Origin of the sequence: Brevibacillus sp. SYP-B805 (genome assembly GCF_011059135.1) — a bacterium.
Taxonomy (GTDB): domain Bacteria; phylum Bacillota; class Bacilli; order Brevibacillales; family Brevibacillaceae; genus Brevibacillus_F.
In genome coordinates this window covers 115,344-217,741 of the sequence record NZ_JAALGD010000006.1, presented here as the reverse complement: position 1 = coordinate 217,741, position 102,398 = coordinate 115,344, and the positions used below count along the sequence as shown (strand labels likewise).

130 protein-coding genes, 2 tRNA genes and 2 pseudogenes (1 of these 134 only partly in view) are annotated in these 102,398 nt (G+C 52.3%); 24 read left to right on the top strand and 110 right to left on the bottom strand.

Annotated elements, in window-relative coordinates:
- Nucleotides 1-5 precede the first annotated feature (5 nt).
- Complete coding sequence (locus G3578_RS21385; protein WP_165212287.1) at nucleotides 6-83, top strand: IS3 family transposase; 78 nt, start codon at nucleotides 6-8, stop codon at nucleotides 81-83.
- Nucleotides 84-206: 123 nt separating this feature from the next.
- Here G3578_RS21385 and G3578_RS10210 read toward each other — a convergent pair whose 3' ends face one another.
- The 39 genes from G3578_RS10210 to G3578_RS10020 all read right to left on the bottom strand — a co-directional run bounded on the left by G3578_RS10210 (nucleotide 207) and on the right by G3578_RS10020 (nucleotide 30,232).
- Nucleotides 207-1,160: a DUF4435 domain-containing protein gene (locus G3578_RS10210; RefSeq protein WP_165212229.1), complete on the bottom strand. Its 954-nt coding sequence runs from the start codon at nucleotides 1,158-1,160 to the stop codon at nucleotides 207-209.
- Nucleotides 1,147-2,451 carry an AAA family ATPase gene (locus G3578_RS10205; protein WP_165212227.1) on the bottom strand — a complete coding sequence of 435 codons (1,305 nt, stop codon included), beginning with the start codon at nucleotides 2,449-2,451 and terminating at the stop codon, nucleotides 1,147-1,149. Before G3578_RS10205 ends, G3578_RS10210 begins: the two co-directional genes overlap by 14 nt.
- A 422-nt stretch (nucleotides 2,452-2,873) precedes the next feature.
- On the bottom strand, nucleotides 2,874-3,452 hold the full coding sequence (locus G3578_RS10200) for a hypothetical protein (protein ID WP_206529607.1): 579 nt from the start codon (nucleotides 3,450-3,452) through the stop codon (nucleotides 2,874-2,876).
- Between the two features lie 97 nt (nucleotides 3,453-3,549).
- The gene (locus tag G3578_RS10195) at nucleotides 3,550-5,679 is read right to left on the bottom strand and encodes an ATP-binding protein (protein ID WP_241254555.1); all 2,130 of its coding nucleotides are present in this window, start codon (nucleotides 5,677-5,679) and stop codon (nucleotides 3,550-3,552) included.
- A 29-nt stretch (nucleotides 5,680-5,708) separates the two neighbouring features.
- Nucleotides 5,709-6,125 carry a pilin gene (locus tag G3578_RS10190; RefSeq protein ID WP_165212224.1) on the bottom strand — a complete coding sequence of 139 codons (417 nt, stop codon included), beginning with the start codon at nucleotides 6,123-6,125 and terminating at the stop codon, nucleotides 5,709-5,711.
- Between the two features lie 144 nt (nucleotides 6,126-6,269).
- Nucleotides 6,270-6,497: a hypothetical protein gene (locus tag G3578_RS10185; protein ID WP_165212222.1), complete on the bottom strand. Its 228-nt coding sequence runs from the start codon at nucleotides 6,495-6,497 to the stop codon at nucleotides 6,270-6,272.
- Nucleotides 6,498-6,718: 221 nt separating this feature from the next.
- Nucleotides 6,719-7,051: a YolD-like family protein gene (locus G3578_RS10180; protein WP_165212220.1), complete on the bottom strand. Its 333-nt coding sequence runs from the start codon at nucleotides 7,049-7,051 to the stop codon at nucleotides 6,719-6,721.
- Between the two features lie 352 nt (nucleotides 7,052-7,403).
- Nucleotides 7,404-7,604 carry a hypothetical protein gene (locus G3578_RS10175; protein WP_165212218.1) on the bottom strand — a complete coding sequence of 67 codons (201 nt, stop codon included), beginning with the start codon at nucleotides 7,602-7,604 and terminating at the stop codon, nucleotides 7,404-7,406.
- Nucleotides 7,601-8,347: an N-acetylmuramoyl-L-alanine amidase gene (locus G3578_RS10170; protein ID WP_241254554.1), complete on the bottom strand. Its 747-nt coding sequence runs from the start codon at nucleotides 8,345-8,347 to the stop codon at nucleotides 7,601-7,603. The genes G3578_RS10175 and G3578_RS10170 overlap by 4 nt, the downstream gene beginning before the upstream one ends.
- Nucleotides 8,348-8,387: 40 nt before the next feature.
- Nucleotides 8,388-8,690 (bottom strand): hypothetical protein, encoded by a 303-nt coding sequence (locus G3578_RS10165; protein WP_165211718.1) that lies wholly within the window; start codon nucleotides 8,688-8,690, stop codon nucleotides 8,388-8,390.
- Nucleotides 8,691-8,705: 15 nt separating this feature from the next.
- On the bottom strand, nucleotides 8,706-8,969 hold the full coding sequence (locus G3578_RS10160; protein ID WP_165212216.1) for a hemolysin XhlA family protein: 264 nt from the start codon (nucleotides 8,967-8,969) through the stop codon (nucleotides 8,706-8,708).
- Between the two features lie 13 nt (nucleotides 8,970-8,982).
- Complete coding sequence (locus G3578_RS10155) at nucleotides 8,983-9,219, bottom strand: hypothetical protein (protein ID WP_165212214.1); 237 nt, start codon at nucleotides 9,217-9,219, stop codon at nucleotides 8,983-8,985.
- Nucleotides 9,219-9,635, bottom strand: a complete 417-nt coding sequence (locus G3578_RS10150) for a hypothetical protein (RefSeq protein ID WP_165212212.1) — start codon at nucleotides 9,633-9,635, stop codon at nucleotides 9,219-9,221. The genes G3578_RS10155 and G3578_RS10150 overlap by 1 nt, the downstream gene beginning before the upstream one ends.
- 14 nt (nucleotides 9,636-9,649) lie before the next feature.
- Complete coding sequence (locus G3578_RS10145; protein ID WP_165212210.1) at nucleotides 9,650-10,237, bottom strand: hypothetical protein; 588 nt, start codon at nucleotides 10,235-10,237, stop codon at nucleotides 9,650-9,652.
- A 15-nt stretch (nucleotides 10,238-10,252) separates the two neighbouring features.
- Nucleotides 10,253-10,612 (bottom strand): hypothetical protein, encoded by a 360-nt coding sequence (locus tag G3578_RS10140; protein WP_165212208.1) that lies wholly within the window; start codon nucleotides 10,610-10,612, stop codon nucleotides 10,253-10,255.
- A gap of 13 nt (nucleotides 10,613-10,625) precedes the next feature.
- Complete coding sequence (locus G3578_RS10135; RefSeq protein ID WP_165212206.1) at nucleotides 10,626-11,936, bottom strand: putative phage tail protein; 1,311 nt, start codon at nucleotides 11,934-11,936, stop codon at nucleotides 10,626-10,628.
- Nucleotides 11,937-11,950: 14 nt separating this feature from the next.
- Nucleotides 11,951-12,337, bottom strand: a complete 387-nt coding sequence (locus G3578_RS10130) for a phage tail fiber protein (RefSeq protein ID WP_165212204.1) — start codon at nucleotides 12,335-12,337, stop codon at nucleotides 11,951-11,953.
- A gap of 12 nt (nucleotides 12,338-12,349) precedes the next feature.
- A complete protein-coding gene (locus G3578_RS10125; RefSeq protein WP_346773991.1) occupies nucleotides 12,350-13,423 on the bottom strand; it encodes a baseplate J/gp47 family protein in 1,074 nt (357 codons plus the stop codon).
- A gap of 2 nt (nucleotides 13,424-13,425) precedes the next feature.
- Nucleotides 13,426-13,842 carry a DUF2634 domain-containing protein gene (locus tag G3578_RS10120; protein ID WP_165212202.1) on the bottom strand — a complete coding sequence of 139 codons (417 nt, stop codon included), beginning with the start codon at nucleotides 13,840-13,842 and terminating at the stop codon, nucleotides 13,426-13,428.
- Entirely contained in the window at nucleotides 13,832-14,269 is a 438-nt protein-coding gene (locus tag G3578_RS10115) for a DUF2577 domain-containing protein (RefSeq protein WP_346773990.1), read from the bottom strand. Before G3578_RS10115 ends, G3578_RS10120 begins: the two co-directional genes overlap by 11 nt.
- A gap of 7 nt (nucleotides 14,270-14,276) precedes the next feature.
- The gene (locus G3578_RS10110; RefSeq protein ID WP_165212200.1) at nucleotides 14,277-15,341 is read right to left on the bottom strand and encodes an XkdQ/YqbQ family protein; all 1,065 of its coding nucleotides are present in this window, start codon (nucleotides 15,339-15,341) and stop codon (nucleotides 14,277-14,279) included.
- Nucleotides 15,338-15,865, bottom strand: a complete 528-nt coding sequence (locus tag G3578_RS10105; protein ID WP_346773989.1) for a LysM peptidoglycan-binding domain-containing protein — start codon at nucleotides 15,863-15,865, stop codon at nucleotides 15,338-15,340. The genes G3578_RS10110 and G3578_RS10105 overlap by 4 nt, the downstream gene beginning before the upstream one ends.
- Before the next feature lie 135 nt (nucleotides 15,866-16,000).
- The gene (locus tag G3578_RS10100) at nucleotides 16,001-16,414 is read right to left on the bottom strand and encodes a TM2 domain-containing protein (RefSeq protein WP_165212198.1); all 414 of its coding nucleotides are present in this window, start codon (nucleotides 16,412-16,414) and stop codon (nucleotides 16,001-16,003) included.
- A gap of 37 nt (nucleotides 16,415-16,451) precedes the next feature.
- Entirely contained in the window at nucleotides 16,452-17,903 is a 1,452-nt protein-coding gene (locus tag G3578_RS10095; RefSeq protein ID WP_165211715.1) for a hypothetical protein, read from the bottom strand.
- Nucleotides 17,904-18,400: 497 nt separating this feature from the next.
- Nucleotides 18,401-18,784: a phage tail assembly chaperone gene (locus G3578_RS10090; protein WP_165212196.1), complete on the bottom strand. Its 384-nt coding sequence runs from the start codon at nucleotides 18,782-18,784 to the stop codon at nucleotides 18,401-18,403.
- Between the two features lie 59 nt (nucleotides 18,785-18,843).
- A complete protein-coding gene (locus tag G3578_RS10085) occupies nucleotides 18,844-19,284 on the bottom strand; it encodes a phage tail tube protein (protein WP_165212194.1) in 441 nt (146 codons plus the stop codon).
- A 15-nt stretch (nucleotides 19,285-19,299) separates the two neighbouring features.
- Nucleotides 19,300-20,361 (bottom strand): phage tail sheath subtilisin-like domain-containing protein, encoded by a 1,062-nt coding sequence (locus G3578_RS10080; RefSeq protein WP_165212192.1) that lies wholly within the window; start codon nucleotides 20,359-20,361, stop codon nucleotides 19,300-19,302.
- Nucleotides 20,362-20,417: 56 nt separating this feature from the next.
- Complete coding sequence (locus G3578_RS10075; protein WP_165212190.1) at nucleotides 20,418-20,873, bottom strand: hypothetical protein; 456 nt, start codon at nucleotides 20,871-20,873, stop codon at nucleotides 20,418-20,420.
- A 13-nt stretch (nucleotides 20,874-20,886) separates the two neighbouring features.
- Nucleotides 20,887-21,291, bottom strand: coding sequence for an HK97 gp10 family phage protein (locus G3578_RS10070; RefSeq protein WP_165212188.1), 405 nt, complete (start codon nucleotides 21,289-21,291; stop codon nucleotides 20,887-20,889).
- Complete coding sequence (locus G3578_RS10065; protein WP_165212186.1) at nucleotides 21,291-21,635, bottom strand: hypothetical protein; 345 nt, start codon at nucleotides 21,633-21,635, stop codon at nucleotides 21,291-21,293. Before G3578_RS10065 ends, G3578_RS10070 begins: the two co-directional genes overlap by 1 nt.
- On the bottom strand, nucleotides 21,632-22,027 hold the full coding sequence (locus G3578_RS10060) for a hypothetical protein (protein ID WP_165212184.1): 396 nt from the start codon (nucleotides 22,025-22,027) through the stop codon (nucleotides 21,632-21,634). Before G3578_RS10060 ends, G3578_RS10065 begins: the two co-directional genes overlap by 4 nt.
- A gap of 19 nt (nucleotides 22,028-22,046) precedes the next feature.
- The gene (locus G3578_RS10055; protein WP_165212182.1) at nucleotides 22,047-22,280 is read right to left on the bottom strand and encodes a hypothetical protein; all 234 of its coding nucleotides are present in this window, start codon (nucleotides 22,278-22,280) and stop codon (nucleotides 22,047-22,049) included.
- A 59-nt stretch (nucleotides 22,281-22,339) separates the two neighbouring features.
- Entirely contained in the window at nucleotides 22,340-23,434 is a 1,095-nt protein-coding gene (locus G3578_RS10050) for an SU10 major capsid protein (RefSeq protein ID WP_165212180.1), read from the bottom strand.
- Between the two features lie 59 nt (nucleotides 23,435-23,493).
- Nucleotides 23,494-24,207, bottom strand: a complete 714-nt coding sequence (locus tag G3578_RS10045) for a phage scaffolding protein (RefSeq protein ID WP_165212178.1) — start codon at nucleotides 24,205-24,207, stop codon at nucleotides 23,494-23,496.
- 85 nt (nucleotides 24,208-24,292) lie between these two features.
- Nucleotides 24,293-25,225, bottom strand: a complete 933-nt coding sequence (locus G3578_RS10040) for a phage minor capsid protein (RefSeq protein WP_165212176.1) — start codon at nucleotides 25,223-25,225, stop codon at nucleotides 24,293-24,295.
- Nucleotides 25,225-26,757 carry a phage portal protein gene (locus G3578_RS10035; RefSeq protein ID WP_241254553.1) on the bottom strand — a complete coding sequence of 511 codons (1,533 nt, stop codon included), beginning with the start codon at nucleotides 26,755-26,757 and terminating at the stop codon, nucleotides 25,225-25,227. The genes G3578_RS10040 and G3578_RS10035 overlap by 1 nt, the downstream gene beginning before the upstream one ends.
- A complete protein-coding gene (locus G3578_RS10030; RefSeq protein WP_165212172.1) occupies nucleotides 26,741-27,613 on the bottom strand; it encodes an LAGLIDADG family homing endonuclease in 873 nt (290 codons plus the stop codon). Before G3578_RS10030 ends, G3578_RS10035 begins: the two co-directional genes overlap by 17 nt.
- A gap of 194 nt (nucleotides 27,614-27,807) precedes the next feature.
- The gene (gene terL, locus G3578_RS10025; protein WP_165212275.1) at nucleotides 27,808-29,247 is read right to left on the bottom strand and encodes a phage terminase large subunit; all 1,440 of its coding nucleotides are present in this window, start codon (nucleotides 29,245-29,247) and stop codon (nucleotides 27,808-27,810) included.
- Nucleotides 29,248-29,527: 280 nt separating this feature from the next.
- On the bottom strand, nucleotides 29,528-30,232 hold the full coding sequence (locus tag G3578_RS10020) for an HNH endonuclease (protein ID WP_241254552.1): 705 nt from the start codon (nucleotides 30,230-30,232) through the stop codon (nucleotides 29,528-29,530).
- Between the two features lie 453 nt (nucleotides 30,233-30,685).
- Between G3578_RS10020 and G3578_RS10015 the strand changes: the two genes are divergently transcribed.
- Nucleotides 30,686-31,240 carry a recombinase family protein gene (locus G3578_RS10015; RefSeq protein WP_165212168.1) on the top strand — a complete coding sequence of 185 codons (555 nt, stop codon included), beginning with the start codon at nucleotides 30,686-30,688 and terminating at the stop codon, nucleotides 31,238-31,240.
- Nucleotides 31,241-31,366: 126 nt separating this feature from the next.
- Here the strand turns inward: G3578_RS10015 and G3578_RS10010 are convergent, their stop codons facing one another.
- The 7 genes from G3578_RS10010 to G3578_RS09985 all read right to left on the bottom strand — a co-directional run bounded on the left by G3578_RS10010 (nucleotide 31,367) and on the right by G3578_RS09985 (nucleotide 35,121).
- On the bottom strand, nucleotides 31,367-31,744 hold the full coding sequence (locus G3578_RS10010) for a phBC6A51 family helix-turn-helix protein (RefSeq protein ID WP_165212273.1): 378 nt from the start codon (nucleotides 31,742-31,744) through the stop codon (nucleotides 31,367-31,369).
- A 25-nt stretch (nucleotides 31,745-31,769) separates the two neighbouring features.
- Entirely contained in the window at nucleotides 31,770-31,904 is a 135-nt protein-coding gene (locus G3578_RS21160; RefSeq protein WP_277603134.1) for a hypothetical protein, read from the bottom strand.
- A gap of 656 nt (nucleotides 31,905-32,560) precedes the next feature.
- Entirely contained in the window at nucleotides 32,561-33,412 is an 852-nt protein-coding gene (locus tag G3578_RS10005) for a hypothetical protein (RefSeq protein WP_165212166.1), read from the bottom strand.
- Complete coding sequence (locus G3578_RS10000) at nucleotides 33,405-33,644, bottom strand: hypothetical protein (RefSeq protein ID WP_165212164.1); 240 nt, start codon at nucleotides 33,642-33,644, stop codon at nucleotides 33,405-33,407. Before G3578_RS10000 ends, G3578_RS10005 begins: the two co-directional genes overlap by 8 nt.
- 516 nt (nucleotides 33,645-34,160) lie before the next feature.
- Nucleotides 34,161-34,337, bottom strand: coding sequence for a hypothetical protein (locus G3578_RS09995; RefSeq protein WP_165212162.1), 177 nt, complete (start codon nucleotides 34,335-34,337; stop codon nucleotides 34,161-34,163).
- Nucleotides 34,334-34,798 carry a hypothetical protein gene (locus G3578_RS09990; protein ID WP_165212160.1) on the bottom strand — a complete coding sequence of 155 codons (465 nt, stop codon included), beginning with the start codon at nucleotides 34,796-34,798 and terminating at the stop codon, nucleotides 34,334-34,336. The genes G3578_RS09995 and G3578_RS09990 overlap by 4 nt, the downstream gene beginning before the upstream one ends.
- A 101-nt stretch (nucleotides 34,799-34,899) precedes the next feature.
- A complete protein-coding gene (locus G3578_RS09985) occupies nucleotides 34,900-35,121 on the bottom strand; it encodes a hypothetical protein (protein ID WP_165212158.1) in 222 nt (73 codons plus the stop codon).
- Between the two features lie 132 nt (nucleotides 35,122-35,253).
- Here G3578_RS09985 and G3578_RS09980 point away from each other — a divergent pair, with 132 nt between their 5' ends.
- On the top strand, nucleotides 35,254-35,478 hold the full coding sequence (locus tag G3578_RS09980) for a helix-turn-helix domain-containing protein (protein WP_165212156.1): 225 nt from the start codon (nucleotides 35,254-35,256) through the stop codon (nucleotides 35,476-35,478).
- 6 nt (nucleotides 35,479-35,484) lie between these two features.
- Here G3578_RS09980 and G3578_RS09975 read toward each other — a convergent pair whose 3' ends face one another.
- The gene (locus G3578_RS09975) at nucleotides 35,485-35,697 is read right to left on the bottom strand and encodes a hypothetical protein (RefSeq protein WP_165212154.1); all 213 of its coding nucleotides are present in this window, start codon (nucleotides 35,695-35,697) and stop codon (nucleotides 35,485-35,487) included.
- Between the two features lie 328 nt (nucleotides 35,698-36,025).
- On the bottom strand, nucleotides 36,026-36,400 hold the full coding sequence (locus G3578_RS09970; protein WP_165212152.1) for a hypothetical protein: 375 nt from the start codon (nucleotides 36,398-36,400) through the stop codon (nucleotides 36,026-36,028).
- 121 nt (nucleotides 36,401-36,521) lie between these two features.
- On the opposite strand from G3578_RS09970, the gene G3578_RS09965 reads away from it, so the two are divergent.
- Nucleotides 36,522-36,734, top strand: a complete 213-nt coding sequence (locus tag G3578_RS09965; protein ID WP_165212150.1) for a helix-turn-helix domain-containing protein — start codon at nucleotides 36,522-36,524, stop codon at nucleotides 36,732-36,734.
- On the opposite strand, the gene G3578_RS09960 is transcribed toward G3578_RS09965, so the two are convergent.
- The 5 genes from G3578_RS09960 to G3578_RS09940 form a co-directional block, all read right to left on the bottom strand.
- Nucleotides 36,694-37,239, bottom strand: a complete 546-nt coding sequence (locus tag G3578_RS09960) for a hypothetical protein (RefSeq protein WP_165212148.1) — start codon at nucleotides 37,237-37,239, stop codon at nucleotides 36,694-36,696. The genes G3578_RS09965 and G3578_RS09960 overlap by 41 nt on opposite strands.
- Before the next feature lie 33 nt (nucleotides 37,240-37,272).
- On the bottom strand, nucleotides 37,273-37,494 hold the full coding sequence (locus G3578_RS09955; RefSeq protein ID WP_165212146.1) for a hypothetical protein: 222 nt from the start codon (nucleotides 37,492-37,494) through the stop codon (nucleotides 37,273-37,275).
- Nucleotides 37,494-37,691, bottom strand: a complete 198-nt coding sequence (locus G3578_RS20900) for a hypothetical protein (RefSeq protein ID WP_241254551.1) — start codon at nucleotides 37,689-37,691, stop codon at nucleotides 37,494-37,496. Before G3578_RS20900 ends, G3578_RS09955 begins: the two co-directional genes overlap by 1 nt.
- A gap of 203 nt (nucleotides 37,692-37,894) precedes the next feature.
- Nucleotides 37,895-39,088: an HsdM family class I SAM-dependent methyltransferase gene (locus tag G3578_RS09945; protein WP_165212144.1), complete on the bottom strand. Its 1,194-nt coding sequence runs from the start codon at nucleotides 39,086-39,088 to the stop codon at nucleotides 37,895-37,897.
- 125 nt (nucleotides 39,089-39,213) lie between these two features.
- Nucleotides 39,214-40,632 (bottom strand): DNA cytosine methyltransferase, encoded by a 1,419-nt coding sequence (locus G3578_RS09940; RefSeq protein WP_165212142.1) that lies wholly within the window; start codon nucleotides 40,630-40,632, stop codon nucleotides 39,214-39,216.
- Between the two features lie 110 nt (nucleotides 40,633-40,742).
- On the opposite strand from G3578_RS09940, the gene G3578_RS09935 reads away from it, so the two are divergent.
- Nucleotides 40,743-41,102 (top strand): hypothetical protein, encoded by a 360-nt coding sequence (locus G3578_RS09935; RefSeq protein ID WP_165212140.1) that lies wholly within the window; start codon nucleotides 40,743-40,745, stop codon nucleotides 41,100-41,102.
- 123 nt (nucleotides 41,103-41,225) lie between these two features.
- Here the strand turns inward: G3578_RS09935 and G3578_RS09930 are convergent, their stop codons facing one another.
- The 20 genes from G3578_RS09930 to G3578_RS09835 form a co-directional block, all read right to left on the bottom strand.
- Nucleotides 41,226-41,918 (bottom strand): AAA family ATPase, encoded by a 693-nt coding sequence (locus G3578_RS09930; protein WP_206529604.1) that lies wholly within the window; start codon nucleotides 41,916-41,918, stop codon nucleotides 41,226-41,228.
- Entirely contained in the window at nucleotides 41,915-43,078 is a 1,164-nt protein-coding gene (locus tag G3578_RS20715; protein WP_206529603.1) for a hypothetical protein, read from the bottom strand. Before G3578_RS20715 ends, G3578_RS09930 begins: the two co-directional genes overlap by 4 nt.
- 37 nt (nucleotides 43,079-43,115) lie before the next feature.
- Nucleotides 43,116-43,466, bottom strand: coding sequence for a 3D domain-containing protein (locus tag G3578_RS21380; protein ID WP_165212138.1), 351 nt, complete (start codon nucleotides 43,464-43,466; stop codon nucleotides 43,116-43,118).
- Between the two features lie 45 nt (nucleotides 43,467-43,511).
- The gene (locus G3578_RS09915; RefSeq protein WP_165212136.1) at nucleotides 43,512-44,303 is read right to left on the bottom strand and encodes a thymidylate synthase; all 792 of its coding nucleotides are present in this window, start codon (nucleotides 44,301-44,303) and stop codon (nucleotides 43,512-43,514) included.
- A gap of 273 nt (nucleotides 44,304-44,576) precedes the next feature.
- Entirely contained in the window at nucleotides 44,577-45,044 is a 468-nt protein-coding gene (locus tag G3578_RS09910) for a dUTPase (RefSeq protein WP_241254550.1), read from the bottom strand.
- 19 nt (nucleotides 45,045-45,063) lie between these two features.
- The gene (locus tag G3578_RS09905) at nucleotides 45,064-45,384 is read right to left on the bottom strand and encodes a hypothetical protein (RefSeq protein WP_165212134.1); all 321 of its coding nucleotides are present in this window, start codon (nucleotides 45,382-45,384) and stop codon (nucleotides 45,064-45,066) included.
- Between the two features lie 388 nt (nucleotides 45,385-45,772).
- Nucleotides 45,773-48,112: a ribonucleoside-triphosphate reductase, adenosylcobalamin-dependent gene (gene nrdJ, locus G3578_RS09900; RefSeq protein ID WP_165212132.1), complete on the bottom strand. Its 2,340-nt coding sequence runs from the start codon at nucleotides 48,110-48,112 to the stop codon at nucleotides 45,773-45,775.
- Nucleotides 48,113-48,280: 168 nt separating this feature from the next.
- Nucleotides 48,281-48,493 (bottom strand): hypothetical protein, encoded by a 213-nt coding sequence (locus G3578_RS09895; RefSeq protein ID WP_165212130.1) that lies wholly within the window; start codon nucleotides 48,491-48,493, stop codon nucleotides 48,281-48,283.
- A gap of 14 nt (nucleotides 48,494-48,507) precedes the next feature.
- On the bottom strand, nucleotides 48,508-48,801 hold the full coding sequence (locus G3578_RS09890; RefSeq protein ID WP_165212128.1) for a hypothetical protein: 294 nt from the start codon (nucleotides 48,799-48,801) through the stop codon (nucleotides 48,508-48,510).
- Between the two features lie 12 nt (nucleotides 48,802-48,813).
- A complete protein-coding gene (locus G3578_RS09885; RefSeq protein WP_346773994.1) occupies nucleotides 48,814-49,344 on the bottom strand; it encodes a crossover junction endodeoxyribonuclease RuvC in 531 nt (176 codons plus the stop codon).
- A gap of 251 nt (nucleotides 49,345-49,595) precedes the next feature.
- The gene (locus tag G3578_RS09880) at nucleotides 49,596-50,546 is read right to left on the bottom strand and encodes a PD-(D/E)XK nuclease family protein (RefSeq protein WP_241254549.1); all 951 of its coding nucleotides are present in this window, start codon (nucleotides 50,544-50,546) and stop codon (nucleotides 49,596-49,598) included.
- A gap of 17 nt (nucleotides 50,547-50,563) precedes the next feature.
- Nucleotides 50,564-53,416 carry a DNA polymerase gene (locus G3578_RS09875; RefSeq protein WP_165212126.1) on the bottom strand — a complete coding sequence of 951 codons (2,853 nt, stop codon included), beginning with the start codon at nucleotides 53,414-53,416 and terminating at the stop codon, nucleotides 50,564-50,566.
- Nucleotides 53,417-53,423: 7 nt separating this feature from the next.
- Nucleotides 53,424-53,978, bottom strand: a complete 555-nt coding sequence (locus G3578_RS09870; protein ID WP_165212124.1) for a hypothetical protein — start codon at nucleotides 53,976-53,978, stop codon at nucleotides 53,424-53,426.
- A complete protein-coding gene (locus G3578_RS09865) occupies nucleotides 53,978-54,391 on the bottom strand; it encodes a hypothetical protein (protein WP_165212122.1) in 414 nt (137 codons plus the stop codon). Before G3578_RS09865 ends, G3578_RS09870 begins: the two co-directional genes overlap by 1 nt.
- Nucleotides 54,351-54,635, bottom strand: a complete 285-nt coding sequence (locus G3578_RS09860) for a hypothetical protein (protein WP_165212120.1) — start codon at nucleotides 54,633-54,635, stop codon at nucleotides 54,351-54,353. The genes G3578_RS09865 and G3578_RS09860 overlap by 41 nt, the downstream gene beginning before the upstream one ends.
- A gap of 12 nt (nucleotides 54,636-54,647) precedes the next feature.
- Nucleotides 54,648-54,803: a hypothetical protein gene (locus tag G3578_RS09855; RefSeq protein WP_165212118.1), complete on the bottom strand. Its 156-nt coding sequence runs from the start codon at nucleotides 54,801-54,803 to the stop codon at nucleotides 54,648-54,650.
- Between the two features lie 18 nt (nucleotides 54,804-54,821).
- Nucleotides 54,822-55,550, bottom strand: coding sequence for a single-stranded DNA-binding protein (locus tag G3578_RS09850; protein WP_165212116.1), 729 nt, complete (start codon nucleotides 55,548-55,550; stop codon nucleotides 54,822-54,824).
- Between the two features lie 349 nt (nucleotides 55,551-55,899).
- The gene (locus tag G3578_RS09845; RefSeq protein WP_165212114.1) at nucleotides 55,900-56,457 is read right to left on the bottom strand and encodes a hypothetical protein; all 558 of its coding nucleotides are present in this window, start codon (nucleotides 56,455-56,457) and stop codon (nucleotides 55,900-55,902) included.
- The gene (locus G3578_RS09840) at nucleotides 56,454-56,618 is read right to left on the bottom strand and encodes a hypothetical protein (protein ID WP_165212112.1); all 165 of its coding nucleotides are present in this window, start codon (nucleotides 56,616-56,618) and stop codon (nucleotides 56,454-56,456) included. The genes G3578_RS09845 and G3578_RS09840 overlap by 4 nt, the downstream gene beginning before the upstream one ends.
- A gap of 229 nt (nucleotides 56,619-56,847) precedes the next feature.
- Nucleotides 56,848-57,456 carry a hypothetical protein gene (locus G3578_RS09835; protein ID WP_165212110.1) on the bottom strand — a complete coding sequence of 203 codons (609 nt, stop codon included), beginning with the start codon at nucleotides 57,454-57,456 and terminating at the stop codon, nucleotides 56,848-56,850.
- On the opposite strand from G3578_RS09835, the gene G3578_RS21285 reads away from it, so the two are divergent.
- Complete coding sequence (locus G3578_RS21285; protein ID WP_346773987.1) at nucleotides 57,338-57,862, top strand: helix-turn-helix domain-containing protein; 525 nt, start codon at nucleotides 57,338-57,340, stop codon at nucleotides 57,860-57,862. The two genes, G3578_RS09835 and G3578_RS21285, sit on opposite strands and share 119 nt — an antisense overlap.
- A 30-nt stretch (nucleotides 57,863-57,892) precedes the next feature.
- Nucleotides 57,893-58,138 (top strand): helix-turn-helix domain-containing protein, encoded by a 246-nt coding sequence (locus G3578_RS21375; RefSeq protein WP_165212108.1) that lies wholly within the window; start codon nucleotides 57,893-57,895, stop codon nucleotides 58,136-58,138.
- Nucleotides 58,139-58,196: 58 nt separating this feature from the next.
- On the opposite strand, the gene G3578_RS09820 is transcribed toward G3578_RS21375, so the two are convergent.
- The 20 genes and pseudogenes from G3578_RS09820 to G3578_RS20895 all read right to left on the bottom strand — a co-directional run bounded on the left by G3578_RS09820 (nucleotide 58,197) and on the right by G3578_RS20895 (nucleotide 70,801).
- Nucleotides 58,197-59,213 carry a toprim domain-containing protein gene (locus G3578_RS09820; protein WP_481752736.1) on the bottom strand — a complete coding sequence of 339 codons (1,017 nt, stop codon included), beginning with the start codon at nucleotides 59,211-59,213 and terminating at the stop codon, nucleotides 58,197-58,199.
- Entirely contained in the window at nucleotides 59,194-59,406 is a 213-nt protein-coding gene (locus tag G3578_RS21370; RefSeq protein ID WP_481752735.1) for a helix-turn-helix domain-containing protein, read from the bottom strand. The genes G3578_RS09820 and G3578_RS21370 overlap by 20 nt, the downstream gene beginning before the upstream one ends.
- Before the next feature lie 82 nt (nucleotides 59,407-59,488).
- Nucleotides 59,489-60,835 (bottom strand): AAA family ATPase, encoded by a 1,347-nt coding sequence (locus G3578_RS09815; RefSeq protein WP_165212104.1) that lies wholly within the window; start codon nucleotides 60,833-60,835, stop codon nucleotides 59,489-59,491.
- Nucleotides 60,836-60,838: 3 nt separating this feature from the next.
- Nucleotides 60,839-61,333: a hypothetical protein gene (locus G3578_RS09810; protein WP_165212102.1), complete on the bottom strand. Its 495-nt coding sequence runs from the start codon at nucleotides 61,331-61,333 to the stop codon at nucleotides 60,839-60,841.
- Between the two features lie 281 nt (nucleotides 61,334-61,614).
- Nucleotides 61,615-61,941, bottom strand: a complete 327-nt coding sequence (locus G3578_RS09805; RefSeq protein ID WP_165212100.1) for a BC1872 family protein — start codon at nucleotides 61,939-61,941, stop codon at nucleotides 61,615-61,617.
- Entirely contained in the window at nucleotides 61,938-62,732 is a 795-nt protein-coding gene (locus G3578_RS09800) for an ATP-binding protein (protein WP_206529602.1), read from the bottom strand. Before G3578_RS09800 ends, G3578_RS09805 begins: the two co-directional genes overlap by 4 nt.
- Nucleotides 62,733-62,775: 43 nt before the next feature.
- Complete coding sequence (locus G3578_RS09795; RefSeq protein ID WP_165212098.1) at nucleotides 62,776-63,219, bottom strand: YopX family protein; 444 nt, start codon at nucleotides 63,217-63,219, stop codon at nucleotides 62,776-62,778.
- Nucleotides 63,220-63,238: 19 nt separating this feature from the next.
- Nucleotides 63,239-63,634, bottom strand: coding sequence for a hypothetical protein (locus G3578_RS09790; RefSeq protein ID WP_165212095.1), 396 nt, complete (start codon nucleotides 63,632-63,634; stop codon nucleotides 63,239-63,241).
- Entirely contained in the window at nucleotides 63,621-63,926 is a 306-nt protein-coding gene (locus G3578_RS09785) for a hypothetical protein (RefSeq protein WP_165212092.1), read from the bottom strand. The genes G3578_RS09790 and G3578_RS09785 overlap by 14 nt, the downstream gene beginning before the upstream one ends.
- The gene (locus tag G3578_RS09780; protein ID WP_165212089.1) at nucleotides 63,916-64,416 is read right to left on the bottom strand and encodes a hypothetical protein; all 501 of its coding nucleotides are present in this window, start codon (nucleotides 64,414-64,416) and stop codon (nucleotides 63,916-63,918) included. Before G3578_RS09780 ends, G3578_RS09785 begins: the two co-directional genes overlap by 11 nt.
- Nucleotides 64,413-64,754 (bottom strand): hypothetical protein, encoded by a 342-nt coding sequence (locus G3578_RS09775; protein WP_165212086.1) that lies wholly within the window; start codon nucleotides 64,752-64,754, stop codon nucleotides 64,413-64,415. The genes G3578_RS09780 and G3578_RS09775 overlap by 4 nt, the downstream gene beginning before the upstream one ends.
- A gap of 6 nt (nucleotides 64,755-64,760) precedes the next feature.
- Nucleotides 64,761-65,198: an ead/Ea22-like family protein gene (locus tag G3578_RS09770; protein WP_165212083.1), complete on the bottom strand. Its 438-nt coding sequence runs from the start codon at nucleotides 65,196-65,198 to the stop codon at nucleotides 64,761-64,763.
- On the bottom strand, nucleotides 65,195-65,512 hold the full coding sequence (locus tag G3578_RS09765) for a hypothetical protein (protein ID WP_165212080.1): 318 nt from the start codon (nucleotides 65,510-65,512) through the stop codon (nucleotides 65,195-65,197). Before G3578_RS09765 ends, G3578_RS09770 begins: the two co-directional genes overlap by 4 nt.
- 615 nt (nucleotides 65,513-66,127) lie before the next feature.
- Nucleotides 66,128-66,997: a hypothetical protein gene (locus G3578_RS09760; protein ID WP_165212078.1), complete on the bottom strand. Its 870-nt coding sequence runs from the start codon at nucleotides 66,995-66,997 to the stop codon at nucleotides 66,128-66,130.
- Nucleotides 66,987-68,006, bottom strand: a complete 1,020-nt coding sequence (locus G3578_RS09755) for a ParB N-terminal domain-containing protein (protein WP_165212075.1) — start codon at nucleotides 68,004-68,006, stop codon at nucleotides 66,987-66,989. The genes G3578_RS09760 and G3578_RS09755 overlap by 11 nt, the downstream gene beginning before the upstream one ends.
- A 153-nt stretch (nucleotides 68,007-68,159) precedes the next feature.
- Nucleotides 68,160-68,618 carry a helix-turn-helix domain-containing protein gene (locus tag G3578_RS09750; protein ID WP_165212072.1) on the bottom strand — a complete coding sequence of 153 codons (459 nt, stop codon included), beginning with the start codon at nucleotides 68,616-68,618 and terminating at the stop codon, nucleotides 68,160-68,162.
- 308 nt (nucleotides 68,619-68,926) lie between these two features.
- Nucleotides 68,927-69,964, bottom strand: coding sequence for a tyrosine-type recombinase/integrase (locus G3578_RS09745; RefSeq protein ID WP_165212069.1), 1,038 nt, complete (start codon nucleotides 69,962-69,964; stop codon nucleotides 68,927-68,929).
- A gap of 180 nt (nucleotides 69,965-70,144) precedes the next feature.
- Nucleotides 70,145-70,220 (bottom strand) — tRNA-Val (locus G3578_RS09740).
- A 33-nt stretch (nucleotides 70,221-70,253) separates the two neighbouring features.
- Nucleotides 70,254-70,330: transfer RNA gene (locus G3578_RS09735), tRNA-Ile, on the bottom strand.
- A 111-nt stretch (nucleotides 70,331-70,441) separates the two neighbouring features.
- A pseudogene (locus G3578_RS20895) lies at nucleotides 70,442-70,801 on the bottom strand (DUF2085 domain-containing protein).
- 25 nt (nucleotides 70,802-70,826) lie between these two features.
- Between G3578_RS20895 and G3578_RS09720 the strand changes: the two are divergent.
- Nucleotides 70,827-71,045, top strand: a complete 219-nt coding sequence (locus G3578_RS09720; RefSeq protein ID WP_165212060.1) for a hypothetical protein — start codon at nucleotides 70,827-70,829, stop codon at nucleotides 71,043-71,045.
- A 486-nt stretch (nucleotides 71,046-71,531) separates the two neighbouring features.
- Here the strand turns inward: G3578_RS09720 and G3578_RS09715 are convergent, their stop codons facing one another.
- On the bottom strand, nucleotides 71,532-72,092 hold the full coding sequence (locus G3578_RS09715) for a phosphatidylglycerophosphatase A family protein (RefSeq protein WP_165212057.1): 561 nt from the start codon (nucleotides 72,090-72,092) through the stop codon (nucleotides 71,532-71,534).
- 208 nt (nucleotides 72,093-72,300) lie between these two features.
- Between G3578_RS09715 and G3578_RS09710 the strand changes: the two genes are divergently transcribed.
- Nucleotides 72,301-73,029, top strand: coding sequence for an alpha/beta hydrolase (locus G3578_RS09710; RefSeq protein ID WP_241254548.1), 729 nt, complete (start codon nucleotides 72,301-72,303; stop codon nucleotides 73,027-73,029).
- A gap of 8 nt (nucleotides 73,030-73,037) precedes the next feature.
- Here the strand turns inward: G3578_RS09710 and G3578_RS20710 are convergent, their stop codons facing one another.
- Complete coding sequence (locus tag G3578_RS20710; protein ID WP_206529601.1) at nucleotides 73,038-73,196, bottom strand: hypothetical protein; 159 nt, start codon at nucleotides 73,194-73,196, stop codon at nucleotides 73,038-73,040.
- Between the two features lie 177 nt (nucleotides 73,197-73,373).
- On the opposite strand from G3578_RS20710, the gene G3578_RS09705 reads away from it, so the two are divergent.
- Nucleotides 73,374-73,883, top strand: coding sequence for a 2'-5' RNA ligase family protein (locus tag G3578_RS09705; protein ID WP_165212054.1), 510 nt, complete (start codon nucleotides 73,374-73,376; stop codon nucleotides 73,881-73,883).
- 72 nt (nucleotides 73,884-73,955) lie between these two features.
- On the top strand, nucleotides 73,956-74,405 hold the full coding sequence (locus G3578_RS09700) for a GNAT family N-acetyltransferase (protein WP_481752734.1): 450 nt from the start codon (nucleotides 73,956-73,958) through the stop codon (nucleotides 74,403-74,405).
- A 101-nt stretch (nucleotides 74,406-74,506) separates the two neighbouring features.
- Here G3578_RS09700 and G3578_RS09695 read toward each other — a convergent pair whose 3' ends face one another.
- Nucleotides 74,507-75,355 carry a PHP domain-containing protein gene (locus G3578_RS09695; RefSeq protein WP_165212048.1) on the bottom strand — a complete coding sequence of 283 codons (849 nt, stop codon included), beginning with the start codon at nucleotides 75,353-75,355 and terminating at the stop codon, nucleotides 74,507-74,509.
- Between the two features lie 89 nt (nucleotides 75,356-75,444).
- Between G3578_RS09695 and G3578_RS09690 the strand changes: the two genes are divergently transcribed.
- Complete coding sequence (locus tag G3578_RS09690) at nucleotides 75,445-75,807, top strand: YugN family protein (RefSeq protein ID WP_165212045.1); 363 nt, start codon at nucleotides 75,445-75,447, stop codon at nucleotides 75,805-75,807.
- A gap of 27 nt (nucleotides 75,808-75,834) precedes the next feature.
- Here G3578_RS09690 and G3578_RS09685 read toward each other — a convergent pair whose 3' ends face one another.
- A complete protein-coding gene (locus G3578_RS09685) occupies nucleotides 75,835-76,722 on the bottom strand; it encodes an MBL fold metallo-hydrolase (protein ID WP_165212257.1) in 888 nt (295 codons plus the stop codon).
- Between the two features lie 76 nt (nucleotides 76,723-76,798).
- Nucleotides 76,799-77,410 carry a YitT family protein gene (locus G3578_RS09680; protein ID WP_165212042.1) on the bottom strand — a complete coding sequence of 204 codons (612 nt, stop codon included), beginning with the start codon at nucleotides 77,408-77,410 and terminating at the stop codon, nucleotides 76,799-76,801.
- 308 nt (nucleotides 77,411-77,718) lie between these two features.
- On the opposite strand from G3578_RS09680, the gene G3578_RS09675 reads away from it, so the two are divergent.
- Complete coding sequence (locus tag G3578_RS09675) at nucleotides 77,719-79,083, top strand: hemolysin family protein (protein WP_165212039.1); 1,365 nt, start codon at nucleotides 77,719-77,721, stop codon at nucleotides 79,081-79,083.
- Nucleotides 79,084-79,149: 66 nt separating this feature from the next.
- Here G3578_RS09675 and G3578_RS09670 read toward each other — a convergent pair whose 3' ends face one another.
- Nucleotides 79,150-80,106, bottom strand: a complete 957-nt coding sequence (locus G3578_RS09670; RefSeq protein WP_165212036.1) for a metal ABC transporter substrate-binding protein — start codon at nucleotides 80,104-80,106, stop codon at nucleotides 79,150-79,152.
- 170 nt (nucleotides 80,107-80,276) lie between these two features.
- On the opposite strand from G3578_RS09670, the gene G3578_RS09665 reads away from it, so the two are divergent.
- The 3 genes and pseudogenes from G3578_RS09665 to G3578_RS20890 all read left to right on the top strand — a co-directional run.
- Complete coding sequence (locus G3578_RS09665; protein WP_165212033.1) at nucleotides 80,277-81,278, top strand: permease; 1,002 nt, start codon at nucleotides 80,277-80,279, stop codon at nucleotides 81,276-81,278.
- A 15-nt stretch (nucleotides 81,279-81,293) separates the two neighbouring features.
- The gene (locus tag G3578_RS09660) at nucleotides 81,294-82,268 is read left to right on the top strand and encodes a TIGR03943 family putative permease subunit (protein ID WP_165212030.1); all 975 of its coding nucleotides are present in this window, start codon (nucleotides 81,294-81,296) and stop codon (nucleotides 82,266-82,268) included.
- An 11-nt stretch (nucleotides 82,269-82,279) separates the two neighbouring features.
- Nucleotides 82,280-82,638 (top strand): annotated as a pseudogene (locus tag G3578_RS20890) (transposase); the annotation flags it as partial.
- Nucleotides 82,639-83,003: 365 nt separating this feature from the next.
- Here the strand turns inward: G3578_RS20890 and G3578_RS09650 are convergent.
- Genes G3578_RS09650 through G3578_RS09635 form a run of 4 tightly spaced genes read right to left on the bottom strand, consistent with a single transcriptional unit; the run spans nucleotide 83,004 to nucleotide 88,011 of the window.
- Nucleotides 83,004-83,951 carry a hypothetical protein gene (locus tag G3578_RS09650; RefSeq protein ID WP_165212027.1) on the bottom strand — a complete coding sequence of 316 codons (948 nt, stop codon included), beginning with the start codon at nucleotides 83,949-83,951 and terminating at the stop codon, nucleotides 83,004-83,006.
- Nucleotides 83,951-84,628, bottom strand: a complete 678-nt coding sequence (locus tag G3578_RS09645) for a response regulator (protein WP_165212024.1) — start codon at nucleotides 84,626-84,628, stop codon at nucleotides 83,951-83,953. The genes G3578_RS09650 and G3578_RS09645 overlap by 1 nt, the downstream gene beginning before the upstream one ends.
- 21 nt (nucleotides 84,629-84,649) lie before the next feature.
- Nucleotides 84,650-86,686, bottom strand: coding sequence for a sensor histidine kinase (locus tag G3578_RS09640; RefSeq protein WP_165212021.1), 2,037 nt, complete (start codon nucleotides 86,684-86,686; stop codon nucleotides 84,650-84,652).
- A gap of 53 nt (nucleotides 86,687-86,739) precedes the next feature.
- The gene (locus G3578_RS09635; protein WP_241254547.1) at nucleotides 86,740-88,011 is read right to left on the bottom strand and encodes a DNA cytosine methyltransferase; all 1,272 of its coding nucleotides are present in this window, start codon (nucleotides 88,009-88,011) and stop codon (nucleotides 86,740-86,742) included.
- Between the two features lie 203 nt (nucleotides 88,012-88,214).
- On the opposite strand from G3578_RS09635, the gene G3578_RS09630 reads away from it, so the two are divergent.
- Nucleotides 88,215-89,501 (top strand): ISNCY family transposase, encoded by a 1,287-nt coding sequence (locus tag G3578_RS09630; protein ID WP_165212018.1) that lies wholly within the window; start codon nucleotides 88,215-88,217, stop codon nucleotides 89,499-89,501.
- Nucleotides 89,502-89,906: 405 nt separating this feature from the next.
- Here the strand turns inward: G3578_RS09630 and G3578_RS09625 are convergent, their stop codons facing one another.
- On the bottom strand, nucleotides 89,907-91,124 hold the full coding sequence (locus G3578_RS09625) for a GTP-binding protein (RefSeq protein ID WP_165212015.1): 1,218 nt from the start codon (nucleotides 91,122-91,124) through the stop codon (nucleotides 89,907-89,909).
- 255 nt (nucleotides 91,125-91,379) lie between these two features.
- Between G3578_RS09625 and G3578_RS09620 the strand changes: the two genes are divergently transcribed.
- The gene (locus tag G3578_RS09620) at nucleotides 91,380-93,680 is read left to right on the top strand and encodes a UvrD-helicase domain-containing protein (RefSeq protein WP_165212012.1); all 2,301 of its coding nucleotides are present in this window, start codon (nucleotides 91,380-91,382) and stop codon (nucleotides 93,678-93,680) included.
- 165 nt (nucleotides 93,681-93,845) lie between these two features.
- Here the strand turns inward: G3578_RS09620 and fabI are convergent, their stop codons facing one another.
- The 3 genes from fabI to G3578_RS09605 form a co-directional block, all read right to left on the bottom strand.
- Complete coding sequence (fabI, locus tag G3578_RS09615) at nucleotides 93,846-94,622, bottom strand: enoyl-ACP reductase FabI (RefSeq protein ID WP_165212009.1); 777 nt, start codon at nucleotides 94,620-94,622, stop codon at nucleotides 93,846-93,848.
- Between the two features lie 104 nt (nucleotides 94,623-94,726).
- Entirely contained in the window at nucleotides 94,727-94,891 is a 165-nt protein-coding gene (locus tag G3578_RS09610; RefSeq protein ID WP_165212006.1) for a hypothetical protein, read from the bottom strand.
- A gap of 64 nt (nucleotides 94,892-94,955) precedes the next feature.
- Nucleotides 94,956-95,693 (bottom strand): ZIP family metal transporter, encoded by a 738-nt coding sequence (locus tag G3578_RS09605; RefSeq protein WP_346773986.1) that lies wholly within the window; start codon nucleotides 95,691-95,693, stop codon nucleotides 94,956-94,958.
- A 313-nt stretch (nucleotides 95,694-96,006) separates the two neighbouring features.
- Between G3578_RS09605 and G3578_RS09600 the strand changes: the two genes are divergently transcribed.
- From G3578_RS09600 to G3578_RS09575, 6 genes are all read left to right on the top strand, one after another.
- Nucleotides 96,007-96,630 carry a MerR family transcriptional regulator gene (locus tag G3578_RS09600; protein ID WP_165212003.1) on the top strand — a complete coding sequence of 208 codons (624 nt, stop codon included), beginning with the start codon at nucleotides 96,007-96,009 and terminating at the stop codon, nucleotides 96,628-96,630.
- 209 nt (nucleotides 96,631-96,839) lie between these two features.
- A complete protein-coding gene (locus G3578_RS09595) occupies nucleotides 96,840-97,361 on the top strand; it encodes an ADP-heptose synthase (protein ID WP_165212000.1) in 522 nt (173 codons plus the stop codon).
- 133 nt (nucleotides 97,362-97,494) lie between these two features.
- On the top strand, nucleotides 97,495-98,916 hold the full coding sequence (gene pdxR, locus G3578_RS09590; protein WP_165211997.1) for a MocR-like pyridoxine biosynthesis transcription factor PdxR: 1,422 nt from the start codon (nucleotides 97,495-97,497) through the stop codon (nucleotides 98,914-98,916).
- Complete coding sequence (locus tag G3578_RS09585; protein ID WP_165211994.1) at nucleotides 98,913-99,647, top strand: AzlC family ABC transporter permease; 735 nt, start codon at nucleotides 98,913-98,915, stop codon at nucleotides 99,645-99,647. The genes pdxR and G3578_RS09585 overlap by 4 nt, the downstream gene beginning before the upstream one ends.
- Entirely contained in the window at nucleotides 99,644-99,958 is a 315-nt protein-coding gene (locus tag G3578_RS09580; protein WP_165211991.1) for an AzlD domain-containing protein, read from the top strand. Before G3578_RS09585 ends, G3578_RS09580 begins: the two co-directional genes overlap by 4 nt.
- 18 nt (nucleotides 99,959-99,976) lie before the next feature.
- On the top strand, nucleotides 99,977-100,729 hold the full coding sequence (locus G3578_RS09575) for an SAM-dependent methyltransferase (protein ID WP_165211988.1): 753 nt from the start codon (nucleotides 99,977-99,979) through the stop codon (nucleotides 100,727-100,729).
- 46 nt (nucleotides 100,730-100,775) lie between these two features.
- Here the strand turns inward: G3578_RS09575 and G3578_RS09570 are convergent, their stop codons facing one another.
- The 3 genes from G3578_RS09570 to G3578_RS09560 all read right to left on the bottom strand — a co-directional run.
- Nucleotides 100,776-101,444, bottom strand: a complete 669-nt coding sequence (locus G3578_RS09570; protein WP_165211985.1) for a hypothetical protein — start codon at nucleotides 101,442-101,444, stop codon at nucleotides 100,776-100,778.
- A 116-nt stretch (nucleotides 101,445-101,560) separates the two neighbouring features.
- A complete protein-coding gene (gene thpR / locus G3578_RS09565; protein ID WP_165211982.1) occupies nucleotides 101,561-102,142 on the bottom strand; it encodes an RNA 2',3'-cyclic phosphodiesterase in 582 nt (193 codons plus the stop codon).
- A gap of 84 nt (nucleotides 102,143-102,226) precedes the next feature.
- Nucleotides 102,227-102,398, bottom strand: the end of a protein-coding gene (locus G3578_RS09560; RefSeq protein WP_165211979.1) for a hypothetical protein. 881 nt of this gene lie beyond the right edge of the window; the window shows 172 of its 1,053 coding nt (coding positions 882-1,053); the start codon falls outside the window, past its right edge; it ends in the stop codon at nucleotides 102,227-102,229.

The window sequence follows — 102,398 nt, the reverse complement described above, 5'->3', positions numbered from 1 at the left end:
TCGAAATGTTTTATAATACGAAAAGAATGCATTCCGCATTGGGTTATATGAGCCCAGTGGAATATGAAAAACAACATTCATAACAGATTGGTCTTAACTTCGTGTCAAGTAAATTAGGGAAAGTCCAGCTTAAAACAAGGCTTTCTCAACAATCAGAGGAGACTCTTTGAGTCTCCTCTGATTGTTTAATAATACATCTTTGATGATTAGGCACTCGCAATGGGTAATCCTATTCTCTCCTGATCAATTAAATATCGACGTATATATATTTCAAGGCATTCAGGTGTCTCTGCATAAGGAGAAAGAATTGAAAGTAAGTTACCAGATAAGTTTAAAGTATTTTTTACTTTTTCTTTAAATAATTCGGGTGATTTTTTATTTGCGTCAGATGCAATCTGTTCAAGTATCTTTTTTAAAAATAATATTTCAAATTTACCTCTAAATGTTTTTTGGCGGTCAACAGACCCAAAATGTATCATTTTGGTGTTAAGTTCTTCTTCGCTAAATTCTCCCACCTCAGGGAATATTTTTTGAAGATCATCTAGACTATATTTTTGACTTACTTGGCCTAGCTTAATATCGACCAATCTATAAAATACTTCCTTCTTTAGATTTTCTTTTAAATTTAATTTAGTGACGTTAGGATTATTCTTTTGTCTTTCTTTATGACATGCAATCCACGCGTTCAATAACAGAACTGCATCATGGAATTCTTGTTGCCTTTTAACATATAAATCTACAACTTTATTAAAATCTTCGTCTACATTAGTTAATTGAAATTCACATTTTAAAATTCTTTCGAAGACTTCTCTAGAAGTATATAAATTTTCAATTGAGTAGCATGGAGTTTCGTATATTTTTGGATCATTAATTGATTCATCAAAGTCCCTGTCAACAAAATAGAATACTTTAGCTTCTAGATATTCTTGACTTTCAGATATCATCTTTACTAACCTTAAAACTCCATCTTTTCCAGAACATCTAAAGAAATGAAAATTTGTTTTATATGTTTGATAGATTCTTGGTCCGTAATATACACTGTCCTCTCCCTCTACAAAACAATAAAGATCATTTTTATTATCTTTGAATAGACTCACAAATTTTCGAAATACCACTACATGACTATCTCTTCTTTCTCTTAATTTATCAGCATAATCCATAAGGTTCCTCCGAAATATACGAACTTAGACCCTTTGCATATATATCAAGGTCATTTTCAAAAATAAATGGAGAATGGGTTACTACAAACATAAATGAACATCTCTTGGAGTTTAAAATATCAGGCAGTAATTGACTCTGCCAATCAATTGATAAGGAAAGTTCTGGTTCGTCAAACAAAATAATAAATTCTTTATTAGAGTCAAGAAATATTCTTGAAAATAACGATACAATTTGCTTTTCACCCGATGAAAGTTTACTTATGTCTATTTTTCTACCATTTTGCTTAATACTAATCTCTACTGAACTCTCATCATACTCAACTTTTTTCCCAACTAGATACTTATTACAAATTTCAGCAAATTGTTGGATTGCTTCATCTTTTTCCCGCTGCTGTTGATAAATTTTTATAAGATTTGAAAGAAAATACACTAATGGTTCATAAGTAGTATTACGTAGTAGATCATTTTTTATTAGGTCATCTATTCTTTCCTTGTACTCATCACTAATATTGTTACCAACTCTATCTAAGACAATTTTAAGAGCGTCTCTTTGGATACTGTTAATCATTTCTTCGGTTACATTAATGCCCGATATTAGTTGGCTCAACATTTCACCGTTTACCTTCGAAAACCATTGAATAGCTGAGTCTTTAATTTCTTGAGTTATTCTCTTAAATGCTCTTTCAACATCTGTCATTCCAAATTGAATTAATTTTCCATTATACTCCTCAATACCAAGTTTATGTAAGTCTTCTTCAATTCTTCGGTAAGTAGGGAAATAAAATATTTCACAGTTAAATTCCGATTCAATAATATTTTTAAAGTTGTTAATATAATCATTTGTTTCACGACTTGAGTCACTCGTTATAAATTTCTTTATCTCCTGATATACCTGTTTTTCATTTAAATCAGTTCTCCTAGCCAATCTTTCAACAAATATATGAGGAATTCTCCCCATTTCCTTATGCCTAAGTAAGTCATGCCACTCCCTATCACTTAAGTAATTCCGTAAATATTCAATATTCGTACTCGGAAAATACATTTCTAATTCCGACTTATTAATCTCAATATAATTGCCTGAATAAAACTCTAGTCTAATTGTCTCAAAATCAATATCCTCTAATTTTTCAAATTTACATGCAAGTGTATAATACAGAATATTCAAAATGGTCGTCTTCCCGATACCATTTTCTCCCACCAAGATTTTAATGTTCTCATTAAACGGAATTTCTATGTTTTTGTAACCAAACAGGCCCTTTATAGAAAAGTGCTTTAGTTTTAAAGTTTTCAAGTTAATCCCTCCTTAATTTCAGATCTACAATAAAATACTTACCAAAAAATTGCAATTATTTTTTCGAATACTGAAAATGCTGTTTGGAACCACGTAATTTCTGGGTGAAACCCTTGAGACCATACTGTGACCACAAGGCGTTTTCACCCCCATTTTTTGTCCCGACCACAAAATGAAAAATCAAAAACCCTTGATTTCTCAAGGGTTTCCACTACTTATGTATGGTGATCCGGACTGGGTTCGAACCAGCGACCCCCACCCTGTCAAGTAGCGATTGGGGTCCCGTTAACCCACCCCGTTTTGTCGCCCCGCTTGTCCATCTCCGGAAATCACGTTAGTCCAACGATAGTCCATTCGTTAGTCCCACACGCATGCTCATTCCCGTGACAATTATAGCGTATAGGACCGGATTACTGCAAATTTTAATGGCGACACCCATCGGTTTTCTCCTTCATCTTTCTTAGTCTTGATAACCTTCTTTCGAATGATGTCTCTTCGACGACACTTCGAGCGATTGCGTCTTCAACTACCAATATCGCAGACTCGATATTGCCAATCCTTTCATAAAGTAACGCCAATTCTTTAAATGCAGGATACCCAGGAAGTGTTCTCCATCCTTCCGCTTTAATTTTTTCATAAAAAATTTCGTGAATAGCCATGTCCTTTTTTAGACATTCCTCCAATTTTTGAAAATAGTTTGGATCTTGCTTCCACAACCGTTTATACATGTTCCACCACGCTAAGTATATATAGTGTAATTCCGCGTAGTCTCCCACTCTCACAGCTTCATTTTCCGCCATTTGAAATAGCGATTCCTTAAAATCCGTATCCATAGCTGCTGTTGCAAAAAGTCGTAAAAGGCTTTGCTTGCTCATTGTCGAATCCGAGATGTTGGTTTTATCCACAACATCAGGGCTGGAGTTTATTGCATACTCAAATGCTGATCTACATTGGCTTCTCTGATCATCCGTTAACGACAACCACCAACTTTCCATGCCCAAAAATTTGATATACCCCTTCGGCCTTTCCCTTTTAAAAGGGTTCCAAACCATAAGATCACCTCAGGGGTACTTTTCAACGGAAACATATTCAATTCCTTTATAAAATACCTTGACTAGCCATCTTCGCCATGAACACCGTATGCTGCGCGTCACCCACCCGTAACACATTGAGCGCGTGGAATCGCGGCATCTTCACGAAATCCTCCACGGTAAACGGCGCAAGCTCCTCCGCCAGCTCCCGGAACGTCTTCTTACTCGCGCGGAACACGTGATAATGCGGACCGGCGCTCCGAATAATCTCCGCCAGGTCGCCCGGTATCTGCTCCCACGAATGAAACAGCCACGCGTAGGCCACCCGCCATTTCCGCGATTCGACCGCCGCTGATCTCCACGTGCGCGCCGATCGAAGGAACTGGTGCGGCTCGTCAAACACGATGAAGAACGGGAATTGATCGGTTTCCTTCCGCAATATCATCGCAAGATCCATCTTGACCGCGAGAAGATTTACGATAAGGTCAACCGATTCGGCCCCGAGCGCTGCTTTTGGAACGTCGATGACCACCGCTTTCTTCTCGCTCATCAGCGCGACCATATCAATCGAGTTGTCGGACGCGAAACACTCCGCCAGATACTCGTCGCCCAGGATCGTATCGAGTCGGTTGTAAATTGGGGCCATCACTTGCGCCCGTTTGGCATCGGTCATCCGCGAAAAGTCTTCGAGCGTTGATCGATGGATCCCGGCGGGCATCTTCGATATCAACTCGTCACGGTACGCCGCGTCCTCAAGTATCCGCATGATTTCCGCTAGCTTCGACGTTTGCATCGCGAAGATCGTCGCGCGGAGATAACGGGCGGTCTGCGCTCCAGCCTCGTCGGTCGCCGTATTGAAGAACGAGATGATCGCGTTAGCCAACCGGTTCCTTGCGCGAGGTGATCGGGCGACTTCGCAGAAATCGAGAGCGAACGGGGTCATGCCGTCAATGCGTATCCGTGTTACGCGGTCACTCGGTAACGCGGCCGCCACCATATCGCCGATCTGTCCTTTCGCGGGATCAATCGCAAGGCCACCGAAACCATTCCGCACGGCCTCGACGAGCAGGTTCGCGCCGAACGTTGTCTTTCCGCTGCCCATTCCGCCAATCACTACGCGCGGCAAGCAGAGTTCATCGTAATTATCCGTTGGCATGTAGACCGTTTGCGCGACGCCCTTATGCGTTACCGTGCCCAACCGCAGGCCGCCCGCCGATATTTCCGCCGGTATTCCTGTTTCGAGTAGGCGGACGTTCTCGATGTGGTAGCGCTCTTGCAACGGTCGCGTCGGCAATAGGAATAGGCGCGAGACTTCCGGTATGCTCATGTAATTGCGCTGCAGACGGAGGCCCATCGTACGCTCCCGCATCTTCCGCCATGTACGGTCTGCATCAGTTTCATTCGCGACCAGGTGGTTGTCTCCGTCAAGTTCACGGAACGCCATCGTGACCATTCGCATGATTGCTTTGGCTCGCGATTTGTCCGCGCACACAACGCCTATGCGCACCGTTACGTCGTACGCGTCCCCTCGCGTCTTATTCAGTGTTTCCGACCGTAATTTGCCGTCGCGAAGGATGGCCGCGCGCTCTCCGCCGTCGATGTTGATGGGTTCCGGTTCCTCTCCCGTCATGAGTTCGGTTACGACCGAAATTGCGCCGAGGACCGTTTTCGTGGCGAGTTTTAACGCGGTCCGGCCAGCCGTCCGCTTGTTCAACGCGAGTTTCTGCGGCATCTCGCCCGCTTTAAACCGTTCGTATGCTTGCGCCGCGCCTTCGTACCAGTCCTTTTCGGCCGGGACCGCGAGCGTCTGCACGTACACCCCGTCAACTTCGTCAAGCGCGTTGATGGTTTCGAGGAGAGACGCCAGAAACGATATTTCGCGCCGGTCCACGCGAATCGCGAACATGTAATGGTAGTTCAATTCGAGCGTTGCCGTTATTTCAGGTCGCGAGGTAAACGGGTCGGCAATCTCCGTAATCGTTACGTTCGGCCACGTTGATTCGATGGCTTTCCGCGCCAGAGATTCGTATTCCCGTAGTACTGTAACGGTAAATGCCGAGTCCTTCCGCGACAATACGGTTTCGAATGACACAAAGGGCGCACGCTCAATTCGGCGCTTGGCCGGGTTCCATCGTTCGAGAGGCGATTGATACACGCAGAGAGTTTGCGCGAATTGCTCGACGGCTTCGTTACTCAAGCGTGCATCCGGTGTTATCCGCAGGTGGACTAGCGCGCCACCATCGCCTTGCCTACGCTCACCAGTATCTGCATGATCGCGGGCGCGAACTGAATCCCGATGTAGCCGATCGCCGCCCACTTCAACATTGCGAGTCCCTTCGACCGCTGGCCGATCATAATGAGCAGGAACCCTCCCGTGATCATGAGAAACGATATCGGGTACGCGAGCCCCTGGGTCAAGTCGATTATAGGATTGAACGCGTTGACGATCTTGTCTGCGATCCCAGACGCTTCCGCGTGCCCCAAGCGCAACACGTATGCCGCCGCTGTTCCCGCAAGGAGAGCGTTGATCGTTCGTTTTTGTCGCGGAGTCAACACACTCCCCATCTCGTCGAAAAAATCGCGCCACGGTATCACCTCGTATCGGTCGCGTTTAAATTTCGGTAAAGCAATCGTCAGAAACACGAATACCTCCCCTTTCCGTTGGGCATAATATCGTTCAAACACATTAGGAGGAATCTCGATGCCGCTTCTCGTTTACGCTGGCTATGCGCTCGTTGCCGGAGGAACCGGACTTCTCGCGCTGAAACTTATCGTTGATCTTACGCGTTAGTCGTAAATCACCGCATCCCCTTCGATTCGATACCGCACCCTAAATCGCTCATCGGCCCCGTACTGTCGCTGAACAAACTCGATGATGTTCGGATTGTTCACGCATAACCTCACGAGTTCTAGCGCCAGAGTCGTCGGATGCTTCTTACACGCGATAGATAAACGTATCAGTTTCGCTTTGGTGTCGTCATCCGGCGTTAGGCCAATCCGTTTGCCTTCGATCATTTCACCGCCTCCTTCCGTTTTTGTAACGAAGATACGCGAAGACGACGTGACTTATGCGTGTACCAAGTAAAAAACAGGCCCCTGCTACGGAATTTCTCCGCGGCAAGGGCCGTTATTTTCCGGAGGCCATACGTAGGGCCAACGCTCGCTTGCGCCTACGCGCTACGCTAGAGCGTATGCGGGAGGTCGCGAAATATGCACGTCTACTGCAAATGGTATCCTTATTTTACGCTGACCACCCGTTCAATATCGATCCAATGAAAGTCCCAGTCATTTACGATCTTTATCCGACGGTTTGCGGCATCTATACGTTGCACCGTGCCGAACACCGATTCAATTACGCCGAGGCCCCCGCGTACCGGCCGCCAATAACTCACGGTAATCGCGTAATCGTACTGGACCGAATCGTATATCCGGAAGTTCATTTCGCCGAACTCCTGCTCGTCGATGATCGGCTTCGGAACGAGCGTTTTGACGTATTCGTGTTCCTCTAATAGTGCGCGATGCTCCGGCAGCATAAATTTCATCGCGAATAAATCATCGAGTTTTCCCATCGATACCCCTCCGCTATAATACGAACATTTGTTCTTATATTATGCGCGAGGAATCCGAAAAGATCAAGCCGTCTCCGCCGAAAATTTGACGTACGCTACCGTAAATCCTCACCGGCAAATCCGGAAACACGAACGCGACCTCTCCGTTCGGTAACGACGTAACTATGTACTCCGCGCCCAAATTGGTTAGTTTGCGGCGGATGTCGGTGGCCTCCCGCCAAGTAACAACGTAATAAAATGACGGATTCACGACGTAACACGCTCCTTTCCGATAGGCCGAGCGTATCATGACGCGTTGGGACAAAAAAAATAAAGCCCCGGCGACGGAGTGTTTCCGCTACCGGGGCGTGAGTTATTCGTTTTTGGTGCGCTCTGCATCAACGTATCCTTCCGCGAGGATATACGCGACCACCGAACCGAGCGCGGTAATCATCGCGGTTACTTTCGTGATTGTGTCGGCGTCTGTACCGAACAGCACGAGGACGCTCGTTACAAAACCTGACAGAGCCAGCCACAGCTTTCTGGACGACAATTTCGCCTTCCAATCGATCATTTACCGGACAGCTCCTTCATGACGTATTCAATCGCGCGGTCGATCAATACAGCGGCTTCCGCGCGAGTCAGCGGATCGGCTGGTTTGAGGTTGCCCTGGCCGTCGCCTTTCAGCACACCCTTCTCGTACAAGGAATCAGCATGGGGCGCAGCCCATTCCATCTCCTTCGGGATATCTTTGAAGTATTTGCTCATGATCAACATTACCTCCGCTCTTGTCGGTTTCATGGCGGTGCCGACCTCCGCTTTGAACCGCGCCCACTCCGCCGGGTTATTGACAAACCAGCGGTGGCAGTCCTTCCAGCCGACAACTTCCTTGTGCAGCCACAGATCGTTCGCGGTCAGGCCGTATCGTTTCAACAGTTGGGCCGCCAGCTTGACGGTCGCGCGCCAAGTCTCTTTCGTCATCCGTCCGTCCCAATCGATGTGTGTACACTCGATTCCGATCGTGCAGTTGTTGGGATACGGTTTTTGGCCGCTGCGGTTCGTATTTAGCCGCGCCCATGCTTCCGGTGTGTAAATCTGCGTCGTCCCGGGCTTATACGGTAAAGACGAGCCAACGTGGTAGGCCATCTCCGCTTCAGGCAGGCATTGGACGACGGTTCCGTCCAAGCATACGATATAGTGCGCGGAACCATATCCGGACTTCCCGAGTTTTCGCCGCTCGAAGAAGTCTCGGTTGTTCTTCGCGGTGCTCTTCGGATTCGCGACCCAATGAATGACGATGCCCTTTACACAACTCAAACGAGTCCCAGGGCGAGAGTACGGATTCGGCGTCAGAAAATCAGATTGGACTCTCAGATCCACGATTGTCTTCCTCCTCTCGCGTGGACTCGGGATCTTTGCCGCGATTGAATATCGGGAGCTTCCCAATGCCTGCCACGACATTACGTCCGAAATACCCGCCAAGGATTACGAGCATCCCATACGAGTACGCCGCGAAGAAATCGACGTCTACGGACTTTAACGTGTCAGCCCGGAGCTTCCCGATGAAAATCCACGTTACATAGAAGTATCCTACGGCGAAGAGTATCGCGAGGACGTCCGTTATTGATAGACCATCATTGTCGTTCCAGAACGTTTTCATCGCGTTCCCTCCGTTCTACTTCGTCAGAAAATAGATCAGGATGGAAACGATAAACGTCGTCCCCATCCCGATAATCGCGCCCCACTTGCGACGGTCATCCGCTTTCATCTCGGCGATGTCGCGGGCGTTTTCCTGCGCGAGAGCCAGCGCTTCCCTTGCGCGTTCGTTCGCGCTGTCTGCCGTGGCCTTTACGTCCGCCATTTGGTCGAGTTTCGTCTCGATGCGGACCATGCGCTCGCGAACGTCCTGGACGAGCGCACGCAAATCTTCCGTCATCATACGTCACCTCTCGTTAGACACTCGTAGGGATGAGCGCAATGGTGTCGTCATACTCCGTTTGGTTGATCCATCCTTGACCGAGCGCGTAGTCGATTTCTGAGCGGAGAAACCGTGTTGCTGCGTACTCTTTTACCGGTGGATGATATTCCTCCGGGATGCCCTTGTATCCATCGCGCGCCGTGAAGCGTTCGTTGCCGTACAGGTAGATATTCCGCGCGTAAATTCCGACTTTAAACGTGAGTACAGCCATTACGCAACACCTCCGGACAACGCCTCGTCGATATATTCAACGAGTCCCTGTAAATCAGCGTTCGTAGACGCAAGCTGCTCGCGGAGCCTTGCGTTTTCCGATTGAAGCGCTGCGATCTGCTCCTCCATCGTTTCCTTGCGTTCCTCTTCTTCACGCTGGATCGGCGTGAGGTCCCATACGATTTTTTCCGTAACGGGATCGACGTGGTACGCGTATTGAGCGAACTTTTCACGGTCTTGCCCGAAAGGAATGCGGAGGCAGCCGACAGTTTCCGGTTTGCGACCGGAGAGTACCGTGTAAGTGGCGAAATCTTCTTCCGTTGTGGTTTCGCGGACGTCTCCTGCCAACTCACCGGTATCAATCAACACGTTACCGGTTGATTTATCAAAATAGATTTTTCGTCCAAACTTGTTCATAATGATCCCCCTTTTTAACCGAATGCAACCCATCTCACAGATCCGATCATCGGGCATATTAATTGAAAACCAGTATTATTTACATAGCCCCCATTATCGCTTACGTTTTTGATAGATATTATCTGGTTGCCTGTGTGTTGCCTATAGGTGGTTGAGCTGAACAACTCACAATACGTGACTGTTTGGACATTCGAATCTGTGCTCTCTATGATGATTATTTTTGGCTTAAAACTGAGGCTGTTAACTGTTACGAATCCGTATGGATTTACAGAGTTTGCTGTGCCGCTAGCGCTATTCAAAGGATTAAGGGAGCCAAGAACACCGAATATATTCACTCCGTTTTTAATATTCGCCGCGATTAAATCTGCATCCCCAAGAACTGTAATATCTCCGTCATAGATCCCCGCCTGCAATACTTGGCTCGCGGTTCCCGGCGTAATCGTCTGCGCCGACGTCGCGCGTACCGGCAGCGTCCCGACCTTATCGTTACCGTCCGCGTTACTAAACGTTTTTCCCGCGCGAACGTCGCTAGGTTGCGCGTCCCCTACGAGTTTCTTTCCAACGCCGATTCCGTGCGCCCGGAGTACATTCGTAATATCCATCCGTTCACCTCCCGATTAGCTTACCGCTGGCACCGCGTCGATTACGTTGCCGTCCGTATCGTATGTCAGCGTCCAGGTTATCGTTTTAATTACCGTTGCCCCCGATGCGTCATAAAAGCGCCAGGTGTCCGTTGTGTAGTTCGGGGATGTACCACCACTAAGCGTTGACTTCATATACAGTGTGCCGTCACCGCGCTTATAGTTGACCACCGTATAGATGCCTTTCGCATCTTTCGAGGTAACATCGATTTGCCTCCGGTAGTTCCCGAGCGCGGCGTCAATTGCCGCGAAGTTCTCGTTGAACTCTAGGCGGCTCACTTGATCCGTACCGGCCCACGTATGGAGGCCGAGATGCGTCGTTGTGTACGTACTCAACCTGCTTCACTCCTTAGAAGGTTGATGTTTCGAATTGATCCCACGACTTTGTTTCCGCTGTATTGAATGTAACCACCGCAGCGTCCAAATCGAGCCAATATAGTGATCCGAACGTGAAGGTCACCGCCAAGTGCGCCGGTACCACATCGCGAACAATCGCCTTGAACTCGTCGAGGTTTGGCGGAATCCCATTCGTGCCGACTCCGTTTATGATGATCTCGTAGTTCGCGGGGTTCTCTGTAATCTCCACGTTGTAATAGGTGCGCGCGAGATTGTACAGCATGTCGAGCGTGGTTGTTCCGGTCGCGCGCTGCCTCGCCTTGATCGCGGCCCGCCGTTGCTCGATTGTTTTCGTGTAATCCGTGGGGATTCCGTAAATCTTTTCCCACCGATCGAGCCCGTGCATGGCATAATCGACGAAGAACTGGTCGAGCACCGATTGGATTTCCGCGTTCAGCACCTGCAGTTCCCCGGCCTCGCGCTCGATCAAGTTTTCAACGACGGCCGAATCGGAGTAATATTTCGGCAAGTAATCGCGCATATCTCGGGCGATATTTCGCTTGAACGCGTAAACAGAACCGTCTGTTGTGACTTCGATGGTCGCGCCTGCCGTTCCGATCTCGACGCGAACAGCAGTCCCGGAAGTGGTAAACGTTACGGCCGCCGATCCTTGTCCGTTGAAGATCCCGATTTCGTCCCACGTGAACTGATCCATCGTGTCCCATACGAATAGGTCCGTGCGGTCGAACGTATTACCCGTCACGTAATCTGTGTACGGATATTGCGCGGCAATTGCCTGTGCAGTTGCCAAGTCTACGTTTGTTGGTAATGCGTCATATTGTGCTTGCGAGATTTTATAGACGCGGAAGGAATCTACGTTAAACTTGGCACCGGTTGTGCCATTGTGCAAAGCCCTTGGGTAAAAGTACGATACTCCGGGCGTTGTTACTGCCGTTACTTGCCACGCCCGAATGATCGGCACAAATTGCCCTGTTGTTGTAGCCGAGTAACTGGAACTACTGGTGGATGTAACACTTTTTACAACTTGTGTGACACCGCTGGTGAAGGCTGACATGTAAACGGCTGAAGCGAGGTTTTCACTATACAAATCAGCAATAGCAATGTAATATTCTCCAACGGCGGGGTATATGCGCTTTGGAGCTTGAGGGTCTACGGTAGTTGTAGTTGAACTTTTAGCCACCTTAATGCTATTGTTTCCGTTTGTTTTTCTCGTACTATCTAGCGCCGCTGTCCCGCCTGTGTAGGTGAATTTGCTTGTATCCTCACATTTACCGTCAGTTCCTAGCAGGTTGGTAAGACCCAAACTTCATCACCTCGCTAGCTCACTGTCACGGTCAGATAGCCGCGCGGCACCTTGAACTGGCCGCCTGCCGGGATCGTTTTGCTCGCGCTCCATTGTCCGTGAATCAGAAGGTTCCCGCCGGTGAGTGCGTCGTAAATCCCGTAATGGGTAATCGTGCCCCAATCCGTCGTAGAGATCGGAAAGAGGATGTCGGCGCTGTTCTGCGTCGTCCCGTTCACCGGCACGTCAAAACCGATTTGCTGGCGCGCATAAGCCCCGCCGGTCACTTCGTTACCCACGCCCGCATCCGTTGGGTCAGACGTGAACAACGCGAGATAGACCTGAGCTGGGGGCGTAAAGGCCATGCCGTTCAAGAGAATTTTGAGGATAAGTTCCTCCGTATAGTTACTTGCTGCGGACATTTATTGCCCTCCTTATGTCAGCGTCACGGTGCCCTTTACTGCAACCTGACCGTCAGGCACCACAATATTGCCCGTTCCGCCGTTGATCGTAAGGCTCGCGTAATCAATGACGCCCTCCGTATCGAGAATAATGTTCGCGATCCGGGAAAGGCGCACCGGTTCATCTTTAAACGCGATGGACTTGAGGTACTCGACAATCCTGGTCTCAATCGTCGGCTTCACGCCAGCCGCCGTGTATCCGCTTTTAAGCGTTAGAGTCGCGGATACATTGATCGGCAGTTCAACCGCGCCTTCCACCGTTACCGTCGCGCCGATTGGTCGAACCGATTCGATATATGCGGCCACGTCGTCAATGACCGTTTGGGGCGGTGGCGTTCGTTCCGAGTCGATGATGACGACCTTTACTGTGCCGTTCCCGTTCCATAACGGGTACACTTTCGCGTCGCCCACGCCCGGACGTTCGAGCGCCCATTGGCGGTAGGCCGCGGCGTTTCCGCTCGTTGCTGGTTTTCTCACGCGATCAAGATACCTCCCTAACAAATCCTCGTCGGACTCAGCGTCAATGCCCCCGTCAAACGGCTGCGGATTCGTTACGGAGGTGATTCCGGTGATATTACCGGACGTAAGCACGATTTTGCCTGCGGGGACATTTCCGGCCACTCCGCCTTCTTTCGCTTGGGCCGCGAGTGTGAGTGTTCCGTTCGTGATCGTCCCGTCCGAGGTGGTTACGAAATAGACCGGGTTCTCCTCCTGCGTGGAGAGTTCAAGGCCGACCGGAATATACGTGCCGTCCGTGCCCGTAAAGGTAACGGAGCCAACCGCTTTGACCGCTGGCTTGCGCGTGATCCCGAACTCAGCCGCGCGCCGTTCGAGGTACTCGCCGTATGCCGATTGGGTTCCGTCCAGTTTCAGCACGAATCCTTTATCGAGCACCGCGTCCAACTCCGAGTAAACCATTTCGAGTTCAATCGCGGCGGGCCCGAGCAAATCGTACGTAACGGAGCCTTCGCGCTTATCAATATCGGAGCGACTTGCGTCAAGCATCCGTTGGTGAATCGCTTCCTTCGTTTGGTTTTCGTATGCCACGTTTACACCGTCACCTCCTCGCGTAACGTGCCTTCCGCTGTGTCAACGAAAAAAGAGACGAACAGGCCGTCTCCTTCTCGTGAAATATCGAAATTGTAAACGCGCTGAATCCGGTCATCGATCATGAGGGCCTCGGTGATCACGCGCGGTATTTCCGCGTTCAAGAGTTCAATCGGAAGATCCTGGCCGATGAGGTCTTCGAGTTCGCATCCGTATTCGTGCGAAACCCCGTAAATTGGAAAGCGGAATCTCGCCGTCATAATTGCCTTCCGAATGAACTGGCGCACCGCCGACTCCCCATCGATGAGGCCGCCGACCTCGCCCGTTTCAAAATCGAGCGCATACGTCTTGGACGGCTGCACCTGCGGCGTGACGATGGTCGCGCGTTCCTCCGGTGGTTTTAACGGACTAAGAGCCATCGGAATACCTCACCACCCTGTCGAGTATCACGTACGTTTGCCCTTCGTTCATCGACGCGACAAGCACCCGATCGCCCTCTTTCAACACGTCCTCAAATTTCAATTCGAGATACTCCGTTCTGAAGTAGAGGTCGCCCTCCGAATCGTGATCGGTGGGCTTCGGGTTCATATCGCCAACATCACGCGATGTCCCTTCGTCATGCGTGATCGTGACAATTCGGGTGTGTCGCGTCAGGTGCTCCGCGACGATAAGATCGTCCGCTTCAAGTTCAATCGGCCAGTTATCGATTTTGACCTTCAAGTTCGGAGGAACGGATGTAACCGTAGCAAGATAGAGCTTGTCGAAATCGTTATATCCGACATCTTTAATCCACTGTTCTAATTGGCTTATTCCGGTCCCCTCATATCGCTCCAAATTTCTCGGCACGATTGAATCACTCCCCGAACTTTTCTATTTCTTTCAATACGTCAGATAGGTTCGATTTTTCATCGCCCACCTTTTTCGTCTTCCGGTCACCTGGCTCTTCGTATTCCAAGGCAGGTAAATCGTCGGTAGCGCTCAATGTCAGGCTCATCGTATGAACACCGTTCTGGAACGTATGCCTGTCAGCCGTGATGTAGTAACCTCCTATTATTCCCGTCATTTGCTCGCGAGCGTATATTGCAGTACCTGCTGTCACTGAATCATCACCGATAGCTTCAATAGTTGCCTCGTCGTCGATCGTGCCAAGGTCTTTAAGAAGTTGCTGCGCGAGTTGTTGCACCTGTGACGAAGTTGCGTCAGACTCCGCTCGTTCGAGATGTTGCATGATTCCGTAGCGCTGGATCAGAGTGTCGTTTTTCACGACTGCAATAACCGGATTTTTTTCTTCGTCTCCTCCGATTACCTTAACTTGCGTCCGCATTTCCTCGATCGACTGCGAATAGGACGCATCCAAAATGTTTCGCCCGTTTTCGAGTACGACCCTGACGATCTGTTCCTTACGCGGCGAGAGTTGGATCCGACCTTCTTTCGAGGAAATAAAATAGCGCCTCCCCGTCTGTTTTCTTGTGACGGTAAGCGCCGTAACCATCATATCCCACAAGGTTTTTTCATGGAGGATTAATTTTGGAATGACATATCCGGTATCAACGATGGTACCTGTAGGAATCCCAAAATCTGAACAAAGTCGTTTAATGATCGCACTCGCGGTCATATTTGCGAATTTTCGTGTGTCCTGGTTCTTCACAAGATAGATGTTCTCGTCGTATGCTACGACGTCCATATCCCCGCGCGCGTTGATGTTGAATGAAAATACGGGTCCTCGGAACAACTCACGATCGTCATTGACTAGTCTTAATTCCTTCCCGTGCTCGATCCGTGTTAATTGTGTCCTCCCATCCCGAGTATTTTTGAGCGAGACTTCGAGTTTACGAAATGGTTGTCGCGTTTCGCCCGACCAAGTAATGGACGTAATACCGAGAAGAGGCTTGCCGTCGTACACAACTTCAATGCTCATAGCACTAGCACCTGCCCCGGTTTAATCGTGTTCGGATCGGGGCCAATGGTCGTTTTATTTTTCGCATAGAGGTCACGTGCCGTCGTGCCGTAACGGAGCGCGATTTTCGTAAGAGTATCGCCAGATTTCACGGTATACGTGTTCGGTTTTTCTCTCGTATCTGGGCGCGTTGTGGTTGTGAATACCTTCGCCGTCCCCCCAGATACTTCTACACGTCTTGTGTCAAGCGCGACGTATTCTTTAAGATTGATCTCGTAATAGATTTCACCGGGATTTCCTGCGCGTTCCGGTTCATACTGGAAGTCTCGGATTGTTACGAGGTAGTTGATCGGGGTTCCCGTAATTGTCAGACGGATCGGTTTACGGGCGAGCATTGCGTTTTCAATGCGTGCAACTGCGCTCCATGGGTCCGGTAGTTCTTCGTATTCGCAGTATGTCGGATTGTACTCTTTCGGAAAGAATGACGAAAAAGAAAAATCTCGGAGTCGTGCGTCACCGATAACGGTGTACTCTCCGAGATTCACAACGTTTACTTCTTCGTATGTGTGCGAAGTGTTAATGCGGATAGTTTCCGGATTTACCGGAAGTTGCAATCGCGCACCGTCGAATGTTAACCAGAATTGAATGGGGTTGGAGATGGCGAATCACCTCCGGTAAGTTTATTGGCTTAAGGACTGTACCTTCTTGATTACCGAAAATTCAATGTCATTGTTGAGTTCGTCGATACGTCTGCCGATTAGGAATAAATCGACAAGCAGCCACAGGCCGATAGGAATAAACGAAATGAAAAAACCTGCTACCCAAACCAGGATCATGAGTACCCCTATCCCCGGATTACGAGCGTAAAACCTGTGCGCACCGAAGAACCCAAGAAAAATCAGTAGTAAGTAAGCAGCCAGTTTAGATTTTCTGAGTCTATCCAGTTGAGAATTGACAATCAACTGCTGTTCGACAGTGAGATTTTGACGTGCGTTTATAATGCCTGTTTGGATACCTTTTTCGGAATTGATGTACTCCTCATCGTAATCCAAGTCAAACTGGCGTCGGATTTTTTCAGAACGATCTACTTCCATGAAAAGAACCCCCACGCATTTTTCTTGATATTACCATTTAAGGGGTTCTATGAGCAAGCGCTTGTCGCACGATGGCCTTAGCCAAAAGATCGACTACTTTCGGATCGGTTACATCGCCACCTGCAGCATGGATATGGATTTCTCCGATAGAGATACCACCGCTAGAACCGTCATTATTGCGGTATGCCTCCGCTTCATCTCGCGGAAGAACCATTTCGCCTTTGTGGAGGCGTGCGGTATACCCATCGTACGGCACTTCGTCTAAGCCGTGATAGTGACTCGGCGTGTACCACCAACTCACTATTCGGTCCCAAACGGATTGTTCAGGTGCTGCAGAAAAACTCGATTCACCTTTAAAAACCGGCGTTTTTGACGGGTCCTCGCCCATCTGTTTCATTGCCTCGATTTTATCTTGCAATTTCGTTAGAGGGTGATCTTCAGGGCGAAGTCGTATCCCCTCCATAATGCCGCTGACAAGACCTTCACCTATAGCTTTACCTGCATCAAAAGCAACGCTAGTGATTTTTGGAGTCATGTCGCGGATGAGGTTGGTTAACTTATTGGACAGCCACTCACTCGCTTCTTGTAGTTTCTGACGACCGCCTGCGTTCATCCACTTTTCGAACGCTTCCATGATGTTTCCGAACACGAAATCAATCTTGGCGAAGATGTCCATTTTGTCAAAACGCGGATCGTTTAAAGCACGTTCTATTGCGTCTTGGAGTCCATTAAAAAGGGATGCAAGTCCTTTCCCAATATTCGCAAGGAGTTCGGAACCGATCTTCATAAGTTTATTCATGGCAGGACTGTTCAGAAACTTATTAAATTCTTTTAATGCAGGCTTTATCGCGTTGAGTGCTTCTGTGCCCATCTTTGCCCACGCGAGATTCAGTTTATCAGTGGCTTGTGTCCATTGAGCAAATCCCGTATCGTCGATGTCTTTCAGAAATTTCTCGGTAAGGCCCATCTTGTTGAGAAGTTTATCAAGCGCGATTAGTTGATCGTCGAAATCGAGTGCTTTTATTTGGTTCAATATCTTTCGCGGAATGTTAAACCGTTCCGCCAAACTTGTGGCATCCCCGCTTAACAACTCGCGAATTGCGAATCCGGCACCTTCCATCCCTTGATCTGGCTCTTTCATCGCGAGTCGTTCCGAAAGGGCCATGAGCTTTTCAAGCCGGTTCAGGTCTTTCGTCACAGGCAAGAAAGATTTGCCGACGGATAAGAAATCCTGCTCGCTGAAAATAGACTCAGCTGCGCGTTTTTGTAGGAAATTAAAGAATTTGTCCGCTTTCTTTTGGTCTTGCATAAGTCCGTGAATTGTTACAATCTCCATCTCGCGTTTGCCTGCTTCCTTTACCGACGAATAGAAGGCGGACAATGCGGTTTTCGCAAAATCAATGGACATACTAAGCCCGGCAAAAGCAGTTTTAAACGCTGCAATCGCAGGAAGGGCAACCGCAAGTCCTGCAATTAACCTACCTTTCATTGAGACAAATCCCCCGAGTGCGTCCGCAGAAGCAGATGTCTCAGACGCAATCTGACTCGTCGAGTTTCGGAATCGATTCGCTCCGTTTGTGGCCTTTCGGACCTCCGATGCGAACCGGCCGAGCGAATCCCGGAGGCGTCCATTTGCATCGCGAAAATATCCCGTTGCCTTCGTAACTCTTTCTGTAGCTGCGTTTAATTGCTCTACTTGACGAGTAACCCGCCGGAGTTTATCTGTAGCTTGGTCCTGGATTCGTATACGCGCGACTAGATCAAATGCCAATTATCTTCCCCCTCCCTTCACCCGACGTCTAACACGTTGTTGCTCCGCTTTTCGTTCCAGTTTCTTGCGTTCTTCTTCCTCCTTCATGAGTTGGATCTCCATACTCTTATACATGAACCGTTTCCAACGCACAGGAAGATTGTACACTTCATGTGGCGGGAGGCCGTGGCGTTGAAAGATGACATGAAGCATAAACGCCTCTCCGCCCGCCTCAATTAGTTTTTTATTTCTTCGGAATCGTCGTCGTCGAATCCCGACAGCGAAAGAATCTCGTTAGACAACTTCGCGATTTCACCAGCCAAGAGCGCTTTCTTCACGCAGTCCGCAGCGTCGGATGCTTTGTATTTTTCGAGAGCGCGCGGATCGCTAAAGTTAGGGTCAACACATCCCTCGGCTACGATCAGCATGTTCATTTTTTGGTCGTCGACTACTTTAGTTCGATTCTTTCCCTTACCGTCATACCATGTCGACCTCTCCTGAATCCGAGTCAGAGTATCTCCATCGATGGCCTTGACGGTAAAATGAACGCCTAAACGTTTAATATACACTTGTTTTTCGAGGTTTACGTTTGCACCGAGTAACGCCTGTAATGCGTCCATCTATGAATCATCCTCCATGGTTATTTTCGAAGTAAAAAGGGCGACGCGTGTCGCCCAGATTATTGCTCGTGGATTACATCAAGAAATTCGAACCCAGAAAAAGTAAAAGGCAGTTCCTCTTCGACGATGGAACCTGCCTGAAAGTTCATCAGTGGAATGGTATCGAATTGTACTCCCTTCAATCGAACACGATACGCACCGTAGGAATCAGGATCGTCCAGTTTCAGGACTAGCTCAGTCACAAAAGGTTTTCCCCGATCTTTGGCAACTTGGCTAATGGCTTCGACAAGATCAGTAGTCACCTTGTACCCGCTAATTGTCCCAGTCCCGGTCAATGAAGTTACCTTGTGACCAGTCCAACGCGTTCCTGACCGACGGATTTCTTCTTTCCCCACTTCGACTGAAGCCTCGGCGTGATTGAAATTCGTCAACCACTTCCCGTCCATCCATACCTCGCCAAAATCGCCATAGATAGTACGAGTTGGATCAAGAACTCCCATCTATTCTCACCGCCCTTACACGTTAATGGTCAGGAAGATACGTTCCATGCTGTCGATTTCAACGTAGGAAATCAGCAGATAGACCGAATCTCCGATGGATTCGTATTGCGGGTCGAGCGTAACGACCGGATCGGCCAAAACGTTCGCGTTCTCCAACCGTTCCAGGTACGCTTTCACGGCCGAGATGAGCGCCGCTTGACCATCGGCGTTGTTGTCGAGTTTACCGATGTAGTTGTCGGCCGCAGTCATCGTGATATCCGTCGAAATCGCCTGGCGAGCGCTGATCGTCCGGATTTTCTTCTTGCTCGTGGTCAGCCCTTGCTCGACCTTGACCTTCACGCCATCGTGAACGAGAACGAGCGAGCCCGCTTCCAGCGCCGACTTGATCTGCGAACTGGTCAGCCGCTTGCTCACGTCTTCCAACGGAACCTGCGCGTACGTGATCGAACGGTTTATCGGAGTGCCCGCGACGAGCCCCGCGATATAGGCCGCATACTCAGCGGACGTGTACGTGTTGGCCCCGAGCTTGCCGCCCTCGATCAAGTTGATTACGTAGTCGTCCGCATACATGATCGAGCGCGCGTTACCGATAGCCGGATCGGCATCGTCCGTTGCGCTGCCGCCGAACACGACGAAGAAGTGCTTGCCCTCGTCGCGGTTTCGTTTCACCCACGCAAACGCTTCGTCAAGTTGGCCGGACACTTCGCCGTCGAACACGAACACGTTGAACGGGCGCGCGTCGAACGCTTCGAACGCCTCGGCATACGCTTCATCCTCGGTCACATCCACGCCATCGATCGTCGGGAGCGTGTAAACGAGAACCTCTTTCGCTCCGCCCTGGAGCGCAAGCTTCACCGATTGGATGTTCGCAGCCCCGAAAAGGTCGTTCGCTTGCTTTTCGGTTTCCACCGTGTAGAACTGTTTCGCGGTCGCTGTGCCCGCGTATTGTTTCAGCGGGATCGCAACGATACCGCGCGGCCCGCCCTTAATTTGCGCCGCGGCAGCTTCAACGAAGTTGATATACAGGCCGGGACGCGTTGGTAAAGAGGTGGGGTCCCACCGACCGCCTGTTGCCATCTATGAATCACTCCTCGTAGGAAAATAAAAAGCGCCGAAGCGTTGAGCCTCAGCGCCTAAAGCGGCACGCGAATCGTATTGCGATAGTACACGTGCCATATCTTCTCGTATTCTTCTTGCGTCCGTGCCTCGCGAACCTCCGTCTGCAACACGCCGATGCACGCCGAAAGGCCGCTCTCGGTCTTGAATGGTGCACCGAAGTTGAATCCGTTGACGCGAATGTAACGCTGCGTCCCCGCAATCGGAATCGCCGTCTTCCCGTCCATGACCTTTCGCGAGATCGCGTCCATTTTCGTTGTCACAGCCAGCGCGTCAGCACCGTACGCGACGATCTGATACGCGCGGTCAATCCGGTAGTGGTATCGCGTCTCCGACTCGAAATCGTTGGTGATCGCGCGGACAACGAGGTTCGCTGCGACCGGCTGCGTCGGCACATCGTACTTGACCTGTGCGCCGGGCACCACGGACGCAACGAAGGAGGCGACGGACGCCAACTCGTCTTGAAGCGACAAATCCGCTCACCTCCTAAAAACCGGCTTTTATCTCATCCTCGATCATATCGAGCCATTTCTTTTCGTTCTGTTCCGCGGGCACATCGAGGAACTTCGCGATCGTACCGGGTGTGGTCGGGTTCTTGATTTCGCCTTTTACCTCGTGGAGATAATAAGCGTAGTTGAACCGGCCCTTCCGCGAGTCCTCGATAGCCACCGCGCTAATCTCCCCGGTCAGGTCGAGGCCATCGCCTTCAATCTGCGTGTCGATCCCGCGTCGCAATGTCCCTTTGTCCAGCGGTGCGACATCGGTTGCCTCCCGCCGCCAATCGTCGAGTGCGTCGTGGAGGCCCCGTTTGGCTCCGCGCGCGATCGCTTCGGTCGCTCCGTCTAGGGCGCGTATAAACTTCGTTACATCGAGTTCGAAATCGCGTGCCATTACACGTTCACCACCGTCAGCAACGCCTTACCGTTCAGTCCCCGCTTGATTTCGATTGATATGGGCGTATAGGTTCTGACGTTGCCATTCTCGTCGGTAAACGTAATGGTGTCGTTCATTCCGATATTCGGAGACTTATCGAAGTAAATCTGCGCGACAGAAACGACCTCTTGCGATTGGGCACCGTGGACTCCCGAGCCTGCCGACATCGAGCGAACGAGTTTCGTGCCCTCTTGCACGCGGCAACGGAGCGTATACGGGGTCCCCGCAATCGGTCGGTCCCATTCGTCGGTTCCGCTGGCGGGCGTGATTGTGACCGTTTGTTTCAACGGGATCAGGCTCATAACACCGACCACCCAACGTTCCGGCGCGATAATTTCGACAAGCCAGCGTTCGCGGGGTCCACCGAGATCAAATCGAGCGCCGTCTGCGGGATCAATTGCGCGAGCTCCCTCGGACCGTCCCGAAATGTAAACGAGGCCACCCCGGATAACGTAATCGATTGAACGCCGCGCTGCGCCTGGACCATCGTGTCGCTGTACCGCGCCGCGAACGCCGCTGCGGTCTCGTACACGGCCTCGTCCGGAATCGTATACGTCGGATACCTCGTGTAGAGCGTGCGCGACGCAACGTTTAGGAACCGTTGCTTCCTATCGGGGTCAGAATCCGTCCAATCTTCGTTATCGAGGACGTTCGCGCCGATATAAGCGTCGGCGTCCGTAATGTTCACCGCCACATGCGGTCACCTCCGTTCGTCACTTTCCGGAGGATTTACGCGGTGCTTTCGCTGCAGGGGCGGGTTCCTCCGTTTTTGGTTTCGGCTCGGCGGCCGGTTGCTTTGGTTCATCAACGCGGACAGCATCGATGAGAGCGTCGAGGACCGCAATTTCTTTCGGGTCCTCCGTTACGTAACGCCCGTTGCGGAACTTCCGATGCTGTCCATCTACGTAGAAACCAAGTTCTACGTAACGGGATTTATATTCAGCCACGTAATCACCTCAATAGAAATGCCCGCAATCAAACGACTGCGGGCGCTTATTGTTCAGTATTAGGACAGACCTTTCAGACGGCCGTGAGCTTTTTCTTGACGGAACTCGAAGGTGTACTCACCGACGATCATACCAGTCGTGTAGTCACCTTTTTGGCCGAGGAAGGTGTGCCCGAACTCACGAGATTGCAGAGGCTTGATAGCCATGCGGTTCACGTCAACGAGGAACAGTTCGTCCGGAGCCAGGTTGTTATTCAGTACGATTTCGAACTGGCCGAAATCGGTTACGAACATATCAACGGTTTGACCGCGGGTGTTCTCTGCGCGAGTCAGTTGGATTTTGTTCGCATCCAAGGCGCTCAATGCGCGTTTTTGTTTCGCGCCGACCATGATTTTGTAGTCGCCGCCGGAAGCAAACCCGCCTTTTTCGTAGATGGATTGTGCCAGGTTATTGATCGCGTCTGCAGTCAGCGCACCGCCCACGTTGGTTACGTTTGTCACGATCATGGAGCGCAGACCGGCCATTTGACGGATTTGACCGTTCTCGTACTTTACGCCGTTGATCAACGCTTTTTCGAGTTGCAGCGCTACCTCCAGTTGTTTCTTTTGCTTCTCGTACTCGTACAGGTCGTCAATACCGTACTGAGTTACTGCTTGTGCAGTACCGGAGATTTCGATAGTGTCATCGAAGATTTGCGTCAGGTTCGATTTACGAACGCGCGCTTTATAGCGAGCGCCGCGAGCATCTGCGCCCTCTACGCCTTCCACGAACATTACTTCAACCTTCGCGCCGTTCGCGATAGCAGCAGCAGTAGTGCCAGCATAACCGCGAGTAACGGTCAGGGTTTTATTGGCTGTATCAACAGCAGTTACGAGCAGGAGTTCCTCACCGATTTTGATTACCTGGTTCGTGCGGAACGGCTCAACATCTGTTACTTTCAGCGCGGTATCGGACGCGGTCAAACCATCAGCATCGTCAACGGTGGATTCATCCGCGAACATTTCATCCTCGAACCATACATGCTCAACTTGAGTTACAGGCTGAGAGAAGCCGAGCAGGTTGATCAACGGAGTTTGGTGCGGATTCAGCAGCAGGATTTGATCAACTACAGATTCACGTTTACCGATAAGAGAAGCGTCATAAACTTTTGCCATTAGTTACTTTCCTCCTAAATTTTGAAATGAAAAAGACGACCCGCTATCGAGCCGTCTCATTACAAACCAAGTTCTTTTTTCAACTGTGCGTAGGCCATGCGGTCCTCGATCCGACCGGTTCTCCGCGCTTTTTCCGCCGCCTCTTTCAACAATTGCTCTGCGGTCTTTTGCGCGGTTCCATCCGGGTTAGGATTCGAAGGGCCGCCGACTGTTTTCGGTTCCTTTTTCGCTTGCGCAAGCAGGAAGGGTTTATGTTGAACCAACGCCTCGACCGCCTCCTTGACGCCCTTAACGCCATCCTCATCGACCGTTACCGCGGATAGGTCGGCGAGTTTCAGCGCGTCGTCAATGTAAGCGACGTTCAGCGCGGTTGCAACCTTAATAAATTCGTTGACGATCTTCTCGCGTTTGATCGTTTCGCGAAGCTCCGTCAACTGCTGTTCGAGTGTTTGTTTTTCGGACGTTACCTTTTCGTAGTCCGCTTTGTAACGCTCAATCTCCGTCATTTCCGCGCGTTGCCGTTCCTCGCGCTCTTTCTCATACTCGGCGAGTTTCGCTTTAATGTCATCGTAGTCTGCAAATCGTTCGAGCTTCTTTCGTTCCCGTGCGATCCTTTCGAGAACAATACGGTCGACGTCCTCCTGGGTGAAAGTTTTTTCGTGAGCATCATTGACCTTCTCAGGAGTATCGCCTTTTTCTTTTCTGTACGTACCTTCTGTTCGCGCCAGTTGTTCGGCGCTAGTTACTTGCTCTTGTTGAATCGGTTCGCTCATTCGTTACCTCCACGTTTAAGGTCCGCGTAGACCGTAGATTTCCGACCGTTTTACGTCAGCTCGTAGGACAAGAGAAAAGCGCCGATCACTCGACGCCTTGGGGATTTCGTTTACCTGTCGCGATTGCCTTATCGCCCAATTCCGCTTGTCGTTCGGCTCGCGAACGAGCCGAATCCGGAAGTTTGGACGGGTCGCGTAATGGGGAAATTACGTGCCGGCAGTTTGGATGGAATATCTGATTCGTCGCGCGCAACTCCGCATATGTCGGATAGTTGCCGGGGGCGTCCGGCGAAAGTTTGATAATCCGCCCCTCATGATACCGACACGCGTCCGTTGCGCCATGACGTGAGATGATGCCGTAGAGGGCACCGCGTTGAATCGCTTCGTTGGTCGTAGCCTCGACGTGAGCCTCCCGCATCTTTGTACGAACGGCCATATCAACGTACACCTCGGGACGCCACCGACGGCCGGCCGCGTCAATGATCCCGGTATTCACGGAATCCCCGAGCTTCTTCCGAAGGCCATCGAGAATATCCCGGCTGATCGTGCGACGCCCGTTGACGCCGCGCGCCATATTCGCACGCATCGACTCGGCGGTTACCTGACGAACGGCCGCGCGGACCTTTCGTTCGACGTTCTGCGTCACCGCGAGGAGATCGCTTTGGGTGTCCGCGATCACCGCGTCGACCATCGCTTTGTTCATTCGGTTGAACTTCGCGATATTGCGGGCCTCCTCGATCGTTTCCGCGACACCTAGCGCGAAGATAGTCGCCGCCACTCCGTCGGTTGCCGCGATGGGTAGATTTCGTGTGACCCATTCCGTAGATGTCTCGTTAAGCTCCGCAAGAATACGTACGACTTCCGCCAAGGCCGCTGCGGTACTTGCGCGAGACATGTCCGTAATATCTAGGCGTTGGAGTTCGGCTGATATTTGATACATCGCTTTAGTGTACGCAGATACGAGTTTTTTGATCTCGTACTCGTAATTCGGGGCCGGGACCTCGCGAAAGTCGGCCATTAGCTATCGCTCCCCACACCGCCATTAAAAATGGACGAGTCGACGAATCCATTCGCCGTTTTCTCGTCCTCTTCAATCCGCGTCATAATCTCGCGGGCCTTATCGTCGTCCACTTCGTCCATGCGCTTGATTGCGCTTTGAACGTCTATCGTCGGCTTGCCGCCGGTGCGAATCTGCATAATCTCCGCGAGTTCTTTCTCATCGCGCGGGATCCCGTCTTTCCATGCGATTGTCGGATATACCGGTTCATATTTTGTGAAGCCCTCGACGCCTTCGTTGGCGAAGTTTTCGAGCTCCATTGCGGTCCACAACGCGTCACGGAACGCGCGGTCAACGTGTACGCGAATCCGCTTGATTTTCGAGAGGATCGGCATGAACCGCGCCTTGATCGCGACGCCATCGGTGTGTGACGTGCCTGTTCCGCCGCTATCGGGAGTCAACGTGGTCCCAAACAACCATTGCGGCGTTTCACTCATCTGGAACACGAGACCGATGAGGTAATCAAGCTCCTTGAACGCGCCGTCTAGCTGCGAATCCCACGTCATGTATCCGGGAGTTTGGTCGTCTTTTCCCACTGGAATATAACGGCCGGATATCCGGACGTTTATATCACCTAAATCGGGGCCGTAGGCCGTCGGGTCCGAATGTTTCCACAGGATGTAATCGATCTGCACGAGCCGGTCGTTAATCGCGGCCAACACGCTTTCCAGCTTCTCGATACCGCTGATTCCCTGCCAATCGTCGTCCGTTGTCTTATACGGAACGTGGAAAACCGGGATCCACGTCAGGCCCGTTTCGACGATATCGGAGTCGCGGTCGGTCTCCACCTGCTCGCCGATCGTAAACGTCTGGATCGGCGCGCCGTACGTATTGTCCACGTCTTTCGGTTGCAACCGATAGCGCTCGTACATGATAAAACCGGGAACGTGGCGCTCGACGTTCAGATACGGAATCTCATCGTTACGTGTCTCGACCCATTCGACCCATGCGATGTTCACCGCCTTGAACCGCTTGCGGGAGCCGCGTGAAAGCTCCGGGAACACGTACGAGGGGTCGACCGCCTCGATGATCGGTTCGGGTGCCGGGAGGTCGACGAGTGGCGTTCCGTTGTCATCCGTTGGGACCTCGGAGAAGTCACCGCGCCTGTCGTAGAAGACTTTGATCCACGCGTCACCTCGGATGCCCGCGCCAATGACGATCTCATGACCGATTTGATTTAAATCGTTCTCCTCGACTATCGAGTTGAGGCGTTGCTGTTGCGGCGAATCATCGGGCAGACCGGATTCGTAGCTGGGCGGCTCCCCAAACATCAGGTCGGCAGCTTTTGTTATGAGTACGTCGATGATATTGACTGCGATGTATAGCTTTTGTAACTGAGGGGCGTGCGGTGTCTCCTTGAGAAGTTCGGTAGCGCGTTCATAAACTTCGTACGGCTTTCCCTCGAATATTCGTCTACCTCGCTCGTATTTTGCTAGTCTTTCAATGGCATTAGCCGGAGGAAACTGCGCCCCCGTATCAAACAGCTTTCCCAACTTCATACCTCCTTTCTTGGCGAGCGTCACTTAAGACCTGTAACATTTTCTCTTTCTTTCGTTTCATCCCGAAAGCATCGTTTTGATACAACCACGCTGCGATCTTTGCGACGTCTTGTCTACGAGAAACCCTGTACTCGTAAACGCCAGCCCCTCTTTTATCAGCACTAATCTTGTTACCCCTGACGTTCAGTTCCTCCTCGAGGACTCTTTCAATTCCTTTGACAAAGTCTAGGGAACCGCTAACGATTCTGAATGATTGTGTGCGAGCCCCGTTGTCGGATCGAACACCTACAGAAATACTTCCGTCTCCGTCAAACACCCCTCGAATAAAGTCGTGGATAAACTGACGCGGAATGTTGGGAAATTTTATTGTAAGAGACTTGTTCGGAACAATCCCGTACCCCTCGAAGATTCCGGCTACTTCCTGATTGTAGAATGTTAGGGTGTACGTAGTTTTAGCGTTTTGGAATCCTGTTGGTATACGCACAAAGACTTTGTTTTTGTAACCGATCCTCTCTTTGACCCATTCGACCACATCAATATCGCACATGGTCAGTTTTAGTCCCCCATCCTTGGTCACGCACCCATCAGACGCCCACAGCCCTAAGATGTAAAAGAATTCAGGGGACTCTTGCTTGAAAAACTCCACATCGAAGTTAGTATTTCGTTTGAAATGTAGAGCCAATCCTTGTTTACTACTTCTCTTTCCAATCCCGTACTCTGACATTAACCTGCTGATGCTTCCATAACCACAACCACATAGCTTCGCGATCTCACCTATGCTTCTCCCTTGCTGAACATACAACTCTTCAAGTGTCTCTTTCGAAATTTTGTCGCGTAAAGTGACCTTCACTCTATGAGACCATCCCTTTCGTTCGTATCCCATCCCTTGGAAATTGAATGGACCGCCAGGCGTGGGATGGATACGCTTTTCGGGCGTCCCCTAGGCGGTCTTCGACGTAAACGGACATAAGAAAAACGCCTACCGAAGTAAGCGTTTTTTAACATCCATTTACATAAGGTGTAGTTGCGTTTATTGAAATAAGTCTATAGCCACGCTGGCTTGTCGATTACCTGTTTTTTACCGTCCTTCGCAACACGCACGGCCATTTCGAGTGCGTCCGGGAGGTCATCATGAGAGTTGCTTCCGTACCGTTCGAACTGTTCGAGAAGTAGCGCGTGCCTGCGCGAGAACTGAATGGTTCCGTTTTCAATGTCTGGGAGCAGCGCTTCAATGCGGAGCTCCTTTCGTTGTCTTTGCTTGATCTCTTTCACACGCGTATGCGACGGGTACCCCTTGGCCCGAAGCGCCTCCTTCAACTTGTGAACGAAAAACTCTTGCGCTGCCTGCGATTCGGCCGCGATTGCCGCCGGTTGGTAGTGCATGACCTTTTCGACGATAACCTTGAGGAATTCGTCGGGATGGACCCGTTCTCCCCACGCGTCGATGACATAGATGCCTCCGGTGTCCTTCCGTTTGGCAACCGTCACGATCGCCGAGTAGTCGCCGCGCGTCTTTCCCATCGCGAAGTCAACGCCCATAAAGATGTCGTATTCGTTGTGCGGGAACTTGCGGCCGGGATCGGTAGCGTCCCAATACGTAAATCGCTCGGGAACGAATACTTGGTTTTCCTCGTCCAGAGGTGTGTTCTGATACTCGGTATTGAACGCCTTGGAACCGTTATCCCATTTCCACTTCATCAGCGTCCATAACGGCTGAACGGCGGGCCACAGGACTACAGCGCCACGGTCCATCTCCTCTTTGTTCGCGAGGTAGAACGCCTCCGCGTCCTCTGCACGATTCGGGTTTTCGCGATCCGTATAAATCAATCGGCATTGTTCCCACAGGTCGCCCCGTTCTGGCGGCTCGATTACCGCCTTGAACAAACGGGACTTAAAGTCGGAGCGCTGCTCGATGATATATCGCAAGAGCGACTCCGGGTGGACCATCGTCCCCATTACGACGAACGCCGTTTTCTTGCCTGTCGGGTCACCGAGCGGCATCACTACCTGCGTAAACCAGTCGCGCATCTCTTTCCGGAGTTCCGCTGTGTTCGTGTTCTTTTTGCCCTCGAGATCATCGCAGATGATCAAATCCGGACGGTGCCCGTTCCAGTTCCGACCACGCAACGCCTGGCCGGTGGAGGCGGCCTCGACGCGCGTGAGAAGATGTTGCGCGCCCCCTTCTCTCGGCTCCCACGTAATGAACTCGGAGGAGTTATCCTTCGGGTTCTCTTGTTGTTTCGGGGACAATAAAGGCCCGAAATCCGCTCGAAGTTTTGCGTTGCTCTTGAGCTGGATTCCGAGCCATTCCATGTTCGCGGTAGACACCTGCGGCGTCTCCGATATGATGATGATGTATTTTCGCTTCCGGAACACGATTTCGTGTAACGGAAAGGCCTTTGAAAGGTACGAGGACTTCGCGTGTGAACGGGGTGCCGCCCATGCGATTTTCGCGTTAAACTCTCGGTTTGACACCGTGTTCATGATCTCGCATAATTCGTGATGAAACTCCGGGGCCTCCGAAATCGTTACCGGTATCCAGTTACCGGAGTTACCGGGATTATAGACCTCGCCAAAATACTCGTGCGCGAAGTAGAGGAGGTCGGTCTCGGCGCGGTGGATGCGCTCCAAACGCTTAAGCTCCGTTAACCACGCGCGAAGCTGTACCGCTTCGTCTGCGGTGATAGTCCCGGCGTCGAGTTTCTTACGGAGTTTGTCGCGTCCGAGACGTAGCGTGTCGATGAGTTCTTGACGGGAGTCCCGATCAAGCCAACGCCCGTTCACCCATGCCACGCTTACCGCCTCCCTCCGCCTTGTGGCCGAATTTCAACGATTTACACCGGAAAACGTATAGCTTGCCGTTAGGCTGCGTGTACTTTCGTTTGTATTCGTCTTCCGCGTCAATAAGCGTTTTATCAAGGATCGGATTATCTAGGTAGCCAATAAACTCGCCCTGTAGATAGTACTCGCCGCGGTACAACGGGTTATTAAAAATACGGTGTAATGTCGCATTGCTCCATTCACCGTTCGTTTTTGTTGGGATCGCCATCTCACGGAGAATCTCCGTAATCTGGGGCCACGTTAAATTGTCGATGTATCGCCATTTGTACATGAGACGTATTATCTGCGCCTCTTCCTCGTTTATGACCATCTCGCCGAATCGGTCGACATCGTACCCGTACGGGACTTTCCCCGCGCCCCATTTACCGGGGCGTGCCGCTTTAATACGACCTTCCTTAACGGCTTTCCCGTGTGATTCCCGGATTTTTAGGCCATGAACCTTACCGTGACACTCGCCGCAAAGTGTTGCGAGATTAGAGAGCACGTTACGCCCGCCGAGTGCTAACGGTACAATGTGATGAATGTGTAAATCGTCCTCTCTACCGCAGTTCTGACAACTTTTCGGTAGTTGCTCGAGAAATTGTCCGCGCAATCTCATGAACTCTTCGCGTGTGTTTTCGATACTCAACCGCATCTCTCCCGTTATCTTTTTGTCCCGTCAGAAGGTGAAGCAGGCGGTCCATAGCGCGACGGGAGATCGCTGTAACTTGCGGTCGCGAATCGCAAGCTGAACCGCCTTTAGCGCATAGAATCGAAAACACAAAAAGACCACCGATTAGGCATTTCGGTGGCCTTGCGTCTGCTCTCGATTCACTTTATCGCAATAAAGTCAAAGTTAATTTTTGATACGCGGATTTATCCGGGGCCTGACGACGGGACCTGCGAGGGGTGCCTTGGGGTCTGGCACTCCTCACCGTTCCGAAAACGGTCGTTTACGGGAAACCGTACAGCTCCGCGCTTGCCCAACGGTCTTATCGCATTCTCACCGCCCCATAACCCGTTCCAAAATCAAATTCCCGATATTGAACGACGACACCGTTTATGGTACGATTGGTGCATAAAGAAAACGGAGGCGATCGCGATGATCTTCGGATATGCCCGCGTTAGTACGCAAGACCAGAACCTCGACGCGCAGATTGACGTATTGAACAAATACGGTGTCGACCGGATATATCACGAGAAAATGACCGGTAAAACGAAAGAACGCCCGCAACTAGAGGAGCTTCTAAAGGTCCTCCGCCCAGGCGATAAGGTTGTCGTGTACAAACTGGATCGGATATCGCGCTCAACGAAACACTTGATCGAACTCGCCGAGCATTTCGAAAAGGCCGGCGTCGACTTCGTTTCGATCCGCGACAACATCGACACATCCACGGCGATGGGCCGGTTCTTCTTCCGCATGATGGCGAGCATAGCCGAGTTGGAACGGGACATCATCGTAGAGCGCACGCACGCCGGTCTGGAAGCCGCTAGAGCACGCGGTAGAAAGGGTGGTCGTCCGTCAAAGAATGCGGATAAGGTAGCTCTCGCGCTCGACATGTACGCAAGCAAACGGTACACCATCGAGCAGATAACGGAGGCGACTGGGCTTGGCAAGACAACGCTATACCGATATATCAACGCAAGGGCTCAGTGATGGGCCCTTTTCGTTTGTTTCGAAAATTTCCGGAGGGGTCGCGCGCCGGAGGCATGCAGCGGACAAAATTGCGGTCGTATGAAACGATACGCAACCGACCCAGCGCGAACCTACATTAATAGCGCGTTATTCCTCGTCCATTTCAGCGACCATCCGTTTGAGTTCGTCAAGGTCCGGTACCTCAGCGGTAGTCTTCGTTTCCACCTCGACCTTATCCGTAAGCAATCCAACTTGTTGCAGGAGCAATTTCGCGGCCGCCGCGTTCCCGTCTTTTATCGCGGTATCGAACATCGCCCGGTTGACGGCCGGAATCATATCGCGGACATTCCGCCTCATCTGCGCGATAAGCTCCCTCTCGAATGTCTCGTCATTCTTCCAGTTGTAAATCGTACGCTCCGATACTCCGCATTCCTTCGCGATCTCTGCGATCGTCTTACCGCCATTGTGCGGTTGTGCGAGATATCCGATTGCGATGTACTGTTCGGGTGATAAGCGTTTAGCCATCGTCAAATAGCGACCTCCTTCCGTCTTACTCTTCGAACACGAACCGGACTCTCCCGCCGCAAGAACACGTCAGACCGTAAACGCTCCAGTTCTCGTTTGATTTCTCTTCGTTCTTTTCCGGTTCAGCCCCGCATTTCTCGCACGCCATTTTAACGTCCATCAACGCCCCTCCTCCCGTAAAATATAAAAGCGCGGAACCTGGCCGGGCGCCGCGCGTTACAGTACCGTCAGTTTCGGCTCAACCAAACGGTAATGATTCGGTGCAAAACGCAGTGTTGATCCATTATACTTAACGGTCACATTGCGATCCTCATCTGTTTTATCTACGCGAAACACTCCGATATACGACACGTAAACAAGGTCGCCTCTTTCCGGCCACCTATCGCGTATCACTCGGTATTTCTTCTCTAACGCTTGGTAGCTTGTAATATGGTCGTGCATATTAACGGGAACCTCCCGGATTAAAAGATTAACGCTTCGGCCTATCGGCCTCGCGACCTTCGGCTCGTCGCTACGCTCCGCGCCTCGGTTACCCTGCCTTTCTCCGCGCAAGACATTCATGTATGATATTTCTTCGCGAAGAAGGGATGATGGCGAGGAGCCGTCAGGCGAACTCGCTCGGCGTTAGCCGATTCCTCCTCGGCTGCGTTAGCTTTACGTTGTATATAAGATAAAGAACGATTTTGCCCGTTTTGCCCCCGAAAAATCGCCGAAACCCTTGCGGCTGTAAGGCGGAAGCCACCTCGACTCGCGTGCAAAAAAGGGGACGTATCTGCCCGAAATCGTGCAAAAAAGGGGACGTATTTTTGTACGCCCCTAGTACGAATGCGCTTCGAAAAGTGCCCGGAGTGTCTCGTCTGGCTGCCCGTTCTTCCGATAAAACACATACGGATTGAGCACCGTTAGCGTCTCGCGTTTGTCCGTTCCCTTCCGCCACTCACCGACAATGCCCGCTTTCCTCAGTCGAGCGAGCGTCTCTTTCGTTTTGCTCTCCGCCATCCCAACGATTGCGGCGATTTGCCTCTCGTTAAGGAACCGGATGTCCTCGGGATTCTCCGCGAACGGGTCCGAACAAATCACGTTCGTCGAGTAGTGAACGTATGGCAACAGTTTATACACGAAACCGAAATCGGCCGCCGACATCTTGAACCGTTTGAGCGCGGTGAAAAACGTCTTGATCAGCATGTCGACGTCATCGCTCGCCTTCTTGCGGAAATGATACCGGTCGCTGATTTCGAACCGGCACCCGTGGTCAAATACGATGCTCCGCGCCTCCAACTCGCCCATGACCGTACGAGCCGTCCGTTTTGACACGTTCCATATCTTCGCGAGGTCATCGATCGTGACCGGTCGGCCGCTCGAATCGTCCGCGATCAATACGTTTGTCTCGTACTGGATATGCGGCTGCAGAAGCAGAATGTACCCGCAATATTTGCTCGAAAGGCCCTCGGTAATCTCACGGATATTCCGCATGTTGGTGAACGAGAATTTCCGCGTGTCCTTTCCGTGCTGTCTCCGACGGCGGATCGCTTCGACTTGCTCGGCGGACGAAATATAAAAGACGCGACCGAGTTCGTCGCGCCCGATATTTCCGTTGCCCATCGGCTGAATTTGACCGGTAGGCCTGCCGCTTTTGATCCTGGCGAGTTGTTGGTGTACGTTACTCATTCGCGGCCCTCCGATTCGGATTGTTCCGCTCGTACTCCGCGAGCAATCCGTTCAATCGCTCGTCGCGCCGGTATTGCCAGAATTTGCGCAAGGTCTTTTCGTGAAGGCCCGAGCAGATATATCGTTGGCCCCGCGCCTTCAAGAACTCGTGCAAATTCGGCGAGTAGCAGTAGAAAAACTCACGGGAATTGGCCGCGTGAGTTTCGTTAACAGTCGCGTGCTTACCGTTCATTTACCGTTGACCTCCGATTTCGACGTATTCTGGCGTAGCGTCTGGAATCACTTCCGCCTCAATGCGCAACTCGTACTCGCCTGGGCCCACCGGAACCAAACGCTCCTCCCATCGCAGTATTTTCACCCGCGATCACCCAACGGAAGGACCGCGATACTGGCCGGGCCCTCGATTCTGATTACGTTGCCATGTCCGTCGTCGATTTCGATATGGACACCGGGCGCAATATTATGTGTCTTTGCGCGATCCCACGGACCAATCGCGAGTTCCTTACGAATTTCCGCAAGGCATTGTGAAATCTCTCGCGTTGCCGTAAACGAGTTAGCAGCTGATAACGCAGTCAGCCGGTCTAGGTACGCGAGTAAGCCGCCTAGTCTTTGGTTGTCCATCGTGGGTTCTTCAATTCTCATCATCGTCCATCGTCATCCTTTCGTTAAATTATTAGCGCAGCAGTAAGCCGCGCCTAGCGCAATTGAATCCGTAAGGATAACGCAACCTAAATAAAGCTCCCAACCGCTAGGTCAGGAGCCCTCGTTTAGCCTGCGTTAATAATCGTCTCTCGCCGCGTTTCATCATCGCTTCTCGGAATTCTTCGATTCTGCGGCGAGTGTCATCGTATTCTTTTTCGAACTTTTCTTTCTCTTCGAGTGTTTCGCGGATACCGTCGATGATAAACCGTTCGATCTCGTTCATTCGGACACCTCCGGTCGGATGCGCGTTACTTTATCCGCAATCACATCGAACAGTTCCGGCCGATTGCTTACCGCGAACAGTTTCGTATAATCCGTGTTCGTGCGCCCTTCTTCCGGAAAGTGACGAGAAGAAGCGAGAACGGACGTATCCTCATCCGCGCAGATAACGCGGTGTAGTTCGCCTTCCCATTCGATGTATTCGCCACTCTGGAAGTTCCACGATTGCGCCCGCACCTCGTTTAACTCCCGCAGCGCTTTCGCCGCTTTATCAGCCTCGCGCCTCAACGCTTTGAGCCCCGTTAGCGCGTCCGATACGTCTACGTTGAGTGTGAGCGTGATGTCGCGTCCGGGACCGACTCCGGTTGTTGGAGCGTTAAGTCCGCCGTTATCTTCCGTAGGTTCCTTCGGCCAATACCCGTAAATATCGTTCGACTCGCGCGGCTCTTTCGTTTGATCCGCCATGTCACAACGCCTCCTAAATAAAATTAGCGCGGGTTGCCGCGCCCTAACGTAAACAAAAACGAAAGTCATCCGGTTGATTACCGGATGTCCTTTTGGTTGCGTTATGCCTGATTGTAAATATTAGGTCCGTCAATAAGGCCAATTGAGAATTTAATATCTTTTCCGTAATTGTATTTGTTAGTCCTTAATTCATACCCATCTTCATTTGGATTTTTTAGCTCGCTCTTTATTTCCTTAACAGTCTTTACTTTCTTGCCAGTCTCAGTTAGATCAATTAACCCCATTTCATCCGGAAGCTGGTTTAGGCACTCAATTAACTTCATAGCAACTCCTCCTCTTCGTTAAATCGCGTAGCCTTATAATATACCGACCCGTTATCCGTGTCAACAACTTTTTGACGCCTTATTCGTGTCATTTTATAATCGAATGCAGAGACATAAACTGAGGTGATCCCGATGCATTTGCGATCGAACCTTAAAACACTCGCGGACGCTCGGGGCGTGTCGATTCGAGAGATCGCCCGTGACATCGACTACCGCTTCGAATCCGTTCGCCAATTATACAACGATGAGATGGAGCGTTATCCGCGCGATCTCTTGGCGAAGCTGTGCGCCTATTTCGGTGTAACAGTCGCGGAGTTGCTCATCGCTGAGTCTGAAAATAAAAAGCCGCCGAATTAACGGCGACTATCGATCTTCTGCGCGGATGATGTCCTTCTCCTCACCAATCTCGCGTATAGTCAAGTTTCCCGGTGGTTTGTTATAACGACGGCCTTCTACCTCTTTTCGTTCGCGTTCTTTTTGGAAAAACAATGTAAGAGCTTGCTCCGAATCATATGCGAAAACTAATTGCATTTTGTTTTGTCCATACTCAATCAAATAGCATTTTTTGTATTCCATCTCCGCACCTCCTCCCCGCCGTTCCAATTCGATGGAGATTCGGTAATTCCTTCCAGCGTTCGAACTCCGATAGTAGCGCGTCGCCCATAGGCAATCCGCGCCGGAACGGTAAGATGTCGGAGTCCCAACGCAAGCTTACGAGTGAGCGATATTCTAACCGTCGCTCCCGGTAAGGGTATGCGCCATTGATTACGGCTCAACAGCGCGGAAAGCCGGGATCAATGATGTGCCTCATCCGCATATTTCGCAGAATCATCGGCTATGCCCTAACGGGTCCGGCATCTGACGGCTACCTGCTCCGTCCCCTTACGGTGCCTATAACGTGTTGTTACATTTTCGTATAGTTGTCGTTAACTTCACATGCAAACTCACGCCAGGCATTCCGTATAGCCGTCCGCCGCAGATCGATGCTCGACCGCTTGTCAGGCGCGGCTAAGAGACGGTCATGGCGTAGGCGCCGGTATGTTAGGCCGAACCAGTTGCCCGCGTTACGGAACCCGGCATACCGGCAGATTTCGCGGAGTTTGGTCGCGTACTCACGTTCGAGATCGATCCGTTCGTTTAGCGCGCGTTTCCACGCAAGGAGCGCCTGCGTACGTTCGGTCCGGCCAGGTGACGCGGTGAGATTCGCTACTTGGCGCGTGTACCATACGATGGCGTCAACGGTGGTCATCGTGGACAGGTCGGGGAAACCGTATAACATTCGTATCGCCTCCGTTTCACTCGTTATACTCGTATATTATCGCGACACGCTAACAGTGTCAACCACAAATTGACTCTTTATACGTGTCTGCGATATAGTATCGCTGAGAGGAGGCGATGCTATGCCCAAATTACGCTCCCGTTTGAAAGAAATCGTAGATTCACGCGGGCTCTCCATACGACAGGTAGCGCGAGACATCGACTATCGTTTCGAGTCGGTGCGTCAGATGTACAACGATGAAATGGAGCGGTTCCCGCGCGATCTTATCGAGAAGCTCTGCGCGTATCTAAACGTTAGTCCTGGCGATCTATTTCGTTTAGGTGATAACGAATAATCGGCCCCGGCGCGGTATCCTTCCGATATTGCCTACGTCTCTCCGCGTTCTTGCTCTTCGCGTAAATATCGACGAATCGGTTCTCGCGCACCGTCCGATGCCGTCGCGTTGGCGGCTTATAGGTGCGCCCATCCGTCGCGATCTCTTCCGCTAGCTTGATGTCGTACTCGCGGTTCTGTCGGACGGCAAGCTGCCACTCAGACATGAACGGATATTCCGGCGCGGTCAGTTTATTGCGGCGTTGATCCGTCAACTCCTCGTGCAGCGCCGCGTTCGCCAACCGTTCCAACTCGGCAGGGTCCGGGCGCTCGCCGGTCGACGCGATGTACTCGTCGATGAGCGCTTCGATCGCGCGGGCCCGTTCGGTGCGGTCCGGTATCGCACCCGATCGCACACCGTCGACTAGTTCGGTGACCGCGGCGGAGAAGGCGGATTTGTAGTCGGGGTTGCCTCGGAAATGCTTCGTGTCGTTATCGTTAGACTTTCGTTTATTGCGTCGACTCATTCGGTCGCCTCCATTGGTATCGTGTGAGCTAAGTCAGTCAGATGATGCCTCGACAGCAGTGCCGCGGTGAATCGAAGAGTCAAATACAACATCGAAAGTGTAATTGCTGGACTGCCCGTGATCCCATCTTGTCTCCGTTGCCTTTCCGATTCTGAAAACCCCCGGCTTTATCTCCTCGCCGAGTATGCGGATTTCTCCTGCGCAATAATGCTCGCTGGCCGGGTCGATTAGCACCTTGTCTCCCGTTCTAAACATTAGAACGCCTCCCCTCCACTCTCTATCGCTTGTTCCCACTGTTCTATCCGCGTCAACTCCCCGTAATTCCACCGCGCGAACACCGCCGCAATCCGATTCAACCCGGTAATAACGAGTCGGCTCGCGCGCTTCCGTCCACTTGCGAGGCCCATCCGCACGCCCACGTCTTCTAGCGTCAAATCCTCGACGTAATACAACCGCAGGGCCTCCCGTTGGCGAGGCGTTAGTTTAGCCGCCTCAATCGCGCTCGCCAAGTCGATCAGCACGTCACACGCCGCGTAATCGCCACGCTCGAACCTGCGCGCGCCCAACCGGTGAACGTCCGAGAGGAGTGCGTCCACTCCGTCGCGGTCGTTAAGCGCGTAGCGTACGGATAGTTCCCGGTGGCCTTTCGTTATGTCTACTCGGCAGACTCCGATGTTAAACCGCCTCCTCTTGCGTAATACTCCGCAACAATTCGGTCCATCCAATCGAAATCCCACGTTGACTCTCCGTTAATTTCCTCGCCGATCCCGAGCGTCATTTCGTTCCACATAAGAAGCGCAGTGTCCCGTTCTGGCTTGCGGAAGTAACTTTCGGCATCCCGTTGGCCCGAGCAACCATCCTGCGGGAACATATACGCTGTCACGCCGCCACCACGCGCCACCCACGACGGTTCGTGCGGATACAGGTTTTCGCGAACAAGGCCCCCGTCCGTAAACGCGTCGAGCAGTTCGTCAAGCTGCGTGAGGCCGTCGCCCCACTTGTCGGTCGAGTGCCCTTTCGCGTCCCATCCAATGTCGCGAACCTCCGCCATGAATACCGGAGGCTGCCCCTCGAAGAACTCCGCGTCGAGTCTCGTTGATTTCACGCGCCGGGCGTTCGGCGTAACCTTCCGCATGATGAGGATTTGCGTTGGCACCGTTGTTCCTACGTGTTGGAACGTTTCGCCCGGGAGCTGTATCGTCGCAATATGCCAACACGCATCGTACATGAGGCGGCGGACTTTCTCGGCCTGTTGCGAAAAGGAGATGCCTTTCGGAAGGATATACGCAATCCATCCGCCAGGCTTTGCGGCCCTTATCGCGAACTCGATAAACGCGTTCTCCGACTTGCCGCGCCATTTGCCTTTCGACTTGGATAGCGTGATCCAATCGGAGCCGTCCTCGACCTCCACCGTTTCGCCATATGGAGGGTTCCCGATCACATAATCGTAATAGTCCCGGCGATCGTGCTCGAGCGCGTTGCCCTCGATGATCTCCGCGTGAGGATAGATGAGTGACGACACTTTCGCGGAAGTCGAGTCGAGTTCAAGTCCGGTGATTTCGCAATGGTTCGGGATGTGCTCGATAAACACTCCGGACCCACACGACGGTTCCAGGACGCGGGCTCCCGGTTTGAAGCCGTCGGAGAGCCCCGCCAGCGCCTCGACCACGAACCGCGCCACGTGCGTCGGCGTAAAGAATGCGCCCCCGTTGAAGCCCTTCGGGAGCAGCCCGCCCATCGACGTGTAGTTTTCGCGCAGGAACTCGATGTCCTCGGCCGTGATCTCATCGCGCGGCTTGGCGACGATCTCCATCGAGCGGACATTCGCCTGCCAGCGCTTGCGGTCCATTTTCGCCAGTTAAACCGCCTCCTGTCGTTTGTATTGCGCCTTACAATCGAATCCACAAAACGATTTTCGTCGGTATTTAACGAAGAGAATTCCGAGCTTTCGTCCGCACCAATCGCAGCATTTCATCACACCGCCTCCTCCACGTTTTCATTCCGTATAACCTTCGTTAACTGTTCCCCCAGCGCCCGCCCGAGATACCACGCCACCCGCGAGGCCACCCCGTTCCCGACGATCCGATACTGCGCCGAGAGCGAGATGTCATCCGGCAGCACGTACCAGTCCGGAACGGATTGAATCCGCAGGCACTCGCGGACGGTGAAACGTCGTGGGAACCCGTTTATGCTCGTCACCTCATTCGGACACTTCGCGCGGTATTCGCAGATTAGCGTCCGAGCCGGATCATTACCGTCATTAACCGGGATTCCGTTTCCGTAGTTAGTCGTCGTTTTCCCATCAACAACGTTCTGGATGTATGCGGGTAGCTTCGTTTCCGGATCGTGATTCGGTGGATAGAAACAATTCGCACCTCCCGGCACATCATTCGCTCCGGCCACGATTGTTTTCGCGGGTTCGTCAAGACTTGACGCAGTGTGCCCCGGATATTCTTTTGCCGGGACGCCTCCGGTGTGATTCGGAACGTCCAGGATATTCTCCGCCTTCGCTCGTAGAATCCGCGATGGTTTGTCGAGGCTGTCGTTGTACCCGATTTGATGGTCGCGAGAGTGTTCGTATTGTGCCTGCGTCAGCGGATACGTTGAATGGTTCGACATCTGCCAATCAGGATGAGGATGAGGCATCGCACCGCCGGCGTCAGCTGCCACAGCAAGCGTTGGGGAGGGCTGATCCCAACTTGTCGGACGATAACAGAACCGATCTTTAAGTTCCCCAACGTACTTCGTTCCCTTGTGATTTGCGAACGTACCGGGCTCCGGCAAGTCCCCGATCACATCTCGCAGCACCTTTGTCCGGTAATCTTCCGGCGACGGCTCGGGAAACTCGAACGTGAACCCGAGGTCTTTGCGGATGCCGACGATGAACACGCGTTCACGCTTCTGTGCCACGCCGTAGTCCCAGGCGTTGATGAGCCGCCAGGACACGCGATAGCCGATCTCTTCAAACCTCGCGAGCAGCGCGTCAAACGTCGGGCGGTGCTTCTTCGTGATAAGTCCCTTCACGTTCTCGAAGATGAACGCCTTTGGCCGCTTCGCCTCGATGATCCGCAGGTACGCCCACACGAGCTTGCCGCGCTCACCGTTCTCGCCCGCGCCGGTCCCCGCGACCGAATAATCCTGGCACGGTGGTCCGCCGGCAATCACGTCGGCGTCCGGAATGTCGGCGGGATCAATCGCGGTAATGTCGCCGTGTACGATGTGGTCGCCGAGGTTGTGGCGATACGCTTTCACCGCGTTCTTATCGAAATCGTTTGCGTAAATCAGACGATATCCAGCGGTTTTCAAACCCACCGCCATCAGACCGCCGCCTGCGAACAGCTCCGCGACGGTCAGTCCGTTATCCGGCAATTGAGGCGTTACATTAAACGTCAAATGATCGACTCCCTTCGAGTGGATTCGCGCTAATCCTTCGTTGCAATATCGTTACTCTTTCGCGTATACTAACCGTAAGGGCCTTACGTCCGTTAGGAGGTTGATTCGTTATGCCTTTCGTTCCCCATAGCTTTGAACCGTACAATGCCGACGAGGAGCCCGCGATCACCATCGACAAGTTCGGACGCCTCTTCATCAACGCGGCCATGCGCAAGAAACTCGGATTCCCGGCGGGCCAACCGTTCAAGATGCACGTGGCCTTCGAAACGGAGACCGGGAATATTGGCGTGGCCCTGCCCGGCGATGTCAACGTGCCCGATACGGTCGCGCCCGCGAACTTCGATAAGCGCAGTTATGCGTCGGCGCGCTCGTTTATCAAAAAGCACAACGTCAAGGTCGGGAAGTACGTGTATTTTGATCGGAAGCACGGATGGTACTCGTTTCGCTTGGCTGACGCGGTGAATCCGTAAGGCCTATCGATCTTTCGTGAGGCAGGCGGTCGTCATACGGTTTTCCGTCCAGTTGGTCGTTACGCCCGTAAAAGTAACCCATCTGGTAGAAGTAACGGAGGTCATCGAAGTTGGCGGTGGTCATCAGTCGATCCCACCGCAGATTACTTCGTACTCGGACTCACAATCCTCGTCGGACATATCCACGAGTACCTCTTCGGGATAATTACATTCTTCGCGGAGAAATTTACGGTAGTCCATGGTATCGCCTTCCTTTCGGTTAATATCCACCATAATCTCGTCCACCTGCGCGTACAAATCCGCCAGGCTCCCGTTATTATCAATCTCATAATCGACCGCGAACGAATCGACGTGCTGCTCGGTATCGTGCGTGAGCGTATCGTCATCGAATTCGTCGCCTGCGTCGATCATGCGTTGGATTCGCGTTTCGTCCGAAGCGTTCACGCGGATGATGACGAAGCCTTCCGCGCGGAGGCGGGCATATTCGTTGGGCTGACGGAGGTCGGTGATTACGACGTTTGGTCCGTGATAACCGTGAGCTTCGTAATATCCGATTTCCCCTTCGATTTCCTCGAGACATTGGCGGATCCACACGTCCTCGTCGAACGCCCGCATCGCCTGCCCCACGCCTTGCAGGAGCGCGCGGGGCTTTCGGGCTTGCGCCATCTGGTCCGGGAACAACTCGCGGCAGACCTTACGGATGCCGTCGCCGAATGCGAACCGGGCGAATCCGTATTGGCTCGCGAGGTACGCCGCGACCGAATCCTTGCCGGAGCGCATCCGGCCGGTTAGGGCGAGCTTTAGCGGTTGGGTCATGCAGATACCTCCGTTTGTTCGCGTGAGTCGTCGATGATTCTTCCGATTTGATGACGGTAAATCCAATCAGACGGACACTCTGCATATTTGAACGAATTGTCGCCACGCTCCGCCGTGATCGTGAACGTTTCATCTGGCGTGTAAGCTCCGAAAAGCAAGCCGCCATTTACAATATCCCCCACGCGAACCTCCGTCGGCTGAGGCGCGTTCAGGTACTCGTCAGGCACCGGAAGCCCCAACGCTCGACGCAGCGCTATTGCCTTGCCGATGTGGACGTTGAAGCAATCGTTGGGCGCGCACTTGGCGATGCCGCGATGAATAACGTGGTTCTCTCCTAATTCTCGAACGAGCGCAACAACCGTTCTTTTCTCGCGATTAACCACGAACTCAACCCTGTCCGTAACGAAGAATCCTCCCCGGCGAGTGAAATAAACAGGCGGACTCAAGTGCTGATGGTTAGCGTCCAACAACTCCGCCACATCCCGTTTCGCTTTTTCGATGATCTCATCGCGGTGTTGTTGCGGGGATTTCGGCGCTGGCTGCGTAATCAGTTCGCGTATAGCCTTCTCGGGATTAAAATCGGCCAGCTTCGCTTTCAACGCTTCTGTTGCCGCTTTGATCGCGTCGTCAATACTCCCGTTGACCGTTACGTTGATCGTGACGTTGAATACGTCGGGTGTGGGCGATTGTTTCGGCTTCGGCTCGTTAGAAACTGGCGTGAGGACGACGTAATTTTCGGGATAGCAGCAAAGCTTCGCATGTGGGAATTCAACGTATTCAGGGCCAAGCGCGATCCCAACCTGACCAAAAGAATAAAACGGAGAATCCTTTCGAGTTGCCATCACTCGCTCGCCTTTCCGTGCCTCGCGCTTCTCCTCGCGATACCGCACACCGTCGACGATAACGATATCGGTGGGCTCGAGGACTACGTATTCATCCGCCTCGATATAACGACCGCACTGCGTAATGACATCGCCCTCGAATCCTTTGACTTCCTCATCAACTACGAAGGTGTCTCCGTTTTCGTACGGTCTTTCCGACTGTACATCCGCTGCAACAATCTTAATCCGCTCCCCCACGTTCGCCTTCCGCTTAACCTCGCGATACTCCCGCAGCACACCGTTTTCATCCGTCAGTACCGTTACCTTTTCGTTGCTCATCGTATCCCTCCCGTTTTCTTTCCGGCGTTTCCCCCTTCTACCGTATTAAACGTGCGAGTTCCGATTTCGCACAGATTGTTACGCTCAACTTCCGCCGCCCGAACCGGAGCGCCTCCGAGCGGTCCGCGATATACACGTCCAGCCTGCGCCCTTTGATCGCGCCGCCACGGTCGAGGCAAACGCGCTCGCCCACGCCTTCGATATGGACGCGCGTGCCGAACGGTATCTCTGGCGGGCAGGCGGCAGTTATGCCCTCGCGGACTCTCGCGCCGGATGCGGTAATACCGTGGGCTGGCGTGAAATCATCGCCGACCGAGTACGCGGTAACTTCGTATAACTCCGTTTCTGCGAGTGGTACGGACGTAGCGACTGAGATTGCGGTGAGCAATACGTGGATTAGCGTGATGCTTGCGATGATTACGTGCTCCTTTCGTTAGACAGCGACTTTGCCGGGGATATGCGGGTGCGGATCGTAGCCGACGATCTCGAAGTCTTCGAACGTGAAATCGTCAATGTCCGTTACCTGGCGCTTGATTACGAGTTGCGGGAGTTGGCGCGGTTCGCGTTCAAGCTGCGTCCGTACCTGCTCGATATGGTTCGCGTAAATGTGCGCGTCGCCTAGCGTGTGGATGAACTCTCCGACTTTGAGACCGGTTACGTGCGCGACCATATGCGTGAGGAGAGCGTAGCTGGCGATATTGAACGGAACGCCGAGGAATACGTCGGCCGACCGTTGGTAGAGTTGGCACGATAGGCGTCCGTTTGCAACGTAGAATTGGAACGCGAAGTGGCACGGTGGCAGCGCCATTTGGTCGAGTTCGCCGACGTTCCAGGCCGATACGAGCAGGCGGCGGCTATCGGGGTTCGTGCGGATTTGTTCGATGACATCTCGAATTTGATCTGTCGCATAATAAAGTCCGTCCCAATTTCGCCACTGCTTACCGTACACCGGACCGAGATTCCCGTGTCTATCCGCCCACTCGTTCCAGATCGTCACTCCGTTGGCGTTGAGGTACTTGACGTTGGTGTCTCCGCGCAGAAACCAAAGCAGCTCGTACGCGATCGACCGCCAGTGAAGGCGCTTTGTGGTGAGCAACGGGAACCCTTCGCGTAGATCGAACCGCATCTGATAGCCGAAGATGCTCAACGTGCCGGTTCCGGTTCGGTCGGATTTCTCAACGCCGTTTTCGAGAATGTGTCGGCAGAGTTCGTGGTATTGTCGCAATCAGCGTGCCTCCTAACAAATAATTCCCATTGTTTTGTCCTTGTGGTATTATTAGGACAAGTCCTTTCGCAAGGGCTCACAAACAGAACCAACCAATACCAAAAGGGTAAACCCGGCGCCATCAAAAGTCTGATGGGTGTCTTGGTGGGGGATAGTAGTGTGAGTCGTTTGTGAAAGGAGGTTTGTAGTGATGAAGATTAACATCGTCATCACTCCCGCGTTTCTACGGACTGTAGTTCAGATAGTTCCGTGGATCGGAATTTGGCTGCTGTCTTAACGGCAGCCTCTTCCGTTTACTTCGTACCCCTTCTTCTCACTCGTACCGTCCTGGCGTGCATGGTTCTCCGCGTTCTTTTCGCAGTACACGCGGTACACATCATCCGCAGTCAGTCCGACCTTTTGCGATAGACTGACGAGGAAGTGCCACAAGTCGATGACCTCGCCGCGCAGTTCGTCGTAATCAACCGGTTTTGGGTTCTTCCACCATTTCCAGTTGACACACGCGCGCACCTCGCTTATCTCGTCTTCGAGGGCGACCGTAAGGTCGCGCACCCATTCCTCCGTCGTCTTTTCGATACCACGTTCGTCGATAATTCGTTGGTCCAGCGCGTATTGCATATCGAAAATAGCGTCAAGTTTATCGTGAGTCATAGGCTCCCTCCGTTCGAATTTCGTTTTAATCCGCTCGCCATCGCGCAACCATTCGATAAGATCGCGTTGTTCTTGCGTGAGTCCGTACATGGGCGCGCCTCCTTTGTTGTTATCGCGAAATCTCCTGGACAACGAAAATCTTTCCGCGCTGCTCAACGATTTTGTATTTCGACGTGTCGAACTTGGACATGTCGGTGATGACGACTTCGTGATATGTCTCGTCGAGCGAGCCGGAGATAAACGCGTCACCCACATCGACTACGAATACCGCCGACAGAGCGCTTATGGTCGCGCAGATTGTTCCGAGTACGAATGCTTTGTCGCTGAAGAGGATCCACGCAAAACCCCCGAAAAAGATCGTAAGCACGATTGCAGCAATAACAAGGCCGCTCACATCCATTGTTTTCGTATAAGTGTACAAAATCTCCACGTTACCACCTCCGTTTAATCAAGCGCTTTTTCTGCGAAACAGATCACGGCCAGCAACATCGCAAACCCTGTGGTAAATGCCGGAATTTCTACGCTATACATCGCGTACGCAAAGAAATGTCCCGCCCATATCAAAGCGCAAATTCCGTTCAAAACTCGCAATGTCAAGACGACCACCTCCGTTATGATTTCGGCCGTAGCCGGGAGGAGCGCACGGGGCGCTCCCGTTTACTCCGCGAATCTATCGCATAAGTCACAGTAATACATGAAGCATCGAACGCTAATGAAATCTCGTCGCTCGCAATGCGGACACTTCGGTTTAGGAATCAACGCCACTAAACCCGCAATTACCAACGCAACGGATGCAAGAATTAAAGCAAGCGTAGGGCTCATCGAATCGGACACGCTCCCCCGACACATTCCGTTGAGGAATCAACGGCGCCTTCGTCTTCCGCCACAATTGACCCGCCGATAACCTCCCACGGCTTCGCCTTGATTCGCGCGACCATCTCCTCGTAGCGCTCCTTCGTAATCGCCTCGTATGGCATCTGCGGATACGTATCGGTCGCGTACGGAAGCAGCGACGTCGACTTAATCACGCCCTTGTACCGGTCGAGCACATCGGTAATCTCGTCGATCACGCGTTCCTCGTCGCGTTTGTCGATCTTGAGTTCGGGATTACCGAACTTATCGAGGAGCACCGTTCCGTCCGCGAAGTAGACCGGCTTCGGTTTCGCTTTGTGGAACGAGAGTGTCGCAGACACCGCGTTGTCGGACCAGTACGTGGCGAGCAACGCTTGGAGCGCGGCCTGTTCGCGGAGAGGCACGTCGCCGGCCGATTGGAGCTGCGGATGCTCGGCGGTCGGGGCCTTCACGGGGAAATCAACGACTACGGTGTTGTAGTTGTACACGTATGAGCCGTCCGGATTGAAGCCCTGGATCGCGGGCTCCACGTTGTACCCGCAATGAATCAAAACGGGGACCAACGGAGCATGCGTCGACATCCTCACGCGGCGAATCATGTACGGGGCCCAGTGATAGTGCTGACCGGGAGATACGCCCATCAGCAGCGAAATAGTTCCGGATGGCTTGACGGTCGTGACCTTGATCGAGGGGTTAGCGTCGAGCTGTTTCGCGTGTTCCTCGTTCGCGGCGCGCACCGCCTTGTACAGCGAATCAAGCGCGTTGCATACGTCTTGGTTGAAGATCGGATTGCCTTCCGCGTCAAATCCGAGGATCGCACGCTGACCAAACCGCATCAGCACCCAATCGGTGATTCCCGTGATGCCAACGCCCAGGCGACGGTGGCGGCTCACGACGTCGCGCGTAACGGCCCATTCGTACGGGCGGAACGTGATGCGGTACGCGTAACGAGTAGCCAGATACGCTACCTCGTCGTACAGCGTTTCGCCTTCGATTCCTTTCGTGATGTATTCGTGGATTCGCGGTAAGTTGATTTCGAACAGGTTGCACGGGGAACCGTTAGGTAACGTGATCTCCCCGCAGGGGTTAAACACTTCGACCTCGCCGTCGATGTTCTTTTGGAATCCGTCGATAATCCGGCCGAAGTTGCGCGAGAGATCGATATTCACATAACCTGGTTCGCCGTTATAGTAGATGTTCACGGCCATGTCCCGGAGTGTTTCGCGGTCTGTATCCGAGCCAATATCGACCGAGTTGTTCGAGGCCCAACGCCACTGACTCGCGGCTTTGTTCTTTTCGAGCGCGTAGTTCTTCGACTCGACGAATTCCTTATCCGTGTTGTCTCCGATGAAGATGAGTGCAGTACGGCGGACGTTACCGGCCACGACGCAACACCCGATGTTCTGGATAATGTCGCCCCATTCCGTCGGCGTCACGTAGTCATCCACGCGATTGTTGAGAATCTCGTTGACCTTCTGTAGCATCGCGACGAGTGGTGCGGGACCGGACGCAACGCCGCCGAATCCTTTGATATCGGCACCGCGCGGGCGAACGTCAGACACGTCGACGAACATTTTTGTGACGCCGTCGTAATGTGCATCGATTACTTCACGGAGTGCTTCCGCCCATCCCTCGCGAGAATCCTTCACACGGATAACACGGAAGCCAAAATAGGGAGCGTCCATCGTACACATCGGATTGTCATCAACGCCGAGTGGCTTCAATTCGCTTTCGTAGTCAGGGTGTTCTTTCTCGCAGACAAAACGCAGCCACAGATCGTTATTAACCTTCGGAATCTGGCTAACGTACTTGCGCTGTACGTTCACCCCGACGCCGCCGCCTTTCATCGCCTGGTCGAACGTGAACACCGGCGCGAAGGACACTTTCGGCTCGCCCCCGGGTTCGTACGGCTGCGGCCGCATCGATACGCCCCAACAGTTGTTCTCGGCGTCCCCGATCTTCTCCGCGTACTCGGTTCCGCTCATCCAGAGCCCGCGGCCCGGCGGAGACATTACGAGATTGAACGTCAGATGATAGAATCGCTCCATCTCGCGGTTGAGTTCCGCAACCTTCTCCGGGGTCAGGCGACCGATCTCCGCAAGCCGTTTCGCCTCGATCCGGAAGTTTCCCTCGGTAATCCGCCGCACCGTTTCGTCCCATCGTTCGAGAGTGCCATCCGGCTTCTTCCGCGCATACGTCCGTAGATAGATGATGTATCCGAGTCCCCCGAATCCCCATTTCGGTTGTTTACCGCGATATTGTTCGAGAAATTGTTCCGAAAGTTTTACGTCGTCAATCAGCGTCAATCTCATCGCTCCTTTTCACTGCCTCCGCTAATTCGTTTCTCTCCGTTTTCAACTCGCGCAATTTCCGCTCATGCCGCGCAATCTGCCGCTCGACCTCCGCTAACTCTTGCCGGAGATAACGGAGGCGGCGTGTTTCAAAAGGCGTATCCCAGTCGTCAAAGTGACGGGTCACTGTTTGGTCACGCGGGGCATTCCGCTGAACACGAGATTCGAGAACACGTCGATAAGCACAACGGAGGCGAACGCCTTCCAGAACCCGAACTCGACTTCGAACAGGAACTCGACCAAAATCGAGACGAGCCACGCTGTTAACGAGACAGTCGCGAACCATATGGCTACCGCGAGAATCACCGCTACAACAAACGCGAGGGAGTCTTTCATCAAAACGCCTCCCTTTAATAGCCGTCGAATTCCGGCATTTGGTCGAATTGCCACTTTTGCATCGTTTTTACTTCGAGTTCGTAATCAGGAAAGATCGGATATGTCCCGTCGATCCAATCTGAAACGGAAAGTACGTGATTCATAAACGCCGCAACCTTGTTTTCTTCATCGAAGGAGAAAGTACCACCAGAAGATTCGTTCATATCGTGAATCATATCAAGTAAAGCCTCGTGAGCGTTGGTAAAGGTTGGCCCCGTACCTGCAGGAATAATCGGAGTAAATGTTTTGATCTTCGTGCAATCCAGCATCAAAACGCCTCCTCAATGATCAATCAAATCATTCGCGATCAAGTACGCCAGTACCACGGCGCATGCATCGCTTTCATCATCGGTCGCGAACCGGTAATCTTCCGTGAGCCCGAGCAACCGCCGGACCGCCGCGGCGACCTCCGCTTTTTCCGCCTTGCCGTTGCCGGTCACCGTTCGCTTCACGCTAGATGGCGTTAGGTTTGCGTTAACCTCGTATCCGTATCGTGAAAGCGCCCGATCGACCGCCGACCACGCCCCGTGAATCTTATCGTTCTGCCGATAATCTCGCGCTGGCGGCCACGTCTCGCGCACGATGGCCTCGAACGGGCCCGCCCGTAGCTGCTCGCGCAAGAACAGGAGCGTGTACGCCTCGATCAGTTCGTAACGCAACGCTTGAGGGTCGTCAGACCCCGTTTTTACGTGCGCCGTCGTGATGAGGCGCGGCTTCCGGTCGGCGACCTCGATTACCGCGAATCCTGGCGAGGATAACGAAAGGTCGAGGCCGAGATATCGTAACGCTTTACTTTTTGTAGCCCTCGAAATTATCCGGCACCTCCCGTCCCATGCATGCGCCAGTACAATAACACGGACCGCTGTTTGGGCATGTCACCGTTCGTACCTTCGGGAAACATCCGCATGAATGTTGAGAGGGCGGCGGGAGGATTCCGTGCCAAATCGCAGGCGCATAGATTGGCGCACCACTTTCCCAACGTAATCGCCATAAGTCATATTCGGTGTATCCTGTTTCGGGGTTACCCCATCACTTTCGTATACTTCGCGGAGAATGTATCCCACTACGCAACGCCCCTTTCGCGCACCGCTTTAATAAACTCGTACGCTTCCCAAAATTGCGCCTTCTTCCACTCCGGAAGCCTCGACCGCATCATCGCGCGCGCCTGCCGTTGAATCTCCGCGTACTCCTCGTCAGACAACGAGAGGGCGCACGCGGTCTTATAGTTATTAAAGGTCCACTTGTCGAGTTCCAACGGTGGCGGCGTCCCGTCTTTCACCGCTTGCACCACGCTCGCCAATTCGTCGAGGAGCGCGGCGCGGTCGTCGTCCGTTACCGTGATATGGAACGCGACCAAATCCGGGTTCTTCGCGTACTCCTCCTCGGTCATCGCCCAATCCTTTTTCGCGGCGTTGACGTAGACGATGAGGTAATCGTCGAGTGGCGCGTACATTTCCGTATACACCACCGTTTGCACAACGTGCTTGCCTTCGGCCTCACGCATCGATCCGGTCTTGCCGGCTGTTGTCTGCTTGCTCTTCAGTTCCAGACCTACGCGTCGACCGTCCTTGTAGCGCAGGATTCCGTCAGGCTTGCCGTAGAGGGCGAACCGGTGGCCTCCGTGTTCAACGACGTGGAGGCGCGTGGCGAAATCCTCCCAGGCCGGGTAGCCTTCCGGCGTGCGCTCAACGGTGAATGGCGGGACCTCCCCGAACATCTTCTCGTAATGCTTTTCGATGAACAGGAGGTCGCGCTGGATCATCGCGCCGATCGCGGTGCCCAACCGGGTCCAGCGGCCCTGATGTGGCGGCCGGATCTGTACGTCCTTCTTCGCGCCGCGCAACTTTTCGTATAGCTCGCGTTTGCACGCGTTAGCGCTCGACGGGGAAAAGTACGGTTGCGATTTGAAATCGAAGAAACGGCGGGTCCGCAGAATTTTCGCTTGCTGTTCATGGATCAACGCGTCAAGTTGGTCGTCCCAAACTTCGGGCGCGGAATGATACCGGTCGAGCATCGCTTTGAAATCTTCCGCTAATTGAGAGATAAGGCATCGTCCTCCTCTTCGGTATTGAACCAGTCCTCCGGTTTTACTTCGCGCATCCAGCACGGTTCGATTACGGTGTCACACGCCAATGGAACAAGCAGATCCACCGTGTTCGTCATAATGTCGTCCAGTAGCGCGGTAGCCTCCGGTGTCATCTGATCGTTGGGCACGCTGAACTTCAACTCGTCGTGTAGCGTCAAGTTGAACTCCCAACCGCGTGCCAAAACGCACTCGTAATACGCTCGGATCATGCAGAGTTGCAGAATGTTAGCGCCCGTGCCCTGGATCGTATGGTTAAACGCCTGACGTTCGGCGCGACCCGTTTCACGAATAAGCTGCCAGAACTCGGTACATTCATCGCGGCTGAGTCGGCGAGACTTTTTCCCGAGGTCCGGGTCGTTCTTGCCATTGATCCCCGCCTTTTTCATCAACGCGCAGAGCCGTTTCCATTGCGCTACATATTGCGGGAACCTCCGTTTCTGACCCCATAAAGTCGCGACCCATCCGTGCTTCCGCAGGTGTTCGAACGTTGTCTCAACCATGCGTTTGAATCCCGGGAGTACCTCGTCAAACTTCGCGTAAGCCCGTTTCGCGGCCTCCTCGGACACGCCTCGCTTGACGGCCGTTTTCACGAATTGTTCAACGGCCTGACCGTACCCCTCCGCGAGAAACATATCCTTCATCAGCTTGCGGTAGGGAACCGCAGCAATTCCGGCCTTGTACGCCTTCTCTTCGCACAGTTCCCGCGACACCTCGAACAGAATGGCCGCGAATTCTACGTACGGGTCGAGTCCTTTCCGATACATCTCCGCGAAAATCTCGTCGCCGAACTCGGACGCCATTCGATGCGCTTGGATACGCGGTTCAATCGAGGAGAGGTCGCTGCCCAAGAACGTATAACCGGGTGTCGGTTCGAACGTCATCCGGACGCGCAGCCCCTCTTCGTTACGCGACGGGATGTTTTGAACGTTGGTCCCCTTGCTCACGCGCTCCTCGCACTCGACGAGCATCTTCATTACAGTGAGGTAATTCTCGTCTGTTACATATGCGGGCTTAATCTTGTTCGGCTTGCCCTTATAGCCGCTGGACCCGTAACGACCGGTCGAAACTGTTCGGAGCTGCGTATGAAGGCGGCCGTCCACGTCAATCGCATCCGGGATCTTTTCGATATACGTCCCGATAAGCTTCTCGTACTTCGAATACTCGGCCAGCGGCGCGAGCCCCGGTTCGTCTTCCGCGTATGCCTGCAAAACGTCGGATGACACCGCGCGTTCCTTCGTCTTGTCCTTGACGATTTCTTTCGTCCGGTCCGGAATGCCCAGGTAATCGTAGACGAGGTACGCGACGTGATCATCAGAGGACAGCTTGAACTCGCGGATAAAGTCCGGTGCGTTCTGCGGAATCGCCGCCGGTAGCTCCTCGGACTCGTACCGGCGCAAGCGTTCCTTCAACTCTGCGTATTTCTTCGTTTTCGGATTCGTGGTCGCGAGCTCTCGTTTGCAGCGCTCGATCATTTCGTGGCGTTTTTCGATGCGCTTTCGTTGCTCCTCGCACCACCTCGTGATCTTCTCGCCGCGGAGAGCCATCGACATCTTGTAGAGGAACGCGTCGTCGATCTTGTACGCTTCGAACAGTTTCCGGCGCGCCTCGTCGCGTTCCGGACGGTACTCCTCGCCGAGCGCCGCCAGCTTCACCAGGTTGACGTTGAACCCGGTACGCTCGATTGTTACGTTCACTTCAGGGAGGTACTGCCGTATCTCGAAGTACGGCCGGTAGAGGTTGTCGTGCGCGAGCATCATTTCGATTTGCCAACGCGTCAGATACCAACCTTTATGAACGTCCTTGATCGCGTAGATGCCGACAACCTCAATCGGGTGGAGCATCGGATTGGAGTCGCCGAACAAATCCTCGTAAGTGTAATCGTCGAACTCCACGTCGAACATCGACTTAATCGCGGCCTTATACTTCGTGACCAACGGTTTCAACGAGTACGATTCCTCGTGGTCGTAGAGGATGAACTGCGCATCCTTCGAGTCGTACCGGACACCTCGTGGTCGAAACCCATCATTGGTCAAAATCGACAAGTCGAACTCCGCGTTGTGGAACGCTTTGATGTGCCGGGCGTCCTCCATAAACGCCCGGATCACATCTAACGCAACCGATCGGGTACACTGCTTCTCTCCCGTCAAATGCCCGTAGGCGACGTAATAACCTTCGTCGAGCAACGGGAGCCAGAACGAGTAACCGCCGGAAAGATCGATCATTTTGTCGAGTCCGGAGGTTTCCGTGTCCCACGCGGTAAACGATTGGACCAACGGGATTTCGATACCGCGAGAGAGGAGTTTGCGCCGGATGTGTGTATCGTTGAATAGGCGGAACACTTTCCGGAACCAGGGGTCATCTTTTTGGCGGCGCACCTCCTCGCGCAGCCGGTCCATCATTCGAGCAAGATCACGGTCGTCCGTGATAATGTGATAGTTTGCGGGCTTGGTGCGCAAAGTCTCGGCGATTCTCTCTTTACGGAGAGCCTCGTCACGTTGGCGCATGACGGCGGCTCCCATCGAGAGCACTTCGCCCTTCGTCAGCTTCTTACCGGCGTTACTCGAGCACCTGCCTATCGTGCCCGAGAAGAACGCCTCCTTCGCCGCGTTGTACAGTTCGCGCTCCTTATCCGTGAGTTTCAACGCGCCGATCCGTTCCCACGCCTGCTCGATCGTTTCCTCGACCGCCGCCTTCTTCCGTTGGGCCTCCGTTATCCGCGCTTTCTTTTCGGTGTCCTCTGCGGTCGGCGAACGGAGATTCAGACGCAATTGGACGTTAGGCCTTGTGGCGTTAGCCAATGTTGTGTCACCCTTTCAGGTTTACGACGGACTCGACGGGGGCGACGAGTTCGTATTGGTGGGAATACAGTTCTCCGTTGGCTCTAACACGAAGTTTTTCGAGTCTGTTGTCCCATTCGAGGATTCCGATGGTACCAACGGGATGACCTCCGACATCATCTAAAGTCTTTACGATATCCCCGACCTTAAACTCGCCAGGCTTGCGGCCGATCTTCGCCCACTTTTCCGCGTTATCATCGCGTTTTGCCTCCGCCAACTGCTTTTCGAGTTCCTCGAGTTTCGCTTTGGTCGCGGCCAGTTCGGATTCGAGCGCGGCGAGGTCGGCGGTTACCGGTTCGATAGGCTTAACGTGGCCCCATGCAATCGGACACCAGCGCCTATCGCCGCCGTCATCGATGAAATACAGGCCGATGTAATCTTCTCGTACCTGATATACGTTGCCTACTGTTACATCCCCGCTCTTGACAACTGCCACAACCATGTCCCCATTCCGTACGTCACGATCAACCTTCCGGTACTTCTTCCCTTCGTGAACGATAATGCCGTCCTTGAACGCAGTCATCAAACCGCCTCCTTCGTTTCTTTTCGAATCCCCACGGTCAACTTCCGCCACTTCGCGTCGATATTGTCCGGCGAGACCCAATACTCGCCGATCTCCCGGTTCTCGATCACGTACACCGCGTCGTCGAGCACCCCGATAAGGTAATCGCAGTCATCGCGCGTGTACGCCTCGCCATTCGTTCGCGTCGCGTATACCACGTACGCGTTCCGGTCGGGCCGGTACCTCGCCGTCTTGACCTGGTACGTGGCCCATTCGCCGGTCACCGGATCGCGCGCCGCCAGGTCGTACGATTCTGCCGCGAGGGGCCGGGCCACTTCGTAGCCAGCCGCCAGCAGCGCGGTCGCCGCGACCAGCTCGGAATGGGCGCCGATATTAGTCGATTGGTTCGCCATCCGGTTCCTCCTCGTCGTCAAGATCGATCTCTACCAGGTCGCTTACCACTTCGAACCCCTTTGCATGCGTCCCGAACCCAATCGGCGGCTTCTCGTCCTCTTTCGGCGCGTTAACCCCGACGTGGAGGTCGATGTCGTATTCGTCCTCGGCGTCAAGCGTGTCGAGGAACATTCCGATATATACGGCCGTCTGCGGCAGTTCCTCCGCCTTGTTCACGTTGATCGCGAGCGTCAGCTTCTTTTCTCGTTGGATTGCTTGCGCCACCAGACCGCCTCCTTAGTCGGTAATCTTATCTATGAAATCCGATGCGAGGTAACCGACCACCACCGCAACGATAGAGCGCGAGTAATCTAATCCGGTAATAAAGGAGATAAACACCGCGAGTAAATTAAACATAATTACCGCGATGAGAACCTCGATTATTTTCGCCATTCAACCGCCTCCTCTTCGTTAGAAATTCAACAGCACCGACTTGTCAACGTGACCGTCCGTTGCCTTTTCGAGGATCTCCCGGATGTCGGCCTCGTCGCGGAAGTTCGCGAGCTCCTCGTAATTGATCTCGGGGCTGCCGATGAACGCGCGGGCGGCTTCAAGCGTGGCCTCGTCAAGTTCCCCGGACTCCATCGAGTACGACTTGCCGTCCGCCGTCTTACGGATGACTACCGCATCTCCAACCAACGTATAATCCTTGTTAAACTTTTTCGCGGCCTTCTCGAGCTTGTCGTAGTCGTCGATCAGTTTGCCCGCGTGGAACTCCTTCAAATCGAGCACGCGCCAGGTCCCGTATTCCGGATCGTACACCGGCAGCATGAAGTAGAGTTTCCGTTTTGCCTTCGCGCGGCACGACAGGCATACGGAGCCGTTCGGCTTCACGTACTGGTCGAACAGGTCCGGCGACTCCTCTTTCGACGCTGGCGCGGCGTGCGGGCTGTGCAGGCACGTATGCTTCTGTACGTACACTTCGCGCGGGGAGAATTGGCCGTCCTCATGCACGTAGTAGAAGAACCACATGTCGGGTTCCGCGAGGGGCACGAACGTCTTCCCGTCCTTGAGTTCCTGGCCGAGTTTGACGTACCGCGTGACACCTTCCGGCAGGCCTGCGTTGATTCCTCCGCCAGCCCCTTGCGCCGCCTTGTCGCGTGCCTCTTCGCGTTCCTTCAATTTGTTGCGGATGCTCATCGTTTCACATCGCTCCTTATCGTATAGATTTCGTTCGAGCGCCGGACATTCCCGCGCCCGCGAGACGGCATCAGCGGGGCCATCGGGTTGATCCGTCTCAACCGTCCGATTATCCCTGCGCGAGTCGATCGGTCTCAACTAGCGCCGACACCGCCTTGCCGACGCGTGAAGCGCCGGGATTACAAGACCCCCACATCGCCGCGTGTACGATGTCCGACAGATAACAGTCGATCACATCTTCTGATTGATGCGATGTGCTGCGATGCCGAGTCGATTTTCAACGGTACGAGGAACTCTTCCGCGTCCCAACCGACAGTTAAGAAAACCCTTACCATCTGATAACCTCCCTTCACATATACGCAACCACCGTTTTCGCCACCGCTCGCTTTTCGTTTTTGACCGCGAGCAGGTCTGCGTCAAGCTGCGTAAAGTATTCGTTAATCGCGTTGATCCTCGCCTGGCACGCGAGTTTGGTCGCCAGGCTTCTCGCGCGGAGCAGCCGGAGTTGCAACGCGGCTTTTTCGATGTCGAGATCCGCCTTGGTCAGCGCGATTCGACGCTCAAGTATCGACTCCTTACGTTCGATCTTGCGGAGATCACGGGTGACCATTTCGTGAATCTTATCGCGTACAGACGCTTTTGGCGTCGCAGGGTAAACGGTGATTACACAGTCTTCATGCGGATCAACCGCGAAGGCAATCCCGTTATATCCGAAAAGGCGCGTTGGCTTGCCCTCGCCCGATATGATGTTCGCGATGAACCGGGCCTTGCGGAAGTTCAACCGGACCCACTCCTCGGCGGTCTGGCGCGGGACTCGGAAATCCCGCACCGCCTCGTCGATTGCGTGTTGAGTGACGGTGATTTTCCGGGGCGTAACGTTGGCCCCAGCGGCAACCGCGAAGCTCATGCGATCCTCACCGCCTGGATCACGCCTCCGCGCGGAAGGTAGTCGGCCGGGTCCTCGTCTGGTCCCGGAGCCCCGTTGTAATCGAGCGTTGCGTTTTCGTAGATTCGCGAAACCATTTCGTAGTCATTTCGTATAATATCGTAAATAGAGATTCGTCTCATGAATATATCGCCTCCGATTCGTATAACTTTCGTGTAATTGTCGAAAATTTCCGTGACAAATACGCTTGACAAGTAGATGCCAAACTAATAAGATAATAAACGTAGTTGTTTTTATCTGGAAAAAACCTACAATGTGTTGATTATGGTTATCAACGTTGGTTATACTTAGTCATGAGGACGGAATCGACGCGTGATGCCTAAACGCGCCAATTCCTGGTCCTCGAAATTGTCAGGCTGATCCAGCCAAGACAGCCTGACAATATGATCTGAAGCGTGTAATGGTTCGTCGATGAGATTCGGATTTACCTCCGTACTGTTGCGCCAACAACAGTGCAAGTTCCGAATCGTTATCAAATCCGATGAGCCAAGCGTTGAGGATCGTGGTCTTTTTGGGATCGCCCTTCGCCAAAAGGGCGATTTTTTCTTGAAGCCTTTCTCTCTCACAAACCATCGACTCGATGTCCGCCAATACATCTTCAAATTCGATGGTTCTTTTTCTCTCTTCGTCAACATCTGTTCGCCCAGTAATAAATTCGTACGATACTTGTATTTTTCGTCGTTTACTTCTGTTTTTAATAAAATGCCTTCGTGCGTCCCTGAGTCTGATTTCAATTTGCCAGCGCAGATTGCCTTTTGACTCGTCATACTTCCGGATTGCTTGTTTGATCAGATTATAGCAATACGCCTCAAATGCAACTTCGTCGTCAATCAGGTGTCTGATGGTTTTTGAAATCCGCTCGATTACTGGCATGAATCGTAATAAGATATCGAGCTCGGATTCTGGGCAACCTCTCTGTGCCATCAAAGCGAGGGTATTCAGTTTGTCAGAGTTAACCATCTCATCACTCCTTTTCTTTGTTCCTAGTTATATACGCACAGCAAATTGCCATTTTGGGACATGTGCGCATAATTTTTTTTCTAAAAATTATCCTCCTTTCACAAAAACAGGTTATAATGACATTATATACCTCATATCTATGTTTGTGAATGAGGTTTTGTGCATGGATGGAGGTGAATTCTATATGATTAGTTACGAGCCTCTTTTCCGCACCCTAGAGTCGAAAAATGTGAAGCTCATGGATCTTGTCCGAGATTGCAAACTAGCATCCGGTACTGTTGCTAAATTCGCAAAGAATGAGTCCGTAAGGTTAGACATTATTGACCGGATATGCCGCTATCTTAAAGTACCGATAGAAAGGGTGGTGGAGATAAAATTAGAAGACGTGGTTACCAATAAAGATTAAGTCTGATCAACTAACACGGGGGTACTTCCGATGCCGTTTGTAGCCCGGAAGTCCCTGTTGAAGCGCCGCCTCAAAGAAGCGAAAAAGACGCAGGCTGCTTTGGCAAAGTGGCTACGCGTATCTAGGCAACGCGTCAGTGACTGGGCGAACAATCGACGCCCTATCCCCTTAAACACACAGAAGGATATCGCCGAATTTTGTAGCTGCCACATCGACGATCTGTGGGAGTGGGAATGGGTTCCGAGGGCGGAAGAAGACAGGGACATGAACGAGTAGACTTCGTTCTACTCCGGGCTTATTGTACCCCAAATTTGGGTACATCGTATGGCTTATTTTAGCAAATCTTTGTCGAATCTGTCCCGCGAGACTTGTCGACTTGTTGCGACAAAAGAGGAAACTTGTACCAATTGACAGGAGCAGCTCTTTCTATGTACCCACGCAACTCGTCCAAGTCCGTGATCTCGTTGACGTCCTTATACGTCTCCGGAAACTCCACCGACAGCAACTCGCAGTATCCCGTCATCTTCTCGATTACCTGCTCTCGCAACTTCTTTCCTGCCTCATCGTTGTCCGTCGCGATGAGCAGCCGTTCGATCGGACTCCTCCGGATGACCTCCGCCTTCTCCTCGCTGAATAACGCCCCCCCGACCGCAACCGCCGGGAAACCCGCGGTCATGACGTACATCGCGTCAATTTCCGCTTCAACCAGGACGGCCACCTTCGCTCGTTTTCGGTAGATTGCGTCTATTCCGTAAACGAGCTCGCGAATGGGCCAGCCTCCTTTGACGTACCAGAACGCTTTAGAATCGACGCGACGGAACTTGACGTTGCCAAGTGAACCGTCCGGAAGGAACCACGGAATCGTTATCGCCTTTCTTTTTATATCGTATCCGACCCGCATTTCCTTCTGTACCTCCGGACTTATTCCGCGTAGGCACAAGTATGGATGTTCGCAGTCCCATGCGTTTAGTATTCGTGGGTCCAACGGCTGCCTCCGCTCAGGCAATCGGAGGACTCCCGATAGGTCTAACGTTAGGTTCTCGGCGTCTCCCGTTGCCTCCCCGTACTTCCATCGTAGATACTCCTCCGTTTCCTCCTCGGTTTCGTTACGCAGGAACGCGAGGAGCTTCACGATGCCACCGCGTCGGTACTCGGGATCGGTCGCGCCGTAGTCGCCCCAATCGCCAGCACGCGCGCCGGTTACGGGATTGTTCGCGAGCCATACGTAGAAGGACGGCGTGCCGTCGTAGCGAAACGGGGAGGCCGCGGTTAACTTGTCGGGTGTCCATGTGGCTCGTTTCCACGGGAAGGATTCGAGTTCGGCACGGACATCAATTTTCAGATTCGTCACCCCTTTCCGGTGGGTTGCCGAAGACTCTAACCGCGCCGCTATAGGTGACAAGCCATGTACCGCCGGATTTACGGGCCTCTTTATCGGTGAAGATGCCGCGTTGACAGTACACCTTAGTGGTACCATGTGATTTTCCCCACTTCCTGTCTACCTCTGCCGCAGTTAGCACTTCTTCAATACAATCCTTGTACATCTTCATTACCTCACCATAGTTTCTAATAAGGAACTTTGTCTACATTGTAACTGTTCCCAATTAGGAACGCAAGTGGTTAATATCAAAAAATGCTAACGAATTGTTTTGCCGCTTCCTCCCCCGTTTCTATCTCGCGAACAATCCCATAGTTTGGTAGGTATAATACTTCGACTCGTATTCCCTCGCCGCCGTTTCGCCCTTTGTTCAACTGGATAACACCGATACCATCCAGCGTGTCGATGCCGAGCGTGAGCGCGGAATCCTCCAGGAACTGTTTGCTTTTCTTTAGTTCTGCGCGAGTCGGTGGCCGCAATTCCCGGTTTCCTTCGTCGTCTTTATCATCGCGAACTTCATCCGCTTGCGTGATGCCGTGAATGACCGTCTGCGTCCTCCCGGCCAGCGCACGTAATTTCATCGACGTTGCTGCCGCATCACCGCCCGCTGTTTTCGACGTGTTCTTCTCGTAGTGCATGTAATAGTACGGGTCGATCACGACGATGTCTGCCTTCGTCGCGAGAATATCCGCTTCTAGGTCGCGTACTCGCCGCGAGGTGAAATCCGGATGATCGGCCGCACGCAGAACGATGTTTCCCGGAATCATCTCGTTTAACTCCGCAAGAAATTCTTCGAAGCCTTTCTCGAACTCTTCCGGCAGCTTCCCGGTCAGCAACGCCCGGTTCTCGAAACCGGCTTCGTAGTCCACTCCGTCGATCTTCGCGATGCACTTACCGAGTCGAGCAGATACTGACGAGTAAGCACGCGCCAGCCATTCGAACCACGACATCTCCATCGCCCACACGAGAACGGTTGCGCCCTGGAACGCGGACTCTATCGCCTCCTCCATCGTGAATACGGACTTGCCGCGGCCAGATCGACCGTACCACGTATACATGTTGCCGGAAAGGTACCCGCCTATTTCGCGGTTGATTGTCGGAAATTTCGAGCGCCAAATCTTGAACGAACGTCCTTCCTTGCGTTTGCGATATTCGTCAAGAAACGCATCCGTGTCCCGCTTGATGTCCGTTCCCACTCGATTACGAACACTTGTTCTCATTTTAACGCTTTGGACTTCCGAAATCAACCAGTCCGAAAACTCTTCCGGGGACATTTCCGTGAACTTCTTCCCGAACTCATGGCTCGTCAGGAACTCGTGAAGCTGCCGTTTACCCGCGCCCTCCTTCACCTTCCGCGCCAGGTACTCGACGCTATCGCCCACTTCCGGCATGTACGTGAACCCCTTGACTTCCGCGACGACCGTCCGATAGTCCGGAGCGCGCCCACCGTTCACCTCCGCATACTCGCGGATAAACCGGTAAGCGGAGCGCTCGGCCTCGGTCCCGAAATGTTCCTCGCGGATATCGAACCGGATAAGGGCGGCAGGGTCATTCACGTCAATAATTTTCGAGAGTAACTGTTCGCCGTATGCCATCGTTTATTTCGCCTCCTTCCGTTTGTGTAATTCCGCCATGATCGCGTCCGCCCTCCGTTTGTACACCCGGCCACCAAACGCGCGGTCCAGCGCCATGTAATCGGCGTACATTTCGATGAGCTCCTCGGGCGTCATGTTCGCGTAGTCTCTGCGTACATTTCGCGTATCGTTTCCGTTTATATACGCCTCTCGCCTGTCCGCATCGGAGATGATCGATTCCGGCGCAAACGTAAACGTAATAACGTAATCGATCGGCTTCTCGGGAAAGAAGTACACGGCACTTAGATCGGGCGGCCCAACGAGCGTCATGTCCTCTTCGGCGGCTTCGATCACCTCGAACACTCCGATAATGTCTACTGGTCCCACATCGTAATACAATTCGGTTATCGTTCCGGACGCGTCCGTATATTCACTGACCGTGTACCCGAGGACTTCGTATACACGATTACCGTAGCCTTTGACGGTAACACGGTCGCCGATCTTGAAGCGCGGCTCCATCCGGCCACCTCCATCATAACACGGGGTTTTCCTTTCATTTTTACTAAACTCGTTTTTCTATTCCGTTACATTCTGTCTTTTTCCGTTGGATTCGGTTTAATTGTGTCTAGTGTGGTGATTTTTGTGAAAAAAGTGCTTGACAAGTTTTCCGTTTAATTAAAGCGAACGGCGCAGCGCGTGCCACTCGATCCAGTGGCGCGTGAACTCCTTTTCGGCCCGGACTTGCTTGCGAACGGCGCGTCTCATGCGCCAGCCGTGGTAATGTAGTAGGATGGCGCGTATCATTCGGTAGCCTCCACCGCCTTTATCGCAACGTTGCAGATGGCTTCTTGGGCAGTTGGTGCTGTCGCTTCATACTCATCAGCATCGTACCTACCGACATAAAATCGCCACTCTTCCCCTTCTTTCATCAAGCAAACAGCATCAAATTCTTGTTCCAGCTTTTTCACAATCATCCACGCATCGGCTTTGTTTTGGAGTGGGTTCCAGTTCCCTCTACGACAGATGACTTTCCCGTCGTGATACCAATAGTCCAGCTCTTGCAAGTCCCGTTTCTCCCACCCCATCACCTTCGTTGCCAGCGTTTCAATGATCTGCTGTTCGGTCATTTTCGAACCCCTCTTTTCGATTCGCCTTTAAACGTCACGACCGCGCATTGGTCCCGCACCCGATCCGCCAGCCGCGCGTCAAACACTTGCGCGAGCTCATCGATTGGCACGTTCGAGGTATAAACGGTCGGCAACCGATTCGTCACCCGATGGTTGATTATCGCGTGTAAGTCCCCGCGAAACGCATCGGTCGCGTCCCGGACGCCTATATCGTCCATCACGAGAAACGGCGCGGCCTTAGCGTGTTCCATCGAGCGGTAATACGCATCACTCGCTGGCTCCGCGATATGGTCCGGGACCCTCGGCCGATTGAACGCGTTGAACAACGTCTGCCACTCGTTTACATCGAGGAAGTATACCGGCCGCTGCAGCGGCTGCCTATCGCGCTTTAATCTGCCGATATAGTGCGCGATGAGATACGTGTTGGCAATCGCGGCGGCCGTCGTCGTCTTGCCGGTACCAGGCTCGCGCGAATAGAGGTATAGCGACTTAATCCGCCTGTCGGCGGCTTCTGGTCCGCCCGCGTCCGGTTCAAACTGGCGGTCGAACGTCGCGATATACCGGTCCACGATCGCGTAGGCTGCCGCTTGATCCCGGCGCGCGACCGAGGTGGCTACCGTTACATGGCGGTAGTCGGACGGGATGTTCGCGGCACTCACTCTACCACCTGCGCCGGACGCCCCGTGGAGGGCGATGAAGTGCGGGCAAAGGCGGGTGCATATCGCAGGGTCATCCGCTGTTTTACACGGGCCGCGAAGGATACATGCACTTGCGTTAGTGCTTTGCGTCAAGCGCGATCACCTCCGAAAGGTAATGTACATCAGAAAGGGAAAATCACACGCGCTTTTCGGATTGAAGCAGCTCCGGGTTCTCGTAGATGTTGCCGATGACTTCTAAATCTTCATGAGGAACAAAAGCAGTTATCATCCCTTTACCTATCCGTATAAATCGAAATCCTGGCTTCTCTGAGGTCCAACGAACGCCGTCTGGTGATTCAGTAATTACTGCTTCTTGATATATCACCTTTAATATCTCATCACCGTAGACGGAGACCCTTCGATGATTCCTTACAAGATCCCCCTCATAAATCTCCCGACCGTTCTTGTCGTGGAGGCCGGTGAATTGCATGACCGTCATCTCGCGCCAGTCCGGGTCTTCTGTAGCGACAAACAGCTTCCCGTAAGACAGTCCAGTGATCAGGTCATGTTCTTCGATTGCGTCACCATCAAACATTCGTTTCTTTTCCTCGTCCCACGCCCGAAACTTGATTTCACGCATTCTTATCGCTCCTTTCGTTCTATAGCCAATCAGCCAATTCTTCCGCCGTCATCTCATGCCTTACATCGTCGCCCCGATTCACACGCGCCTCCGCCAGCACTTTCGGCAGCACCCGCGCCCTCATATACGTGTACATGAACGTGAAGTTAAGACCGGGATACTCGCGCTTTGGCTTATACTCGCGGAAACACTCGTCAATAAACCGTTTGACCACTTCCGGACCGTGCTCGGTGATCTCCCGTTTAATCATGCCTTGCTCGGCCCGCCAACCGCCCCGGCCCGGCACGTACGGGATGCCGTAGAGTTCCGCGTGGCGGTCGGACAGGTACGCGCAGAAGGTCGTCGTGTTCCAGTCCGCCACCTCCCGTTCGCGCCACGCTTTGGCGGGCGGGAGGTTACGTTTAGCTTTCGGCACCCTTTCTCGCCCCCTTTTCGATGATGGCGTGAAGCCTATAAATTTCCGCACGCAACCGTTCTTTCTCGGCATCCTCCGAGTAAATGACGTGCGTTATCGTTTGAATTTCCGATTGCAACCGCGAGTTCTCCGCTTCCAACTCGGCCACGCGGTCGTTCGCCGCTTGACCGTGCCGTGCGGTTCTCTTTGCGCGCCGGACCAATTCGTCATAAGTCGGACGCTCCTCGCCTTTCTCCACGCGGTCGAAATACGCGACTACACGCTTCCAATACTGCGTGTTCTCATTGGTCATCGGCGGTTGCCTCCTTTCTCAACGCCATTTGCGCCATTTGACGCAAGGAATGCGGGGATTCCACGAAGCGAAATATCGGGCTGACCGCAAAGTATTCGAGAACCCCGCGCAACCGATCGACTTCCGACTCCAAGCGCTTGCAGTTCTCGTCAGCCACCACGTACATATTAAACGCGAGATCCCGTTCATTCTCGGCTTTCAGAGCCCTCTCAATCGCGTGAGGCCATCCGGTGCGGGCTTCGGCGAAAAAGATTGCGTCATCATCGGACTTAAAACGCGCAATTAACGCATCGTCCAACGTCGTATCTACATACTCCGTAAACACTTCGTATCCATCTGTATTGAGAGGACCCGGAGTTGCCGCGTTGCATATTGATAAATCGTGAAGGAGATCACGCTTATCAATGCGACGAGACGCTATCGCCGAACATTCTTTCGTACAATAACAGGGTTCACCACTTTTGGGACAATCGAGCATGAAATCGGTCATTTCACGACACCTCTGATCGTTTCCATGATTTCGCGGATCGCGTAGTATTCGGGGTTGACCACGTGAAGAATCCCCGAGCCACCTGCGGTAAGTACGGTACCGAAGCAAACTACAATAACTGCCAGAACAACTATTCGAAGATCATCCCATTCGTCAAAATAGCGAAATGCCAATCGGATCAGCCAAATCGCTAGAGCGGCGAATACAAAAGCCACCAAGATCGCAACGACCCCTTCCGCTAACTGCTGCCGCACGAGCACGCCATAAACGTGTTCCGCCGCGACCCCGAGTTTGACCGCCATTTGTTCGAGGTATTCCGTGATTTTGTCCGTGGTCATTGCACATCACCATCCTTTTTCGATTCCGAGTTCTTTTAACGTAGCGCTGGCGCGTTGGCCGCCATCTTCTTCTGCGACCGAAACTACTATTTCGGGATACTCAATTCGCGTCAAACGCCCTTCGGTCCAGTTGTCCGTTTTCGCATACCAACGCAACGCATCGATCAACTTGCGCTCGCGTTCATACGCCGCCTCCAACGCGTCAAGCAATCGCGGAATGTCCGTGCGGGCGTGGGCGATGAATTCAGCGTCGTGTTCGCCGTTTTCGTAGGTATCCCCGAACATTATTAGCGTGTCTGCGAGATATGACCCCTGCGGAACGAAATCGTACTTACCGTTTAATACCTTCGCATTACTCCACCGCCACGGCCCCGGCGTTGCCCTCTCGGCGCGCTCGCGGATCGCGGCGATCACCTCCGGCGTCGGCCGATCTTCTCGCGTCATATCGTCTCAACCTCCCCACGCCATTCTACCGTTTTCAATTCGTCATCTTCGTAATACGCGTCTAAATCTTCGTAAAATACTGTGCCGGATACGTGAAGAAGTTTCCGCGCGGCAAGTTCGATGGTATTCTGTAATCCCGGCGTTGATGAAAATTCCGCAACATATTCGTCAATTGCCGCAAGAGACTCGTTAATCCCGTTCAAAATCCGTAAACGCAAATCGTCTCTCCGCTCCACCCGCTTTATCTCCGCCGTCTGTTCCGGATCAAACAGAACGTAAGGGCGACCGCAGATGATCGGCGGTTTCGTTGTCATTTCGCAACACCTCCGTAAAGTTTCGCGGCATGTTGCGCCGCCTTCGACTGACTTAACGGGGCGCCCACATGGATGCATTCACGAACAAACTCCGGGTCGCAATCGCTACTCGGAATACCGAGCGAATGCAGCCGCCAGTGGACTAGTTCGTGCAGAAGGTTACCGAGAACTTGTTCACGCGATAACTGTTTGTTCATGTACGAGTTGAAGCGTATCTCACGGAGCCCCGTCCTGTCCGACCACACGTAGTATGCCATCCGACGACGCCAGCGTCCGGGCATAAGTCGAATCGTGCCCGTATAATCCACGCCCCAATGTTTACGGCACATTTCGTTCGCAGCCGCGTACAGTTCGTCTAGCGTTAGGTTACCGTTGGTCATTTCGTTACCTCCTCGTATAGTTATCGTCTGAGACCGTCTATACGCCGCGTAGAGCGTTTGGTTTACGTGAGGGTACACGTAATATACCCGCGAGGCAAACGCGGCTTATAGGGCGGTTCTAGCGCGTCTGGCGATGTGTTTGCGAAGCCCAGGCGTGGAGTAGCCGCAATTTGGTGCGCGGGGTGAGGCGACGCCAGGTTCCGGTGAGAATGCGCATTGGGATCGGCTCCTTTCGTTAGTGAAGTGCCTCGTACCGTTCAACCTTTTCGGCAATCTTGTGGAAATCCAACCCTAACGTATTGATTAAGTGCGCGATGAAACCTTCAGAGAACTCTCGGGTAGCTGCACGTTTCAGCTCAAGCGCGTTGTCGTCCTTATGCTTCTCTCGGAGTGACGGCTTAATCAATCCATCGCTAACGTCATACGAGACGCGATCCGCTTGGTCGATTAGTTCCGTGATAAACGGCTCTCTACGCTGAAAGTACGGAACATCTCTCCACGCTTCGATGATATAATCACGGAAATTTACGAACTCACCCGCTTGCTTAATCGCCAGTGGATCACGAACATCGACACCAAGCGCCTTCATTGTCGCGTCAAATCGTTTATTTTCTCTGCTGAACCGTTGTACTAGCGCTACTTCCGTGGCGATTCGGGTGTCATCACGCATGTCTATACCGGCGATAAACGCACAAAGCGCGCTTTCTGTCAGGGACGCGTCCTTGAACGCGAAGTAAAGGTCCACATCTTTCTTTCCCTTTTGTTGAAGAAGAGCACGAACACCAGGGAAGTTCCGCAGCGCGTACTCGACAACAGCCGCCGCCCGGTTATGTGCGTTGCGCAAGTCAAACTCGTACAGTTTCCCGATGGCATGTGCGTACTCCTGGGCCGCAAGATTCGCCGTAAATAACTTAATCAATCTTGCATGCTCGCCCTTACCAACAACGCCACTTTCGTAAATCGGGGTGGTCACGTACGACGAATGAAGCACTAAGTCGGCAGCGCGCTCCTCCGCGATTAATGCCTGAGACTTCCGTTTGTCGCTTTCTACCCGTACTTTGTAGCGTTTGTAAACCGTTTTACCAACATTCAGCCTATTTCTCATCGTCGTATTCCTCCTCCATCATTTCGACTTTTCTGATGCTTTCCTCCGATTTGGAGTGCTCAAACATCTGTAGTGACGCGGCATATATTGCGCGCTCGGCTTCTCGCATCTCGTAGCGTTCTAACAACCGCAGTCCGCACTCGACCAACAACTTCACCTGGCCCATGTATGCAGAAACGGTTTCGTCGTCGGACTGATCGAGTAACTCGTAATCAAACGCGAGATGGCGAACGAACGTGGGCATTTCGTGCTTGACCTTGTGCCGGATAATGTTCGCGGGAGTCAAGCTACTTTCGGAATCGTCGACTGGCGGCGCGGTGTCTGCGCGTTTCTGCGCTATTTCCGCGGCTTCTTCCGCTAACTTTCGTAGGTCTTCTCGTGGTTTTTGCGTAGATTCACCGTTAGCAATCGCCTCGTCGCGTTTCATTTGCGCGTAAACGGTGCCGATTTTCACCTCCTTGCCGTTTTCGTCGTAGCCGTTGAAGAGGCGTTGATAAAGGTCGGGGCGTTTGCGTTTGATGGTGATTGCCTGTTGGACGGGTTTGACAGAGATTCCTAGTCTGGCAGCAATAATCTCTCGTGTCTCCTTCCTACCCTCCGAACCTGGGTTCGTAGGGTCGGTGGGTATTCCCGCTTTCATTCGCAATTCTGCCTCCTCAAACAACCCCTCGGCCTCCGCCCGGTTAATCTCGATACACACCCGCTGCCCGATCGTCAGTGTGTCGTGTTCGAGCTTGTCGGCGATAATCCGGGCAGTTACTTGTTCGTCCGTTAGGTCTTCATAAATAACGGCAATCTCCGCGAGGCCAAGTTCGCGTGCGGCACGAAACCGGTGCTTTCCGTTGAACACGCGTCCATCAGGGAGAGCATAAATCGGGTAGAGTATCCCGTCGCGTGCCACGTTATCAAACCAACTTCTCCAACGCGCCTCGCACATCCAGGGCGATAATTTTTCCTGCAATTCGTGCTCCCTAAGCTGCGTTACTCGTACCATCTGAATCGCGGTCATACCACCTACCTCCATTCTTCGCGCCCTCAATTACACTTACGTAGTGGTCATTCAATAGTTAATAGTGACGGCGCGAAGGATATGAAATATCCTGAGCGCTATCTTTTATCTAGTTAAAAGATGGTTCTTGTTTAAAGATGGTTCTAGTTAGTGTCAAGTAGAGCCATATACGGGTCGAGCCGTGTCGGCTCCAGCGGACATGGACCCCGCCTCCCCGTCAAATATCGCGAGTTGACTAACGGGAAGCACCGTATACCGCGTGTTCTCAAACCGCTGCGTCCCGTCAGCCCGCGCTTTCGTCGCGACCACCAGCGGCCGCCCCCGCCATCTGTACGCGAGTAGCGATTTGATCCGCTTTCCGGCCGCCTGCCGAGATACGCCGAGTCTTGCCGCGATATGTTCCTGCGACGGGTAGCAATCACCGTTAGCGTCCATGAACGATGCCAGTACACAAAGCGTCTGCCATCGTTCCGCGCCCATGTCCGCGATCAAACCGGAGTTTGCGGCTTCGACGTACATCTTGACGAAGATACGCGTTTCGCGGCGGCCGGTTGTGACGGAATATTCCGACTGTGTTTCGACGGAAACGAGGTTTTGTTCTACCTCGGACATTTACGGCATCACCTCCGTTCGAACCGGTACAATTTACGGGTTCACTTATATACGCACAACAAATTTTGAAATTGGGACACCACCTCTTACATTTTTTTTCACTTCTACTCCATTAATCGTACGAAAATCTATTTCGCACAGGTTGATCTCAAATTTTCGTAACTTCCCCGCAGGTTTTGTTCGTATCTACTCACTAAAGACGCACCCCATTTTCTTTTCGCACACTTTCGGTCAAAAAAAAAATAACGCCAGCCCCGAAGGACGAGCGTTATGCACATATCAACCGTAATATCCACACTATTCACACTTTACCTGAGTATTTTCCGTTCCTTGTTCAGCTTGCCTACAACTTCATTCAACGGGGAGTATTGTTCATGCTGGTTTTTAAGCGATGCCTTTGATAAGTGGGTATATCGCATAACCATTCTCAAATCGGAATGACCGAGTATTAACTGTAAATGACGCAAGTCTCCTCCCGCTTCCAGGAACATCGTTGCTGCGGTGTGCCGGAAAAGATGAGGATGAACGCGAATAGGAAGACCTACCTGTCGAGCGTATTCCTTTAGTCGATGACGGAACTGACCGTCTCTCAGCCTTTCGCCGTAGTTCGCGAGGAAAATATAATCCGAATCAAAGTCGGTGTTCTCCTTGATTAACTCTTGTATCAGTTTTACAGTCTGGCGCTTGAGCGGCGCCATGCGGGATTTCCTGTTCTTTGATTCTTCCGCCCGAATCGTCGCCATCCCAAGATCGAAGTCAATATCCGTTTTCTTTAAAGAAAGCGCCTCATTGATCCGCAAGAATCCGTCAAGGAGCACGTTCATGAGCACGTAGTCACGGAACCCGCTATACCTACGCTGATTTGGTGCGGATAATAGCTTCTTCAATTGATCAATCGTCATAATCTGGATTTCATTATTGTCTTCCTCTACACGCTTGACTTGGTCGAACGGGTTCTCGTCGATAAGGTTTTCTTCTATTAAATATCGGAAAAACGTCCGGAGTGTTTTTAACCGTGTGTTCACGGAAGTCGCCGATAGTCCAACCGTTTGTTCCGCTTCCGATTTGAATTTGTGACCGTCGAATCGCACCTTCTCATTAAGCATCCACACAATATAATCGCGGATTAGGTCTGTAGTTACCAGCCTAACATCGTGACCATAACCTCGTAAGTCAAGGTACTTCACGAAGAAGCCATAATTTTCCCGATAACTGTCTAGTGTCCGGTCCTTTCTACCCTCTGCTACCTTCGCGTGATAAAACCGCTCGAATAACGCATCCAACGAATGATCTGACGTTACCGAGAATCGTTCGGTCTTCTGTCGTCTGCCCTTACGCTTGTCCAAATTAAAAACGCTCCCTTCCGATATTTTTCGGAACGAGAGCGTGTGGGGAACGGATGGTTCAACGTAATCACCTGCGACACCCTGCAAAACCTACGGGCAACACCCTGCGGGGTTTGTCATCGGATTGTCCATCGTACAGTCCATCGGTGAAAACGTTGATCTATCGCGGTTTTTACGGTATGGTGATCCGGACTGGGTTCGAACCAGCGACCCCCACCCTGTCAAGATGGTGCTCTCCCAACTGAGCTACCGGATCATGTTGTGAATTTGCCACTTAACCAGCTTTGATTGGTGGGCCCTGTAGGACTCGAACCTACGACCAATCGGTTATGAGCCGACCGCTCTGACCAACTGAGCTAAGGGCCCTTGCTATGCATGGTCGGCGTGACAAAACTTACTATAACCCATTTCCGGACAGATTTCAAGGGGAAAATATAGAATTTCACAAAATCCGTATAAAAAATTTTTTCACGGCGCTTATTTCCATGCCATCAACCATTGCCCAAGCAGTACAGAGCCCGATACCACCACAACAGACAGCCCCCACCCGCTTGCGATGCCGGTCATGAACCGCAATCCGTTATGGCTGACTCTCCATCCCCTTCGCTGGGCATATCCGTCCAGCACCATCGGCACATTCAACAGAATGCCCACCTATACGGGACGTACGGAAGGACAAGCGGCCGCTGGGAATGGATCGCAGCATGATGATATCCCCACTTCCGCCAGAATCAGCACTCCCCCAAAACCAAGAAAAATCCCCGTGCATCGGGCGCACAGCGGAAAAGTTTTCCCTCTCCAAAACAACGTGCGGGCGTGCAACCGATGGCAGGGCATGAAACGCAGGGTGACGATAATGGCCATGGCAATCACAATCCGGGAGCAGGTCACCATCCGGGAGAGCGCCGCCATCGCAATGACAATCGAACAATCGGTGCAGTCCTTCCAATGCCGTTTTCTTCCTGAACATGCCAGCACCCGCTTGGAGGGGCATGGCGGGTTCGGGAGCTTGGATGGGCATGCGGTTTTGGGAGCGCTGATTCTGCCGGCAACCATCCAATTTTACCGACCGACGCTGTAGATCACCCGATTGATCCCTGCTCCACCCACGACAAGCGAACCAACAAGCATCACGAAAATCATGCCGCTGCTTCCCTGCAACGGCCATCGTGCGAAATATCCATAATTTCATTTAGTTTGCAAACGGAAATGGCTCCGCCTCCAACAACCTGTCTTCCCCATAGCTTGTTGGTTTCAGTGGGCATGGCGGTTTTGGGGTGCTGATTCTGCCGGGGACCGTCTTGTTTTACGCATCAGGGCTGTTGATCACAAGATAGACCCCTGCGCCACCCGCGACGAGCGAACCAACCAGCATCAAGAAAATCATGCCGATGCTCCCCCTGCGACTGCCATCGTCCGAGATATCCATAATATGCAGACGGAGATGGTTCCTCATTCATCAACTAGGCTTCACCATGCCTTGATGTGTTTGTAGCCCAAACAGGCAAAGACCATTCCCCAACGAACCCGCAGAGAATGGTCTTCCTCCATGGTACGGCACATCTGATCAACCCGCTTGTTCGGCAGAGTCATCTTCGGCGGCCTGCTTCATATGCTCTGCCAATGCCTCTTCTTCGTCGCGCAGGCGGTGTGCCATGCGGCTGGAGGCGTTGGCGGCTATGCTGCAGACGAGGTCGTCGAGGAAGGTGTGTACTTTGCCGCTTGATTTCGTATCCAGGCGTTTGATTACGCCGACCTTTTGCTTGTCCAGATGGCCGAACGTGGTGACCGCGATGCTTCCGTATCCGAAAACCGAGCCGAGTGCCAGGGTTTCGTCGCAGCCGAACAATCCCTCATCGGAGGCGACGAGCGATTGCAGCGGCTCGGACAGCAGGCCTTTTTCCGCCAGCACGTCCAGCTCGACGCCGACCAGGATGGCATGCTGGATTTCACGTTTCTCCAGTACCGCTTCGACGCTGTCAATGCACTGCTGCATCTGAAGATCGGGATGATAGGGCGATTGCATCAGATAAACGATTTCAGCGATATCCTGAACCGATACCCCGCGTTCGATGAGACGTTGGCGGGCGGCATTTTTCACTTCGCGGCTGTGCACCTGTTTCTTCATCGTTTGATACATCCCCTTCCACAGGTAGGTGAAGACGTGTGCTTCTATAGTACCACACCGTGGGGAGATTTCGAGCAATTTTCGCAACATCCCCAAAATTCCCGCGACCGCCATCCTGACTATCTCTTCCGACTGGCGATCCTGTATAATGAAAACCATATGGGAAGATACCCTGGCGTATGCGCCGATCATGAGGAGGGAACCCGCGTTGTCATCCGTCGAGACTGAGAAAGGGACCGTTCGTGAAATCTTGCTTGCCAGCCGCCATCTGGGCACCCGCGAGCGTATGCTGATCTATACACCGCCCCGCTATTCCCTGCTCTATTCCTACCCGGTCCTGTATGTGCAGGACGGGGACGACTACCTCTCCCTGGGACGTTTGGCCACGCTGCTGGATCAGCTGATCGGCAGGCGGGAGATTACCGGCGTGATCGCCGTCTTTCTGCCCATCGACAAGGAAGAGCGGGCAAGCCGGTACCATCCCGCCGGGAGCCAGCACCAGGCGTACAAGCGGTATCTCGCCGAAGAGGTCGTCTCCTATGTGGACACCCATTACTCCACCCATCCCCTCGGTGGGGCGCGCGCCTTGCTGGGCGAATCGCTCGGCGGGGTCGTCTCGCTGTTTACCGCGCTGACCTACCCGCATACATTCGGCTCAGCGGCGTCCCAGTCGGGGGCGTTTGATGCGGAGCAGGTGGATTATGTCCTGCACGCCCACGGGGTTAACCAGCTGTCGCTTTATCTGGAGGTGGGCGAACAGGAAACCGCCGTGGAAACCGCACGCGGGATCCTCGATCTCTATGCAGCCAACCGCAACATGCGGGATGCGCTGCACAAAAAAGGGGCCACCCTGCGGTTTGAAACCTTTGCGGGTGACCATACCTGGAAATACTGGCAGGAGACGCTGCCGCGCATCCTGCGCCATTTTTACGGATAAACGCTGCCTCATTCGTCTTGCTCCGCTTCCTCGCCGGTTCGTGCCGGGGACAACAGCGTTTCCTCAAACTCCGCTTTCCGGATTGCCGTGAGCACTGAAAACGTAAGAAAAGAGAGAAACAATAAGATCAGAAAAATACAGGTCATCAATATGGCCATCTTCACCATCGTTATACCTCCCGTTACTCCATTCTTTCCCGGAGCGGGAGGAATATACGAGGGAGGGTATAAAATTACACAGGTGGCGAAATTTCTGCTAAAATAGATAAAGCGTTTTTGCTTCACAGGATCGTCCGCCTCGTCAGGGGACATGCAGAGGGTAATACATTTAAGGAGGGATTCCGTATGAAGTACAGTATTGTTGTTTTCCCGTCAAGCAAGGTACAGGAAGTGGCCAACTCTTACCGGAAACGGTATGATCCCGCCTATGCGTTAATACCTCCATATATCCGTTTAAAAGAAACGTTTGAGCTGGAGGAAGCCAAGCTGCCGGAGCTTGTCTCCCACCTGGAAAAAGTGGCCAGCAGCACAGACAGCTTCACCACCCATTTCCACCGTATCTCCAGCTTCCATCCCACCAGCAACGTGATCTTTTTTGCAATCCAAAACAAGGAGCCATACGAGACCCTGCATAAAAAAATCATGGAGCACTGCGTGAACCAGCAGGAGACCTACGCGTATGTGCCCCATTTGACCATCGGGCGCGATTTGGCCGACGATGAGCTGAAGGACGTGACCAGCCAGCTGAGCATGGTGAAGCTGGACCTGTCGTCGGAGATCGACCGTTTTCACCTCGTCTATCAGCTGGAAGACGGCATCTGGAGCGTCTACCAGACCTTCCTGCTGCGCAAGTAACGCACGGTTCGCATCCAATCCTTCCACGCTGTGGGAGGGTCGTTCTCATTTCCCGTTGAAAGGATGAATCCCATGCCCAAGACGTATGAGATCCGTCAGGTCCAAACGGATCAAGAGAAGCGGGATGCACTGTCTGTCCGCCGCACCGTCTTCATCGAGGAACAGCAGGTGCCGGAAGAGCTGGAGATTGACGAACATGACGAAGCCGGGACCCCGACGCTGCATTTCGTCGCCTATGCGGGAGACATTCCGGTTGCCGCCGGCCGGCTGCGTCCCTACGCGCCTGGCGTGGGCAAGGTGGAACGCGTGGCCGTCCTCTCCGGGGAACGCGGGACTGGTCTTGGCCGCCTGATCATGCAGGAAATGGAAGAGGCTGCAAGGCAGAACGGCTATCGCAAGCTGAAGCTGAATGCCCAATGTCATGCCCGGCGTTTCTACGAAAAACTGGGCTATGCCCCGATCGGCGACGTCTTTGAAGAAGCAGGGATTCCCCATATCTCCATGGAAAAGCCGCTCTCCTGATCAAGCAGGAAAAACCGGGCTGTCATGTTGACCATGCAGCCCGGTTTATTTTTGGACAGCTGTATGGATCTTCTTCCCGCCGGATGCTTCGAGACCGCTCCTCATGCTTGTCTGAGCCTGGCGATCCTGCGCAGTTGATCCAAGGCTTCCGTCGGGGCAGTCGAAGCGCCCAGCATGGCGTGAAACGGCTCTTCGCCTCTCCAGCCATGAAAATCGGATCCGCCGGTCATCACCAGCCCGTATTCTTCCGCCAGGCGGATATAGCTTTTCCGGTCGTCCTGATCATTGTCGGGATGCCAGACCTCGATACCGTCCAAGCCAAATACAATCAGCTCTTCCACCAGCTCATCGTCGTCATACAGCCCCGGATGGGCCAGCACGGCAACCCCTCCGAAACGTTTGATCAGCCGGATCGCGTCCTGCGGGGAGATCCGGGGCGGATTGACATACGCAAGCCCCCCCTTGCCCAGGTACTTCTCGAAGGCTTCCTCCATGGAACCGACGACGCCAAGCTCCATCAATACCTCCGCCATGTGCGGGCGGCCGATGGTTTTGTCGGTTCCTTTCTTGCGTTCGTACACCTGCTCCAACGTGATATCGATTCCCAATTCCCGCAGCCGGGCGATCATCATTTGATTCCGTTCGTGGCGCGTATCCCGCAGCTTCGCCATCTCCGCTTGAAAAGCCTCATCCCCGTATGGCACGAAATAGCCGAGTACGTGGATATCCTGTCCCTTGGCCGCCGAACTGATTTCCACGCCGGGCACCACTTCGATCCCAAGGCGCTCGCCTGCTTCCACCGCTTCCGCAATGCCGCCTACCGTATCGTGGTCGGTAATGGCGACGGCGGCAAGCCCCGCTTCCAGGGCAAGACGGACGTTTTCCGCAGGGGGGCAGGTTCCGTCCGATGCAAGGGTATGAGTATGCAAATCAGCGCGTTTCTGTTCCATCCTATCCTCCTCATTACGAATACGTCTGTTTGGTTGCGCGTTTACATATACATAATGGCAAATGAACCCCCAATCAAGGAGGACTGCGCATGCAGTTGAAAAGCAAATCGTTAACCGGTGTCGTCCAACCGCTCTCCTATGTGGACAAAATGCTGCGGCAGCAAGGCTTTTACCGAGCCGGCGGCGAAAACACCCCGACCTACGATGTCGTCATCTACGACTCTGCTACCTCCACCTCTTACTTTCTCCGCATCCCCACCAGCTACACCCAATCTCCGTCCGGCAAGGGGGAGATCAGCGTCCGTTTGGGCCAGCCCTATCTGGAAGCCAAGTTCTACATGCACCTGGCGGATGAAGAGATTTTGTACATTCCGCAGGCGATCAGGGAGGCCGCCCTCCACAAGCTGGCCGAAATCGCCGACTATCTCTCCTCCCCGCCGCCAGCCGAGTAAACGCTGTCCGGTGTCTGCGTCCGTATGTTACGTCCGTTTCCGCCACAGCAGCCGGTTGGCGTCAAAGCGATAGCAGATCCGCTCTTCCCGCAGAAGCCCTGCCAGATACCCCATCAAAGCCGTCCGGTACAGCACATAGCTTGTCATGTTCCCGATGGAAATCTGCAGTTCCCCGCACAGTCGGGCAAGCAAGTGTTCCAGCGTACATTCCTCCTCGGCAAGCATCTCCTCGATCTTTTCCAGAATCCGGCGATGCCAGCGGATATTCTTCATGACGGTCTGCTCGATGGAACGCTCAAACGGCCCATGTCCGGGCACATAGCCCTCGTAATGCGTTTTCAGCAGCTTGTCCAGGCTGAGAAGGGTCTCATGGGCGTCAACGAGAAACGGCAGCTTGTGCTTCTCCAGGGTATCCGCGCCAAAATAGCCGTCTGCGGCAAAGCAGATGTTGTCGCAGACGATGCCCACCTGCTGCCAGCTGTGGCCGGGCAGAGGCAGGACGTCAAGCTTCAGTCCGTCGATCTCTATCTCCCCGCTGGCAGGCAGCAACCGGTCAACCCGGGAGGCTTCCGCCAGCAGAAACTTGTTTGTCAACTCTTCAAACGGCACGGCTCCCATATTCAGATAAACGGGCTCCAGAATGGGATAGCGTATAACGGCCTCTTCCAACGGCGGCGCATAGACAACCGCCTCCGGAAAAACGGTTAGCAGATGAGCGTTTCCCCCGAAGTGATCCGCATGCGAATGGGTCTGAATAATCGCACGCAAGGGTTGGGCAAGCTCGTCCAATCCTTTTCTTATTTTTTTGGCCGTCTGCGTATCAAGGCCGGAATCGATCAGGATGGCGCCGGTATCGCCCAGCAGCAGCCCGATGTTGACGCTGCCGGGAAAATAGCCGATATGCGGTTTGATCATGACCGGTGCAGCATTGGTCGGCACGGTTTACTCCTCCTGTTTTTCCATTTCCCATATTTTCGCCATCCACCGCCGGTTACCTTCTTGGCGGTCGCACGATTTCCCATCTGTCCTTCGGTTTGCCAATCCGGCTGAAGGCATGGGTAGCCGCCGCGACGGCCATGATCGTGATCACGGAAAAGACCATTCGGTAGGTGCCGATCGCTTCCCACGACCCCACCACAATCACCCCATCGATCAGCAGGATCAGGAGGGCCACCGGAATGCCGGTGCGATACGCCAGGAACTGGGCCAGCAAATCCGTTCCGCCCGTGTTGGACCGATAAGCCAGCATGCTGCCGATACCGGCCCCGATCATGACCCCGCCCGTCACCGCCGATACCTCGATCGGGAACGGGTTCCACGCGCGCAGCGGCGACAGCAGGTCGATAAAAAAGGAGGTGAGGAACAAACCGTGAAAGCTGTTGTAAAAAAGGGAACGGTCGTAGAGAAAGACGATCCCGTAGATGGGGATGCTGACCGCCAGCATGATCAGCCCGGGCGAGAGCTGCAGATAATACTTCGCCAACAGCCCGATGCCAATCATCCCCCCATCCATCAGCCGGTGGGGAATGAGAAGCCAGTTGACGCCCACCCCGACAAGCACGCTGCCGAGGAGAACGGTTACCGCCTTGTTTATCCCATTCATGCGCTCACCCCATTTCGGATCATGATGCCGTCCATTTCCTATCCTATGCGGGCAAAAAAGAGGTATGTCCTCCCACGCGCGCGCTTCACCGCTCAGGAACCAAAGAAAAGGAGGTCACCCGCTCTATTTCCGTCAGATCGGTTGCCAGCCAAATCGCACGGTTTTGACTCTTTGCTTTTTTACCTGCTATACTATTGTGTAAACGAGCGAAGCGGCCGTCCGAACGGTCCGCTGTCGTTCACCCATCAACGCTAAGACACAAATTGAATGAATGTGGGAGGTGAATTCTCCTCCTTTCACTCGAAAGGATGGAGATCTACTTGGACGAGAGTATAGGGGAGATCTTGTTAAAACTGCTGCTTGTTGTTTTTTTGGTTCTCCTCAACGGTTTCTTTGTCGCAGCAGAGTTTTCTTTGGTGAAAGTTCGCCAAACCCGCCTCGCCCAGCTGGTAAGCGAAGGCAATCGAAGAGCCGCATACGCGCAAAAAGTGACGCAGAAGCTGGACGCTTACCTGTCCGCTTGCCAGCTGGGGATTACACTGGCCTCGCTTGGCTTGGGTTGGGTTGGGGAGCCAGCGGTTGGACACCTGGTGCATCCGCTTCTCAACTGGCTGGGGATGCCCGAATATCTGGTCACACCGGTCTCGGTGGCCGTCGCATTTTCGTTCATTACATTCCTGCATATTATCTTTGGGGAAATGGCTCCCAAATCGCTTGCCATCCAGAAGGCCGAATCCGCCTCTCTCTGGACGGCCGCGCCGTTGATGTTCTTCCATAAGATCAGCTACCCGATCATCTGGCTGTTAAACGGCACATCCAACTTCTTCCTGAAACGCATCGGGATCGAACCGGCCGCAGAAAACGAATCGGCCCATACGGAAGAAGAGATTCGGCTGCTCGTCAATGAGAGCCACAAAAGCGGCCATATTGACCAGACGGAAATGGCGCTGGTGGACAACGTGTTTGAATTCTCGGAACGCCTTGCCCGCGAGATTATGATTCCGCGCATCGATATGGTGTGCCTGTATGACGATAACACGTTTGAGGAAAATCTGGAGATCATGCGCGAGTCGCGCCACTCCCGCTTTCCTGTCGCCCATGAGGATAAGGACCAGATCATTGGTTTTGTTCATACCACCGATTTCTACCTGTCCGCGCTGACCAAAGGGGAAGCCAATCTGCGCGATTTCCTGCGCCCCGTCCTTACCGTGCCCGAGTCGATGGAAATCAGCCATGTGCTGCGGCTGATGCAAAAGCGCCGCTCCCAGATGGCTATCGTCATCGATGAATACGGCGGGACTGCAGGCCTGATCACGATGGAAGACATTTTGGAGGAAATTGTCGGGGAAATCCAGGATGAGTTCGATGAAAATGAGCGTCCCGAGATTGAGTCAACCAACAATGTGTTGTCCGTCTCCGGAAAAACGCTTCTTACCGAATTGAACGACTACATTCCCGTTGAGATACACTCGGATGACGTGGATACCATTGCCGGCTGGCTCTACAGCCAACTGAACGAAGAAGTGGCCAAGGGCAAATCGGTACAGCATGAAAATTATCTCTTTACCATATCCGAGCTGGATAATCACCGCATCACCCGCGTCGAGATCACCCAGGTGGAGGAGAACAAGCCGCAGGGGGATGAAGATGACGTGCTGATGAAAGCCCAGTAACTATATGAAACGCCTCCGTTCATGGGAAACGGAGGCGTTCTTGTTTGTTCTTCATGGTGGGGAGATTTATTCGTTCAAGGCGGTTTTCAAGGCTTCCAGGTTATTTTTCATGACGCCGATGTAGTCCAGGTTCTTTGCTTTTTCCTCATCGGTCAAGCCCTCGATCGGGTTAAGGACGGCTGTCTTGGCGCCGGTCTCCTTCGCTACCGTCTCGGCTACTTTCGGTGCTGCCAGCGTTTCAAAGAAGATGGTTTTCACCTGGTGTTCCTTCACAAATTTCACGATGTCAACCAGCTTGGACGGCGACGGTTCCTCTTCCGGCGACAATCCCGAGATCGGAATCTGGGTGAGTCCGTAACGTTTGGCCAAATACCCGAAAGCGGCGTGCTGTGTGACGAAATCTTTCCGCTTTGCAGACGACAGCGCAGCGGAAAATTCCTTGTCCAGAGACTGCAGCTGCGCGATGTAAGCATTGGCATTTTTACGGTAGTCATCCTTGTGGGCGGGATCAGCCTGCTCCAGTGCATGCGCGATGGCTTCCACCTCTTTTTGGGCCAGAACCGGATCCAGCCAGACATGCGGGTCCAGATGGCTGTGATCTTCCCCTTCCTGGTGCTCCTCCTCTTCTTCTTCCACGCCCTCCATCAATTCGATGCCCTTGGAGGCTTCCACGACCACAAGATTCTTGTTTTGGACGCTTTTCAGCGCATCTTCCACCCAGCCTTCAACGCCGCCGTTATACACAAACACCTGGGCGTCAGCGATCCTTTGGATGTCTTTGGGGGTAGGCTCCCAATCGTGCGGCTCTACACCTGCGGGAACCAGCGCGGTCACATCCGCATGCTCACCTGCCACATTTTTGGCGAAATCGTACATCGGATAGAACGTGGCAACGACGCTGATTTTTTGCGGGCTGTCGCCGGACTGGCTGTTTTCGCCCTGACTGCTGGTGGAACCGCATCCAGCCAGCACCATACTGGTCAGCAAAGCGATCCCCAGCGCTTTTTTGAAAGATTGAGGCATCTCTTTCTCACTCCGTTCGTAAATAAGAATAATTACGATTTGTTCTTTGCAATTATAGACTATACATTTTTTTGAGGAACTTGTAAATACGGTTCTTTTTTCACGGCTTGTATTCTATACTTTCCAGCAAGTATGATTAGAGGGACCGAATGTGGTAAGGAGGGATATTCTTGCTGCTCAGGCTGCGTCATTTCGTCATCGATATCATCGGAGCCCTGCTTGTTGGCATAGCGGTATTCTTTTTGCTGTCCGGAAACAACGGCCGCTTCCCTTTTTCATCCGTTTCGCTTTCTCCTCGTCTGCTTGATGTAAAAACCCTTTTTCTCAGCATCTTGTTGGAAGCGATCCCCTTTGTGCTCCTCGGCGTTTTTTTCTCCGCGCTGATTCAAACATTTGTGAAAGATGAACAGGTGCGGCGCTGGACTCCCCGAAACGTTTTCATCGCCCTTCCCTTCGCCGCTTTGCTGGGATTTCTGTTTCCGGTCTGCGAGTGCGCCATCGTTCCCATTGTAAGGCGTTTCATTCAAAAAGGCATGCCGGCCCATATCGGGATCGTCTTTATGCTCGCCGGTCCGGTCGTCAATCCCGTCGTGATGGCCGCCACTTATACCGCGTTTCAAAGGCAGCCGGACATGGTGATCGAGCGCAGTCTGCTCGCTTTGGTCGTCGCCATGCTGACCGGATTGCTGCTGTGGATGTTTCACCGTCAAAACCCGTTAAAATTGGGGGTTGACAGGCAGATCCAGCATGAGATCGCACATGCGGAAGCACGATCAGCCGGCATCGGGGCCACTTTCAGGCATGCGGTGGATGAATTTTTTGATATGGGGAAATTCCTGATCTTCGGTGCATTGGTCAGTTCCATTCTGCAAGTCTATTTCTCCAGAGAAACGCTTGCGTCCATCGGGCAAACACCGCTCACTGCCCACCTGGCCATGATGGGACTTGGCTATGTGTTCTCGCTCTGCTCGGAAGCAGATGCGTTTATCGCGGCGTCTTTCGCAGGAACTTTTTCCAAAAGCTCGCTCCTTGCTTTCCTTGTCTTTGGTCCGATGATTGATTTGAAAAATACGCTCATGCTGTTCAGCGCTTTTCGTTTTTCGTTTGTGGTAAAGCTGATCGCCATCGTCACGGTGCTGGTGTTGCTGTTCACCTTATGGCTTCCCCTGTAGAAAGGAGTTCAGGCAATGAGTGAAACCAAACATTATTTGCTGCGGAGTCTGATCCTGCTGGGATTCTCATTTTTGCTGGGAAAGCTGCTGCTGACCGGCGAGATCAATTATTATCTGGCACCCCGGCTTCAGGGATTGACCTATGTCACGCTTTGCATCATGGTGATCCTCACGATTTCCTGCTTCGTGCAGGCCCTTACCGGTACCCGCCGTGCGGAATGCGACTGCGGGGAAGCGCATTCCCTGCCGAAAGGCTTCTGGAAAACGACCATCGTCTATGGGTTGTTTGTGCTGCCTTTAGCGATGGGCTTCCTGCTTCCCAATAAGCTGTTGGGTTCCGCGGTGGCGGAGATGAAGGGCGTAAACCTGCTGCAAGGGAACGCGAAAGAGTTGATGGCAAACAGTCCGTTAAAGGAGCAGATCAAAAAATCGCAGCCGGAAAAGACGGCGGCTCCCCCTGCTGCCGCCCCGACACAACAGGCTGCCGCGCCCAAAACGACAACGGAAACGGACAAATCAACCAAGCCCATGACCGAGCAGGAACTGCGCAAGATGTTTGATCAAGGCTTTGGCGACTTTTATACCGACATGGCCGTCTCCTTTTATAAGCAGCCGGTCATTGAAATCAATGACCAAAACTATCTGGACGCCATGACCATCCTTGATATCTATGTCAAGGAATTTAACGGCCGCAAACTGGAGACGATGGGTTTCGTCTACAGACAGCCCGATTTCAAGGCGAACGAGTTCGTGGCGGCCAGGTTTTCGGTATCCTGCTGTACCGCGGACGCTTCGGTCACGGGGATCCTGATCCAGTCCCCCGATGCCAAAAAGTTTCCCAACGACAGTTGGGTCAAGGTAACAGGCACCTTGAAGCTGACATCCCTTGACGGAAATGAATTTCTCATGCTGGTGGCGGACAAGATAACGCCCGTAAAACCGCCGAAGACGCCATACGTGTACTACAATTACAACAATGTCGGTCAGTAACCGGTCGAATCACGGTAGAGGCCACCTTGGAAGAACTGGAACAATTCGAGTAGACATGGGGACAAATGTCCCCCCTTATTGTTCGTTCCTGACGAACGATCTGGCTAGAAATCTCCACCTTCTTCAAGTACTCACCAGTTATTCGCAAGCTGATCTACACAACCAATGTCATCAAGAGCTACCATCGCCAACTGAGAAAGTCACCAAAGGAAAAGCCATTTTCCCTACAGACGAAGCCCTGCTCAAAATGCTCTACCTGGCAACCATGGATGTGTTACGAAAGTGGACGGGGAGAGTTCAGAACTGGGGCCAAATTCTGTTGCAACTATCCGTTCAGTTTCCAGAGCGAGTTCAACCATATCTCCGCTGAGCCTAACGGCTATTGGAGTTTACACAAAATCATTGACAGACCCTTGACAGACCCAATCCTGCGGGTCTTTGACCGTTCATTTCTTTACTTACAGCATACTTCAATGATTATTTAGACGAAACACCATCATTTTAGACAAATTCTTCTGAAGTAAGACAAGTCCCTATCTATCGAAGGAATTTTGAGTTGAAAGAGAAAGCATCATACACGTGCTCATATGAGAAAAAAACTAAGTAAAATACATTAAATTCGGAAATTATTAGATCTCATTATCGAGATCGACAGTTTCGTTAAACACTACACTACAATATAGACTACTTGACCATAGTTGGGATTAGAGCAGTATTATGTATCTAACCGATTACCTAGCCAGTCTGAATTAATTCTTCTATCTCATTATCGTTTAGATAGCTATTTAAGCGAATATATTCACTATTCAAAGAGTAAGCCAATCTAAAAAACTTCTTTGACTCTGAAGCAATGCCCAACGCTCGATATAAATGCCCTAAAAGAAAATATTTATAGTAGTTATTATAACTATCCTTAAACACTGATTTTTCTATCTTACTAATCAACTGTTCTATTCTTGTTTTATCTTTGGTGTCAATAAATAGCCAAGGAATAAATTCTGGTTCACCATGTATTACAATTCGTTTTCGCACACTATTTATAGTAGTTAACAAATCGGTCTGTAATATTTTTAAAAACTTCGGCTCATCGACAACTTTTTGAGGTAAGCTGAAAGTAATTTTTAATTGCTCTGGAGACATTGCTAAAATTAGCGAATAGCTTAATTCTAAATTTTTTGAGATTAGTCTGGCAAACTGATCTATATTATAATTATTTGCTAAGAATTCAGTAAACGACTTACATAAAGAATCGTTATATATTTTTCTCAAGATTTTTTTCAATTCATTTTTGTAGGCTTGTCCTTCAGTTTTAACCACCAGATCAATGATGTCATTAAATCCAAGATATGCAATTGCTTTGTGTTCTCGACAAATCTGTGCTCCCAAATCACCTGTGGAGCAGGAAAATGCAAAAATAAAAGAGTGTTTGCATCGATGAAATTGTTCTAAAGTTAGTAACACAGCTTCACCTGATACCTCTTCTCCAACAATGTAATCAGGATAACCGTGAGCTGTTATTACTATAATGTCAGTATAATATATTCTTGAGTCAAGAATTCCATAAAAATCTTCTGTTCTAGAAAAATGGTTATACAATTCTTCATAGTTAGAATGCAAGAAATCTTTAAAACTATCCAGAAACCCTAATGCCTTTGATTTAGGAAAAAAATGTATAATTCTCATCATTTCCCTCTGAAAGCAATATTGTGTAATATCAAAGATCTAGCTAGGTTACTCTTGTAAATTTCACCAATAATATCGTCATTTCTAATATGGTTAATAATTTCTTCAATAGTGTATTCAGATCCGTCAACAATAATTTTTTCATCACTAATTAGATCGCTGTACTCAACAAAATATCTCTCTAAAGAAACTTGAACATAATCAATATCTTTAATTGCCTCGATTATAGCCTCAACTCTTAATTGGTGGGTTCTTGAACCAAAAGTGTCAAAGCTATCTGTCTCAAGTTCTTTTGGGAGAAACTTATAGACGCCACAGTTGAAGAATCTAACCATATCTTTACGATCAGGAAATAAGTCATCTAAAAATCCCATTGTATAGAAAATTATCTTGCAATGCTTATTGATTCCTTTTCTTATTTCTCTTACCAGTTCTATACCATCTTTTTCGTTTCCAGCAGTAGATAAATCGTAATCAATTAATAGAACATCATAGACATGCTTACTAGAACTAATTAATGCAATTGCTTCTTCATATTTTGGAGTACTCTCAAAAGAAAGATTATAGTCCAAACCACGCGCTAATTTTAATTGTCTAAAAATCGACTCATATTGCTGAATATCTCTCCGTAAATTTTTTGAATCATCCACAATCAGTACATTTCTCTGGATATCCAATGCCTTTTTCCCTCCTTTACCTTATCCTCCTAAATTAAAGCTCAACTGAAATGTTGCACCTGGTTCATTATCAACCGGCTTTATAAGATTTATTTCGCCATTGTTGGTTTTAACAAGTTCATCCACTATTGCAAGGCCCATACCGTATCCATCAGTTGTAGTATAAAATGGAGTAAAGATATGTGAAATTGCATTTTTTTCAATGCCTACTCCATTATCTTTGAAAAAGATATTCAATTTGTAGGCAGTAACCTCAAACTTTACTTCAATTTCTCTAGGTCTATCATGAACTTTTGCCAAAGATTTTTTTGAATTTGATATGAGATTTTCAAATATTACTTTAAAATCATTTAAATCAAATTTCATATTTATTGACTGTGATCCTATAATAGTATAATTTATTTTTTCATTTTCAAGTGAGTGCTTATGAGCATTGAAGACTTTTTGAAGTTGATCATAGAGATTAATTGTTATTTTTTCACGTTTTCTTAAGATATAATTTCGTGCACTTAAGAGATAATCATTAATTTCCTTTGTAGTGGATAGAATAAAATCTTGAGACTCCTCTAGAAGATCATGTAAATCTGATGGCAACTCGAATTTGGAAACATCATCACGTTGATTCCAAACTGCAGCCTCGACATTTTGCAGTCTAATTAAAACCTGATGTATTATGCCATGAAGTAATGTTTCTTTGCTTGCTATTCTTTTATATACTTCTACCAACTGCTGTTGATTTCTAATAATTTTATCTTGTTTTTGATTATTTTCTTGAATAATTTTCGTCAATTCTAATACTTGCTGAGCTTTTTCTGGTAATGTTCTTTTCAAATCTTTGGCAATAGCATTCAAACTTTTAGTTGCTTTTGTGATATCTTCTCTATTACGTACATGTTCTTTTTCCTCTGTTTTGAATTTTTTAAGAAAAAAGTACTCTTCTAACTTAGGGAGAACTTCCTTTCTAAAAAAGGTGCGCAAATCTTCTAACGCCTGGTTTTCCTCTAATCCTTGCCTATTTGTGGCATCTATAAAATCTGGATTATGCTCCCTATATATTTGTATATAACCTATTAGATCCCGTACACCCAAATTACGGAAGACACCTTGAGCTTTTCTGATATCAATCCCTAGCCAATCGTTGTCATTTTCGCCATATGGGTATATTTGGAAATAATCTCTATAAATTCTAATATTACCGAAATTTTTAACGTGCTCATTAAATTTATAGTAAAATGATCTTTTATCATTTTCATTAAATGAATATACTATGAGTTTAACAGGACCAAAATTATACGGGTTTGGATAAGTTTTTTCTTCTATAACTACACCGTTCCTGTAAAGTGAATAACTAATGCTTGTCGAATCCTCTTTGGTAATTTTCATATCAATCCATAAGGAACTTATATCTTTCAAGTTATAGGGTTCTAATTCTTTTGAAACGTAACCGAACTTTTTACAATCTAGAATAATTTTGAAATCATTATATGTTTTAGGAAAGGGTGAAAGTAACCCCCGTAGTTTTCTCTCTAAACTCTCAATTTCTGGTTTGCTCCAAATATCTCTTAAGCCCGAGATAATTAAATCGACGCCTTTATCCCTAGGCGTTTTTAGAAAAACATATTCAATTTCAATCTGATTCAGATTAGTATCTTTCTGATCCTCAAATCGTTGCCAATCAAACTCCATCTTAATTGTTTCTCCATTTTTGCCAGTGGAAGATATTAATGTTAAATATCTGCCAAGCCTGTCAACCGAAAATCTTCCAATACCTTTTTCACCATTTATAGGTCTTCCTTTCTCAGTGTAGTTAACACCCTTTTTATTATCAGTACCAATTACCATCCATTTTGTTTTTATGTCGGAGAGACTCATTCCTTTTCCATTATCCGAAATAGTTAAGGTATCATTATCGATATCTAAACTAATCGTAACTGACTCTGCATCTGCATCAAAGGAGTTCTTTACTAACTCGAAAATAGCTGAAATCTTGTTAGTTACAAGTCTCCTACCAACTAAGTCTTTTATATTTGTTGAAGATTCAAAGTGTAAAAAGGGCATAAGATCATCACCTCACAATATATTTTACTTGTTCAAAAAGAGGACAACAAAATCTAAATAGTGATTAGATACCTATCGGATGGTATACTATCTTTATTTTCGTTTCTTTTAAGTGCTTCCATAATCTTTTCGGCAATTGCTCTTGCAAACAATGGAGGAACTGCATTGCCTACCTGAGTATATTGTGGTGTTTCAAACTTTCTCTTATTTCCTCCAGTTGTTCTTTTTCCTTTAAACTCAAAGCTATCATCAAAAGATTGTAACCTTGCAAATTCTCTTACAGTTAATATCCTAGGATTATTTTCATCATAATGAACAATATCGTCAGGAAGCGTCAATACAGTCGGTGAAATAGAGTCCTTATTTAGTTTTGAGCATCTGTACTTTTTTGTATAAAAGTATTTGTATTCCTCTGATTCTAAACGCTCTAACAACTCTCCAATACTTTCTCCTGGTTGTAACTTTTTAAATCTTTCAACGGTCTTTTTTTGGTGTTTTGAAGCTTGATGATTTTTTAGAACGTTTGCCTTTATAGTTTTTCCATTAATATCTGGTGTCAATCCATTCCTTAACATTAACTGATATTCCGTAATATTACAATTTATTGCATATTTTTCTGAAACTTGCCCATTAAGCAAGAAACTTAAGTCAGAGATGGCTTCTTGTACAGTAACGATTTTGCCTTTTTTTTCTGGAAAGTTTGGTTGTGGTACTTTATCTTGAACTCTTCTCCCTCGTTTTTCGAGTAGATTTCCCAAAAAAATGACTCGCGGTCTGTTCTGTGGCACACCATAGTCCTTTGCATTCAATAACTGATAACGAACTCGGTACCCCATTTTAAAGGATTCTTGTTGGATAACGTCAGGAACCAGCATATTTTCATAGATTGCCCCAGAAATTCCCTTTATATTTTTTAGACGATACGATAATATTCCTTCTACATTTTCCATCACAAAATATTTGGGTCTAATTATTTTTATGATTTTCAAAAACTCCATAAATAACAGATTTCGAGGGTCATCTTCATCTCTTCTTCCTGTAAGACTAAATCCTTGACAAGGCGGGCCACCAACAACCACATCAACATCGGTACCGTTCAAAAAGTCTAATAAGAGCGATTTTTTAGAGAGTTTAACAATATCATCATCAAAAAAATTCAATTCATATCCTAATTGATTATGCCTATGAGTATAGGTTTCTTTTGCTTCTTTGCTATAGTCACTTGCAAAAGGCACAAGAAAACCTGCTTGAATGAATCCCTCCGACATGCCTCCAGCACCACAAAACAAGTCAAGAACAGTGTATTTCTTCTCTTGTTGCATCATAGATATCACCTGTTACCCTTATTCTAAAACCAGGATAACACATCAAATTACATTTGAATAGGTAAAAATGTAAATATTATATAATATCAACAATGCTAAGCAATAACAAGCTTTTTAATTAAACTTTGGTGTTGTTGTGCTGTGATAATGTCACTGTATAAGTATTCTGAGATAATGTCACCATGGGACAGGAGACAGTGACATTGACCAGAGCAGAACTGAAGAAGGTACTTGTAGTGGAGAAGATTCTTGACGGACGAATGACGAATCAGGAAGGAGCAACGGTACTCGGACTGACAACACGGCAAGTGATTCGGCTAAAGAAGAAATATCAGGAAGAGGGAGGGCAGGCGATGGTACATCGCAACCTGGGGAGAAAGCCGAAACACGCCTTAACGGACGAGGTGAAGGAACGGACGGCAGCGCTATACCTGACGAAGTACCAAGGCAGCAACAACTGCCACTTTGCGGAGCTTCTTGAGAAACACGAATCCATCCAACTCAGTCCATCCAGCGTGCGGCGCATTCTGCTGGAGAAAGGGATCAAACAAGCCAAGCAGCGGCGGCGCAACAAGACCCATCAGCCACGCCAGCGTAAACCGCAAGCCGGGATGCTCTGGCAGATTGATGCAACCTCATACGCCTGGCTGGAGGATCGGGCGCCCGCCTTCACGCTGCATGCTGCCATTGACGATGCGACCGGCACCGTTGTCGGCGCCGTGTTCCGACCCACGGAATGTCGAGAAGGCTACTGTCTGGTTATGCAGCAGGGGATCCGGAAGTACGGCGTGCCGCTTGGCCTGTACAGTGATCGACACACCATCTTCCGTTCGCCAAACGAGAAGCTGACCGTGGAGCAAGAACTGGCGGGCGAGACGAAACCTCTCTCCCACTTCGGTAAAGCGATGGCGGAGCTTCAGATCGAGCACATCAAGGCCATCACACCGCAAGCCAAGGGACGCGTGGAGCGACTGTGGGTGACGTTCCAGGATCGCCTGGTTATCGAGCTAAGGCTGCTTGGCGTCACGACGATTGAGGAAGCGAATGCGGCGCTACCCAAGCTGCTGGAAAAGCATAATCGCAAATTCGCCGTTGCGCCGAAGGAGGTGGAATCGGCTTACGTACCGCTCGATCCTTCCGTCAACCTGAACCATGTCTTCACGATTCGGGAGTACCGGCAACTGGGGCCCGGTAACACTCTCTCGTATAACGGAACCGTCTACACACTTGCCAAGCCTGCTCCATTCCGATTCGACGCCAGAATGACCGTTGAAGTGCGGCAGACGCTTGACGGCGAAGTGTTCTTGTGGCACCAAGGTCAGCCGCTACAGCTGAGGGCGATAGAAAAACCCAAGCGCAAGATCGTCGAAACAAAAAAGGCGGAGCCTGCGTTGCCACGCAAACCTGCCGCCAACCATCCATGGAGAAAACCATGGAACCAAAACCAACTTCAGAATAACACAAAATCAACGACAGTCCAAGCCACCTGACGGTGGCTCAAAAACTACTTCGAAAGTGACATTTTCTCGGACGAGTTAAGGTGACATTTTCTCAGACGATTGACAGCTTTTTAATTAAACTTGTTTTTCCTAACATAACTTACTATAATTCATCCCATGAACCGTGCTAGACATTGAAAAAACGCAGATATTCCTCTATTGTGTGAGTTGTCCAGTCAACCACTGAAAGAAGGAAATCTGCATTGTGCCTTGTTTTAGCACAGACTTTATTTGACTTTCATTGTTTCGTCTCTCTTATTCGCTGAAGAAAACGGAGAGTTAACATTTCGCATTACCGTTGCCAAGTGGAACCAACCATCACGGTTTCTGTTGCCGCTCGATGTCCCTTGTGCGCTTCACTGATGACCATTTTCACTCAGTGTAACTCTCTTGCGATCACGCTTCGAGCGTCTCCACGGTGGCTTCACCGGTGGGCAGCGGGTCAGCAAAGGCAGACCAATTCGCCTGCATTTCCGCCTCCGACAACAGACACGCATCCAATGAACGAATGATCTCCTCCTTATCCATGTCGATGCCGATAAAGACCAGCTCATTGATGCGGTCGCCATACTGCGCATCCCAGTTTTCCAGACAATCCGGGTATTGCGCCAATGCAAGCCGCTTCTCCTCTTCCGGCAGTGCAGCGATCCAATATCCGGAGGCGCCGATTTGAATGGATGGCCCCGCTTGGCTGAGCGTTATGATCCAATCGTTTCGCGTGGCAATCCAGAGAAAGCCTTTGGCTCTTACCACGCTCTCCGGCCATTGTTCAAGCCAACGGTGCAGCCTTGCGGGATGAAAGGGCTTGCGGCGGCGATAGACGAAAGACGAGATTCCGTATTCTTCCGTCTCCGGCGTATGATGCGCTTTTTGCAGTTCCTGCAGCCATCCTGCAGATTGGCTCGCTTTTTCAAAGTCGAATAAATGGGTGTTCAAAATCTGCTTCGGATCAATCTTTCCGTGACTTGTCCGGATAAACCTGGCGGTTGGCTGCAGCTTCCGCAGCACTCTTTCCAACTCGGCAAGTTCCTCTTCCGCCACCAGATCGCACTTGTTCAGGATGAGAACGTCACAAAACTCAATCTGGTCAATCAGCAGATCAACCACTTCCCTTGTGTCCCCTTCATCGACAGCCTGGTTACGTTCCAGGAGACTCTCCCCCGATGAGAAGTCATGCCAGAATCGATAGGCATCCACGACCGTTACCATGGTATCCAATCGGCAGATGGCGGACAGGTTGATGCCGTTTTGTTCATCCACGTATGTAAATGTTTGCGCCACGGGGACAGGCTCTCCGATTCCGGTTGACTCGATCAGGATATAGTCAATGTTCCCTTCGTTTACGAGCCGTTCCACTTCCTTCAGCAAATCTTCACGCAGGGTGCAGCAAATGCATCCATTGGACATTTCCACCACTTTTTCTTCCGTCCGGGAGACACCGCCGCCCTGCTTGATCAAATCGGCGTCGATGTTCACTTCGCTCAGGTCGTTCACGATGACGGCAACCTTCAAACCCTCCCGATTGTTCAACACATGGTTCAGAATCGTGGTCTTGCCGGAACCAAGATAACCGCTCAAGACGGTAACCGGTACCTTTTTTTCTGTTGTCTCCATCTTCTGCTCCTCCTGTTCAAATCGTAATTATTCTTATTTATCATTTTCAAGCCTACTCCACTGTCCGCCACAAGTCAATATAAATCATAATAATTACGATTTAGGTCGGAGAAAATCGGGCAGTCACGGGACGCCGCCATCGTCTTCATGCACGCCATCCGCCTGCTTTCCAAATGGGAGAAAATCCCCCGTCAAGCCCTTGCTTCTGCCGCTGATTCTGATAGGATAGAAGGGACGTTTTGTACGAGGTGTGCCATGAAGTTCGCAGTCATCAACGGTGAAACCATCCTGCTGCACGCGGATACATACGAACGCATCCCCGCTTGGCGTCTGCTGGCGGCCCAAGGGAAGATTCGCTGCCCCGGATGCGGGGACGCGCTCACCCTCATCGCCGGCATCAGCGCCGATCCCTATTTTCTCCACACGACCGTCACTCACTGCCCCTTGCAGGGAGCCGAGCAGCCGTCGGAAACGGCAGAAGCCGTCCACACCGTTTCTTCCCTCCCTTCAGAAGAAGCGGCGGCAGCGGTGGAGTTGGGATCATTCCGGCTTCCCCAGCGCCGCCCGATCAGCCAGACCATGGCAGAATCGGCCATGCCCCGACCGGGATACCGGGAACGCTTGAACCCCAAGCGGATGATCCCCGCCTGGACCGGCCGGAACGATGATTGCCTGCACCCCGAGCAGCAGCGGGCGGTCCATACGACGGAAGGGCCTCTGCTCATCCTGGCCGGGGCGGGCAGCGGCAAAACCAGGGTGATGACCGCGCGCTGCGCCCACCTGATCGGGGAACAGGGCGTGGATCCCCGTACCATCATGGTGGTCACCTTCACCACCAAAGCGGCGGAAGAGCTGAAGCAGCGGCTTTCCGCCCAGCTATCCCGGCAGCAGGCGCAGGCGCTTGTCAGCGGCACCTTTCACAGCATCTTTTACCGGATCCTCACCCACCATCAGCCGCAGCGGTGGGCTCCGCATCGCCTCCTGAAGCAGAACTGGCAGAAACGACGCCTGCTGCTGGAGACGGGCGCGCTTCACCAGGCCCAGCAGCCTGACATGAAGGAGGCGGAGTTGGAGGAGGTGCTTGCCATCATCAGCCGCTGGAAAAACGAGTATCTCCTGCCTGCCGACCTCTCCTCCCTTCCGTTCGCCAGCGATGAAGAAGAGCGGGCCCGCCTTCTCTATCCGCACTATGAGGAAGCGAAGCGCCACCACGGCTGGTTTGACTTTGACGACATGCTGTGCGGCTGCTATGAGCTGCTGCTGCGGGAGGAGGAGGTACGGCGCCGGTATCAGGAGCGGATCCGGTATGTGATGATCGACGAGTTTCAAGATATCAACCGCGTCCAGTACGAAACCATCAAACTGCTGGCCGCCCCCCAGAACAACCTGTGCGTGGTCGGGGATGACGATCAGTCGATTTACGGCTTTCGCGGCAGCAGTCCGGCATATATCCTCGGCTTTACGAAGGATTATCCGGATGCGAAGACCATTACGCTGGAAGTCAACTTCCGTTCCCGTTCCACCATCGTGGGGCTCGGCTACTCCTTGATCGGCAACAACCGTGCCCGCTGGAAAAAGGAGCTGAAATCGTTTCATACCGACGAGGGGGAAAGCTTTCTGTTTTACCCGGCCGATGAAGAAGAGCAGGCGTCCCGCATGGTTGACGAGATTCTTCACCAGCGGGCGTCCGGCGCTTCCCTCAGCCAGTTTGCCGTCCTTTTCCGCACCAGTGAATCGGCGCGGCCCATCCTGGAACGCATGATGGAAGCTGATATTCCGTTCCGGTTTATCCACGAGGATGAGCCTTTTTACGAAAAGCAGGCCGTTCGTTGGGCCCTTGGCTACCTCCGCCTTGCGCTCAATCCCGACGACGCGGGGGCCATGCGGGAGATCATGCCCACCCTTTACCTGGCCCATGAGCAGTGGAATGCGCTGCGCAGCCAATCGATCCTGGATGATAAGCCGCTGCTCGCTGTGCTTCCCCGTCTTCCCGGCCTGAAGGGATACCAGCGCCAACACCTGCAAAAGGTGGGCGAGATCCTGGCTGCCGTGCCCTCCTGCTCGCCCGCCCAGGCCTTGGAGCTGATCTATGAAGACGGCAGGCTGCGCGACTATGTCAAAAAGCGGTCCAGGGAGGGAGCCGGCCAGACCCGCACCCGGACGAGCGATGATCTGCAGCAGCTGCTCGCTGCGGCCAAGCGCCATGCCACCATCCCCGGCTTTCTCGCCCATGTGGCGGCGATGACGGACAAAGAAAAAGCGCGGCGCACAAGTGCGCCAGCGCTTGGAGAAAGTGTGCAGGTGATGAGTATCCACCGCGCGAAAGGCTTGGAATTCGATACCGTTTTCCTCCCCGATCTGGTGGAGGGGGCGCTTCCGCACGAATTTGCCCTGGAGGAGCTGCGCAGCGGCAGCGCGAAGGCCCTGGAGGAAGAACGCCGCTTGATGTACGTCGCCATTACCCGGGCCCGCCGCCAGTTATTTATCGGCATCCCCCGGGAGCGCTTCGGCAGAACGACCCGCATCTCCCGCTTCATCGGCGAGATGGGCCGCTGACGCCCCTTCTTCTGAAGCCAGCGGTGGCATCATGTCGTTGGGACGCCCCAAATAGTACAACAATTCGTCATACGACGTAATGATCGGATACATAAGCAAGGCTCCTTTCCAGACCGTTTTTTTCTAACGTGCCCGGAAAGGAGCCTATTATGCGTGGCTTCCCGCTTAGCGGCCCATGATGCTGTAGCCTGCGTCCACGTGAAGAATTTCCCCGGTAATGCCGCGGGAGAGATGGCTGAACAGGAAAAGGGCCGTATCCCCCACGTCGGATTGATCCACGGTCCGGCGAAGCGGCGCTTTCTCTTCGATTTCCTTCAGGATCGAGTTGAAATTGCGCACGCCTTTTGCCGCCAGGGTGCGGATCGGTCCGGCGGAGATGGCGTTTACGCGAATGTTCTCTTTGCCCAGATCGCTCGCCAGATAGCGGACGCAGGCATCAAGCGCCGCCTTGGCAACGCCCATCACGTTGTAGTTGGGGACAACCCGCTCTCCGCCGAGGTAGGTCAGCGTCACAATGCTGCCGCCTTCTGTCATCAGCGGACGGGCTTCGCGTGCAACAGCCACCAGCGAGTAGGCGCTGATATCCTGCGCCAGCGCATAGCCGTCACGGGAGGTGTTGATGAATTCCCCTTCCAGCTCTTCCGTCTTGGCGAAGGCGATGCAGTGTGCCACGCCGTGCAGCACGCCCACTTTTTCCTTGATTTGGGCGAAGGCGGCGGCAACCTCTTCATCCTTGGTCACATCGCAATTGATCAGGATGGTTTCCGGCTGGTTCAAGGTCGCAGCCAGTTCGGCCACGTTTTCGCGCAGTCTCTCCCCCTGATACGTGAAGAGCAGGTTGGCGCCCGCTTTCGAGAGGGATTGGGCGATTCCCCATGCAATGCTGCGGTGGTTGGCTACGCCCATGATGAGAATATTTTTTCCTTTTAACAAGGTTTCCATTGGTTTCTACCCCTTTTCCATTATTCTCCCCTGCCATTATAACCGATCTTCCGTCATCTTACGAGGACAAGCACGGGGAATTGGTCAGAAAAAGGGGAATCCGCTTACTCTCCCTGCTGCATGCTGTCTGCCAGCTTGTCATCTGGAGCCGCCGCCGCATGGTGATCGAACGCCCACGCCTCCTCCACCGGATTGAGCGGCGTTCCTTCGGTCGGCAGCTCAGCCTGCATATGTAACGGCTCCCTTTTTTCAAAAAGCGGTTGACCCATGCCGATCGACTCCTTTTCCTTGGATTGCACAGTTTGTTCATAGCATGGGACAAGGAGGCCGGTCCTATGCATGGGAATGAACGCCGGTGTAACCGAAGAGAGAGAGGAGCAAGTATACCAGCATCGCGGCAAAAAAACAGAGTCCGGCTTGAATCCGGCCGCTGCTGCGGACAAAGGGAACAAGATGGCTCGCCGACACATAAAGAAAGACACCGGTGGCAAGGGCCAGGACAGCATGAGACCAGCGGGGCGACAACCAGCCGGCCCCCAGCAGCATGACCACTCCCCCGAACAGCGTGGCGAGACCGAGCGACCCGGAACCAAGAAGCGCCAGCCATCTGCTGCGCGTGGCAGCCAATATGAGCGATGCCAGGGTAATGCCTTCCGGAACCTTGTGCACCAGCAGCGCCAACAGGAGGGAGAGCCCCAACTGCACATCCACCCGGTAGCTGGCCAACAGCGACATGCCTTCCATAAAGGCATGGGTGAACATCCCCAGGTAGACGCCGAGCAGCCCGTCGGCTCCCTGTCTCATCCCGTTTCCCTGCAGCAGCTCCATCATCAGGAGGGAGGCGAACCCCACCAGGATCAGCGGCACGAACGATCCCCGTTCGTTCCCGATGCTGTGCGGCAGCAGATCCAACACCGTGATGGCGAACAGCATCCCGCCCCCCGCACCGATCATCATGGCAAGCGCATGCTGCGACCAGCTTCTGCGCAGGCAGATCAGAAGCCCTCCCACTCCGCTCGCCGACAGGACCGCACCAAACAGTATCAGCGATGATGCATGCAGCAACTCCACGCTTCAAGCCCTCATTTCCTTCCCGTGAATGGGACAGCTTTCCTTCCCATTCTACGCGCCCCCTGCCATCGATATGAGAACGAATCTCCTTGGCCGGTAACCCCCATTGACCCGGAATCTCTCCAGGGGGCACGGCAAGCTGCAGCGTTTCCCCCTCTTCCGCATGATTTGACAAAATGCGGTCAATCTGTCCGGATTGCCCGAATCACCACTACTTTTCAGAACCTTTGTCGATTTTCCATTACCGGGAAAAATTGGTGCTATAATGGGCGTAATTCAAACTCTCACAGGACTCTCGCAAGGAGTGATTGGGATGGATGTACAAGTATGGATGGCTTCCAAGGAAGTGGCCGATCGTCTCGATGTGCATGTCCGCACGCTGCGCAACTGGCTGGACATGTTCGTGCCGGAACAGGAACGGGTGAAGAATCCCCAGGGGCATTATTTGATCAGCGAAGTCGGCTTTGCGCTGCTAAAAGAGGTAAAGGAACGGAAAGACGCCGGCAACGCCTCGCTGCGGGACATCCAGCGCCAGTTGGTGGAAGAAGGCAAGCTGCCGGCAGAGATCCTCTCCGCCCGAGAGATTGCCGCCGGTGATGAGCATGACGCGGCAGCCGGACTGGACAGGCACGGGCTGCAGACCGCCCTTCACGAAATGGAGATGACCGTACAGGAGACACTGTTCCAATTCCAGAAAGAGATCGCCCAGCTATCCGCCATGAACCAGCTGCAAAGCACCATCCTGCAAAAGATCGCCGATATCGAGGAGATGCAGGAGTCGCTGCGTCTGGAGATGAGACGGGTTACCTTTGAAATGGATTTGATGCATCAGCGGCTCACCCGCCGCAAGCAGCGATACGAGAAGCATCAGCCGCGCTGGTCGCTCAATCCGTTCCGCTGGTTTACCCGCACGGATCGCACGATGTCCATTGAATAGGGAGGCCGCGCCGCCCTGCCTTCTTCGCACCCCTGCCGTCAATGCTTCACCGCGCAGGCAACGATACAGTTCGTACAACCGGCCCCGGCCGGTTTTTCTGTTTTCGCCGCTTCAATGCGGGCAGATGGTCCATTCCGCTACCGCCCTGTCGGGGAGGGTTGTTGTTGACAAGCGATTTCAGTATGATGGTAACGAGGAGGGTTGTCGAAATGCCAAAACAATTCGTGATCGAAGCCGTCATGCTGGCCATCTATGGGGAACTGATGACCCCCGCATGTCCCGTGGAATACCTTATCCCGGTTTCGACAATCTACGAACTGGATGAACTGGTTCACCTTCCCGAACCGATCATGCAGAACCCGGAAGATGATAAACATGTACGTCTGGTCATCGAGCAGATGATCCAGTTTTTCCGCGATCCGTTTAAAAGGAAGAAAATGGAGAAACATCTGGTGGCGCCGATGTCCACCGTCACCTTCCCTTTTCAAAACGGCGTAACCCTGACGATCGTCAAAGTGGATGACAACGCCATGTGGGGCGAATTGTTCGATCCGATAGAAACGGAACAGATGCTGACCGCCATGCATTTTGAAGCGCCTCTGCTGACCGATCAGCCCGATTGGCAGGATCGGATGCTGGAGTACATGATTCCCATCCAGTTTTATGATATCGAGGACTTTGAGTTTGCCGTGGAAGAAGGCATCGCGCTGGGGGATCTGCGGGATGTGTAAGCAAGCGATCAGGAGACCGGTTTTTTCCCAAAACCGGTCTTGGCTTTTTTTTTACCGCCAAATTGGCTCTTTTAAAAATGGCACCCGCATCGTATATTGATAAAAAACCATGCTGCGATAAAGAGGCGAAATTATGGGACGCAGACCGATTTATCACAAAGTGTACCATCAATTGCGCTATCAGATATTAAGCGGCGAGCGGCCGATTGGCTCCCATATGCCTCCGGAACGGAAATTGGCCGAAGAGCTTGGGGTGAGCCGCAACACCGTCGTGCGAGCGTATGATGAGCTTGAGGCGGAAGGTTTCATCGCCGGCCGGATGGGCAGCGGCCGTTACGTACAGCCGCTGCCTCCCGCTTCTTCCCTGCCCCGGATCGACTGGCAAGGGGGTCAACAGTTGGAGACGCTGATCGACTATCCTTCCCATATGGCCGATCTGTTGTCGGTCTTTGTCCATCATCCCGATTCGTTTAACTTCGCCCACGGGGAAGGCGGCAAGCATACGGTCAAGACGTCCGGTTTCGCCGAGTACCTGCGTGCCACCTCGGAGCGGCTCGATTCCTACTATTTCACTGCTGTTCAGGGATATCCGCCGCTGCGGGAGCAGATCGTCAAATGGATGGACGTCGAACAGGTCTCTTCCCCGGAACAGGTGCTGATCACGAGCGGGTCGCAGGAGGGGCTTTATCTCATCGCCAGACTGCTGGCGCGGCCGGGCGATGCGGTCGTGACGGAGATGCCTACCTATTTCGGGTCCCTGCAATTGTTCCAATCGCTGGGCATGCGGATCATCCCGATCCCGATGGACGCGCACGGCATGGATACCCATGTGCTGGAGTCCGTGCTTGCCCGGTATCGGCCGCGCTTTCTCTACACCGTTCCCACCTTTCACAATCCGACGGGAGCCACCCTTTCGCTGGAGAGAAGAAAGCAGCTCTTGTCCATCAGCGAAAAATACCAGCTCCCGATTGTGGAAGATGACGCGTACCGCCATCTCCATCTGGAAGAAGAAGCGCCTCCCCCGCTGAAACAGCTGGATGACAGCGGGCGGGTGATTTACCTGAATACCTTTTCCAAGATTCTTTTCCCCGGGCTGCGCATCGGCTGGATCGCCGCCACCCGTCCGATCATCCGGATGCTGAGCCGGTTCAAGGAATTGTCGATTACCACCAATACATTGGGGCAGGTGGCGCTGGCCGAGTATCTGCGGGATCAGCGTCTGGCACCGCATCTCGCCCATGTGCGCTCCTTGTACCGGGAACAGGCCCGGGCGATGGAGATGCACCTGGCCCGTTTGAAGGAACTGGGTATCTCCTACGAGAAACCTTCCGGCGGGTTTTACTACTGGGTATCGCTGCCGGAAGAGATCCATGCGCGTTCCTTTATGAAGGCTTGTCAGGCCCGAGGCGTCTCCATTACCTGCGGGGACATGTTTCTCCTGCGGGAAGCGGAGCAGCGCTTTATCCGCCTGTGTTATACCCATGAATCCTCTTCCCTTATTGAACAAGGCATGTCGATCCTCTCCGAGGTATTGCGAAAGGAGCTGTCCCGATGAAATCCACTTCGTACCACACATTGCGCCAAGGTATCCTGGATGCTCTCCCCATTACGGTCAGCATTATTCTGTTCGGGGCGATCTTTGGTCTGCTGTCGCTGCAAACGGGCCTGTCCGCCTGGCAAAGCGTGTTGATGTCGCTTACCGTCTATGCCGGGGCTGCCCAGTTTACCGCGCTCTCCATGCTGGGGGAGCATGCCAATCTCTGGGCGATCGTGCTGGCCATCTTTTTGCTGAATTCCCGCCATTTTTTGATGGGCTTGTCCATGGCGCCCTATTATCAGTCGTTCAGCCTGACGCAGGTGAATACGCTCGCCTTTTTCCTGACGGATGAGCAGTACGCCATCACCCTCAACCGCTTCCGCAGCCATCCCAGCGATGTTCCCTATATCGTCGGCGTCAGCCTCTCGCTGTACATCGCCTGGTGCGGAGGGACCTGGATCGGCACCGTTGCCGGCCAATGGATCCCCGATCCCGCTTCCCTGGGCCTCGGCTTCAGCTTCACCGCCATGTTTCTGGCTTTGGCTTACTATCAGCTGTACTCGCTTCAACGGATCATCGTTTTTCTGCTTTGCGGACTCCTCGCCACGGGACTCGCGCTCGTTCTCCCGACGGGGCTGCATCTGCTGGCGGCAGGTTTGCTTGCCTTTGCCATCGGCTATTTCCTTCCGGAGAAGCGCAAGCAGACATCGGAAGAAGGACCCGCACTCAAGGAGGTTGAAACTGCATGACCACGCTGGACATGCTGCTGCTTTATGCGGGAGGAACCGCTGTTACCTATCTGGCGCGCCGCGCGTTTCTGCGCCTGCCCGACAACTTCTTTTCCCCGCGCTTGAAAAACGGCTTGACGTTTATCCCCATCGGCATCTTCGCGGGGCTGATCTTTCCTTCCATTTTCGTGCAGGGAGGGACGCTCGTCTGGCAGCCGCTTTTTCTGATCGCCAGCGCGGTCTGCGTAGGGACGATGATGCTGTTTCGCAATGTGTTTGTCAGTTTTGGTGCTAGCCTGGCCCTTGTCGTACTGGTATCCTTATTTACATAGACAAGGAAGGTGAAATCCATGGATCGAAACAAATTTTCGGCAATCGCCTACCGAAACCACGTCTTCAGCAACCCGATCAACGAGGCCAAGCTGATGAAAGCGCTGCAATTCCTGACGCTTTCCCCCGGAGATCGGGTCGTGGACGCCGGGGCGGGCAAGTGCGAACTGTTGATTCGGCTGATTGAGCAGTATCAGGTAAAGGCGACGGCGATCGAATACGATGCGGGAGCGATTGAAGAGGCCAAACGAAGAGCCTCCGGCCGCATACCGGAGGGGCACCTCACCTTTGTGAACCAGGATGCCAAGCAGGCGATCGACTCCCTGGCCAACCGCGAATATGCGTTAGGCATCTGCATCGGCTCCACCCATGCGCTCGGCGGCGTAAGCGAAGCGCTCAGCGCCTTGAAAAAGTGCGTCAAACAAGGCGGATACATCCTGATTGGCGCAGGCTACTGGAAGCAAAAGCCCTCCCAGGATTATCTGCTGGCGCTCGGCACGACAGAATCGGATCTGCACACCCATGAAGAGAACGTCAAAGCGGGGGAAGACCTGGGCCTGATCCCCTTGTGGTCGATTGTCTCCAGCGACGACGATTGGGACGAATACGAGTGGCTGTATTCCATGTCGATCGAAAACTACTGCTACGAGCATCCCGAAGACCCGGACTGCCCCGCGATGCTGGCCCGCATCCGTACCTGGCGCCGCACCTATTTGAAATGGGGCCGGGATACCCTTGGCTTCGCGCTCTATCTGTTTCGCAGCCGCGGGTAACCATACCCGACAGCAAAACAAACACGATCCCTGCGATCGTGTTTGTTTAGTTTGCGCCGCCACTGGCGAGATAGGTGTAGTTGACCCAGATCATCTCCTCGATGCCCAGGATCTCCTTGAACAGATCAACCGAATCGTACAGGATGGAACTTCCCGATTCCTCATCGAAATCCGCCAGCAGATTGATGTCAAACAAGGAGCGCAGCTGCTGGGCCTGCTTGGCGGAAACGAAACGGGAGAAACACTGGTGACGGAAACGGGCGATTCCTTTGGACAATTCCTGGCGAAACTGGACGGAACGGACCACCTGTTCCAAAATCTCGTCATAAGCTCTGCGCAGTTCTTCCTGTTCGCTGATCTCGTCGATCGACTGCACGGCCGGAAAACGGCGGGCGAATTCGGCCTCGGTCATCTCGATATCCAGCGAATACGGGATCGTCGCCGAGGAGACCTCCATGCCGCCGTCAAACAAGCGAAATCCCCAGCCGCTCTCTTCCGCGTCGTGAAACCAGAGAAGCGGCACCGGCTGCGCGGAGAGCTGCAGCAGGAACCGGAGGGTGTCGGCGCGCTCCAACCATTCGTCCTCCAGGAAAAAGGCGTTCCAGTGATCGTTGACATTCTGATGAAAATAAGGCTGCCGGGATTGGGGCAGCATCTTCAGCACACTGGGCTCGTATTTTCGCGGATACAAGATTCCGGTAGTAAACTCACTCATTGAATTCCCACCGCTTTCCGGCAAAATGACATCGTACCATTTCCTTACCCGGTTTGTGTCCGTCTTGAAACCTCGCTTTGTTACCAGTTTATTCAGGAGCGGCGATTACTTGCTACCTACGTGACAGATTCCGGGCCGGAAAACGCGCTGGAATGCAGGATTGTATGGACGGCGCCTTCCGGGCGAAGTTCGGAGCGGTACAGATGGACTTGTTTCACCTGCCAGCGCGGCGCAGGTTCCGTCAGCAGGCGGCGATCCCATTCATCAAGCGGGAGCGGCTGTCCCGCCGGCTGGGGGCCGCGCGCCAGCGTGATGTGGGGCTGGTATGGCTTGCGATCGATGGTCAGCCCAGGGTGGCGCTGTAACCGTTTGCCCAACAGCAAATGAAGCTGCTTCAGCGCCTCCCGTTCCCCCTCTAGTCCGATCCAGAGCACACGCGGTTTACCAGCATGGGGAAACGCTCCGAACCGGCCGGGAGCCAGCCAGAACGGGGGGAGAATGGCGCTGATCATCTCCATATCCTGGCAAATGGCAGGAAGAAGAGATTCCTCCACCTCCCCCAAAAAATGAAGCGTCAGATGCAAATTGCGGATCGGCTGCCAGCGGTCTGCGCGGATCTCCCGCTTCACGCGCTGCTGGAGCCGGTCAAGATAGGCGGCAACCTCCTCGGGAAGGTCCAGTGCCACGAACAGACGCATGCTTATCCCTCCATCAAAAAACGGCCCACCAACCGGATGAGCCTTGGTTACATCTCCACTTGTGGCAGAAAGCAGTCAAGCGGCTTAGCGGTAAGGATTCGCCTTCTCCTGATTCCCCGCCTCGGCTTCGTACAAGCGCGCCAGCCGCTCCTGCGTCGCTTCGCTCAGTTCCAGATGAAACAGCTGTCCCGCCTCATAGCGCAAGATCGGATACGCGCCCACGGCAAGCGGAGCCTCTTCCGTTGTTTCCCTGTAG

What these genes read in the sequence shown, in the direction of transcription:
- G3578_RS21285 (WP_346773987.1), top strand. Translation starts at nt 57,338, where the DNA reads ATGGTTTTTGAAATCCGCTCGATTACTGGCATGAATCGTAATAAGATA.
- pdxR (WP_165211997.1), top strand. Translation starts at nt 97,495, where the DNA reads ATGGGACGCAGACCGATTTATCACAAAGTGTACCATCAATTGCGCTAT.
- G3578_RS09770 (WP_165212083.1), bottom strand. Translation starts at nt 65,198, where the DNA reads ATGACGCGAGAAGATCGGCCGACGCCGGAGGTGATCGCCGCGATCCGC.
- G3578_RS10210 (WP_165212229.1), bottom strand. Translation starts at nt 1,160, where the DNA reads ATGGATTATGCTGATAAATTAAGAGAAAGAAGAGATAGTCATGTAGTG.
- G3578_RS10085 (WP_165212194.1), bottom strand. Translation starts at nt 19,284, where the DNA reads ATGGGAGTTCTTGATCCAACTCGTACTATCTATGGCGATTTTGGCGAG.
- G3578_RS09685 (WP_165212257.1), bottom strand. Translation starts at nt 76,722, where the DNA reads ATGATCAAACCGCATATCGGCTATTTTCCCGGCAGCGTCAACATCGGG.
- G3578_RS10100 (WP_165212198.1), bottom strand. Translation starts at nt 16,414, where the DNA reads ATGGAAGTAGATCGTTCTGAAAAAATCCGACGCCAGTTTGACTTGGAT.
- G3578_RS09975 (WP_165212154.1), bottom strand. Translation starts at nt 35,697, where the DNA reads ATGGAATACAAAAAATGCTATTTGATTGAGTATGGACAAAACAAAATG.
- G3578_RS10160 (WP_165212216.1), bottom strand. Translation starts at nt 8,969, where the DNA reads ATGATGACGGAAGATTTGCGTGCGCTCGTCCAGGACGTTCGCGAGCGC.
- G3578_RS09650 (WP_165212027.1), bottom strand. Translation starts at nt 83,951, where the DNA reads ATGAGAATTATACATTTTTTTCCTAAATCAAAGGCATTAGGGTTTCTG.
- G3578_RS09715 (WP_165212057.1), bottom strand. Translation starts at nt 72,092, where the DNA reads ATGAAGAAACAGGTGCACAGCCGCGAAGTGAAAAATGCCGCCCGCCAA.
- G3578_RS09815 (WP_165212104.1), bottom strand. Translation starts at nt 60,835, where the DNA reads ATGGCATACGGCGAACAGTTACTCTCGAAAATTATTGACGTGAATGAC.
- G3578_RS10110 (WP_165212200.1), bottom strand. Translation starts at nt 15,341, where the DNA reads ATGAGCATTGAAGTTGTGTACGACGGCAAGCCTCTTCTCGGTATTACG.
- G3578_RS10050 (WP_165212180.1), bottom strand. Translation starts at nt 23,434, where the DNA reads ATGGCAAAAGTTTATGACGCTTCTCTTATCGGTAAACGTGAATCTGTA.
- G3578_RS09680 (WP_165212042.1), bottom strand. Translation starts at nt 77,410, where the DNA reads ATGAATGGGATAAACAAGGCGGTAACCGTTCTCCTCGGCAGCGTGCTT.
- G3578_RS10005 (WP_165212166.1), bottom strand. Translation starts at nt 33,412, where the DNA reads ATGAGTAACGTACACCAACAACTCGCCAGGATCAAAAGCGGCAGGCCT.
- G3578_RS20715 (WP_206529603.1), bottom strand. Translation starts at nt 43,078, where the DNA reads ATGAGCAACGAAAAGGTAACGGTACTGACGGATGAAAACGGTGTGCTG.
- G3578_RS09670 (WP_165212036.1), bottom strand. Translation starts at nt 80,106, where the DNA reads ATGCCTCAATCTTTCAAAAAAGCGCTGGGGATCGCTTTGCTGACCAGT.
- G3578_RS21385 (WP_165212287.1), top strand. Translation starts at nt 6, where the DNA reads ATGTTTTATAATACGAAAAGAATGCATTCCGCATTGGGTTATATGAGC.
- G3578_RS09690 (WP_165212045.1), top strand. Translation starts at nt 75,445, where the DNA reads ATGCAGTTGAAAAGCAAATCGTTAACCGGTGTCGTCCAACCGCTCTCC.
- G3578_RS10080 (WP_165212192.1), bottom strand. Translation starts at nt 20,361, where the DNA reads ATGGCAACAGGCGGTCGGTGGGACCCCACCTCTTTACCAACGCGTCCC.
- G3578_RS09845 (WP_165212114.1), bottom strand. Translation starts at nt 56,457, where the DNA reads ATGAGCTTCGCGGTTGCCGCTGGGGCCAACGTTACGCCCCGGAAAATC.
- G3578_RS09635 (WP_241254547.1), bottom strand. Translation starts at nt 88,011, where the DNA reads ATGATGCAACAAGAGAAGAAATACACTGTTCTTGACTTGTTTTGTGGT.
- G3578_RS09930 (WP_206529604.1), bottom strand. Translation starts at nt 41,918, where the DNA reads ATGACCCAACCGCTAAAGCTCGCCCTAACCGGCCGGATGCGCTCCGGC.
- G3578_RS20710 (WP_206529601.1), bottom strand. Translation starts at nt 73,196, where the DNA reads ATGGTGAAGATGGCCATATTGATGACCTGTATTTTTCTGATCTTATTG.
- G3578_RS09895 (WP_165212130.1), bottom strand. Translation starts at nt 48,493, where the DNA reads ATGAAAGACTCCCTCGCGTTTGTTGTAGCGGTGATTCTCGCGGTAGCC.
- G3578_RS09785 (WP_165212092.1), bottom strand. Translation starts at nt 63,926, where the DNA reads ATGACCAATGAGAACACGCAGTATTGGAAGCGTGTAGTCGCGTATTTC.
- G3578_RS09625 (WP_165212015.1), bottom strand. Translation starts at nt 91,124, where the DNA reads ATGGAGACAACAGAAAAAAAGGTACCGGTTACCGTCTTGAGCGGTTAT.
- G3578_RS10040 (WP_165212176.1), bottom strand. Translation starts at nt 25,225, where the DNA reads ATGGCCGACTTTCGCGAGGTCCCGGCCCCGAATTACGAGTACGAGATC.
- G3578_RS09990 (WP_165212160.1), bottom strand. Translation starts at nt 34,798, where the DNA reads ATGGCGGATCAAACGAAAGAGCCGCGCGAGTCGAACGATATTTACGGG.
- G3578_RS10145 (WP_165212210.1), bottom strand. Translation starts at nt 10,237, where the DNA reads ATGGATATTACGAATGTACTCCGGGCGCACGGAATCGGCGTTGGAAAG.
- G3578_RS09755 (WP_165212075.1), bottom strand. Translation starts at nt 68,006, where the DNA reads ATGACCGCGATTCAGATGGTACGAGTAACGCAGCTTAGGGAGCACGAA.
- G3578_RS09855 (WP_165212118.1), bottom strand. Translation starts at nt 54,803, where the DNA reads ATGGCGAAAATAATCGAGGTTCTCATCGCGGTAATTATGTTTAATTTA.
- G3578_RS10015 (WP_165212168.1), top strand. Translation starts at nt 30,686, where the DNA reads ATGATCTTCGGATATGCCCGCGTTAGTACGCAAGACCAGAACCTCGAC.
- G3578_RS21160 (WP_277603134.1), bottom strand. Translation starts at nt 31,904, where the DNA reads ATGGACGTTAAAATGGCGTGCGAGAAATGCGGGGCTGAACCGGAAAAG.
- G3578_RS09695 (WP_165212048.1), bottom strand. Translation starts at nt 75,355, where the DNA reads ATGGAACAGAAACGCGCTGATTTGCATACTCATACCCTTGCATCGGAC.
- G3578_RS09795 (WP_165212098.1), bottom strand. Translation starts at nt 63,219, where the DNA reads ATGCGTGAAATCAAGTTTCGGGCGTGGGACGAGGAAAAGAAACGAATG.
- G3578_RS09765 (WP_165212080.1), bottom strand. Translation starts at nt 65,512, where the DNA reads ATGACAACGAAACCGCCGATCATCTGCGGTCGCCCTTACGTTCTGTTT.
- G3578_RS10045 (WP_165212178.1), bottom strand. Translation starts at nt 24,207, where the DNA reads ATGAGCGAACCGATTCAACAAGAGCAAGTAACTAGCGCCGAACAACTG.
- G3578_RS09705 (WP_165212054.1), top strand. Translation starts at nt 73,374, where the DNA reads ATGAAGTACAGTATTGTTGTTTTCCCGTCAAGCAAGGTACAGGAAGTG.
- G3578_RS09810 (WP_165212102.1), bottom strand. Translation starts at nt 61,333, where the DNA reads ATGGAGCCGCGCTTCAAGATCGGCGACCGTGTTACCGTCAAAGGCTAC.
- G3578_RS10095 (WP_165211715.1), bottom strand. Translation starts at nt 17,903, where the DNA reads ATGAAAGGTAGGTTAATTGCAGGACTTGCGGTTGCCCTTCCTGCGATT.
- G3578_RS09840 (WP_165212112.1), bottom strand. Translation starts at nt 56,618, where the DNA reads ATGAGACGAATCTCTATTTACGATATTATACGAAATGACTACGAAATG.
- G3578_RS09570 (WP_165211985.1), bottom strand. Translation starts at nt 101,444, where the DNA reads ATGAGTGAGTTTACTACCGGAATCTTGTATCCGCGAAAATACGAGCCC.
- G3578_RS09960 (WP_165212148.1), bottom strand. Translation starts at nt 37,239, where the DNA reads ATGAGTCGACGCAATAAACGAAAGTCTAACGATAACGACACGAAGCAT.
- G3578_RS21375 (WP_165212108.1), top strand. Translation starts at nt 57,893, where the DNA reads ATGCCGTTTGTAGCCCGGAAGTCCCTGTTGAAGCGCCGCCTCAAAGAA.
- G3578_RS09880 (WP_241254549.1), bottom strand. Translation starts at nt 50,546, where the DNA reads ATGCTCGACCGGTATCATTCCGCGCCCGAAGTTTGGGACGACCAACTT.
- G3578_RS10180 (WP_165212220.1), bottom strand. Translation starts at nt 7,051, where the DNA reads ATGGGAAAACTCGATGATTTATTCGCGATGAAATTTATGCTGCCGGAG.
- G3578_RS09620 (WP_165212012.1), top strand. Translation starts at nt 91,380, where the DNA reads ATGAAGTTCGCAGTCATCAACGGTGAAACCATCCTGCTGCACGCGGAT.
- G3578_RS09720 (WP_165212060.1), top strand. Translation starts at nt 70,827, where the DNA reads ATGGCAATCACAATCCGGGAGCAGGTCACCATCCGGGAGAGCGCCGCC.
- G3578_RS09995 (WP_165212162.1), bottom strand. Translation starts at nt 34,337, where the DNA reads ATGAACGAGATCGAACGGTTTATCATCGACGGTATCCGCGAAACACTC.
- G3578_RS10185 (WP_165212222.1), bottom strand. Translation starts at nt 6,497, where the DNA reads ATGATCGAAGGCAAACGGATTGGCCTAACGCCGGATGACGACACCAAA.
- G3578_RS10150 (WP_165212212.1), bottom strand. Translation starts at nt 9,635, where the DNA reads ATGAACAAGTTTGGACGAAAAATCTATTTTGATAAATCAACCGGTAAC.
- G3578_RS09675 (WP_165212039.1), top strand. Translation starts at nt 77,719, where the DNA reads ATGGAGATCTACTTGGACGAGAGTATAGGGGAGATCTTGTTAAAACTG.
- G3578_RS10120 (WP_165212202.1), bottom strand. Translation starts at nt 13,842, where the DNA reads ATGGCTCTTAGTCCGTTAAAACCACCGGAGGAACGCGCGACCATCGTC.
- G3578_RS09780 (WP_165212089.1), bottom strand. Translation starts at nt 64,416, where the DNA reads ATGACCGATTTCATGCTCGATTGTCCCAAAAGTGGTGAACCCTGTTAT.
- terL (WP_165212275.1), bottom strand. Translation starts at nt 29,247, where the DNA reads ATGAACACGGTGTCAAACCGAGAGTTTAACGCGAAAATCGCATGGGCG.
- G3578_RS09575 (WP_165211988.1), top strand. Translation starts at nt 99,977, where the DNA reads ATGGATCGAAACAAATTTTCGGCAATCGCCTACCGAAACCACGTCTTC.
- G3578_RS10065 (WP_165212186.1), bottom strand. Translation starts at nt 21,635, where the DNA reads ATGAGCCTGATCCCGTTGAAACAAACGGTCACAATCACGCCCGCCAGC.
- G3578_RS09640 (WP_165212021.1), bottom strand. Translation starts at nt 86,686, where the DNA reads ATGCCCTTTTTACACTTTGAATCTTCAACAAATATAAAAGACTTAGTT.
- G3578_RS21370 (WP_481752735.1), bottom strand. Translation starts at nt 59,406, where the DNA reads ATGTACAAGGATTGTATTGAAGAAGTGCTAACTGCGGCAGAGGTAGAC.
- G3578_RS09585 (WP_165211994.1), top strand. Translation starts at nt 98,913, where the DNA reads ATGAAATCCACTTCGTACCACACATTGCGCCAAGGTATCCTGGATGCT.
- G3578_RS09890 (WP_165212128.1), bottom strand. Translation starts at nt 48,801, where the DNA reads ATGCTGGATTGCACGAAGATCAAAACATTTACTCCGATTATTCCTGCA.
- G3578_RS09610 (WP_165212006.1), bottom strand. Translation starts at nt 94,891, where the DNA reads ATGGGTCAACCGCTTTTTGAAAAAAGGGAGCCGTTACATATGCAGGCT.
- G3578_RS09835 (WP_165212110.1), bottom strand. Translation starts at nt 57,456, where the DNA reads ATGGTTAACTCTGACAAACTGAATACCCTCGCTTTGATGGCACAGAGA.
- G3578_RS09970 (WP_165212152.1), bottom strand. Translation starts at nt 36,400, where the DNA reads ATGTTATACGGTTTCCCCGACCTGTCCACGATGACCACCGTTGACGCC.
- G3578_RS10090 (WP_165212196.1), bottom strand. Translation starts at nt 18,784, where the DNA reads ATGGACGCATTACAGGCGTTACTCGGTGCAAACGTAAACCTCGAAAAA.
- G3578_RS09870 (WP_165212124.1), bottom strand. Translation starts at nt 53,978, where the DNA reads ATGACTGCGTTCAAGGACGGCATTATCGTTCACGAAGGGAAGAAGTAC.
- G3578_RS10175 (WP_165212218.1), bottom strand. Translation starts at nt 7,604, where the DNA reads ATGATCGATTGGAAGGCGAAATTGTCGTCCAGAAAGCTGTGGCTGGCT.
- G3578_RS09775 (WP_165212086.1), bottom strand. Translation starts at nt 64,754, where the DNA reads ATGACCACGGACAAAATCACGGAATACCTCGAACAAATGGCGGTCAAA.
- G3578_RS10010 (WP_165212273.1), bottom strand. Translation starts at nt 31,744, where the DNA reads ATGGCTAAACGCTTATCACCCGAACAGTACATCGCAATCGGATATCTC.
- G3578_RS09660 (WP_165212030.1), top strand. Translation starts at nt 81,294, where the DNA reads ATGAGTGAAACCAAACATTATTTGCTGCGGAGTCTGATCCTGCTGGGA.
- G3578_RS10165 (WP_165211718.1), bottom strand. Translation starts at nt 8,690, where the DNA reads ATGAAAACGTTCTGGAACGACAATGATGGTCTATCAATAACGGACGTC.
- G3578_RS09980 (WP_165212156.1), top strand. Translation starts at nt 35,254, where the DNA reads ATGCATTTGCGATCGAACCTTAAAACACTCGCGGACGCTCGGGGCGTG.
- G3578_RS09600 (WP_165212003.1), top strand. Translation starts at nt 96,007, where the DNA reads ATGGATGTACAAGTATGGATGGCTTCCAAGGAAGTGGCCGATCGTCTC.
- G3578_RS10070 (WP_165212188.1), bottom strand. Translation starts at nt 21,291, where the DNA reads ATGGCACGCGATTTCGAACTCGATGTAACGAAGTTTATACGCGCCCTA.
- G3578_RS10155 (WP_165212214.1), bottom strand. Translation starts at nt 9,219, where the DNA reads ATGGCTGTACTCACGTTTAAAGTCGGAATTTACGCGCGGAATATCTAC.
- G3578_RS09850 (WP_165212116.1), bottom strand. Translation starts at nt 55,550, where the DNA reads ATGAGCATCCGCAACAAATTGAAGGAACGCGAAGAGGCACGCGACAAG.
- G3578_RS09945 (WP_165212144.1), bottom strand. Translation starts at nt 39,088, where the DNA reads ATGGACCGCAAGCGCTGGCAGGCGAATGTCCGCTCGATGGAGATCGTC.
- G3578_RS10130 (WP_165212204.1), bottom strand. Translation starts at nt 12,337, where the DNA reads ATGTCCGCAGCAAGTAACTATACGGAGGAACTTATCCTCAAAATTCTC.
- G3578_RS10000 (WP_165212164.1), bottom strand. Translation starts at nt 33,644, where the DNA reads ATGAACGGTAAGCACGCGACTGTTAACGAAACTCACGCGGCCAATTCC.
- G3578_RS09805 (WP_165212100.1), bottom strand. Translation starts at nt 61,941, where the DNA reads ATGACCGAACAGCAGATCATTGAAACGCTGGCAACGAAGGTGATGGGG.
- G3578_RS09985 (WP_165212158.1), bottom strand. Translation starts at nt 35,121, where the DNA reads ATGAAGTTAATTGAGTGCCTAAACCAGCTTCCGGATGAAATGGGGTTA.
- fabI (WP_165212009.1), bottom strand. Translation starts at nt 94,622, where the DNA reads ATGGAAACCTTGTTAAAAGGAAAAAATATTCTCATCATGGGCGTAGCC.
- G3578_RS09965 (WP_165212150.1), top strand. Translation starts at nt 36,522, where the DNA reads ATGCCCAAATTACGCTCCCGTTTGAAAGAAATCGTAGATTCACGCGGG.
- G3578_RS09700 (WP_481752734.1), top strand. Translation starts at nt 73,956, where the DNA reads ATGCCCAAGACGTATGAGATCCGTCAGGTCCAAACGGATCAAGAGAAG.
- G3578_RS09750 (WP_165212072.1), bottom strand. Translation starts at nt 68,618, where the DNA reads ATGTCCGAGGTAGAACAAAACCTCGTTTCCGTCGAAACACAGTCGGAA.
- thpR (WP_165211982.1), bottom strand. Translation starts at nt 102,142, where the DNA reads ATGCGTCTGTTCGTGGCACTGGACCTTCCCGAGGAGGTTGCCGCCTAT.
- G3578_RS09935 (WP_165212140.1), top strand. Translation starts at nt 40,743, where the DNA reads ATGCCTTTCGTTCCCCATAGCTTTGAACCGTACAATGCCGACGAGGAG.
- G3578_RS09595 (WP_165212000.1), top strand. Translation starts at nt 96,840, where the DNA reads ATGCCAAAACAATTCGTGATCGAAGCCGTCATGCTGGCCATCTATGGG.
- G3578_RS09910 (WP_241254550.1), bottom strand. Translation starts at nt 45,044, where the DNA reads ATGTACGGACTCACGCAAGAACAACGCGATCTTATCGAATGGTTGCGC.
- G3578_RS09955 (WP_165212146.1), bottom strand. Translation starts at nt 37,494, where the DNA reads ATGTTTAGAACGGGAGACAAGGTGCTAATCGACCCGGCCAGCGAGCAT.
- G3578_RS09580 (WP_165211991.1), top strand. Translation starts at nt 99,644, where the DNA reads ATGACCACGCTGGACATGCTGCTGCTTTATGCGGGAGGAACCGCTGTT.
- G3578_RS09760 (WP_165212078.1), bottom strand. Translation starts at nt 66,997, where the DNA reads ATGAGAAATAGGCTGAATGTTGGTAAAACGGTTTACAAACGCTACAAA.